This window comes from Mycolicibacterium thermoresistibile (assembly GCF_900187065.1).
GTDB classification, from domain to species: domain Bacteria; phylum Actinomycetota; class Actinomycetes; order Mycobacteriales; family Mycobacteriaceae; genus Mycobacterium; species Mycobacterium thermoresistibile.
Window position 1 is genome coordinate 1,605,162 of sequence record NZ_LT906483.1, and the last position, 114,773, is coordinate 1,719,934.

The 114,773-nt window shown below is 68.6% G+C and carries 100 protein-coding genes, 2 tRNA genes and 7 pseudogenes (2 of these 109 cut by a window edge); 78 read left to right on the forward strand and 31 right to left on the reverse strand.

Annotated elements, in window-relative coordinates; genetic code table 11:
• The 6 genes from CKW28_RS07455 to CKW28_RS07480 all read left to right on the forward strand — a co-directional run.
• On the forward strand, positions 1–405 hold the end of the coding sequence (locus CKW28_RS07455; protein WP_003924940.1) for an ABC transporter ATP-binding protein. Its footprint begins 447 nt before the window's first position; only the last 405 of its 852 coding nucleotides appear in the window; its start codon lies off the left edge, out of view; its stop codon occupies positions 403–405.
• Entirely contained in the window at positions 402–1,220 is an 819-nt protein-coding gene (locus tag CKW28_RS07460; protein WP_003924941.1) for an NUDIX hydrolase, read from the forward strand. The genes CKW28_RS07455 and CKW28_RS07460 overlap by 4 nt, the downstream gene beginning before the upstream one ends.
• On the forward strand, positions 1,217–1,906 hold the full coding sequence (locus tag CKW28_RS07465) for an enoyl-CoA hydratase (RefSeq protein WP_003924942.1): 690 nt from the start codon (positions 1,217–1,219) through the stop codon (positions 1,904–1,906). The genes CKW28_RS07460 and CKW28_RS07465 overlap by 4 nt, the downstream gene beginning before the upstream one ends.
• A 10-nt stretch (positions 1,907–1,916) precedes the next feature.
• Positions 1,917–2,921, forward strand: a complete 1,005-nt coding sequence (locus CKW28_RS07470) for a class I SAM-dependent methyltransferase (protein ID WP_003924943.1) — start codon at positions 1,917–1,919, stop codon at positions 2,919–2,921.
• Positions 2,879–4,084 (forward strand): THUMP-like domain-containing protein, encoded by a 1,206-nt coding sequence (locus CKW28_RS07475; protein ID WP_435405815.1) that lies wholly within the window; start codon positions 2,879–2,881, stop codon positions 4,082–4,084. Before CKW28_RS07470 ends, CKW28_RS07475 begins: the two co-directional genes overlap by 43 nt.
• 96 nt (positions 4,085–4,180) lie before the next feature.
• On the forward strand, positions 4,181–4,876 hold the full coding sequence (locus CKW28_RS07480) for an esterase (RefSeq protein ID WP_003924945.1): 696 nt from the start codon (positions 4,181–4,183) through the stop codon (positions 4,874–4,876).
• Between the two features lie 34 nt (positions 4,877–4,910).
• On the opposite strand, the gene CKW28_RS07485 is transcribed toward CKW28_RS07480, so the two are convergent.
• Entirely contained in the window at positions 4,911–6,179 is a 1,269-nt protein-coding gene (locus CKW28_RS07485) for a BamB-related PQQ repeat family beta-propellar protein (RefSeq protein ID WP_003924946.1), read from the reverse strand.
• Between the two features lie 140 nt (positions 6,180–6,319).
• On the opposite strand from CKW28_RS07485, the gene CKW28_RS07490 reads away from it, so the two are divergent.
• Complete coding sequence (locus CKW28_RS07490) at positions 6,320–7,057, forward strand: acyltransferase (RefSeq protein WP_003924947.1); 738 nt, start codon at positions 6,320–6,322, stop codon at positions 7,055–7,057.
• Between the two features lie 6 nt (positions 7,058–7,063).
• On the opposite strand, the gene CKW28_RS07495 is transcribed toward CKW28_RS07490, so the two are convergent.
• Genes CKW28_RS07495 through CKW28_RS07505 form a run of 3 tightly spaced genes read right to left on the reverse strand, consistent with a single transcriptional unit; the run spans position 7,064 to position 10,679 of the window.
• Positions 7,064–8,314: a glycosyltransferase family 4 protein gene (locus CKW28_RS07495; RefSeq protein ID WP_003924948.1), complete on the reverse strand. Its 1,251-nt coding sequence runs from the start codon at positions 8,312–8,314 to the stop codon at positions 7,064–7,066.
• Positions 8,311–9,870: a 1,4-alpha-glucan branching protein domain-containing protein gene (locus CKW28_RS07500; protein ID WP_003924949.1), complete on the reverse strand. Its 1,560-nt coding sequence runs from the start codon at positions 9,868–9,870 to the stop codon at positions 8,311–8,313. The genes CKW28_RS07495 and CKW28_RS07500 overlap by 4 nt, the downstream gene beginning before the upstream one ends.
• The gene (locus CKW28_RS07505) at positions 9,867–10,679 is read right to left on the reverse strand and encodes a class I SAM-dependent methyltransferase (protein WP_003924950.1); all 813 of its coding nucleotides are present in this window, start codon (positions 10,677–10,679) and stop codon (positions 9,867–9,869) included. The genes CKW28_RS07500 and CKW28_RS07505 overlap by 4 nt, the downstream gene beginning before the upstream one ends.
• A gap of 287 nt (positions 10,680–10,966) precedes the next feature.
• Between CKW28_RS07505 and CKW28_RS07510 the strand changes: the two genes are divergently transcribed.
• The 7 genes from CKW28_RS07510 to mnmA all read left to right on the forward strand — a co-directional run bounded on the left by CKW28_RS07510 (position 10,967) and on the right by mnmA (position 17,881).
• Positions 10,967–11,758, forward strand: coding sequence for an electron transfer flavoprotein subunit beta/FixA family protein (locus tag CKW28_RS07510; protein WP_003924951.1), 792 nt, complete (start codon positions 10,967–10,969; stop codon positions 11,756–11,758).
• A 90-nt stretch (positions 11,759–11,848) separates the two neighbouring features.
• The gene (locus CKW28_RS07515) at positions 11,849–12,805 is read left to right on the forward strand and encodes an electron transfer flavoprotein subunit alpha/FixB family protein (protein WP_003924952.1); all 957 of its coding nucleotides are present in this window, start codon (positions 11,849–11,851) and stop codon (positions 12,803–12,805) included.
• A gap of 188 nt (positions 12,806–12,993) precedes the next feature.
• A complete protein-coding gene (locus CKW28_RS07520) occupies positions 12,994–13,746 on the forward strand; it encodes an SDR family oxidoreductase (protein ID WP_040546552.1) in 753 nt (250 codons plus the stop codon).
• 78 nt (positions 13,747–13,824) lie between these two features.
• Positions 13,825–14,703, forward strand: a complete 879-nt coding sequence (locus tag CKW28_RS07525) for a GNAT family N-acetyltransferase (RefSeq protein ID WP_003924954.1) — start codon at positions 13,825–13,827, stop codon at positions 14,701–14,703.
• Complete coding sequence (locus CKW28_RS07530) at positions 14,700–15,569, forward strand: lysophospholipid acyltransferase family protein (RefSeq protein ID WP_003924955.1); 870 nt, start codon at positions 14,700–14,702, stop codon at positions 15,567–15,569. The genes CKW28_RS07525 and CKW28_RS07530 overlap by 4 nt, the downstream gene beginning before the upstream one ends.
• Before the next feature lie 48 nt (positions 15,570–15,617).
• Positions 15,618–16,814 carry a cysteine desulfurase family protein gene (locus CKW28_RS07535; RefSeq protein WP_003924956.1) on the forward strand — a complete coding sequence of 399 codons (1,197 nt, stop codon included), beginning with the start codon at positions 15,618–15,620 and terminating at the stop codon, positions 16,812–16,814.
• A complete protein-coding gene (mnmA, locus tag CKW28_RS07540) occupies positions 16,814–17,881 on the forward strand; it encodes a tRNA 2-thiouridine(34) synthase MnmA (RefSeq protein WP_003924957.1) in 1,068 nt (355 codons plus the stop codon). The genes CKW28_RS07535 and mnmA overlap by 1 nt, the downstream gene beginning before the upstream one ends.
• Before the next feature lie 4 nt (positions 17,882–17,885).
• On the opposite strand, the gene CKW28_RS07545 is transcribed toward mnmA, so the two are convergent.
• Positions 17,886–18,530 carry a sensor domain-containing protein gene (locus CKW28_RS07545; protein WP_040546539.1) on the reverse strand — a complete coding sequence of 215 codons (645 nt, stop codon included), beginning with the start codon at positions 18,528–18,530 and terminating at the stop codon, positions 17,886–17,888.
• 60 nt (positions 18,531–18,590) lie between these two features.
• Here CKW28_RS07545 and CKW28_RS07550 point away from each other — a divergent pair, with 60 nt between their 5' ends.
• From CKW28_RS07550 to CKW28_RS07565, 4 genes are all read left to right on the forward strand, one after another.
• Positions 18,591–19,601 (forward strand): uroporphyrinogen decarboxylase/cobalamine-independent methonine synthase family protein, encoded by a 1,011-nt coding sequence (locus CKW28_RS07550; RefSeq protein ID WP_003924959.1) that lies wholly within the window; start codon positions 18,591–18,593, stop codon positions 19,599–19,601.
• A gap of 94 nt (positions 19,602–19,695) precedes the next feature.
• Positions 19,696–20,178, forward strand: coding sequence for an SRPBCC family protein (locus CKW28_RS07555; protein ID WP_003924960.1), 483 nt, complete (start codon positions 19,696–19,698; stop codon positions 20,176–20,178).
• Positions 20,175–20,525 (forward strand): ArsR/SmtB family transcription factor, encoded by a 351-nt coding sequence (locus tag CKW28_RS07560; RefSeq protein ID WP_003924961.1) that lies wholly within the window; start codon positions 20,175–20,177, stop codon positions 20,523–20,525. Before CKW28_RS07555 ends, CKW28_RS07560 begins: the two co-directional genes overlap by 4 nt.
• Positions 20,526–20,604: 79 nt before the next feature.
• A complete protein-coding gene (locus CKW28_RS07565; RefSeq protein ID WP_131807469.1) occupies positions 20,605–21,447 on the forward strand; it encodes a hypothetical protein in 843 nt (280 codons plus the stop codon).
• Between the two features lie 14 nt (positions 21,448–21,461).
• Here CKW28_RS07565 and CKW28_RS07570 read toward each other — a convergent pair whose 3' ends face one another.
• Positions 21,462–21,875 (reverse strand): MmcQ/YjbR family DNA-binding protein, encoded by a 414-nt coding sequence (locus CKW28_RS07570; RefSeq protein ID WP_003927719.1) that lies wholly within the window; start codon positions 21,873–21,875, stop codon positions 21,462–21,464.
• Positions 21,876–21,967: 92 nt separating this feature from the next.
• Between CKW28_RS07570 and ligA the strand changes: the two genes are divergently transcribed.
• From ligA to CKW28_RS07610, 8 genes are all read left to right on the forward strand, one after another.
• On the forward strand, positions 21,968–24,067 hold the full coding sequence (gene ligA, locus CKW28_RS07575) for an NAD-dependent DNA ligase LigA (RefSeq protein ID WP_003927720.1): 2,100 nt from the start codon (positions 21,968–21,970) through the stop codon (positions 24,065–24,067).
• Between the two features lie 245 nt (positions 24,068–24,312).
• Positions 24,313–25,524, forward strand: coding sequence for a DUF4878 domain-containing protein (locus CKW28_RS07580; RefSeq protein ID WP_003927721.1), 1,212 nt, complete (start codon positions 24,313–24,315; stop codon positions 25,522–25,524).
• Complete coding sequence (locus CKW28_RS07585) at positions 25,515–26,552, forward strand: AAA family ATPase (protein ID WP_003927722.1); 1,038 nt, start codon at positions 25,515–25,517, stop codon at positions 26,550–26,552. Before CKW28_RS07580 ends, CKW28_RS07585 begins: the two co-directional genes overlap by 10 nt.
• Before the next feature lie 5 nt (positions 26,553–26,557).
• The gene (locus CKW28_RS07590; RefSeq protein WP_003927723.1) at positions 26,558–27,433 is read left to right on the forward strand and encodes a DUF58 domain-containing protein; all 876 of its coding nucleotides are present in this window, start codon (positions 26,558–26,560) and stop codon (positions 27,431–27,433) included.
• Positions 27,420–27,896: a hypothetical protein gene (locus CKW28_RS07595; RefSeq protein ID WP_003927724.1), complete on the forward strand. Its 477-nt coding sequence runs from the start codon at positions 27,420–27,422 to the stop codon at positions 27,894–27,896. Before CKW28_RS07590 ends, CKW28_RS07595 begins: the two co-directional genes overlap by 14 nt.
• Complete coding sequence (locus CKW28_RS07600) at positions 27,887–28,972, forward strand: hypothetical protein (protein ID WP_003927725.1); 1,086 nt, start codon at positions 27,887–27,889, stop codon at positions 28,970–28,972. Before CKW28_RS07595 ends, CKW28_RS07600 begins: the two co-directional genes overlap by 10 nt.
• Positions 28,969–30,033: a VWA domain-containing protein gene (locus CKW28_RS07605; protein ID WP_003927726.1), complete on the forward strand. Its 1,065-nt coding sequence runs from the start codon at positions 28,969–28,971 to the stop codon at positions 30,031–30,033. Before CKW28_RS07600 ends, CKW28_RS07605 begins: the two co-directional genes overlap by 4 nt.
• A complete protein-coding gene (locus tag CKW28_RS07610; protein WP_003927727.1) occupies positions 30,030–31,184 on the forward strand; it encodes a tetratricopeptide repeat protein in 1,155 nt (384 codons plus the stop codon). Before CKW28_RS07605 ends, CKW28_RS07610 begins: the two co-directional genes overlap by 4 nt.
• A 10-nt stretch (positions 31,185–31,194) precedes the next feature.
• Here CKW28_RS07610 and CKW28_RS07615 read toward each other — a convergent pair whose 3' ends face one another.
• From CKW28_RS07615 to CKW28_RS07640, 6 genes are all read right to left on the reverse strand, one after another.
• Complete coding sequence (locus CKW28_RS07615) at positions 31,195–32,778, reverse strand: polyamine aminopropyltransferase (RefSeq protein ID WP_003927728.1); 1,584 nt, start codon at positions 32,776–32,778, stop codon at positions 31,195–31,197.
• A 28-nt stretch (positions 32,779–32,806) separates the two neighbouring features.
• A complete protein-coding gene (locus CKW28_RS07620) occupies positions 32,807–33,265 on the reverse strand; it encodes a DUF350 domain-containing protein (protein ID WP_003927729.1) in 459 nt (152 codons plus the stop codon).
• A gap of 49 nt (positions 33,266–33,314) precedes the next feature.
• Positions 33,315–33,752: a DUF4247 domain-containing protein gene (locus CKW28_RS07625; RefSeq protein ID WP_040548468.1), complete on the reverse strand. Its 438-nt coding sequence runs from the start codon at positions 33,750–33,752 to the stop codon at positions 33,315–33,317.
• The gene (locus CKW28_RS07630; protein WP_003927731.1) at positions 33,749–34,261 is read right to left on the reverse strand and encodes a DUF2617 family protein; all 513 of its coding nucleotides are present in this window, start codon (positions 34,259–34,261) and stop codon (positions 33,749–33,751) included. Before CKW28_RS07630 ends, CKW28_RS07625 begins: the two co-directional genes overlap by 4 nt.
• An 18-nt stretch (positions 34,262–34,279) precedes the next feature.
• Positions 34,280–34,897 (reverse strand): DUF4178 domain-containing protein, encoded by a 618-nt coding sequence (locus tag CKW28_RS07635; RefSeq protein ID WP_003927732.1) that lies wholly within the window; start codon positions 34,895–34,897, stop codon positions 34,280–34,282.
• A gap of 63 nt (positions 34,898–34,960) precedes the next feature.
• Positions 34,961–35,620, reverse strand: coding sequence for an ACT domain-containing protein (locus tag CKW28_RS07640; RefSeq protein ID WP_040548471.1), 660 nt, complete (start codon positions 35,618–35,620; stop codon positions 34,961–34,963).
• An 89-nt stretch (positions 35,621–35,709) separates the two neighbouring features.
• Here CKW28_RS07640 and gatC point away from each other — a divergent pair, with 89 nt between their 5' ends.
• From gatC to CKW28_RS07655, 3 genes are all read left to right on the forward strand, one after another.
• Positions 35,710–36,009, forward strand: coding sequence for an Asp-tRNA(Asn)/Glu-tRNA(Gln) amidotransferase subunit GatC (gene gatC, locus CKW28_RS07645; protein WP_003927734.1), 300 nt, complete (start codon positions 35,710–35,712; stop codon positions 36,007–36,009).
• Complete coding sequence (gene gatA, locus CKW28_RS07650) at positions 36,006–37,505, forward strand: Asp-tRNA(Asn)/Glu-tRNA(Gln) amidotransferase subunit GatA (protein WP_040548437.1); 1,500 nt, start codon at positions 36,006–36,008, stop codon at positions 37,503–37,505. The genes gatC and gatA overlap by 4 nt, the downstream gene beginning before the upstream one ends.
• Positions 37,506–37,574: 69 nt before the next feature.
• Complete coding sequence (locus CKW28_RS07655) at positions 37,575–38,606, forward strand: ATP-dependent 6-phosphofructokinase (RefSeq protein WP_003927736.1); 1,032 nt, start codon at positions 37,575–37,577, stop codon at positions 38,604–38,606.
• Between the two features lie 24 nt (positions 38,607–38,630).
• On the opposite strand, the gene CKW28_RS07660 is transcribed toward CKW28_RS07655, so the two are convergent.
• A complete protein-coding gene (locus tag CKW28_RS07660; RefSeq protein ID WP_003927737.1) occupies positions 38,631–39,326 on the reverse strand; it encodes an NAD(P)-dependent oxidoreductase in 696 nt (231 codons plus the stop codon).
• 75 nt (positions 39,327–39,401) lie between these two features.
• Between CKW28_RS07660 and CKW28_RS07665 the strand changes: the two genes are divergently transcribed.
• Together CKW28_RS07665 and gatB are read left to right on the forward strand one after the other, a co-directional pair.
• Positions 39,402–39,875: a MarR family winged helix-turn-helix transcriptional regulator gene (locus CKW28_RS07665; RefSeq protein ID WP_003927738.1), complete on the forward strand. Its 474-nt coding sequence runs from the start codon at positions 39,402–39,404 to the stop codon at positions 39,873–39,875.
• A 24-nt stretch (positions 39,876–39,899) separates the two neighbouring features.
• Positions 39,900–41,414 (forward strand): Asp-tRNA(Asn)/Glu-tRNA(Gln) amidotransferase subunit GatB, encoded by a 1,515-nt coding sequence (gene gatB / locus CKW28_RS07670; RefSeq protein WP_003927739.1) that lies wholly within the window; start codon positions 39,900–39,902, stop codon positions 41,412–41,414.
• 49 nt (positions 41,415–41,463) lie between these two features.
• Here the strand turns inward: gatB and CKW28_RS07675 are convergent, their stop codons facing one another.
• The gene (locus tag CKW28_RS07675; protein WP_081475600.1) at positions 41,464–42,579 is read right to left on the reverse strand and encodes a PQQ-dependent sugar dehydrogenase; all 1,116 of its coding nucleotides are present in this window, start codon (positions 42,577–42,579) and stop codon (positions 41,464–41,466) included.
• A gap of 210 nt (positions 42,580–42,789) precedes the next feature.
• On the opposite strand from CKW28_RS07675, the gene CKW28_RS07680 reads away from it, so the two are divergent.
• A complete protein-coding gene (locus CKW28_RS07680) occupies positions 42,790–43,701 on the forward strand; it encodes a DoxX family membrane protein (protein WP_040548439.1) in 912 nt (303 codons plus the stop codon).
• Between the two features lie 3 nt (positions 43,702–43,704).
• Here the strand turns inward: CKW28_RS07680 and CKW28_RS07685 are convergent, their stop codons facing one another.
• Positions 43,705–44,049, reverse strand: a complete 345-nt coding sequence (locus CKW28_RS07685) for a PH domain-containing protein (protein ID WP_050812101.1) — start codon at positions 44,047–44,049, stop codon at positions 43,705–43,707.
• Positions 44,050–44,497: 448 nt separating this feature from the next.
• On the opposite strand from CKW28_RS07685, the gene CKW28_RS07690 reads away from it, so the two are divergent.
• The 3 genes from CKW28_RS07690 to ilvC all read left to right on the forward strand — a co-directional run bounded on the left by CKW28_RS07690 (position 44,498) and on the right by ilvC (position 48,023).
• Entirely contained in the window at positions 44,498–46,381 is a 1,884-nt protein-coding gene (locus CKW28_RS07690; RefSeq protein ID WP_003927743.1) for an acetolactate synthase large subunit, read from the forward strand.
• 63 nt (positions 46,382–46,444) lie between these two features.
• Complete coding sequence (ilvN, locus tag CKW28_RS07695; protein ID WP_003927744.1) at positions 46,445–46,972, forward strand: acetolactate synthase small subunit; 528 nt, start codon at positions 46,445–46,447, stop codon at positions 46,970–46,972.
• Positions 46,973–47,021: 49 nt separating this feature from the next.
• On the forward strand, positions 47,022–48,023 hold the full coding sequence (gene ilvC, locus CKW28_RS07700) for a ketol-acid reductoisomerase (RefSeq protein ID WP_197700635.1): 1,002 nt from the start codon (positions 47,022–47,024) through the stop codon (positions 48,021–48,023).
• A gap of 62 nt (positions 48,024–48,085) precedes the next feature.
• Here the strand turns inward: ilvC and CKW28_RS07705 are convergent, their stop codons facing one another.
• Positions 48,086–49,516: a phytoene desaturase family protein gene (locus CKW28_RS07705; RefSeq protein WP_003927746.1), complete on the reverse strand. Its 1,431-nt coding sequence runs from the start codon at positions 49,514–49,516 to the stop codon at positions 48,086–48,088.
• 30 nt (positions 49,517–49,546) lie between these two features.
• On the opposite strand from CKW28_RS07705, the gene serA reads away from it, so the two are divergent.
• Positions 49,547–51,133: a phosphoglycerate dehydrogenase gene (serA, locus tag CKW28_RS07710; RefSeq protein WP_003927747.1), complete on the forward strand. Its 1,587-nt coding sequence runs from the start codon at positions 49,547–49,549 to the stop codon at positions 51,131–51,133.
• Between the two features lie 2 nt (positions 51,134–51,135).
• The gene (locus tag CKW28_RS07715) at positions 51,136–52,146 is read left to right on the forward strand and encodes a 3-isopropylmalate dehydrogenase (protein ID WP_003927748.1); all 1,011 of its coding nucleotides are present in this window, start codon (positions 51,136–51,138) and stop codon (positions 52,144–52,146) included.
• A gap of 43 nt (positions 52,147–52,189) precedes the next feature.
• Here the strand turns inward: CKW28_RS07715 and CKW28_RS07720 are convergent, their stop codons facing one another.
• A complete protein-coding gene (locus tag CKW28_RS07720) occupies positions 52,190–53,416 on the reverse strand; it encodes an MFS transporter (RefSeq protein WP_003927749.1) in 1,227 nt (408 codons plus the stop codon).
• 124 nt (positions 53,417–53,540) lie between these two features.
• On the opposite strand from CKW28_RS07720, the gene CKW28_RS07725 reads away from it, so the two are divergent.
• The 4 genes from CKW28_RS07725 to CKW28_RS07740 all read left to right on the forward strand — a co-directional run bounded on the left by CKW28_RS07725 (position 53,541) and on the right by CKW28_RS07740 (position 56,166).
• The gene (locus CKW28_RS07725) at positions 53,541–54,326 is read left to right on the forward strand and encodes a fumarylacetoacetate hydrolase family protein (protein WP_003927750.1); all 786 of its coding nucleotides are present in this window, start codon (positions 53,541–53,543) and stop codon (positions 54,324–54,326) included.
• Entirely contained in the window at positions 54,323–55,822 is a 1,500-nt protein-coding gene (gltX, locus tag CKW28_RS07730; RefSeq protein WP_003927751.1) for a glutamate--tRNA ligase, read from the forward strand. Before CKW28_RS07725 ends, gltX begins: the two co-directional genes overlap by 4 nt.
• A gap of 131 nt (positions 55,823–55,953) precedes the next feature.
• Positions 55,954–56,028, forward strand: a tRNA-Gln gene (locus tag CKW28_RS07735).
• A gap of 62 nt (positions 56,029–56,090) precedes the next feature.
• Positions 56,091–56,166, forward strand: a tRNA-Glu gene (locus CKW28_RS07740).
• 355 nt (positions 56,167–56,521) lie between these two features.
• On the opposite strand, the gene CKW28_RS07745 is transcribed toward CKW28_RS07740, so the two are convergent.
• On the reverse strand, positions 56,522–57,223 hold the full coding sequence (locus CKW28_RS07745) for an IclR family transcriptional regulator (protein ID WP_040548442.1): 702 nt from the start codon (positions 57,221–57,223) through the stop codon (positions 56,522–56,524).
• Positions 57,224–57,340: 117 nt separating this feature from the next.
• Between CKW28_RS07745 and leuC the strand changes: the two genes are divergently transcribed.
• The 3 genes from leuC to CKW28_RS07760 all read left to right on the forward strand — a co-directional run bounded on the left by leuC (position 57,341) and on the right by CKW28_RS07760 (position 60,234).
• Positions 57,341–58,795, forward strand: coding sequence for a 3-isopropylmalate dehydratase large subunit (gene leuC / locus CKW28_RS07750; RefSeq protein ID WP_040548445.1), 1,455 nt, complete (start codon positions 57,341–57,343; stop codon positions 58,793–58,795).
• Between the two features lie 24 nt (positions 58,796–58,819).
• Entirely contained in the window at positions 58,820–59,413 is a 594-nt protein-coding gene (gene leuD, locus CKW28_RS07755) for a 3-isopropylmalate dehydratase small subunit (protein ID WP_003927754.1), read from the forward strand.
• Between the two features lie 200 nt (positions 59,414–59,613).
• Positions 59,614–60,234, forward strand: a complete 621-nt coding sequence (locus tag CKW28_RS07760) for an HU family DNA-binding protein (protein WP_061252286.1) — start codon at positions 59,614–59,616, stop codon at positions 60,232–60,234.
• Between the two features lie 120 nt (positions 60,235–60,354).
• On the opposite strand, the gene mutT1 is transcribed toward CKW28_RS07760, so the two are convergent.
• The 3 genes from mutT1 to cofC form a co-directional block, all read right to left on the reverse strand.
• Positions 60,355–61,287, reverse strand: a complete 933-nt coding sequence (mutT1, locus tag CKW28_RS07765; RefSeq protein WP_003927756.1) for an 8-oxo-(d)GTP phosphatase MutT1 — start codon at positions 61,285–61,287, stop codon at positions 60,355–60,357.
• A gap of 55 nt (positions 61,288–61,342) precedes the next feature.
• The gene (locus tag CKW28_RS07770) at positions 61,343–63,622 is read right to left on the reverse strand and encodes an RNA degradosome polyphosphate kinase (RefSeq protein ID WP_003927757.1); all 2,280 of its coding nucleotides are present in this window, start codon (positions 63,620–63,622) and stop codon (positions 61,343–61,345) included.
• A gap of 90 nt (positions 63,623–63,712) precedes the next feature.
• Complete coding sequence (gene cofC, locus CKW28_RS07775; protein ID WP_003927758.1) at positions 63,713–64,393, reverse strand: 2-phospho-L-lactate guanylyltransferase; 681 nt, start codon at positions 64,391–64,393, stop codon at positions 63,713–63,715.
• A gap of 98 nt (positions 64,394–64,491) precedes the next feature.
• Between cofC and CKW28_RS07780 the strand changes: the two genes are divergently transcribed.
• Genes CKW28_RS07780 through CKW28_RS07790 form a run of 3 tightly spaced genes read left to right on the forward strand, consistent with a single transcriptional unit; the run spans position 64,492 to position 67,779 of the window.
• The gene (locus CKW28_RS07780; protein WP_081475602.1) at positions 64,492–65,490 is read left to right on the forward strand and encodes an NAD(P)H-dependent glycerol-3-phosphate dehydrogenase; all 999 of its coding nucleotides are present in this window, start codon (positions 64,492–64,494) and stop codon (positions 65,488–65,490) included.
• Between the two features lie 3 nt (positions 65,491–65,493).
• On the forward strand, positions 65,494–66,597 hold the full coding sequence (locus CKW28_RS07785; RefSeq protein ID WP_003927760.1) for a cystathionine gamma-lyase: 1,104 nt from the start codon (positions 65,494–65,496) through the stop codon (positions 66,595–66,597).
• A gap of 60 nt (positions 66,598–66,657) precedes the next feature.
• Positions 66,658–67,779 (forward strand): D-alanine--D-alanine ligase family protein, encoded by a 1,122-nt coding sequence (locus CKW28_RS07790; protein ID WP_003927761.1) that lies wholly within the window; start codon positions 66,658–66,660, stop codon positions 67,777–67,779.
• Positions 67,780–67,809: 30 nt separating this feature from the next.
• On the opposite strand, the gene CKW28_RS07795 is transcribed toward CKW28_RS07790, so the two are convergent.
• Positions 67,810–68,376, reverse strand: coding sequence for a DUF3515 domain-containing protein (locus CKW28_RS07795; RefSeq protein WP_003927762.1), 567 nt, complete (start codon positions 68,374–68,376; stop codon positions 67,810–67,812).
• Between the two features lie 130 nt (positions 68,377–68,506).
• On the opposite strand from CKW28_RS07795, the gene CKW28_RS07800 reads away from it, so the two are divergent.
• Both CKW28_RS07800 and CKW28_RS07805 read left to right on the forward strand, forming a co-directional pair.
• A complete protein-coding gene (locus CKW28_RS07800) occupies positions 68,507–69,478 on the forward strand; it encodes a thiamine-phosphate kinase (RefSeq protein ID WP_003927763.1) in 972 nt (323 codons plus the stop codon).
• 28 nt (positions 69,479–69,506) lie between these two features.
• Positions 69,507–70,208, forward strand: a complete 702-nt coding sequence (locus tag CKW28_RS07805) for a uracil-DNA glycosylase (protein ID WP_040548479.1) — start codon at positions 69,507–69,509, stop codon at positions 70,206–70,208.
• 64 nt (positions 70,209–70,272) lie between these two features.
• Here the strand turns inward: CKW28_RS07805 and CKW28_RS07810 are convergent, their stop codons facing one another.
• Together CKW28_RS07810 and rpmB are read right to left on the reverse strand one after the other, a co-directional pair.
• On the reverse strand, positions 70,273–70,599 hold the full coding sequence (locus CKW28_RS07810) for a hypothetical protein (RefSeq protein ID WP_131588076.1): 327 nt from the start codon (positions 70,597–70,599) through the stop codon (positions 70,273–70,275).
• A 66-nt stretch (positions 70,600–70,665) separates the two neighbouring features.
• Positions 70,666–70,860: a 50S ribosomal protein L28 gene (rpmB, locus tag CKW28_RS07815; RefSeq protein ID WP_003927766.1), complete on the reverse strand. Its 195-nt coding sequence runs from the start codon at positions 70,858–70,860 to the stop codon at positions 70,666–70,668.
• A gap of 324 nt (positions 70,861–71,184) precedes the next feature.
• Here rpmB and CKW28_RS07820 point away from each other — a divergent pair, with 324 nt between their 5' ends.
• From CKW28_RS07820 to CKW28_RS07830, 3 genes are read left to right on the forward strand one after another with little or no spacing between them, the layout of a single operon-like run.
• Positions 71,185–72,813 (forward strand): fatty acid kinase ATP-binding subunit FakA, encoded by a 1,629-nt coding sequence (locus tag CKW28_RS07820; protein ID WP_040548449.1) that lies wholly within the window; start codon positions 71,185–71,187, stop codon positions 72,811–72,813.
• A 2-nt stretch (positions 72,814–72,815) separates the two neighbouring features.
• On the forward strand, positions 72,816–75,059 hold the full coding sequence (gene recG / locus CKW28_RS07825) for an ATP-dependent DNA helicase RecG (RefSeq protein WP_003927768.1): 2,244 nt from the start codon (positions 72,816–72,818) through the stop codon (positions 75,057–75,059).
• Positions 75,056–75,760 carry an HNH endonuclease family protein gene (locus CKW28_RS07830; RefSeq protein WP_003927769.1) on the forward strand — a complete coding sequence of 235 codons (705 nt, stop codon included), beginning with the start codon at positions 75,056–75,058 and terminating at the stop codon, positions 75,758–75,760. The genes recG and CKW28_RS07830 overlap by 4 nt, the downstream gene beginning before the upstream one ends.
• A gap of 48 nt (positions 75,761–75,808) precedes the next feature.
• Here CKW28_RS07830 and CKW28_RS07835 read toward each other — a convergent pair whose 3' ends face one another.
• Positions 75,809–76,657 (reverse strand): aldo/keto reductase, encoded by an 849-nt coding sequence (locus CKW28_RS07835; protein ID WP_003927770.1) that lies wholly within the window; start codon positions 76,655–76,657, stop codon positions 75,809–75,811.
• A gap of 222 nt (positions 76,658–76,879) precedes the next feature.
• Between CKW28_RS07835 and CKW28_RS07845 the strand changes: the two genes are divergently transcribed.
• From CKW28_RS07845 to mutM, 10 genes are all read left to right on the forward strand, one after another.
• On the forward strand, positions 76,880–78,001 hold the full coding sequence (locus CKW28_RS07845) for an alpha/beta hydrolase (RefSeq protein WP_003927771.1): 1,122 nt from the start codon (positions 76,880–76,882) through the stop codon (positions 77,999–78,001).
• Positions 78,002–78,044: 43 nt separating this feature from the next.
• Complete coding sequence (locus CKW28_RS07850; RefSeq protein WP_003927772.1) at positions 78,045–78,845, forward strand: DsbA family protein; 801 nt, start codon at positions 78,045–78,047, stop codon at positions 78,843–78,845.
• On the forward strand, positions 78,842–79,477 hold the full coding sequence (locus CKW28_RS07855) for a vitamin K epoxide reductase family protein (RefSeq protein ID WP_003927773.1): 636 nt from the start codon (positions 78,842–78,844) through the stop codon (positions 79,475–79,477). The genes CKW28_RS07850 and CKW28_RS07855 overlap by 4 nt, the downstream gene beginning before the upstream one ends.
• A 37-nt stretch (positions 79,478–79,514) precedes the next feature.
• On the forward strand, positions 79,515–82,898 hold the full coding sequence (locus CKW28_RS07860) for a pyruvate carboxylase (protein ID WP_003927774.1): 3,384 nt from the start codon (positions 79,515–79,517) through the stop codon (positions 82,896–82,898).
• A complete protein-coding gene (gene rsmD, locus CKW28_RS07865; protein WP_040548454.1) occupies positions 82,895–83,464 on the forward strand; it encodes a 16S rRNA (guanine(966)-N(2))-methyltransferase RsmD in 570 nt (189 codons plus the stop codon). Before CKW28_RS07860 ends, rsmD begins: the two co-directional genes overlap by 4 nt.
• Before the next feature lie 24 nt (positions 83,465–83,488).
• On the forward strand, positions 83,489–83,971 hold the full coding sequence (coaD, locus tag CKW28_RS07870) for a pantetheine-phosphate adenylyltransferase (RefSeq protein WP_003927776.1): 483 nt from the start codon (positions 83,489–83,491) through the stop codon (positions 83,969–83,971).
• A 182-nt stretch (positions 83,972–84,153) separates the two neighbouring features.
• Positions 84,154–84,891, forward strand: a complete 738-nt coding sequence (sepIVA, locus tag CKW28_RS07875; RefSeq protein WP_003927777.1) for a cell division protein SepIVA — start codon at positions 84,154–84,156, stop codon at positions 84,889–84,891.
• Between the two features lie 67 nt (positions 84,892–84,958).
• Positions 84,959–85,582: a YceD family protein gene (locus CKW28_RS07880; protein WP_050812100.1), complete on the forward strand. Its 624-nt coding sequence runs from the start codon at positions 84,959–84,961 to the stop codon at positions 85,580–85,582.
• Positions 85,579–86,271: a ribonuclease III gene (rnc, locus tag CKW28_RS07885; RefSeq protein ID WP_003927779.1), complete on the forward strand. Its 693-nt coding sequence runs from the start codon at positions 85,579–85,581 to the stop codon at positions 86,269–86,271. Before CKW28_RS07880 ends, rnc begins: the two co-directional genes overlap by 4 nt.
• Complete coding sequence (mutM, locus tag CKW28_RS07890) at positions 86,264–87,124, forward strand: bifunctional DNA-formamidopyrimidine glycosylase/DNA-(apurinic or apyrimidinic site) lyase (RefSeq protein WP_003927780.1); 861 nt, start codon at positions 86,264–86,266, stop codon at positions 87,122–87,124. Before rnc ends, mutM begins: the two co-directional genes overlap by 8 nt.
• A gap of 6 nt (positions 87,125–87,130) precedes the next feature.
• Here mutM and CKW28_RS23540 read toward each other — a convergent pair whose 3' ends face one another.
• The gene (locus CKW28_RS23540) at positions 87,131–87,829 is read right to left on the reverse strand and encodes an Rv0361 family membrane protein (protein ID WP_040548457.1); all 699 of its coding nucleotides are present in this window, start codon (positions 87,827–87,829) and stop codon (positions 87,131–87,133) included.
• A 128-nt stretch (positions 87,830–87,957) separates the two neighbouring features.
• On the opposite strand from CKW28_RS23540, the gene CKW28_RS07900 reads away from it, so the two are divergent.
• From CKW28_RS07900 to CKW28_RS07920, 6 genes and pseudogenes are all read left to right on the forward strand, one after another.
• Positions 87,958–88,374, forward strand: coding sequence for an OsmC family protein (locus tag CKW28_RS07900; protein WP_003927782.1), 417 nt, complete (start codon positions 87,958–87,960; stop codon positions 88,372–88,374).
• Complete coding sequence (locus CKW28_RS07905; RefSeq protein ID WP_003927783.1) at positions 88,361–88,660, forward strand: acylphosphatase; 300 nt, start codon at positions 88,361–88,363, stop codon at positions 88,658–88,660. Before CKW28_RS07900 ends, CKW28_RS07905 begins: the two co-directional genes overlap by 14 nt.
• Positions 88,661–88,686: 26 nt before the next feature.
• On the forward strand, positions 88,687–92,274 hold the full coding sequence (gene smc, locus CKW28_RS07910) for a chromosome segregation protein SMC (protein ID WP_003927784.1): 3,588 nt from the start codon (positions 88,687–88,689) through the stop codon (positions 92,272–92,274).
• Positions 92,275–92,489: 215 nt separating this feature from the next.
• Positions 92,490–93,284 carry a PE domain-containing protein gene (locus tag CKW28_RS23545; protein WP_110844496.1) on the forward strand — a complete coding sequence of 265 codons (795 nt, stop codon included), beginning with the start codon at positions 92,490–92,492 and terminating at the stop codon, positions 93,282–93,284.
• 226 nt (positions 93,285–93,510) lie between these two features.
• Positions 93,511–94,461 carry an ESX-1 system-associated protein gene (locus tag CKW28_RS07915; RefSeq protein ID WP_234785037.1) on the forward strand — a complete coding sequence of 317 codons (951 nt, stop codon included), beginning with the start codon at positions 93,511–93,513 and terminating at the stop codon, positions 94,459–94,461.
• A 207-nt stretch (positions 94,462–94,668) separates the two neighbouring features.
• A pseudogene (locus CKW28_RS07920) lies at positions 94,669–96,059 on the forward strand (ISL3 family transposase).
• On the opposite strand, the pseudogene CKW28_RS24485 reads toward CKW28_RS07920, so the two are convergent.
• Positions 96,007–96,147 (reverse strand): annotated as a pseudogene (locus tag CKW28_RS24485) (IS3 family transposase); the annotation flags it as partial. The pseudogenes CKW28_RS07920 and CKW28_RS24485 overlap by 53 nt on opposite strands.
• A gap of 273 nt (positions 96,148–96,420) precedes the next feature.
• Between CKW28_RS24485 and mads1 the strand changes: the two are divergent.
• From mads1 to CKW28_RS07960, 7 genes and pseudogenes are all read left to right on the forward strand, one after another.
• On the forward strand, positions 96,421–96,657 hold the full coding sequence (gene mads1, locus CKW28_RS07925; RefSeq protein WP_264015972.1) for a methylation-associated defense system helix-turn-helix domain-containing protein MAD1: 237 nt from the start codon (positions 96,421–96,423) through the stop codon (positions 96,655–96,657).
• A 66-nt stretch (positions 96,658–96,723) separates the two neighbouring features.
• Positions 96,724–100,092, forward strand: coding sequence for a site-specific DNA-methyltransferase (locus CKW28_RS07930; RefSeq protein ID WP_197700618.1), 3,369 nt, complete (start codon positions 96,724–96,726; stop codon positions 100,090–100,092).
• Positions 100,093–100,102: 10 nt separating this feature from the next.
• Positions 100,103–102,988 (forward strand): BPTD_3080 family restriction endonuclease, encoded by a 2,886-nt coding sequence (locus CKW28_RS07935; protein WP_003924852.1) that lies wholly within the window; start codon positions 100,103–100,105, stop codon positions 102,986–102,988.
• 311 nt (positions 102,989–103,299) lie between these two features.
• Positions 103,300–104,661, forward strand: a complete 1,362-nt coding sequence (locus CKW28_RS07940; protein WP_003887539.1) for a Mu transposase domain-containing protein — start codon at positions 103,300–103,302, stop codon at positions 104,659–104,661.
• A complete protein-coding gene (gene istB, locus CKW28_RS07945; protein ID WP_003887540.1) occupies positions 104,658–105,515 on the forward strand; it encodes an IS21-like element helper ATPase IstB in 858 nt (285 codons plus the stop codon). The genes CKW28_RS07940 and istB overlap by 4 nt, the downstream gene beginning before the upstream one ends.
• Before the next feature lie 49 nt (positions 105,516–105,564).
• Positions 105,565–106,701: pseudogene (locus CKW28_RS07950) on the forward strand (ISL3 family transposase); the annotation flags it as partial.
• A gap of 133 nt (positions 106,702–106,834) precedes the next feature.
• Positions 106,835–107,554 (forward strand): annotated as a pseudogene (locus CKW28_RS07960) (transposase); the annotation flags it as partial.
• 21 nt (positions 107,555–107,575) lie between these two features.
• On the opposite strand, the gene CKW28_RS07965 reads toward CKW28_RS07960, so the two are convergent.
• Positions 107,576–108,805, reverse strand: coding sequence for an IS110 family RNA-guided transposase (locus tag CKW28_RS07965; protein WP_003924921.1), 1,230 nt, complete (start codon positions 108,803–108,805; stop codon positions 107,576–107,578).
• 233 nt (positions 108,806–109,038) lie between these two features.
• Between CKW28_RS07965 and CKW28_RS07970 the strand changes: the two are divergent.
• A pseudogene (locus tag CKW28_RS07970) lies at positions 109,039–109,646 on the forward strand (transposase); the annotation flags it as partial.
• A 205-nt stretch (positions 109,647–109,851) separates the two neighbouring features.
• Positions 109,852–110,172, forward strand: a pseudogene (locus CKW28_RS24070) (IS1634 family transposase); the annotation flags it as partial.
• A gap of 33 nt (positions 110,173–110,205) precedes the next feature.
• Here CKW28_RS24070 and CKW28_RS07980 read toward each other — a convergent pair.
• On the reverse strand, positions 110,206–111,549 hold the full coding sequence (locus CKW28_RS07980) for an IS256 family transposase (RefSeq protein ID WP_003924898.1): 1,344 nt from the start codon (positions 111,547–111,549) through the stop codon (positions 110,206–110,208).
• A 59-nt stretch (positions 111,550–111,608) separates the two neighbouring features.
• Here CKW28_RS07980 and CKW28_RS07985 point away from each other — a divergent pair.
• Positions 111,609–112,806 (forward strand): annotated as a pseudogene (locus CKW28_RS07985) (IS1634 family transposase); the annotation flags it as partial.
• 332 nt (positions 112,807–113,138) lie between these two features.
• On the opposite strand, the gene CKW28_RS23550 reads toward CKW28_RS07985, so the two are convergent.
• On the reverse strand, positions 113,139–113,330 hold the full coding sequence (locus tag CKW28_RS23550; protein ID WP_131588067.1) for a hypothetical protein: 192 nt from the start codon (positions 113,328–113,330) through the stop codon (positions 113,139–113,141).
• A gap of 311 nt (positions 113,331–113,641) precedes the next feature.
• Positions 113,642–114,773, reverse strand: the 3' portion of a protein-coding gene (locus tag CKW28_RS07995) for an EspA/EspE family type VII secretion system effector (protein ID WP_003927235.1). Its footprint extends 245 nt past the window's final position; 1,132 of the gene's 1,377 nt are visible here — the last part of the coding sequence; its start codon lies off the right edge, out of view; the stop codon is at positions 113,642–113,644.

The window sequence follows — 114,773 nt, forward strand, 5'->3', positions numbered from 1 at the left end:
GCCGACCGCACCTACGGCACCCTCTCCGAGGGGGAGCGCAAACGGGTGCTCATCGCCCGGTCGTTGATGATCGACCCGGAACTGTTGCTGCTCGACGAACCGGCCGCCGGGCTGGACCTGGGCGGACGGGAGGAACTGGTGGCCCGCCTGGCCGATCTGGCCGCCGATCCGGACGCCCCGGCGATGGTCCTGGTCACCCACCACGTCGAGGAGATCCCGCAGGGCTTCACCCACTGTCTGCTGCTGTCGGAGGGACGGGTGGTCGACGCCGGCCTGCTGCCCGATGTGCTGACCGCCGAGAACCTCACCAAGGCGTTCGGACAGTCCATCGCGCTGGACCGCATCGACGGACGCTATTTCGCGCGCCGCGTGCGCAGCCGCCCCGCACACAGGAGGCACACATGACCCGTTCGGAACCGCCGGCGCCGCTGCCGCCCCGCCCGGCCGCCACCGTGATGCTGATCCGCGACAGGCACGACGGGGCCGCCGGACTCGAGGTGTTCCTGATGCGGCGGCACTCGGCGATGGACTTCGTCGCCGGGGTGATGGTGTTCCCGGGCGGCGGGGTCGACGACCGGGACCGCAACGCCGACATCGCCTGGATGGGGCCGGAACCGGCCTGGTGGGCCGAGCGCTTCGGGGTCGACGAGGGCCTAGCCGAGGCGCTGGTGTGCGCCGCGGCCCGGGAGACGTTCGAGGAGTGCGGTGTGCTGTTCGCCGGCGCGGCCGACGACTCCGACGTCCTGGTCGACGACGCCTCGGTGTACCACGACGCGCGGCGCGCCCTGGCCGACAAATCGCTGTCGTTCGGTGAGTTCCTGCGGGCCGAGAACCTGGTGTTGCGGGCGGATCTGCTGCGCCCGTGGGCCAACTGGGTGACCCCGGAGGAGGAACGCACCCGCCGTTACGACACCTATTTCTTCGTGGGTGCATTGCCCGGCGGTCAGCGCGCCGACGGCGACAACACCGAAACCGATCAGGCCGACTGGGTCACCCCCGAGCAGGCGCTCGCCGACTTCGCGGCCGGCAGGACGTTCCTGCTGCCGCCCACCTGGACCCAGCTCGACTCGCTGGCCGGCCGGACCGTCGCCGAGGTGATGGCCGTGGAGCGGCAGATCGTCGCGGTGGAGCCGCACCTGCGGGTGGACAACGGCAACTGGGAGATCGAGTTCTTCGACAGCGAGCGTTACAACGCCGCACGCAACCACCGGTCGCCATGAGGGAATTCGTCTCCATCCACACCGGTGACGAGCAGCCCGGTGTCGCCACGCTGACGTGGTCGCGGCCGCCGAGCAATGCGCTGACCCGGCAGTTGTACCGGGAACTGGCAGCCGCGGCCGCGGAGGTGGGACGCCACGACGGCATCGCGGCGGTGATCCTGTTCGGCGGGCCGGAGATCTTCTCGGCGGGCGACGACGCCGCCGAACTGCGCACCCTGGCGCCCCGTCGGGTGGCCGCCGCCGACCGGATGTGCCGGGCCGCGTTCGACGCCCTCGCCGCGATCCCGCGGCCCACCGTCGCCGCCATCACCGGATACGCCCTGGGATCCGGGCTGACCCTCGCGCTGACCGCGGACTGGCGGGTGGCCGGCGACAACGTCAAATTCGGCGCCACCGACATCCTGGCCGGGCGCCCGCCGACCGGTGGCGGCGGCGCCCGCCTGGCCACCGCGATCGGGGCGAGCAAGGCCAAGGATCTGGTGTTCTCCGGCCGGTTCGTCGGCGCCGAGGAGGCGCTGTCGCTGGGCCTGATCGACGAGATGGTCGCGCCCGACGACGTCTACGACGCGGCGCTGGCGTGGGCCCGGCGGCTCACCGGGCACGCGCCCCCGGTGCTGGCCGCCGCCAAGGCCGCCGTCGACGGTCACCCCCCGCGCGCGCGACGCGGCGCGGCACCCGACCGCTAGGCTCCCTGCCATGACAGAGACGACGGAACCCGGCATCGGGTCTGAGGGCGCCGGCGACCTGCCGGCGCCTAATCCGCACGCCACCGCCGAGCAGGTCGAGGCGGCGATGCGCGACAGCAAGCTCGCCCAGATCCTCTATCACGACTGGGAGGCGGAGAGCTACGACGACAAGTGGTCGATCTCGTACGACCAGCGCTGCGTGGACTACGCCCGCGGCCGGTTCGACGCGATCGTGCCCGACCACGTGCAACGCGAACTGCCCTACGACAACGCTCTGGAATTAGGTTGTGGCACCGGCTTTTTCCTGCTCAACCTGATCCAGTCCGGGGTGGCCCGGCGCGGTTCGGTGACCGACCTGTCGCCGGGAATGGTCAGGGTGGCCACCCGCAACGGCCGATCCCTGGGCCTTGACGTCGACGGCCGGGTCGCCGACGCGGAGGGGATTCCCTACGACGACAACACCTTCGACCTCGTGGTCGGCCACGCCGTGCTGCACCACATCCCCGATGTCGAACTGTCGCTGCGCGAGGTGGTGCGAGTGCTCAGACCCGGCGGGCGGTTCGTGTTCGCCGGTGAGCCCACCACCGTCGGCAACTCCTACGCGCGCGCCCTGTCGACGCTGACCTGGCACGTCGCCACCACCGTCACCAGACTGCCCGGTCTGCAGGGCTGGCGGCGGCCGCAGGCCGAGCTCGACGAGTCGTCCCGGGCGGCCGCGCTGGAGGCCGTCGTCGACCTGCACACCTTCGAACCGAGCGATCTGGAGCGGATGGCCCGCAACGCCGGCGCCGTCGAGGTGGCCACTGCCAGCGAGGAATTCACCGCGGCGATGCTGGGCTGGCCGGTGCGCACCTTCGAAGCGGCGGTGCCGCCGGGCAAGTTGGGGTGGAACTGGGCCAAGTTCGCGTTCGGCAGCTGGACCGCCCTGAGCTGGGTGGACGCCAACGTCTGGCGCCGGGTGATGCCGAAGGGCTGGTTCTACAACGTGATGGTCACCGGGGTCAAACCGTCCTGAGGTTCACCCTCGACGACGTCGCCTACCTCCGCAGCGACGCGGGTCGCGGCGCCCTGGCCGAGGTCGCGGCGATGCCGCTGACCGACGCCACCCGGGTGGCCGACGTCGCCGCGTTGCGCACCCGGTTCGGCGACCGCGCCCCGGTGTTGGTGGAGACCACGCTGCTGCGCCGGCGTGCCGCGGCCAAGTTCGACGACCCGTCGCGCTGGTTGTTCACCGACGAGGCGCTGCAGCAGGCCACCGCGGCGCCGGTGGCCAGGCACCGGGCCCGCCGGCTGACCGGCCGCAAGGTGCACGACGTCACCTGTTCGATCGGCGCCGAACTGGCGGCGCTGCGGCTCACCGCGGCCCAGCTGGTGGGCAGCGACATCGACCCGGTGCGGTTGCAGATGGCCCGGCACAACCTCGGCCCGGGTGTCGCGCTGTGCCGCGCCGACGCACTGCGCCCGATCACCCGCGACACCGTCGTGGTGGCCGACCCGGCCCGGCGCAGCGGGGGCCGGCGCCGGTTCGACCCGCGCGCCCACACGCCGCCGCTGGACGCGTTGTTCGACGTCTACCGCGGCCGCGACAGCGTCGTGAAATGCGCCCCCGGAATCGAGTTCGGGGCGCTGGGCGCAGTGGGTTTCGACGGTGAGGTCGAGGTCGTCTCGCTGGCCGGCAGCGTGCGGGAAGCCTGCCTGTGGTCCGGCAGCCTCACCGAACCCGGCGTCCGCCGCCGGGCCACCATCCTGGACCGGTCCGAGGTCATCACCGACGCCGAACCGGGGGAGTGCCCGGTGGCCGCCGCGGGCCGGTGGATCATCGACCCCGACGGGGCGGTGGTCCGCGCCGGGCTGGTGCGGCACTACGCGGCCCGGCACGGTCTGTGGCAACTCGACCCCGACATCGCCTATCTGTCCGGCGACCGGCTGCCGGCCGGTGTGCGCGGCTTCGAGGTGCTCGAAGAGCTGCCCTACCGGGAACGGCGGCTCCGGCAGGCGCTGGCGGCCCACGACGCCGGGGCGGTGGAGATCCTGGTACGCGGTGTCGATGTCGATCCCGACCGGCTGCGCACCCGGCTCCGGCTCCGCGGCCGGCATCCGCTGGCCGTGGTCATCACCCGCATCGGAAGCAAACACGCAAGCCGGGCAACGGCATTCATATGCCGTCCGTCACGGTGAACCGGCACGTACGCTGATGTTGACACGCCGGATGGCCCGCCCGGGCAACCGCGGGCCGGCGAGCGAAAGCGTTGACCGACAAAGGGGACTGGCGCCATGCGCATACTCAAGACGACGGCCGCGTTGCTGGCGGGCGGTCTCATCAGCTGTTCCATCCCGGGGACGGCGGGGGCCCAGACCGCCTGCGACGCGCTGGGCGGCACGGTCGCCGACGACCGGCGGTGCGAGGTCCACGCCGAGACCCCCACCTACCTGCTCGACATGGTGTTCCCGGTCGATTACCCCGATCAGCAGGCGCTGACCGACTATCTGATCCAGACCCGCGACGGGTTCGTCAACGTCTCCGAGATGCCGGGTTCCCGCAACCTGCCGTACGCGCTGGACGCGCGGGCCACCGAGTACCGGTCCGGTGATGCGGCGACCGGGACCCGCAGCGTGGTGTTCGAGGTCTACCAGAACGTCGGCGGCGCCCATCCCACCACCTGGTATCAGGCCTTCAACTACGACCTGAGGACCCGGGCGCCGATCACCTTCGACACCCTGTTCGACCCCGAGAGCGCACCGCTGGAGGTGATCTACCCGGTGGTGCAGCGCGAACTGCAGGAGCTGACCGGCATCGATCAGCCGATCCTCCCGGAGGACGGCCTCGACCCGGCGAACTACCAGAACTTCGCGCTGACCGATGACGAGGTGATCTTCTTCTTCAGCCAGGGCGAACTGCTCCCGCACGCCGCCGGGGTGTCACAGGTCTCGGTGCCGCGCACGGTGCTGGTCAACCTGTTGACGGTGTGATCCGGCCGTCGACGACGGGGCCGGCCCCCGCGACTCAGTCGGCCGGCGCGAACCCGTAGACCTGACCGTCGCTGGTGGCGGTGACCACCCGGCGGTCGGCGGCGATCGACACCCCGACCGGCCAGCCGGTGGCCTCGGGCAACGGGTAGCTGTTGAGGGTGCGGCCGTCGCCGGTGTCGATCACCAGCAGCGCCAGGCCGCGATCACCGTGGCGGGCCACCGTATAGGCCACCCCGGCGCCGGTCTGGCTGGTCGCCGACAACGGTTCTGCGTCCTCGCGGGTCCACAGCCGCTCGGCCCGGTCACCGTGGTCGCGCACCGCCACCAGCTGCGCGCCCGGCCCGCCGCCGGCGATGATCAGCCCGTCCGGCGACACCGAAGGCGGTGTCTGCGGCTGGAAACCCAGCGGCACCGACCATTTCGCCTGCCCGTCGGCGGCGTCGAGGGCCCACAACGCCCGGTCGCGGCCGTGCACGTAGATCGTGGTGCCGTCGGCCGAGAGCACCGGGCTCGCCAGCGGCCCGCCGCCGACGGCCGTGCTCGTCCATTCCCGCCGCAGCTGCCGGCCCGGTTCATAGCGGAACCCGATCAGCACCGGTTCATCGGCGCCGGGCTCCCACAGGCCGAGGACCACCGTGTCGGTGGCCGCGGAGAACGCCGGCGCGGCGGCCACCGGACAGCCCCGGCGCGCGCCGGCGCAGTCCGCCAGCCCGCGTTCGGAGTCGGTCGGATCCACCCCGGCCACCAGGTCCAGCGGTGTGCCGGTGACCGTGCCGCGGTGGGCATCGAACAGCAGCACCTGGCCCAGATGGGTCACCACCAGCAGTTCCCCGGGCGCCAGGATCCGCGGGGTCGTCGGCATCCCGATCACCGGCTTGCGCCAGCGGATCCACTGGGTGGGCGGAAACGACAGGATGGCGCCGGGCTGGCCGATGTAGACGTTGTCGAAACCGTCCAGCAACGGGCTGGTCCGGCCGCCGCCCTGCACCAACCGGGTGCACCAGCGCTGGCGGGCCGAATTGGCGTACTCCCACACCATCAACGAGCAGCCGGCCGGGGTCTGGGCGTTGACCGCCAGATATCCGCTGGCGCCGACCGCGACCTGGGCGGCCAGCTCACCCTTGACCGATCTGCTCCACTCCAGGGTCAGCGCCTCGGCCCCGGCGGCCGACGTGTAGCTGCTGTTGGCCGCGTCGCCGTACTGTGCCGACCATCCCTCGGCCGGCTTCGCCTCGACCCAGGACCCGGCGTCACCGCAACCCGCCAGCACCGCTGTGGTCAGCGCCGTCAGCGCCGTCGCCATCAGTCGCCGGATCACGGTGTCCTTTCTCTCCAGTCTCTCGGGACCGCACGAGAACCACGTCGGGGCCCGTCGGGGATCCGCGTTCAGCCCAGGTGAGGGTAACCCGAGCCCGCCGAGCGGTTCGCGTAGGCTTTCCGGCCATGACGACGATGTGGGGTGCACCGCTGCACGTGCGCTGGCGGGGATCACGGCTGCGCGACCCACGCCAGGCCAGGTTCCTCACCTGGGCGTCACTGAAGTGGGTGATCGCCAACCGCGCGTACACACCGTGGTATCTGGTCCGGTACTGGCGGCTGTTGAAGTTCAAGCTGGCCAACCCGCACATCATCACCCGCGGGATGGTCTTCCTCGGCAAGGACGTGGAGATCCACGCCACCCCGGAACTGGCGCAGCTGGAGATCGGCCGGTGGGTGCACATCGGTGACAAGAACAACATCCGGGCCCATGAGGGGTCGTTGCGGATCGGCGACAAGGTGGTGCTCGGCCGCGACAACGTCATCAACGCCTATCTGGACATCGAGCTGGGCGATTCGGTGCTGATGGCCGACTGGTGCTACATCGTGGACTTCGACCACAAGATGGACAGCATCGAGATGCCGATCAAGGATCAGGGCATCGTCAAGAGCCCGGTGCGGATCGGGCCGGACACCTGGGTGGGCGCCAAGGTGTCGGTGCTGCGCGGCACCTCGATCGGGCGCGGCTGCGTGCTCGGATCGCACGCGGTGGTCCGCGGTGAGATCCCGGACTACTCGATCGCGGTGGGCGCCCCGGCCAAGGTGATCAAGAACCGGCGACTGGCCTGGGAGGCGTCGGCGGCCGAACGCGCCGAGCTGGCGGCGGCGCTGGCCGACATCGAACGCAAGAAGGCCGCCCGCTGACCGGTCTCAGCGGTCCGGCAGGGCGTGCTCGACGATCAGGCGGCGGGGCAACGGTTCCCGCTCGCGCCGTTTGGCCGCCAGATACACCTGCGCGGTCTCGGCGGCCACCGAGTGCCAGTCGAAGTCCGCGGTGAGCCGTTCCCGGGCGGCGACGGCGCGTTGCTGCGCGCCCTCCGGGTCGTCGAGCACCGCGCGCACCGCCGCCGTCAGACCGGCGATGTCGCGGGGCTTGAACGACTTTCCGGTCACCCCGTCGATCACCGCCTCGCCCAGGCCGCCCGCGGTGGAGGTGACCAACGGGGCCCCGGTCGCGGCGGCCTCCAGCGCGACGATGCCGAACGGCTCGTAGTGACTGGGCAGCACTGCGGCGTCGGCGGTGTGCAACTGCCGCAGCAACGCCTCGTGGCCGAGCTGCCCGACGAACCGGGTTGCCTTGAGCACCTTGTGCTTGCGTGCCTGTTCCACCAGCCACTCGTGCTGGGTGCCGGTGCCGGCGATGGTCAGCGTGGTGCCCGGATGGGTGCGCCGGATCCGGGGCAGCGCCGCGATGGCGTCCTGAACACCCTTCTCGTACTCGAGCCGTCCGACATACAGCAGCCGCGGCGGACCGGAACGGGGCGACCGCCTCGCGAACGGCCACTGCGCGACGTCGATGCCGTTGCGGATCACCCGGATCTCGGACAGTCCGGGCCCGAACAGTTCGGTGATCTCCTCGCTCATCGACGCCGAACAGGTGATCAGTGAATCGGAGTCGCGCACCAGCCAGGACTCCACCGCGTGCACCTGCCGGCTGATCGGGCCGGAGACCCAGCCGGAGTGCCGCCCGGCCTCGGTGGCGTGGATGGTGGAAACCAATGGCACATCGAAGAATTCGGCGAGAGCGATGGCGGGGTGGGCGACCAGCCAGTCGTGGGCGTGCACCACGTCGGGCTGCCACGGCGTGCCGCCGGTGCCGCCGCGGAGCCCCAGCGCCAGGCCCGCGCGGACCATCGAGTGGCCCATCGCCAGCGTCCAGGCCATCATGTCCCGGCCGAAGTCGAACTCGTGCGGGTCCTGCGCCGCGGCCAGCACCCGCACGCCGTCCCGGACCTCGTCGGTGGACGGATGGGTGCTCGGGTCGGTGCCGGTCGGGCGCCGGCTGAGCACCACCACCTCGTGTCCGGCCGCCGCCAGCGCGGTGGACAGGTGGTAGACGTGCCGGCCGAGCCCGCCCACGACCACCGGGGGGTACTCCCACGACACCATCAGAATCTTCATGAGATCTCTTTCATCGCCGGGAGTCTCCTGGCGTCGAGGGCGCCGAACAGACCGTCGGCGCGGTTCCAGCCCTCGGCCAGCCGGAGGGCGTGTTCGCGCCGCCCGGCGGCCAGCGCATCGCTGATCTCCCGGGTGGCGTGGGCGTGCAGATGGGCGCGGTAGCGCGCATAGTCGGCCGCCGAATCCTTGCTGACCATGAACGGCCAGTCGCTGGACACCGTCAACAGCGTCTCCCGCAGGATCTGATCGGCGACCCGGTCCCGGGGCGCCGGAGCGCCGAGCGCGGCGTTGTGCGCCAGCGCCTTGTCCACCGTGGCCAGCGCGCCTTCGACGACTTCGGCGTTGAGCTCCACCAGATCGGCCACCTGCGGGCCGGACCACACCCGCCAATCCTTGCCCGACCCCCACGAGCTTGCGGGCAATTGCACTGGGGTACCGATGAATCCGTCGGCAATGGCATCGGAGAGGGTGCCGATCCGCACCCCGGCGGCGGGCAGCGCGCGCAGCACCCGTTCCAGCCACACCGGCCCCTCGTACCACCAGTGTCCGAACAGCTCGGTGTCGAAGGCCGCGACCACATGCGCGGGGCGGCCGATCCGGCCGCTCTCCTCGATGAGCCGATTGCGCACCACCTCGACGAAGTCGGCGACGTGGGCGTCGACCGCCCGGTCGGCCCGCTGCGGATCGTAGGGCGCCTTCTCCTCCGACGGCACGGTGCGACCGGTGACCCGCACCGGTTTCAGCCCGGTGACATGGTCGAAGGTGTGGAAATCGCGGTAGGCGCCGTGCCCCGGATAACCCGACTTCGGTGACCACACCCGGTAGGAGACCTGCAGATCACGCCCGAACGCGATGACGTCGGTGTCGCCCACCGGCCGGCCCAGCGCCGTATCCCCGTGCAGGGCCGGACCGTCGACCATGAAATGGCTGACATTCGCCGCGGCGTAACCGGTTTCCATTCCCGGTGCGTACGCGCACTCGGGCGCCCAGATGCCGGCGGGGGTGTGCCCGAACCGCAGCCCGGCATCGGCCAGCCCCTCGCGCAGCGCGAACTCGCGCAACCGCGGATGCAGCAGCGGCTGGAACGGGTGGGTCAACGGGCCGCCGAGCAGCTCGATGGTGCCGGCGTCGATGAGTTCGCGCAGCAGCGGGCTGGCGCCGTGCCGCCACCGCGTGTCGAACTCCTCCAACGCCCGCTCCGCCCGGGCGTACTCGTGCCGGCCGAAGGCCCGTAACGGGTCACCGAGCGTGGTGGCCTCGAGCGCCCGCAGCTGCCAGTTCGCCAGCCAGTGGTGCATTCCGGTCAGGCAGTACGGATCATCGAGCTGGGCCGCGACCACCGGGGTGACGCCCAGCGTCAGCACATGGTGGCGCCCCTCGTCGGCCAGGGTGCGCAACACCCGCAACACCGGCAGATAGGTCGCCGACCACGACTGGTACAACCACTCCTCGCCGACCGGCCACCGTCCGTGGTGGGCCAGCCAGGGCAGATGCGTGTGCAGAACCAGGGTGAACAGCCCGGGAACCGGGTCGGGGGAGTCCGCGCCGCCGGTCATGGGCGCACCGCGATCGCGACGAGGTCCAGACTGTCATCGATGTTGTGGCCGTCGCGGTCCCGGTCGTCCTCGTCGCAGCGGATCAGATCGAAATCCTCCGTACGCACCGACGCGACGTCGGCGAGCAGTTCGGCCGGCCACGGTTCATCGGCCAGCGCCCGCGAGATCTGGGCGTCGATGATCGAACCGCCGTGGCGGGCATCGAGTTCGGCCAGCCGCGGACCGTGGAAGACGCCGTACATCGCCGACAGCCCGAACCCGCCGTCGGTGAGCAGTTCGGTGAGCTCGGCGGCATTGAGTTCCCGGGTGTGGAACGGGTTGACCGGGGTGTCGCTGCCGGGGGTGAAGGTGATCCGGTTGGGGGTGGAGACGAGCAGTTGCCCACCCGGCCGCAACACCCGCAGACATTCGGCGATGAACTTCTCCTGATCCCAGAGGTGTTCGATCACTTGGAAATTCACCACCACATCGACCGATGCGTCGGCGAGCGGCAGGTCCACCAGATTGCCGTGGCGGATGTCCACCCGGGGATAGCGGGCGCGGACATGGGCCACCGTCGCGGCGTCGTAGTCCAATCCGATGACGTGCGCGGCCACCTCGGCCAACAAATCCGCGCCGTAACCCTCACCACAGCCCGCCTCGAGCACCACCCGGCCGGCACACCGGTGGGCCAACCGCTGATAGACCACCTCGTGGCGGCGGAACCAGTAGTTCTCCCGCTCCAGACCCGGAACGGTGCGCTCACCGGTCAACGGGAGGACGCTGATCGGGCCGTCCGCATCGGATCCGGCCGTGGAAAAAGCGCTCATCGGAAGGCAGGCTAACGCAGTCGGTCGGTCGGTGGCCGGTTCACCAACGGTTTGGCCGCTCCGGGATCATCGGCCGGTGTCCGGCGGGGACCCCGGGCGGGACGTCGGGCGAGTCCCCGGGCGAGACCCCGGGCGAGACGTCGAAGCACATCGGCCACCCGTTATTGTGTTCCTGCAAACCGCCGAAAGTTACCGACGGGTAACATGGTGGTTGTTGCTCAGTTGGTGCTTGAAGCGTGGTATCGCCGGCCGGCCGCCGGCCACTTGAGGGAGGACGAGCCAGACTCATGACGAACATCGTGGTCCTGATCAAACAGGTGCCCGACACCTGGTCCGAGCGCAAGCTCAGGGACGATGACTTCACCCTCGACCGGGAAGCCGCCGACGCGGTGCTGGACGAGATCAACGAGCGCGCCGTCGAGGAGGCGCTGCTCATCAAGGAGCGGGAGGGCGGGGAGGGCACCGTCACCGTGCTGACCGCCGGCCCGGAGCGCGCCACCGAGGCGATTCGCAAGGCGCTGTCGATGGGCGCCGACAAGGCCGTCCACCTCTTGGACGACGGTATGAAGGGCTCCGACATGGTGCAGACCGCCTGGGCGCTGGCCCGCGCGCTGGGCACCATCGAGGGCACCGAGCTGGTGATCGCCGGTAACGAGTCCACCGATGGTGTGGGCGCCGCGGTGCCGGCCATCGTGGCCGAGTACCTGGGCCTGCCGCAGCTCACCCACGTGCGCAAGCTGACCGTCGAGAACGGCAAGGTGATCGCCGAGCGGGAGACCGACGACGGGGTGTTCACCCTGGAGGCATCGCTGCCGGCGGTGGTCAGCGTCAACGAGAAGATCAACGAGCCGCGCTTCCCGTCCTTCAAGGGCATCATGGCCGCCAAGAAGAAGGAAGTGACCACGCTCACGCTCGCCGACATCGGAGTCGAGCCCGACGAGGTCGGTGTCGAGAACGCCGGGTCGCGGGTGCTGTCGGCCACGCCGAAGCCGCCGAAGACCGCGGGCGAGAAGATCACCGACGAGGGCGACGGCGGCAACAAGATCGCCGAGTTCCTGGTGGCGCAGAAGCTCATCTAGCAGAACGTCCAGCGACGGCGATCGCAGGCTGCATCGTTTTCTGTGCGCCGTCAGACCCTTTCCCAGACGAAGAGACACGGAAGAAGACCAATGGCTGAAGTACTCGTGCTCGTCGAGCACGCCGAAGGTGCGCTGAAGAAGGTCACCACCGAACTGATCACCGCCGCCCGCCGCCTGGGTGAGCCGTCGGCGGTGGTGGTGGGGGCCCCGGGCACCGCCGAACCGTTGATCGAGGGCCTGAAGGCGGCCGGCGCCGCCAAGATCTATGTCGCCGAGTCCGACGACGTCCCGAACTACCTGATCACCCCGCAGCTCGACGTGCTGGCCGGGCTGGTCGAGTCGGCCTCCCCGGCGGCCGTGCTGCTCGCTGCCAGCGCCGACGGCAAGGAGATCGCCGGCCGCCTCGCGGCGCGCACCGGGGCCGGCATCCTGACCGACGTCGTGGACGTGCAGCCCGGCGGCAAGGGCGTGCACTCGATCTTCGGTGGCGCGTTCACCGTCGAGGCCGAGGTCACCGGCGAGCTCGCGATCTACACCGTCCGTCCGGGCGCCATCGAGGCCGAGCCGGCCGAGGGCGCCGGTGAGGTCGTCAACGTCGAGGTGCCCGCACCGGCCGAGAACGCGACGAAGATCACCGCGCGGGAGCCCGCGGTGGCCGGCGACCGTCCGGAGCTCACCGAGGCGAGCGTCGTGGTCGCCGGTGGGCGCGGGGTCGGCAGTGCCGAGAACTTCCGGGTCGTCGAGGAACTCGCCGACGCGCTCGGCGGCGCCGTCGGCGCCTCCCGCGCCGCGGTGGACTCCGGCTACTACCCGGGTCAGTTCCAGATCGGCCAGACCGGTAAGACGGTCTCCCCGCAGCTGTACATCGCGCTGGGTATCTCCGGGGCGATCCAGCACCGGGCCGGTATGCAGACCTCCAAGACGATCGTCGCGGTGAACAAGGACGAGGAGGCGCCGATCTTCGAGATCGCCGACCTCGGCATCGTCGGCGATCTGTTCAAGGTCGCCCCGCAGCTGACCGAGGCGATCAAGGCCCGCAAGGGTTGATCCGCCGCGCGCGGTGAACCGCGCGCAGACTGCGCAGAAGTGCCCCGAAACCAGGTGTTTCGGGGCACTTCTTGCGCTGCGGGGCCATCTCCGGGTTTCGCCGGGGCGCGTTTGGCGGTTCCGCTGCGCCCGGCCACCGCCGGGTTCACACTCGATCCGTCGGGCACTTCCCGGTGGAGGGGGCGGTCATGCGGATCACGGTGTTCGGAGCCACCGGCCGGATCGGTTCTGAGGTGGTCGCGCTGCTGCGCGCCGACGGTCACGATGTGGTGCCCGCCTCGTTGTCGACCGGGGCCGACGTCGTCACCGGAGCCGGACTCGCCGACTCGCTGTCCGGCGCGGATGTCCTTGTGGACGTGGTCAATTCACCGTCGTTCGCGGACGGCCCGGTGTCGGAGTTCTTCACCGCGGCGGCGCTCAACCTGACGGCCGCGGCCCGGGCCGCCGGCGTCGGCCACCATGTCGCGCTGTCGATCGTGGGCTGTGACGAGTTGCCCGACAGCGGCTATATGCGGGCCAAGGCGGCCCAGGAACGGATCATCGCCGAGTCCGGACTGCCCTACACCATCGTGCGGGCCACCCAGTTCGACGAATTCGCCGAAGCCATCGTCGAGTCGCTCATCGTCGGCGCCGAGGTGCGCGTCCCCGACGGATCCATCCAGCCGATCGCCGCGGCAGACGTCGCGGCCGAGGTCGCCGCCCGCGCCGTGGCCGAACCGGCCGGCGGGGTGGTGAACATCGGCGGCCCGGACCGGATGAGTTTCGCCGACCTGGCCCGCACCGTGCTGGCCCACCAGCACCGCCGGACACCGGTGGTCATCGATCCGCAGGCCACCTACTTCGGCACCCGGATCGACGACACCAGCCTGGTGACCGGGGCCGGGGCCGTCATCGCCGGTACCCCCCTGGCCGCGGTGCTGGCCCCGCCCGCATCGGATTGACCAGGGTTTCCACCCCCGTTCACAGACACGTCACGCCCAGCTTGCCGGCCCGCCGCACCGTTTCGCGACGGTACCGGCATGAGCACCTCCGCCGTACTCATCGCCGCCGACCGGCCGTCCGTATCGGCGACCGGCACACCGCGGTACACCCTGCTGCTGGGCACCGACCCGACGCTCGTCGACGCCGCGCAACGGCTGCGGTACGAGGTGTTCAGCACCGAACCCGGTTTCGCGCTGCCGGATGCCCCCGACGGTCGGGACGCCGACCGCTTCGACGAGTTCTGCGACCACCTGCTGGTGCGCGACGACCGCAGCGGCGACCTGGTCGGCTGCTACCGGATGCTGCCGCCGGGCGGCGCGGTCGCCGCCGGCGGCCTGTACACCGCCACCGAGTTCGACATCAGCGCCCTGGACCCGCTGCGCGGCTCACTGGTCGAGATGGGGCGGGCGGTGGTCCGCGCCGACCACCGCAACGGCGCGGTCGTCCTGCTGATGTGGGCGGGCATCCTGGCCTACCTGGACCGCTACGGCTACGAATACGTCACCGGATGCGTCTCGGTGCCCGTGCACCCGGCCGGTCTGCCGGACGGATCCGGAGCTGCCCCGGGAACCCAGATCCGCGGGGTGCGCGACCACGTGCTGCGGCGGCACCGCGCGCCGGAGCGCTACACCGTGCGGCCCTACCGGCCGGTGACCGTCGGCGGCAAGACGCTCGACCAGATCACCCCGCCGGCCCGCACGGTCATCCCGCCGCTGTTGCGCGGCTATCTGCGGCTGGGCGCCGAGGTGTGCGGTGAACCGGCCCACGATCCCGACTTCGGGGTGGGCGACTTCCCGGCGCTGCTGGCCAAACGCAACGCCGATGTGCGGTATCTGCGCCGATTGCGGTCCGCCGCCGCGGCGCAGCGGGGACACCCGGACCGGACCGGCCCGGCGGCCGGGGGAGCGGTGCGATGACCGGCGCCCACGCCTGGCTGCCGCACGCGGACTGCGACGCCGGCTGCGTGCGGGCCGGCGCCGACGAACCGGGCCGGCCGGTCGCGCGCGCCGCGCGGACGCTGCTGCGTGTCACGCTGCTCGTCACGCTGCTACCGGTGCTGCTGCTGCCGGCCGTGCTGGTGCGGCTGGTGCCCGCACCTCCCCGTACCGAGCAGGCCCGGCCCGCCGCGCTGCTGCAGCGCATCTCCTGCCGGCTGCTGCTGCGCGTTCTCGGCGTGCGCCTGGCGGTGTCGGGCGGGCCGATCCGCAACCTGCCCGGCGTGCTGGTCGTCAGCGGCCACGTCTCCTGGCTGGACACCCTCGCCATCGGCGCGGTGCTGCCCGGCGAATTCGTCGCCAAGGCCGAACTGGTGCGGTGGCCGCTGATCGGCCGGCTGACCCGGCTCCTGCCCGTCATCCCCATCGACCGGCACAGTCTGCGCCGGCTGCCCCGGGTCGTCGACGCGGTCGCCGAGCGGTTGCGCGGCGGCCGGACCGTGGTCGCCTTCCCGGAGGGCACCACCTGGTGCGGCCTGGCCCGCGGACGGTTCCGGCCGGCGCTGTTCCAGGCCGCGGTCGACGCCGGCCGGCCGGTGCAGCCGCTACGGTTGAGCTACCACCACCGCGGCGGCCGGCGCTCGACGGTGCCCGCCTTCGTCGGCGACGACACCCTGCTCCGCTCCCTGCTGCGGGTCATCGCCGCCCGTCGGACGGTGTGCCGGGTGCAGGTCGCCGAGCTGCAGTTACCCACCGGCGACCGTCGTGAGCTGGCCCGGCGGTGTCAGGCCGCGGTGCACGGGCGCATCCCAGCGCCGCGCCCGCACCGCCCCGTGGTGGCCGCCTGAACAGGCGAGACGCCGGTATCGCCGGGTGACGACTATTCTGGACGGGTCATGAACACCCCCCAGACGGTGTATCTCGATCACGCCGCCACCACCCCGATGTATCCGGCTGCCATCACCGCGATGACCGACGTGATGAGCACGGTCGGCAATGCGTCGTCGCTGCACAGCAGCGGCCGGGTGGCGCGACGGCGGATGGAGGAGGCCCGCGAGACCCTGGCCCGGCTGCTCGGGGCGCGACCGTCGGAGGTGGTGTTCACCGCGGGCGGCACCGAGAGCGACAACCTCGCGGTCAAGGGACTCTACTGGGCCCGGCGCGCCGCGTCGCCCGGACTGCGCCGCATCATCACCACCCGGGTCGAACACCACGCGGTGCTCGACGCCGTCGACTGGCTGGTCCAGCACGAGGGCGCCGAGGTGACGTGGCTCCCCGTCGAACCCGACGGTTCGGTCACCCCGGCCACGCTGCGGGAGGCCTTGCGGGCCCACGACGACGTCGCCCTGGTCACGCTGATGTGGGCGAACAACGAGGTGGGCACGGTGTCGCCGATCGCCGAACTGGCCGCGGTGGCCGCCGAGTTCTCGGTGCCGATGCACAGCGACGCGGTGCAGGCGGTCGGGCACCTACCGGTCGACTTCTCGGCCAGCGGCCTGTCGGCGATGAGCATCAGCGCGCACAAGTTCGGCGGCCCCACCGGGGTGGGCGCATTGCTGATCCGCCGGGACGCCGAGTGCGTGCCGTTGCTGCACGGTGGTGGTCAGGAACGCGATATCCGTTCGGGCACACCGCATGTGGCCGGCGTGGTGGCGATGGCCGTCGCCGCCGAGGCGGCCATCGAGAACCTGCCTGCGGTCAGCGCACGGATAGCCGCGCTGCGGGACCGGCTGATCGACGGCGTGCTGACCGGCATCGACGACGCCTACCTCAACGGGGCGCGGGGGGCGGACCGGCTGCCCGGCAACGCACACTTCACCTTCCGCGGCTGCGAGGGCGACTCGCTGCTGATGTTGTTGGACGCCAACGGGATCGAATGCTCCACCGGTTCGGCCTGCACGGCCGGGGTGGCGCAGCCGTCGCATGTGCTGATCGCGATGGGAGCCGACTCGGCCAGCGCCCGGGGTTCCCTGCGGCTCTCGCTGGGGCACACCAGCACCGAAGCCGATGTGGACGCGGCGCTGGCAGTGCTGCCGGCGGCGGTGGAGCGGGCCCGGCAGGCGGCGTTGGCCAGCGCGGGGGTGGACAAGTGATGCGGGTGCTGGTGGCGATGAGCGGAGGAGTGGACTCCTCGGTCGCGGCGGCCCGCATGGTCGACGCCGGGCACGACGTCGTCGGTGTGCACCTGGCCCTGTCGGAAGCGCCCGGCACACTGCGCACCGGATCCCGGGGTTGCTGCTCCAAGGAGGACGCCGGGGACGCCCGCCGCGTCGCCGATGTACTCGGAATCCCTTTCTACATCTGGGATTTCGCCGAGAAGTTCAAGGCCGACGTGATCGACGACTTCGTCTCCTCGTATGAACGGGGGGAGACGCCCAATCCGTGCGTGCGGTGCAACGAGCGGATCAAGTTCTCCGCGCTGGCCGCCCGGGCGGTGGCGCTGGGCTTCGACGCCGTGGCCACCGGCCACTACGCCCGGCTCACCGACGGCCGGCTGCGCCGCGCGGTGGACCGGGACAAGGACCAGTCCTACGTGCTGGGCGTGCTGACCGCAGAGCAACTGCGGCGCGCGATCTTCCCGATCGGCGACACCCCCAAGCAGCAGATCCGCGAGGAGGCGGCCCGCCGCGGCCTCGCGGTCGCCGACAAGCCGGACAGCCACGACATCTGCTTCATCCCGTCCGGCGACACCCGGGCGTTCCTGGGCGCCCGGATCGGGGTGCGGCGCGGTGCGGTCGTCGACTCCAGCGGCACCAAGCTCGCCGAGCACGACGGTGTGCACGGTTTCACCATCGGCCAGCGCAAGGGGCTCGGGATCGCCGGGCCGGGTCCGGACGGCCGGCCCCGGTACGTCACCGCGATCGACCCGGACAGCGGCACCGTGCGGGTGGGTTCCGCCGAGGAGCTCGACGTGTGGCGGTTGCGCGGCGAACGGCCCGTGTTCACCTCCGGGCAGCCCTTCGACGGACCGGTCGAGTGTGTGGTCCAGGTCCGTGCGCACGGCGGGCTGGCCGAGGCGGTGGCCGAGGTCCGCGGCGACCACCTCGAGGTCGAGCTGCGCGAACCGCTACGGGGCGTCGCACCCGGTCAGACGATGGTGCTCTACCGCCCCGATCCGGCCGGTGACGAGGTGCTCGGAAGCGCGACGCTGACCCGCTGACCGGTCACCCCGGCAGCCTCGCCAGGATGTTCGTCATCACCATGTCGGGAACCGATTCCGGGAATCCGCAGAACGTCACCTCGACCAACACCACGGACTGCACGCGGTAGTCGCGGCCGCACGACGCCCCGGTGCGGATCCGCACCGACTCCGGTCGCACCGAGAACGAACCGACGAACATCGGCGCCAGGGGAGTCCGGCCGCAGTCGTCGACCCGGCGGGTCAGATCGGTGAACGCCAGGCGGGCCGCCTCGGGGTCCCGGTAGCCCGCGGCGCCCTGCGAGATCAACGCGGATCGGGCCGGGTACTGAAACGTCGTCTTGTGGAAATCCTCGACGTCGGGGCCGAACGTCTCGGTCTCCCGGAAGATCCACGCGCACTGCGCGGGTGTCGTGGCGGCGAACTGCTCGATGTCGACCGGGATCTTGCCGTCCATGCTGGGGATCACGGTGAGGTCCTCGCCCGCCCCGGTGATCGCCCGCATCTGCGGCTGGGTGAGCAGCAGCGCATCGATGTCGACCGGGGAGCGGGAATTTTCGCCCGGGCGTTCGGGCGCCCGCAGCGCGGTGCCGGCGACCGTCTGTGCGCACCCGGCCACCAGCAACGCGGTGAGACACCAGACCGCGGACAACCGGACTGACCTGGGCACGACGCTCCCTCCTGCAAGGAGACTAACGGTTCATCGAGGCCATCGAATAGTGTTGGCCGAGTGAGCGTTTTCGCCGTCGCCACCGGAGTCGGCTCCTGGCCGGGCACCTCGGCCCGGGAGGCGGCGCAGGTCGTGGTCGGGGAACTCGCCGGACTGCCGCATCTGGTGGAGCTGCCGGAGCGGGGGATCGGCGCCGATGTCATCGGCCGGGCGGCCGCGCTGCTCATCGACATCGGGATGGACACGGTGCCGCGCGGCTACCGGGTCGCGTCCCGGCGCACCCGCGTGGTGCGCCGCGCGGTCAGCCTGCTCGACGAGGACCTGGACGCGCTGGAAGAGGCCTGGGAGCGGGCCGGTCTGCGGGGCACGTCACGCTCGGTCAAGGTGCAGGCGCCCGGGCCGATCACGCTGGCCGCCGAGGTCGAGCTGGCCAACGGGCACCGGGCCGTCACCGACACCGGGGCGCTGCGCGATCTGGCCGTGTCCCTGGCCGAGGGGGTGGCCGGGCACTGCGCCGAGCTGGCCCGGCGGTTGGGGTGCCCGGTGGTGGTGCAGTTCGACGAGCCGTCGCTGCCGGCGGCGTCGGCCGGACGGCTCAGCGGCGTGACCGACCTGGACTCGGTGCCGCCGGTCGAGGAGGCGGTCGCGGTCGATCTGCTCGACATCTGTTCGCGCACCGTCGGGGTGCCCGTCGCGGTGCACATCTGTGCACCGGGCATTCCGTGGAAGATATTGCAGCGCAGTGCGATCGATGCGATCTCGATCGATCCCGCGACGTTGGCCGAGGCGGATCTGGACGGGCTGGGCGAGTTCCTCGACGCCGGTCGCACGGTGCAGCTGGGCGTGGTGCCGGTGGTGATGCCCGAGCGCCCGCCGGCGGTGGAGGAGATCGCACGGGCGGCCGCCGGGCTCACCGACCGGCTCGGTTTTGCACGGTCGGTGCTGCGGGACCGCATCGGGGTCACCCCCGGGTGCGGGTTGGCCGGCGCCTCCGGGCAGTGGGCGCGCACCGCCGTCGAACTCGCGCGGCGGACCGCCGAGGCGTTGTCCGACGACCCGGAGAACATCTGACCGGCCGAAAAGCTGGGCAACCAAAGGGTTGCCCATCGGGGCGGGCATCGTCTACCGTGATGCGCAACCTGATGGTTGCATGTGAGGAGCGGCGATGAGTTCCGACCGGATCGAGAAGACCGTGCTGCTGAACGCCCCGCTGGACCGGGTCTGGCGCGCGATCTCCGACTCCGACCAGTTCGGCCAGTGGTTCGGGATGCGATTCGACGGACCGTTCGTCGCCGGCGCCACGGTGACCGGGACGCTGACACCGACGACGGTGGACGAGGCGGTGGCCGCCGAACAGGAGCCGTACGCCGGCGTGTCGGACACCTGGGAGATCGTGGCGGTGGAGGCGCCGCGACGGTTGGCGTTCCGCTGGCATCCGGCGGGGCTCGAGGAGGGATCCGAGCTGACCACGCTGGTCGAGTTCACCCTCACCGAGACCCCGGACGGGGTGCTGCTGCGGGTCGTGGAATCCGGTTTCGACGCCTTACCCGCGGACCGGCGGCGGTCGGCCTTCGACGACCACTCCGAGGGCTGGGGCAAGCAGGTGCAACTGGTGAGCCGCTATCTCACGTCCGGTCGACTGCCATGACAGCGACCGATCAGCTGCACCCGGTGTTCCACGCGCTCGGCGACCCCAACCGGATGCGCCTGATCACCCGATTGTGCGACGCCGGGCCGGGTTCGACATCCCAGGTCGCACAGGCGGTCTCGGTGAGCCGCCAGGCCGCGACCAAACACCTGCTGATTCTCGAGGAAGCCGGTCTGGTGCGCAGCGACCGGCGGGGCCGCGAACGTATCTGGCGGATGCAACCGGAGGCGCTCGACGACGCCAGCGAATATCTGGACCGGTTGGCCCGCCGGTGGGACCGCGCTCTCGGCCGTTTGCGGGCTTTCGTCGAAGCTCCCGAACAACCCGACCCCGGCATGTCAGAATGAGCAGTCGAGTCGACGGGCCCGACAGGGTGGCAAACCGAACCCCCGCTTGCTGTGCCGGGGCCCAGTGATGGACGAGGACGTGGCCCGAACCGGAGTGCGCGACCTGGCGGCTGTCGTGGCGACGGCCGCCCTGGTGGCGATGGGAGCGGTCCCGGGGGTCGCGCCGGCGGCCGCCGACCGCGGCAAGTCCGACTCACACAGCTCGCATTCGTCCAAGCATTCCGGCGGTAACAAGTCGCAGCACGGCGGCAAGGGCAACAGCGGGCGGAAATCCGACCCACCGCAGCGCGGCCGCGCGGCGGACCACCGCGGTCAGCAACCGCCCGGATGGTCGCGGGGCCGGTCCGCCGGCGCCCGGCCCCCGGCCCAGCAGCAGGGCCGTTCCCAGCCGCCCGGCGCTCAACAGCGCACCGGCGGAAGTCCCGGTGCCGCCCGGACCGGCGATCCGGGAGTCGGGTGGATCGCCGACACCGGCCCGGCCGCGGCCCGGCAGGCGGCCGTACCGCCTCCGGCTCCGGCCGAACGGTCGCCCTCGCCCGGCGGCGGAGCGGGACCGGGCGGCGCAGCCGGGCCGGTCGCCGCGCCGCCGGTGCGGATCGGTAACGGCCGTCCCCCGATCACCGGCGGTGTCGGTGACGCGCCCGCCGCGACCGGAACCGGACCGCATCAGGCCCCGGCGGTCGAACCGCCGCCGCCCGCGCCGGCCGAGGCGCCCGCCCCACCGCGCAGCTGGCTGCCGCGCGGCGAGATCCCGGTGCTCAGGCCGTGGACCACCGACGAGCCGGGCCGGGTCGGCGATCCGCGGCTCGGTCTGGCCGGCCTGGTGCTGATCCCGCTGGCCGGCGCCTACCTGGGCTACCGCCAGGCCCGGGCCGCGCAGTCCGCGGAGCGGCTGCGCGGTCCGGTCGTCGTCCGCCGCTGAGGGCCGGTCTCCCGTCAGGCCGGATCCGAGGACTGCTCGTCGAGGATGCGGATCAGCCGGCGGGAGGCGCAGAGCCGATACGACGCGTCGATCAGCTCGCGCACCTCGTCCCAGTCCACCGGCGCCGCGGTCAGGTCCAGCCCCAGCCAGCCGGACGGTCCCATGTACGCGGGATGGAAGAACCGCGGATCCGCCTGCAGCGCAGGACGTTCCGACTCGTCCACCTTGACCAGCACCGAGTGCGGGTACTGTGTCATCTGGCCCGGCCGGATCTTCTGGGAGCCGCCGTACATGGCGAACATCTTGGGCGCGCAGAACACCGGCCGGCCCCAGGAGACCTTCTCGAACGCCTCCGGGTATCCCAGCGCGATGCGGCGCAACTCGGCCAGCCCGGGATCGTCGTCGCGGAACATGATCGGGTGCGGCATAAAGCGAGCGTAACGGTGTCGGAGGGGTCGGTTAGCCTGCCAGGGTGAGCTCGAAACCAACGTCGGATACCGATCCCGCGCGTGACCCCGGCGTGCCGCCCGACGATCCGGCGGCGGCGCTCGCCGAACAGTCCGAGGCCGGCCCGGACGCCGACCTGCGTCGGCGCTGGCAGGAACTGGCCGATGAGGTCCGCGAGCATCAGTTCCGCTACTACGTGCGGGACGCGCCGATCATCTCCGACGCCGAGTTCGACGAGCTGTTCCGGGAGTTGCAGGCACTCGAGGAGGCGCATCCGGAGCTGCGGACACCGGATTCGCCCACGCAACTGGTCGGCGGCGCCGGGTTCACCACCGACTTCGCCCCGGCCGAGCATTTGGAGCGGATGCTCAGCCTGGACAACGTCTTCGCGCCCGAGGAGTTGGCCGCCTGGGCTGAGAGGATCCGCGCCGAGATCGGTGACGACCCGCATTATCTGTGTGAGCTGAAGATCGACGGGGTCGCGCTGTCGTTGGTCTACCGCGACGGCCGGTTGGTGCGCGCGGCCACCCGCGGCGACGGCCGCGTCGGTGAGGACGTCACGCTCAACGCCCGCACCATCGCTGACATCCCGCATCGGCTGAGCGGCACCGCGAGGTATCCGGTGCCCAAGGTGCTGGAGGTGCGGGGGGAGGTGTTCTTCCGGATCGCCGACTTCGAGGAACTCAACGCCGGGCTGGTCGCCGAGGGGAAACCGCCGTTCGCCAACCCGCGCAACAGCGCGGCCGGCTCGCTGCGGCAGAAGAACCCGGCGGTGACCGCCCGGCGCAAGCTGCGGATGATCTGCCACGGGTTCGGCCGGGTGGAGGGTTTCGCACCGGATTCCCTGCACGAGGCGTATCTGGCCTTCAAGGAGTGGGGGCTGCCGGTGTCCGAGCACACCACCGTCGTGCAGGGCCTGCCGGCGGTCGAGGAACGCATCGCCTACTGGGGTGAGCACCGCCACGAGGTCGATCACGAAATCGACGGTGTGGTGGTCAAAGTCGACAAGGTGGCGTTGCAGCGGAGGCTCGGCGCCACCTCGCGGGCGCCGCGCTGGGCGGTCGCCTACAAGTACCCGCCGGAGGAGGCGCAGACCAGACTGCTCGACATCCGGGTCAACGTGGGCCGCACCGGACGGGTCACGCCGTTCGCCTACATGGAGCCGGTGAAGGTGGCGGGGTCGACGGTCAGTCTGGCGACCCTGCACAACGCCGCCGAGGTGAAACGCAAAGGCGTGCTGATCGGCGACACCGTGATGATCCGCAAGGCCGGCGACGTCATCCCGGAAGTGCTCGGGCCGGTGGTGGAGTTGCGGGACGGCACCGAACGCGAGTTCGTGATGCCCACCGAATGCCCGGAGTGCGGCACACCGCTGGCGCCGGAGAAGGAAGGCGACGCCGACATCCGGTGTCCGAACTCGCGCAGCTGCCCGGCGCAGTTGCGGGAGCGGGTGTTCCACGTGGCCTCCCGGGGCGCGCTGGACATCGAGGGGCTCGGCTATGAGGCAGCCACCGCGCTGCTGGAGGCCGGGGTGATCGCCGACGAGGGCGACCTGTTCGACCTGACCGAGGACGATCTGCTGCGCACCGAATTCTTCACCACCAAGAACGGTGCGTTGTCCGCCAACGGGAAACGGCTGCTGGCCAACATCGCCAAGGCCCGCAACCAACCGCTGTGGCGGGTGCTGGTGGCGCTGTCGATCCGGCACGTCGGCCCGACCGCGGCACGCGCGCTGGCCACCGAATTCGGCAGTCTGGACGCCATCATCGCGGCATCCGAGCAGGAACTGGCCGCGGTCGACGGTGTGGGCCCCACCATCGCCGCCGCGGTCAAGGAATGGTTCACCGTCGACTGGCACCGCACGATCGTCGACAAATGGCGGGCGGCCGGGGTGCGGATGGCCGATGAGCGCGACACCAGCATCGAACGCACACTGGAAGGTGTGACCGTCGTGGTCACCGGGTCGTTGACCGGATTCTCCCGCGACGAGGCCAAGGAGGCGATCATCGCCCGCGGTGGAAAGGCGTCCGGGTCGGTGTCGAAGAAGACCGACTTCGTGGTGGCCGGCGACTCGCCCGGATCCAAGTACGACAAGGCGGTCGAACTGGGGGTCCCGATCCTCGACGAGGACGGTTTCCGCCGGCTGCTGGCCGAAGGGCCGGCGGGCGTCTGACCGGGCCGGTTTTCGGATCGGTGGGCCGGTGAGAAGCGGACCGGGGCCGGCCGTGCTAATTTGCCAGACTGGGCGTAGTGCCGGATTCGCGCATGCCGGCCCGGAAATTGGTGTCGGTGCGGTCGGCGTAGCAACGTTAGAATTCCTCCGGCGCCGGCTTCGCCGTCGGTGCCGTGCCGCATCCGACGGTGGACAGATGAGACGAGGTTTGTCGTGGTCGACAAACCACGGCGGGGAGAATCGATGTGACGAATTGGACCGGTGGCGGCGATTTCGGTGGTCCCAATCCGATCGGCGGCGACCCGAGCGGGGGTCAGCCCGGCGGGGGATGGGGTGCGCCCCCTCCGCCGCCGACGCAATGGACACCCGAACAACCGCCGCAATGGGGCAATCCGCAACAGCCCGGCTTCCCGCCGCCCGGTCCGCAACAGTTCGGTCCCGCCCAGCCGGGCTGGGGCGGGCAGTGGGGCCAACCGCCACCCCCGGACGGCCCGAAACGCAACCGTAAAGCCCTGCTGGTCACGCTCGGCGCCGGCGCCGCGGTGCTGGTGGTGCTCGTGGTCGTCGGCGTCATCGCGCTCAGCGGCCTCGGTGGCAGCGGCGACGGCGGTTCCAGCCGGTCGGCGGGCGCCGCGGTGCAGGGCTATCTCGAGGCGCTGGCCCGCGGCGACGCCGAGGCGGCGTTGAGCTACGGGGCCGGGGAACCGGCCTCCAAGGAGTTGCTGACCGACGAGGTCCTCAAGTCGCAGATCGAGAAGATGCCGATCAGCAACATCCGCATCCTCAGCGACGATTCGGACAACGGCGTCGGATTCGGAAAAGTACACGCCACCGTCAATTTCGGCGATCAGGTCTCCGATGTCACCTTCCTGATGAAGAAGTCCGGCAACGTCTGGAAGCTCGACTCGGCGGCCGTCCGGTTGGACCTGTCGACCCAGGCGTCGAGCAACCGCGCGATGAGCACCCTCACCGTGTTCGGCAAGACGGTCGGCGACTCGGTGCTGTATCTGTTCCCGGGGTACATCGAATGGGGCACCAACAACAAGAACGTCACGGCGCAAGGGCAGCCGCTACTGCTCGACGCCCTGACCGGGTACGCGGGCGGCTCGGCGCCGAAGATCGTCCTGAGTGATTCCGCCCGGAAATCCATCACCTCCGCGGTGCGGTCCTACCTCGACGAGTGCGCGCGGTCGAAGTCGCTCTCGCCGGAGGGATGCCCGCAGCGAGCGTTCGAGTACGGCGCCGTCGACGGCACGGTGACCTGGCACGCGCCCGGCACCGACAACCTGCAGATCTCGTTCGACGGCTACAGCATGGAGGCCCGGGTGACGCTCAACGGGCAGTTCCCCTACACGGTGCAGGGCCGCGACGGGGCCCCGATCAACGGATCGGACCACTTCATGTTGTACGGCAGAGCCGATCTCAACCAGACGCCGCCGGTGCTGAAATGGAACTGACCGAACGCGTCGTTCGGCCGCCGGGCGTCGCCGCAGCCCGCCCCCAGCCGAATCAACAGGAGATCGAGCACGCCCACCGCTTCATCAACGCGGTCACACAGGCGTTCAGCACCAAGGTCGTCGGCCAGGAGAATCTCCGCGAATCGCTGCTGATCGGCTTGCTCACCGGCGGGCACATCCTGCTGGAAAGCGTTCCCGGCCTGGCGAAGACCACCGCGGCGCGTGCGGTCGCCGACGCCATCTCGGGTACGTTCCAGCGCATCCAGTGCACACCGGACCTGTTGCCCAGCGACATCATCGGCACCCAGATCTTCGATTCGGCGACGAGTTCCTTTGTCACCCAACTCGGTCCGGTGCATGCCAACATCGTGCTGCTCGACGAGATCAACCGGTCCAGCGCCAAGACGCAGAGCGCGATGCTCGAGGCCATGGAGGAACGGCAGACCACGATCGCCGGTGAGCTGCACCCGATCCCGGAACCGTTCGTGGTGATCGCGACGCAGAACCCGGTGGACCAGGAGGGCACCTATCCGCTGTCGGAGGCCCAGACCGACCGGTTCATGCTCAAGGACATCCTCGACTACCCCTCCCCGCAACAGGAGGCCGAGGTCATCTTCCGGATGGACGCCGGGGTGTACAACCGCAACCAGCCGACACCGCCGGTGGTGGGGCTCGAGGACATGCGCCGGCTGCAGGAACTCGTCGGCCGGATCCACCTGGACCCGGTGCTGGTGCACTACGTCACCCAGTTGGTGCACGTCACCCGCAACCCGCAGCAGTACCTGCCGCAACAGCTGGCCAGGCTGGTGCAGTACGGCGCCAGCCCGCGGGCCACCATCGCGTTCTGTCGTTCGGCACGCGCCGTCGCCCTGCTGCAGGGCCGTAATCACGTGCTGCCGGACGATATTCAGCGGGTGGCCCACCGGGTGTTGCGCCACCGGCTGATCCTGGGCTTCGAGGCGATGCGGCTCAACGTCACCCCGGAGATGGTGATCGACGCTGTGCTGCAGTCCGTTCGGGTGCCCTGACCGTCATGGGCAGGTACCTCAATCGGGCCCGGTTGCACTTCGGCACCGACACCAGGGGGATGCTCGAGGGTGGGCGGTATGCGCTGGTGTACACCCGCAGCCTCGAACTCGACGACCTGCGGCCGTACGTGCCCGGCGACGATGTCCGCGACATCGACTGGAAGGCCTCCGCCCGGGCGGGCGCCGTCCTGATCAAACGGTTCGTCTCCGAACGGCACCACAAGATCCTGCTGGTCGCTGACGCCGGGCGGAACATGTCGGCGCTGACGCCGACGGGCGAGGTCAAACGCGAGGTGGCGGTTGATGTCATGGGCGCGGTCGGGCTGATCTCGATGGGCCGCAGCGACGAGATCGGGATGGTGTACGGCGATTCCCGCGGCTCGGTGAACACGCGCAACCGGCGCGGCGAGACCCATATCGAAAGCATCCTGGAGGACTTCTATATCCACAGCCTCGGCGACGTCGGGACCAGCGACATCACCACCCAGCTGGAGTATGTGGCGCGCGCCCACCGCCGGCGGCTGCTGCTGGTCGTGGTCTCCGACGAGCCCGAGGTCACCCCGCGGTTGGACGAGGTCCTCACACAGCTCATCGGCCAGCACGAGATGGTCTGGCTGATGATCACCGACATGCCCGCCGTCGGCGCCGACGAAGGGGAGCACGACGGGTACGACGTGGCCACCGGCAGATTCGTGCTCAACGGCACCGTGCTGGGGCCGCGGGTGGTGGCCGCCTACCGCGCCGCCGAACAGCAGCGCGCGGCGCAACTGGATGCCTTCCTCACCTCACACGAGGTCTGCTTCACCCGGATAGCCGGCAGCGCCGAGATCCGCGACCGGCTCGTCGAGGTCAGCGAGGTGTACAGCAGTGCCGTCCGATGATCTGTTGCGCTTCATCGGGAGCCCGTTGCCGTTCTCGTCGTGGTGGCTGTGGGCCGGTGTCATCATCGTCGTCGCGGTGATCGCCTGGTGCGCGGCCGTGTACGTCTGGACCCTGCCGCCGGCGCGGCTGCGGACCCTGCCGCTGCTGAACAGGCTGCACACCGCGCTGGTGCGGCGGCGATTCGCCCGGGCGGTCCGGCGCACCCGCGAACACTATCTGGCCGGCGGGCTGTCGGCCGCCCAGGCCGGGGCGCAGGTCAGCCGGACGCTGCGCAGTTTCCTGTACGTGTCGACCGGGGTGCGGGCGCAGTACCTGCATGTCGGCGCGATCGCGGCGGGTCCGCTGGCGCCGGCGCGTCCGTTGTTCGACGCGCTCAACGACATCCAGTTCAATCGGACGGCGCGCTCGGACTTCGCCGCGGTCAGTGACTCCGCCGAGGAGTTCATCCGGTCATGGAACTGAAGTGGTGGCCCCTGATCGTCGCCGGGCTGGTCTGCCTGGCCGTGTGCGCCGCCGCGGCCGCGCTGGTGCCGATGGCCAAGGTGCAGCGCACCCTACGCCCGCTGGCCAACGTCGACCGCCTGACCAGGCTGCCGGAATACGCGCGGGTGTACCGCATCTACTTCATCTCGATGGTGATCACCGGAGCGCTGTTGCTGGCCACCTTCGCGGCCGCGCTGGTGGTCAGTGCCCGGCCGGTCGGGTCGTCGCTGACCACCAAGGAGTTCGAGGCGGAGCACCCCCAGGACATCATGCTCTGCGTCGGCGAGCCGCTCACCGATCCCACCACCGCCGACTTCCTGAACTACTTCGCCGGGCAGGCGAAGTCCTACGAGACCGAGCGGATCGGGTTGACCTCCCCGACATTGCGGGTGGTGCCGATGACCCGGGATCACACCTTCGCGTCCGAGCAGTTCGAGTACTTCGCTCAGATGGCCCGCATCCAGCAGGATCTCGACACCAATCGGGACGTCTCCGAGACCGAACGCTCCGAACTGCAGCTGGGCATCGACAAGTTCAACCAGTCGATCGACTACGTCGACTATTCACGCAGCCTCGAGGACATCCTGGCGCTGTGCCTGACCGGATTCCCGTCGTTCGAGGGCAAGGGTAAGCAGCGCCGCTCGCTGGTGTACCTCGGCTACAGCCAGTTTCGCTCGCCGGCCGAGGAACGCCGGTCGCTGTTCACCGAACAGTCGGTCAAGGACATGGCCACCGCGGCGGGCGTGCAGATCAACGCGATCTCCCGGTCCGACGTCGCCGCGACCTCACCGGAGGGCAACGACCGGCTTCGATCCATCGTCGACACCACCGGTGGGACATTCTCGCTGTACAACCCGGCCGGCACCGCCGGTGACAGCTCGGCCGGGACGCTGTCCCGGATCCTCGACCGGATCCGGGACAATCCACCGGAGGTGGTGCTGCCCAGCGGCAAGACGGTGACGAGCCAGTCGTGGGACTCCCCGCAGCGCGCGTTGACCGTCGCGGTCGCGATGGCGGCGCTGCTGTGTCTGTCCCTGGCGGTGCTGCGCCGATGACCTACCAACCCGTACTCGCCCCGGTGGTGCTGATCGCGATCGCGATCGGGCTGATCCTCGTCCGGATGGTCGGGTTGTACCGGGCGCTGGTCCGGACCGGCACCGGCCACTACCGCACGATGGTGTTGCGGTGGGGCGGGCTGACCCTGGCGGTGCTGGCCCTGGTCTTCGCCGCCACCCGGCCCGGATTCGACCTGGACGACGGCGAACCGCCCGATCAGCGGCCGAAAGCGGTGGCGCTGGACCCCAACCTCAACGTCTTCTTCGTGGTGGACCGGTCGGTCGACTCCCGGGTGGAGGATTACGGCGACCGGGAGTCCCGGATGGCCGGCATCCGTGCCGACATGGAGGCGCTGGTGAACGAGTTCCCCCGGGCCCGTTTCGCGCTGATCTCGTTCGCCGCCAAGGCATCGCTGGAATGGCCGCTCTCCGACGACTCCTGGAGCCTGGTGTCGAAGATCAGAGGATTGTCGCCGTACACCCTGGTCGCTCCCGACGCGATGGTACGGGTCGACCCGGCCGCCGCCCGCGAGGTGCTGGGCCGGCAGTTGCGGCAGGCGTCCGAACTGTTTCCCGAGTCGAAGAACCTGGTGTTCTATCTCGGTGAGGGCGGCCCGGGCAGCCGGGTGCGGGACACGTCCTTCGACGACATCCCCGACGGCGCCATCGCCGGCGGAGCGGTGCTCGGTTACGGCACCGACGCCGGTGGCCCGATCCCGCAGGGCTGGATCGACGGTAACAAGGTGTACTTCAGCGACCCCGCCACCAACGCACCGGCGAACTCCGCCATCGACGAGAGCCGGCTCAAGCAGATCGCGTCGGACCTCGGGGTGCCCTATCTCCACCGTGCCGCCGGGCAGTCCATCACCCCGGCGGTGCCTGCGGTGGAGTCGGCGAGTCCGGAGTCCGACGACGATCTGCACGGATCGAAGTTCGTCGAACGCCGGGAGCTGTATTGGATCTTCTCACTGCTCGCGTCGGTCCTCGTGCTGGTGGAGATCGTGTTGACGATCCGTGAGTTCCGGCGTAACCGCATGTCGCGCATGAGAGTTCAGACATGATGTTGATGAAGCGGCCGGCCGCGGCGGTGCGGGGCGTGCTGAACCGGATGCGAGCCACCTACCGGCACGGACCGTCCCGGCTGCGGCTGCGCTGGCGGCTGTACGCGGTCTCGGCGCCCCTGATCGTCGTGCTGCTCGCGGTCGCGGCGAAGATGATCAGCGTGGTGCTGGTGGGCAATTCGGCGATCGCCGATTTCGACCGGCACGACATCGAGTCCCTGCGCGGCGATGTCGCGATGCTCGAGTTCGTCAACGTGATCGACCCGGCGAAGACCTCGTTCGCCAACGCCGATCTGTTGGTCCTGGAAGGCCGGCTGGACGACGCCGAGGCGAAGTTCCGGGAGTCGCTGACCCGCACCGACCACGGCGCTTCGTGCCCGGCCCGGGTGAACTTGGAGCTGGTGCAGGAAACGTTGGGCGACATCGCGACCCGCAGTGGGCGCAAGGACGACGCCGAGCGGTGGTACCGCAGCGCGATCGGGGTGGTCAACGACGCGCCGCCGGCATGCTTCGCCGACAACGACGATCCGAACGAGGATCGCCGCGCCATCCGTCACGAGGCGTTGCCGCGGCTGGAGCAGAAACTGGCGAACCTGCGGCGGCCGCCGGAACCGCCACCGCCGCCGCCGAATCCGATCGACCCGCCACCCCCGCCGACCTCGTTGACCCAGATGACGTCGGCGCCGCCGTTGCCGCACCTCGGCCCCGCGCCGGACGGTGCGGGGGCCGGTGACGGCGCCGAGCGAGCGCCGCAGCCGGGGGAGGGCGCAGATCAGGCCCCGCAACCGCGGGAGGGTAGCGACCAAGCACCGCAACCGGGGGAGGGTGCCGATGAGGCTCCCCGGCCGGGGGACGGATCCGCGGAGGCGCCGCGACCGGGGGATGGGGAGGGACCCCAGCCCAGGGCCCAGCCGCCCCTGCCCGGGCCGAACATGCCCGCGCCGCCCACCGCGCGGGGCGGGGAGGGACCGGTGGTCGGGCCCGAAGGCGGGGACATCGACGTGCTGAACCCGGTGTCACCGGACCGGCTGCCGTCCGTCGGCGGCGGTGGCCCGCCGGGACAGGAACTCGGCATCGGTGACGGCGATCCGCTGGAGCAGCTGCGCAAACTGCTCGACAACGCCAACGCGCACGGCGACAACCGCGAGTGACCCGGATCGGTCACTGCCAGCCACGCCGGATGTCGTCCACCACCCGGGGCCGATCCAGGGTGGAGGGTTCCAGTGTGAGAGGCGGACGGTCCTTGCCGAACACGGTGGCGGCGTCCAGAACTCGCTGATCCAAGAACCGCAGCTCCGGGGCGTTGGCCGGCACGGTGGGCCGTGGCGGCTCGGTGCCACGGGTCGCCAGCACGAAACCCCAGTCGCCGAAGGTGGGGACGTGCACGTGGTACGGCGTGACCGCGTACCCGGCGGATGCGATCGTCGAAACGGTGCGCCAGAACGCCGTCGGCGTCGAGTAGGGGCTGCCGGCCTGAACCACCATGCGCCCGCCGGGCGCGAGCGCACGGGTGACGAGCGCATAGAACTCGGTCGAGTAGAGCCGGCCCAGCACCGGGGTGTCCGGATCGGGCAGATCGACGATCACCGCGTCGAATCCACCGGGCGGACGCAGATCCGGCGGCGGTTCACGCAGCCACCGCATCGCATCGTCGGTGACGACCGTGACCCGGGGATCGTCCAGCGCGCCGCCGTTGACCGGGCGTAACGTGGTGCGCGCCAACTCGATCACCGCCGGGTCGAGTTCGACCTGCACGATGCTGTCGATGCCGGGGTAGCGCAGCAGCTCCCGTGCCGCCAGACCGTCGCCACCGCCGAGGATCAGCACCGAGCGGGTCGACTCGTCGAGCGCCGGATGCACCAGACTCTCGGTGTAGCGGTGCTCGTCGCGGGTCGAGAACTGCAGGCCGCCATCCAGATACAGCCGCAGATCCGCGCCCCGCCGGGTGATCACGATCTCCTGATACGGCGACCGCTCGTAGGCGATGATCGGATCGGCGTAGAGCCGCTGCCGGCTGGTGGTCTCGATACCGTCGGCGCGCACCAGCAGCGTGGTGAGCAGGGTCAGTGCCGCGGCGAGGACCCCCAGCGCGGCGGCGAGCTGGCGGCCACTGATGATGTGCCGCAACAGGAACACCGCGACCACGGCGGCCGCGGTGAGGTTGATCACGCCGGTGACCGCGGCGCCCCGGATCATGCCGAGCTGGGGCAGCAGGAGGAACGGCCAGGACAGGCCGCCGATCAGCGCGCCCAGATAGTCGGCGGCGTTGAGGTTGGCCAGCACCCGGCCGGTGTCGGCGGCGCCGGCGACACGGCCGCGCTGCAGCAGTGTCATCAGCAGCGGCACCTCGGCGCCGACCAGGCATCCGATCAGCGCGGTGCCCACCACCAGCACCCACAGTGAACCGCCGATGAACACGAACGCGAGGTACAGCGCCGCGGCCGAGAGCCCGCCGATGATCCCGAGCAGTGTCTCCACCGCGATGAACGTGATGGCGGCGTGCCCGAGCAGTGGTTTGACCAGCAGGGCGCCGGCGCCCAACGCCGCCACGTAACCCGCCACGATCAACGAGGTGGCGACGATGCCGCCGCCGTGCACGCTCGCCGACAGGGTGAGCAGCGCGAGTTCATAGATCAGTCCGCAGGCCGCGCAGGCCGCCACCGCGGCCAGCAGCAGCGCCCGCCAGCGCCGCGTGGACCCGGCGGCGCCCGGCGTCCCGGCGGAGAGGGTCCTGCCGAGCGTCACCGCACGACCCGGGTCGGCACGGCTCGAGTCACGACAGGGCGGCTGCGTTCACCGCGCCGACTGCCACCAGCACCACCGCGGTGGCGATCGCCGCCGGATGCAGACGTTCCTCGGCGATGAGGTCCCGGAACCGGCCGGGCACCACCACCTCCAGCACGACCAGCGCCGCGCCCTGCAGCGCGACGCCGATGAGCCCGTACACCGCGGCGTCGACGAGGCCCTGCCCGAGTTCGTTCGAGCTGGCGACGATGGTGCTGACCACCACCGTGGCGAGCGCGATGTACATCCCGGTGGCGACGGCGACCGCGTTCGGCCGGCGTTCGACGAACACCAACCGGCGCAGGTTTCCGGGGGTCAACAGGTCCACCGTGACGAAACCGGCTGCCAGCACGGCGACTCCGACCAGGAAGTAGAGAATCGCAGCCACCACGTTCTGGGCGAGGTACTCACCGCTGATGGTTCCGAACTCGACGGCGGCGGTGTTCATGGCTTCTCCTTCGTGAGTGAGTCCTGTGCGTCGGGTGTGCCGTGTGGCGTCACTTCCCCCCACCCGGGCCGCCCGGGCTGCCGCCCGATCCGCCCGACGGGGCTCCGGGATAGAAACCGGGGCCGAGGAAGATGAAGGCGCCGCCGCTGTATCTGCTGCCGCGGACGTCTTCGACCTGAATGGCGCAGGGCCGGTTGCCGTCCGGTCCGACGATCACGATGTCGTCGTCGTAGCGCAGATACTCGCTGCCGCGGTCGCTGGCCTGGGCCTCGGGCCGCTGATAATCGACCAGCCGGGCGGCCACCGAGGCGGGGCTGTCGGTGCACCGGTACTTGGTGACCTCGGCGCCATGCGAGTAGGCGGCGTAGTTCTCGGCGATGTGGGTCCGGATGTCCTTGGATTTCAACGAGATTCCCAGCATCAGGCAAACCAGCCCGGCAATGGCGAGCGCTCCGGACAGCAGATACAGGCGGGTGCTGCTGCTCATGGTGTCCACCGGCTGCTGGTGTAGACCACCGTTCCGCCCTCCGCCGCCGGATACAGATGCCAGGTCCGCCAACGCCATCCGGCGCCGTCCGGCCGAGCGGTCAGCACGGTGAGTGCGGCGTCGTCACCGGGAAACGCACCGCCGAGCCATGCGGGATCGCGGGCGCAGCGGTCGCGCAGTTCCCGCGCGAGCTCGCGGAACGATGTCTCGTCGGCTCTGCTCGTCCGCGACTCGAGGCGGTAGCCCGCGGCTTCGGCGCGGCCCGGCAGGGCGCCGCCGTAGCTGTGCGCTGCACACGAAACCTGTTCGGAGAAAAGGGTTCCGGCGCCTCCGTCGGCTTCCACGGTGACGACGTGGGATGCGCCCAGCACACCCAGCCGCAGCTCACCTCCGCGTGGGTGGCGGAGCCGCCAGCCGGCCAGCGGCCGGGGCGCGGGCGCGTTGAGCGCCAGGCCGAGTGCCTCCCCGCTGACATCGGTCGGCGTGACGGCGAGTTCGAAGAACGGCAACGACAGTCCTCGCAGGTCCTAGCGGTGGGGTTCGGGGGGTGGCGCCGGATAGACGGTCAGCTCGCCCGGTGACACCTCACGGCCGAGCGACACCTCCCAGGCCATGCCCGGGGCCCAGCGCTCGAATCCGAGGAACGTCTGCTCTCGGTCGTCGGCGTAATCGACGTAGTCCATGTCGCCGCCGGCGGGCAGCCCGGTGGTGCCCTCGGTGGTGTACGACGCCCGGCCGCGTTCGGTCGGTGTGAACGTCACCCCGTCCACCACGTGGGTGCCGTTGGGCTGCAGATCCAGATCGTGGCGGCGCTGCCACATCGCCAGCTGGAGGCGGCCCTCGTCCTCCTCGACGCTGAACCAGACCGGCTCGGTGCCACCGCCCTCCAACAGGTGCTCCCACCAGACGAACGGGCCCTCGCGCAGGGTGACCGAACCGCGCACGACGTAGTCGACCCCGCCGTAGCTGACGATGGCGCCGGGACCGATCTGCCGCGGTCCGAAGGACTGCGTGGCGCCGAACGCCAGCGGATCCTGGCGCTGCGCCGGCGGACGGGACCCGCGGGCCTGGTCCCGCGCCTTGACGAAGACCACGATCGCGGCGATGAACAGGCCGATGGCCACCAAGATCAGCAGCGTTTCCACGCGCGCCCTTCCGTCGGGGGTCCCGTGAGCAGTGGTCGGTCTCGCACCCGACGGTAACAGCAGTCAGTGCAGCAGCGTCGCCACGATTCCGGCCAGGTACCCCAGCCGCGCCACCTCGGACGGCCGGAACGCCGGTCCGCCCGGACGGCCCAGCACCACGGCGGTGTGCGGATCCCCCAGCGGCGCCGCGGCCAGCGTGGTGTCCATATCGCGCCACACCTGCGGCACCCAGGAGGCGGTCTCGTCCAACACGGTGGGACGGTCCAGCGGCAGGAACGGCGCGTTGCCGGCCCGGGTCTCCGGGGCGCTGGGGCTGCCGACCACGCGATGCACCTCGCCGTCCTCCTCGCGAAGCACGGTGCACCACCCGACCCGCAGCACCCGGGGCGCCTCGTCGACGAGCACCTGCAGCTTCCCGGTCCGCCCGGGCGCGGCCGCGATGTGGTCGATCAGCTCGAGTTCCCGGTGCGCCTCCAGCAGCCCGGTGTACGGGCGGATGCTGTCGACGTGGATGCCGGTGAGGTTCTCGGCGGCGGTGATCAGCATGTCCGGCATCGCCCCGGCGGGAAGATCGACGACCAGGTCGTCGATGGCATAGCCGCCGCTGCGCTCGACGACGTCAAGCGACAGGATGTCGGCACCGACCGCCCCCAGCGCCACCGCGAGGGCGCCCAGGCTGCCCGGCCGGTCCTCCAGCTGGACCCGTAACAGATACGAAGTCACGCGCACACTGTGACACAGGAGGCGGCTTCCGGCACTCCGGCGGACCGCCGCTGACCGCTTCTCATCCGGCGCGACTAGGCTGCTCATACGTGTCACAGATCTCCCGCGACGAGGTGTCTCATCTGGCCCGGTTGGCCAGGCTCGCGTTGACCGAGGACGAGCTCGACAGCTTCGCCGGTCAGCTGGACGCGATCCTGGAGCATGTCGGACGGATTCAGGCCGTCGACGTCACCGGTGTCGAGCCGACCGACAACCCGCTCAAAGCTGTCAACGTGTTCCGCCCGGACGTGGTGCAGCCCAGCCTGTCGCAGCAGGACGCGCTGGCGGGCGCACCCGAGGTCCAGGACGGTCAGTTCGCGGTTCCGCGCATCCTGGGGGAGCCTGAATGAGCCAGGGGAAGAGCACTGATGACCTGATCCGGTTGGACGCCGCCACGCTGGGGGCGAAGATCGCGGCGAAGGAGATCTCGTCCACCGAGCTGACCCAGGCCTGCCTGGATCGCATCGCCGCGACCGACGACCGGTACAACGCGTTCCTGCACGTCGCCGCGAACAAGGCGTTGAGCGCGGCGGCGCGGGTGGACGCCGCGGTCGCCGCCGGTGAGGAGTTGCCGTCCCCGCTGGCCGGGGTGCCGTTGGCGCTCAAGGACGTCTTCACCACCATCGACATGCCCACCACCTGCGGATCGAAGATCCTCGACGGGTGGCAGGCCCCGTACGACGCCACGGTGACGGTGGCGCTGCGGGCGGCGGGCATCCCGATCCTGGGCAAGACCAACCTGGACGAGTTCGCGATGGGCTCGTCCACCGAGAACTCCGCGTTCGGTCCCACCCGCAACCCCTGGGACGTCAACCGGGTGCCGGGTGGTTCCGGGGGTGGCAGCGCGGCGGCGCTGGCGGCGTTCCAGGCCCCGCTGGCCATCGGCAGCGACACCGGCGGGTCGATCCGCCAGCCGGCGGCGCTGACCGCGACGGTCGGGGTCAAGCCCACCTACGGCACGGTGTCCCGCTACGGGCTGGTGGCCTGCGCGTCCTCCCTGGATCAGGGCGGACCGTGCGGGCGCACGGTGCTCGACACGGCGCTGCTGCATCAGGTGATCGCCGGGCACGACGCGAAGGACTCCACCTCGCTGACCGCACCGGTGCCCGACGTGGTCGCCGCGGCCCGCGCCGGCGCCTCCGGTGACCTCAAGGGGGTGCGTGTCGGTGTGGTGCGCCAGCTGCGCGGGGAGGGTATCCAGCCCGGGGTGCTGGCATCGTTCGACGCCGCGGTCGAGCAGCTCGCCGCGCTGGGCGCCGAGGTCATCGAGGTGGACTGCCCCAACATCGACCACGCGCTGGCCGCGTACTACCTGATCATGCCGTCGGAGGTTTCCAGCAACCTGGCCCGGTTCGACGCGATGCGCTACGGGCTGCGGGTCGGCGACGACGGCACCCGCAGCGCCGAGGAGGTGATGGCGCTGACCCGCGCGGCGGGATTCGGACCGGAAGTCAAGCGCCGCATCATGATCGGCACCTACGCGCTGTCGGCCGGCTATTACGACGCGTACTACAACCAGGCGCAGAAGGTCCGCACCCTGGTCGCCCGCGACTTCGACGCGGCGTACGAGAAGGTCGACGTGCTGGTGTCGCCGACCACGCCGACCACCGCCTTCCCGCTCGGGGAGAAGGTCGACCATCCGTTGGCGATGTACCTGTTCGATCTGTGCACGCTGCCGTTGAACCTGGCCGGGCACTGCGGCATGTCGGTGCCGTCCGGGTTGTCGCCGGATGACAATCTGCCGGTCGGGCTGCAGATCATGGCGCCGGCGCTGGCCGACGATCGGCTGTACCGGGTCGGCGCGGCCTACGAGGCTGCGCGCGGACCCCTTCCGGCAGCGGTCTGAGCCCCGGCGGGTGCATCAGACCTCGTCGGCGGTCGCGGTACCGACGTATGAGCGGGCAAGATTGAGCTCATGCGTATCGGAGTGCTCACCGGAGGGGGCGACTGCCCCGGACTGAACGCGGTCATCAGGGCGGTGGTTCGCACCTGCGACGTCCGATACGGCTCGTCGGTGGTGGGGTTCCGCGACGGTTGGCGGGGGCTGTTGGAGAACCGGCGGGTGCAACTGCGCAACGACGACCGCAACGACCGGCTGCTGGCCAAGGGTGGCACCATCCTGGGCACCGCCCGGGTGCATCCCGAGAAGCTGCGTGCCGGGCTGGACCAGATCAAACAGACCCTCGACGAGAACGGCATCGACGTGCTCATCCCGATCGGCGGGGAGGGCACGCTCACCGCAGCGCGCTGGTTGTCCGACGAGAACGTCCCGGTGGTCGGGGTGCCGAAGACCATCGACAACGACATCGACTGCACCGACCAGACATTCGGCCACGACACCGCGGTGACCGTGGCGAGCGAGGCGATCGACCGGTTGCACAGCACCGCCGAGTCCCATCAGCGGGTGATGCTCGTCGAGGTGATGGGCCGGCATGCGGGATGGATCGCGCTGAACGCCGGGCTGGCCTCCGGAGCCCACCTGATCCTCATCCCCGAGCAGCCGTTCGATGTCGAGGAGGTGTGCCGGCTGATCAGACAGCGGTTCGTGCGCGGGGATTCGCACTTCATCTGCGTGGTCGCCGAGGGCGCCAAACCGGCACCCGGGTCGATGCAGTTGCGGGAGGGCGGCGTCGACGAGTTCGGTCACGAGCGGTTCACCGGGGTGGCCCAGCAGCTGGCGCTGGAGGTGGAGAAGCGCATCAACAAGGAGGTGCGGGTGACCGTACTGGGGCATGTGCAGCGCGGCGGCACCCCCACGGCGTTCGACCGGGTGCTGGCCACCCGGTTCGGGGTGAACGCCGCCGACGCCGCGCACGCCGGCGAGTACGGGATGATGGTCGCGCTGCGGGGCCAGGAGATCGTGCGGGTGTCCTTGGCGGACGCGACCCGCAACCTCAAGCTGGTGCCGCAGAGCCGTTACGACGACGCCGCCGAGTTCTTCGGCTGAGCGTGGGCGGTGCGGCGCCGGGAGTCATCCGGTCTTGACGGCCTCGCGGCGCACCATCTGCCAGATGGTGGGGATGTGCTCGACGGTCGAGACGACGACCGTCTTCCCGGTGCCGTCGGAGCTGCCGGCCAGCCGGGTCATGTAGTCCGCCAGGTCGATCCGCGCGGTGAACATGCCCACCGGTTCCACTTCGCCCGCGACGTAATCCGTCGGTTCCGCGAGATCGAACAGTCCTGAGGGCCGCACGATCGTCCAGTCCAGCCCGCTGCCCCGCACGATCGACTCCATGCGCCGCTGATCGTCGTAGGTGCTCTTCCCGATGGTGCGGGTGATGACGGGTTCCACGATGCGCAGTGCGAACGGGGGATCGACCCGGTTCGGGTAGGGGAACGCGCCGGTGGAGCTGGTGACCACCAGTCGCGGCACCGCCGCCGCCCGCATCGCGGCGACGATGTTGGCCGTGCCGACCGAGTAGGTGTCAATCGCGCGCATGCTGAACGGCACGCCGAGACTCGACAGCACGGCATCGGCGCCGTGCACCACCCCGTCGAGGGTGGCCGGATCCCGGACGTCGGCCCCCGCCACCGTGAGCCGCGGATGGCGCATCGGGAAGTCGGTCGGGCGGCGCGTCACGGCGACCGCCTGGTGGCCCGCGTCGAGCACGCGGGTGGTGAGCAGTCGGCCGGTGGGGCCGTTGGCCCCGAAGATCACGATCCGCATGAGAGCTCCCAAACTTGTCACATCAGGTGATTGTCACATTACGTGATTATCATGTGGGGTGCTAGTCTTTTCGGCATGGAGGAACGCTCGAGCGGTATCGCCGCACTGCATCAGCGGATCCCGTTCCTGCTGTCTCAGCTGGGCGCCCACCTCGCCGAGGACTTCGTCCGACGGCTCGAGCCGTTCGGGATCGAGCCACGCATCTACGCGGTCCTCACGGCGCTGAGCGAGGTCGACGGGCAATCGCAGCGCGAACTGTCGGCACAGCTGGGCATCCATCGCAACGCGATGGTGGCCGTGGTCGACAAGATGGAGAGTCTGGGGCTGGTCAAACGCTTGCCGCATCCGGCTGATCGCCGGGCCTTCGCGGTGACGTTGACCGACAAGGCCCGGGAGCTGCTGCCGGCGCTGGACGCCGAGGGCCGCGCCCAGGAGGACGCGGTCACCGCGGCGATGACCCCCGCCGAGCGGCGGGAGACCCTGCGGCTGCTGCAGAAGATGTCGTCCACGGTGGGGTTGGTGCCGGGCGTGCACCCGAAATTGGGCTGATCGCCGCCCACTAGGATCGGGGCCATGACTGCCGCTGCCAGTGCTGAGCTGCTCGACTTCGACGAGGTCATCGCCAAGTACGAACCCGTGCTCGGAATGGAAGTCCACGTCGAGCTGTCCACGGCGACGAAGATGTTCTGCGGGTGTGCCAACCGGTTCGGCTCCGAACCCAACACCCAGGTGTGCCCGGTCTGCCTCGGGCTGCCCGGGGCGTTGCCGGTTCTCAACGAGGCCGCGGTGGAGTCGGCGATCCGGATCGGCCTGGCGCTGAACTGCGAGATCGTCCCGTGGTGCCGGTTCGCCCGGAAGAACTACTTCTATCCGGACATGCCGAAGAACTATCAGATCTCGCAGTACGACGAACCGATCGCGGTCAACGGGTACCTCGACGTCCCGTTGGAGGACGGCAGCACCTTCCGGGTCGGGATCGAGCGCGCCCACATGGAGGAGGACACCGGCAAGCTGACCCACCTGGGCAGTGAGACCGGCCGTATCGAGGGCGCCACCACCTCGCTGATCGACTACAACCGCGCCGGCGTGCCGCTCATCGAGATCGTCACCAAGCCGATCGAGGGTGCCGGCGCCCGCGCCCCCGAGATCGCGCGCGCGTACGTGACCGCACTGCGTGATCTGCTGCGCGCCCTTGGGGTTTCGGACGTTCGGATGGACCAGGGGTCGATGCGCTGCGACTCCAACGTGTCGCTCAAGCCGATCGGGCAGGCCGAGTTCGGCACCCGCACCGAGACCAAGAACGTCAACTCGCTCAAGAGCGTCGAGGTCGCCGTGCGATACGAAATGCGACGGCAGGCAGCGATTCTGGAGGCGGGCGGCACCGTCGTCCAGGAGACCCGGCACTTCCACGAGGACGGTTACACCTCCCCGGGGCGCAGCAAGGAGACCGCCGAGGACTACCGCTACTTCCCCGAACCCGATCTGGAGCCGGTCGCCCCCAGCCGGGAGTGGGTCGAGCAGCTGCGTGCGACGCTGCCCGAACTGCCCTGGGTGCGGCGCAAGCGGCTCCAGCAGGACTGGGGCGTCTCCGACGAGGTGATGCGGGACCTGGTCAACGCCGGTGCGGTCGACCTGGTCAGCGCGACCATCGAACACGGTGTCTCCAGCGAGGCCGCCCGCGCCTGGTGGGGGAACTTCCTGGTGCAGAAGGCCAACGAGAGTGGGGTGGAGCTCGACGCGCTGCCGATCAGCCCGGCTCAGGTCGCGGCGGTGATCAAACTCGTCGACGACGGCAAACTGTCGAACAAGCTCGCCCGCCAGGTGGTCGAGGGTGTGCTGGCCGGTGAGGGTGAGCCCGAGCAGGTGATGAAGGACCGCGGGCTGGAGGTGGTGCGCGACGATGCGGCGCTGCAGGCCGCGGTCGACGAGGCGCTGGCCGCCAACCCCGACATCGTCGAGAAGATCCGCGGTGGCAAGGTGCAGGCGGCCGGTGCGATCGTCGGCGCCGTCATGAAGGCCACCAAGGGGCAGGCCGATGCGGCGCGGGTGCGTGAACTGGTGATGGCCGCCTGCGGTCAGACCGGCTGACCGGACCCGACTACGGGCCGGACCCGACTACGGGCGGGTCAGGGCCGGATCAGGTCTTCTCTTCGTCGGTCCGCGGGAACCCACCCTGCGGGAACAACGGGAACACCACGTCGTCGAGCTGCTCGGCGTCCCCGAACGTCTTGTTCACCGTGGCGCCCCACACGTTGCCGTCCGGCGACAATTGCAGCGCCCAGACGTGGCCGCGGGTGTCCTGACGAACCACCTCCGGCTCGCCGGTCACCGCGCCGGTGTCCGGATCGGAGCGGACCGCGACGGTCTGCTTGGTGTCGACCAGGTTCACCAGCACGGTGCCGTCGAGTGCCGCACAGCCGGCCACGCCCGGGCGGTCCGGCCAGGTCCACACCGTGGACACCTCGTCTGCTTTGGTGATCCGCTGCAACCGGTCACCGCTGGGGTGGCGGTCGGTGACGAACAGCGATCCGTCGGTGGGGTCGATGCACATCGCCCCGCCGGCTCCCAGCCCGGACAGCGCGGTGGTGATCGGCGCCGGGTTGACGGTGGTGGGTTGTTCGACCCGCAGCACCTTCCCGGCCAGCGAGTTCGGATCGTCGGCCAGGGCCGGATCACCGGCGTCGCCGGTCTGCACCAGCAGCGTCGTGGGGCTGGAGAAGATCAGCGACCCGGTGTTGCCGGTCGCGCCCTTGGGAATCCCGGTCAGGATCGGTTTGGGCGGATCGTTGTCGGCGATGCGGACCACCCGGTTGTCGGTGGGGGTGCTGATGTAGGCGTACATCAGCCGGTCCTGCCGGTGGCTGGGCGACAACACGATGTCCAGTAGCCCGCCGTCGCCCGCCGGATCGACCGGGATCACGGTCTTGATCTTCGGCTCCTCGGAGATCGAGACCTCCTTGATCGCGCCGGTGGTCCGTTCGGCGACCAGCGCGGACTTGCTGTCCAGGCCCATGACCAGACCACTGGTGCTCTCCAGGCAGCCCTGCATCACCCCGGGGGCCGGGCATTCTTTCCGCGGCGGGTTGGCGGGTAGCGGCGGCGGTGGGGTGGTGGTCGTCGGCCTGGGCTGCAGCTCCGCCTCGGTGGTGAACGGCTGCGACTGTGCGTTGTCGAAGCGGGCACACCCCGAGGCGACGAGCAGCGCCGTGCACAACAGCGCCAGCATGCTCCGCACCGGTCGCCCTGGTTTCATGCAGGCCAGATTACGGAGTGCCCGACGGGCACCGCCACTCCTGGCGGATCAGGCACCGCCACTCCTGGCGGATCAGGCACCGCCACTCCTGGCGGATCAGGCACCGCCACTCCTGGCGGATCAGGCACCGCACTCGTCATTTGCAAATACCCGGGAAATGCGCCGCGCCAATCCGCGCTCGGCAGGGGAGTTGCACTTACCCTGGCAGCTGTGACCAGTCACCCTCAAGACCACCGTGGTTGGCGCCGTCCCCACGGTACGGGCCCCGACGATCTGGGCGTGCGGCCCGCATCGGCGAGCCTGGTCGATCCTGAGGACGACCTGTCCTCCACCTACGGCGGCGACATCGAGACAACGGCCATACCGAGTTACCCCTCCACCGGCACGGCGTCCGCACAGTCGCCGTTCGCCCTCACCGGTGAACCCGAACCGTTGCCGTACGTCCAGCCGGACGACGGATCGTCGTTCGCCAACTATTCAGCCGGCGCGGCGTCGAGTTTCTCGACCGGGCCGGCTTCGTCTTTTCCGGCCGGGTCTTTTCCGGCCGGACCCGCCGAAGTGGGGACGGACGAACTCACCGAGGACCGCATCAAGGCGGCCGGCCGCCGCGGCACCATGGATCTGGGACTGATGCTGATCCGGGTCGGTCTGGGTGCGCTGCTGGTGGTGCACGGTCTCCAGCAGGCGTTCGGCTGGTGGGGCGGGGACGGGCTGGGCGGTCTGCGCGACGCGCTGACCGAATCCGGATTCCGGTACGCCGAGGCGCTCACCTACGCCGTGGCCGGCGCGCAGATCGGCGCCGGTGTGCTGCTGGTGCTCGGGTTGTTCACCCCGTTGGCGGCCGCGGGTGCGCTGGCCTACCTGATCAACGTGCTGCTCGCCGGGATCTCGGCAAACAACGGTGCGCTGCCGTTCTTCCTGCCCGAGGGTTACGAGTTCGAGATCACGCTGATCGTGGTCGCCGCGGCGCTCGTGCTCACCGGCCCCGGCCGGTACGGGCTCGACGCCGGACGCGGGTGGGCCCGGCGACCCTTCATCGGTTCGTTCCTGGCCCTGCTGCTGGGCGTCGGGGCGGGCATCGCGATCTGGGTGCTGCTCAACGGCGCGAATCCGCTCGGCTAGATGTCAGTCCCGGTCGTACGGGTTGGGCACCCGGCCGCCGCTGGCCTCCGTCAGCAGCGGCAGTGTGGCGAACGTCACGGCCGGTAGCCGCACCTGCCCGCCGTCACGGCAGTGGGCGATCGCCCACGAACCCCGGCCGAACCGCAGCCCCTCGATGGTGTCCCACGGCAGCGTGCGGTTACCGACCAGGGTGCGGACCATGACACCGGCGCGGTCGGCGACCGTGCGGTACCGCACGATCGCCACCGACAGCAGGACCGGGATCAGCCACAACGGCGCCAATATCGGCACCGCGCCGACCAACGGCACCATGCCCAGCGCGACGATGGCGACGCCCAGGTGGGCCATCGGCGAGATGTGGATCGTCACCGGCGCGGTGTGCAGACTTCTGCCGCCGTCACCCGTGCGGTCCCCGTGCTCAGGGGTCCCGTGCTCCTCATCCTCGCGTCCCACGCCGCCATCTTCGCACCATCACCGCACCGGAGCCGATCCGGCCGAATGGGCCGCACCCGGCGGGGTGTCCGTCACCGGGCTGCCGGGGCGGATCCGGATGCGTTCGAATTTGACCTATGAGCAGTGCGGAGGCTACCGTCGAATGTCATGCAGACCCCGGAGTTGCTCGTAGTAATTGGTCGGCGCGTTGATGCCGCGCTGACCCGTTGCCGGGTGTAGCCAACAGCATCGACGCGCGACCCTCGTACAGCAGCCATCGCTGACGGGGGTTTTTTCTTGCTCAGGCGGCCTACGCCGACCGCCGACAACTCAAATTGGTGAAATAGGGACCGAAGAGGACAACGTGAGCGCACCCACCACGCGGACCGCAGAGCGGGCGGCACCCCACGCCAACGGGGCCGCCGGCACCGCTGCGCCGGAGCCGACCAACCCGCCGGCCAAACCCGCTTCCGCAGGCCAGAAGCGAATCGCCCCGCACCAGCTGACCGGTGCGCAGGCGGTGATCCGCGCGCTGGAGGAGCTCGACGTAGACGTCATCTTCGGGATCCCCGGCGGCGCTGTGCTGCCGGTCTACGACCCGCTGTTCGACTCGAAGAAGCTGCGGCACGTGCTGGTGCGCCATGAGCAGGGCGCCGGGCACGCCGCCAGCGGCTACGCCCACGCCACCGGCCGGGTGGGGGTCTGCATGGCCACCTCCGGTCCGGGTGCGACCAACCTGGTCACCCCGCTGGCCGACGCGCACATGGACTCCATCCCGGTCGTCGCCATCACCGGGCAGGTGGGCCGCGGCCTGATCGGCACCGACGCCTTCCAGGAAGCCGACATCTCCGGCATCACCATGCCGATCACCAAGCACAACTTCCTGGTCCGCGATGGTGACGACATCCCGCGCATCCTCGCCGAGGCGTTCCACATCGCCTCGTCCGGGCGCCCCGGTCCGGTGCTCGTCGACATCCCCAAGGACATCCTGCAGGGACAGTGCACGTTCAGCTGGCCGCCGCGGTTCGAGCTGCCCGGCTACAAGCCGAACACCAAACCGCACAGTCGCCAGATCCGGGAGGCCGCGAAGCTCATCGCCGCGGCCCGCAAGCCGGTGCTCTACGTCGGCGGCGGCGTGATCCGCGGTGCGGCCGGCGAGGAGCTGCGGGAGCTGGCCGAACTGACCGGCATCCCGGTGGTCACCACGCTGATGGCGCGCGGCGCGTTCCCCGACAGCCACCCGCAGAACCTGGGGATGCCCGGCATGCACGGCACCGTCGCCGCCGTCGCGGCGATGCAGAAGAGCGATCTGCTGATCGCGCTCGGCACCCGCTTCGACGACCGGGTCACCGGTCAGCTGGACAGCTTCGCGCCCGAGGCCAAGGTGATCCACGCCGACATCGACCCGGCCGAGATCGGCAAGAACCGGCATGCCGACGTCCCGATCGTGGGCGATGTCAAGGCCGTGATCGCCGACCTGCTCGCCGTGTTGCGCCGGGACGGCGTCGCCGACTCGATCAAGATCGACGGTTGGTGGGAGTACCTGCGCGGGGTTCAGCAGACCTATCCGTTGAGCTACGGCCCGCAGAGCGACGGCAGCCTGAGCCCGGAGTATGTGATCGAGACGCTCGGCAAGATGGCCGGGCCCGACGCGATCTACGTCGCCGGGGTGGGGCAGCATCAGATGTGGGCGGCGCAGTTCATCTCCTACGAGAAACCCCAGACCTGGATCAACTCCGGGGGCCTGGGCACCATGGGCTTCGCGGTGCCCGCCGCGATGGGCGCCAAGATGGGCCGCCCGGACGCCGAGGTGTGGGCCATCGACGGTGACGGCTGCTTCCAGATGACCAATCAGGAGCTGGCCACCTGCGCCGTCGAGGGGGTGCCGATCAAGGTGGCCCTGATCAACAACGGCAACCTGGGCATGGTGCGCCAGTGGCAGACGCTGTTCTACGAGGAGCGGTACAGCCAGACCGATCTGGCCACCCACACCCAGCGCATCCCCGACTTCGTCAAGCTGGCCGAGGCGCTGGGATGCGTGGGCCTGCGCTGCGAGCGGGAAGAGGATGTGGCCGACGTCATCGCCCAGGCGCGGGCCATCAACGATCGTCCCGTGGTGATCGACTTCATCGTCGGTGCCGATGCCCAGGTGTGGCCGATGGTCGCCGCCGGCACCAGCAACGACGAGATCATGGCCGCCCGCGACATCCGGCCGTTGTTCGACGAGAGCGACGAGGGTCACGCCTGATGAGCGCTTGCGCGAAGAAGAGACGAAGCCGATGAGCGCTTGCGCGAAGAAGAGAGGAAACCGATGAGCGCCTCGAACTCCGTGCGCACCCACACCCTGTCGGTGCTCGTCGAGGACAAACCCGGTGTGCTCGCCCGGGTCGCCTCGCTGTTCTCCCGCCGGGGCTTCAACATCCAGTCGCTGGCGGTGGGCGCGACCGAACAGAAGAACCTGTCCCGGATGACGATCGTGGTCAGCGTCGAAGAGGCGCCGCTGGAGCAGATCACCAAACAGCTCAACAAGCTGGTCAACGTGATCAAGATCGTCGAGCAGGACCCGGAGAACTCGGTGGCCCGCGAGCTCGCGCTGATCAAGGTGCGGGCCGACGCGACCACCCGCGGGCAGATCATCGAGACGGTGAACCTGTTCCGCGCCAAGGTGGTCGACGTGTCCACGGAGTCCCTGACCATCGAGGCCACCGGCACCCAGGACAAACTGGATGCGTTGTTGCGGGTGTTGGAGCCCTACGGGATCCGTGAACTCGTGCAGTCCGGGATCGTGTCGTTGTCGCGTGGACCGCGTGGCATAGGCACCGTGAAACAGGCACCGTGAAATTGCCGAAAATCGAAGACAGGAAAGAAGAATCACTGTGGCAGTAGAGATGTTCTATGACGACGACGCCGATCTGTCGATCATCCAGGGACGCAAGGTCGGCGTCATCGGCTACGGCAGCCAGGGCCATGCCCACGCGCTGAGCCTGCGCGACTCCGGTGTGCAGGTGAAGGTGGGCCTGCGCGAGGGCTCCAAGTCGCGGGAGAAGGTCGCCGAGCAGGGGCTGGAGGTCGACACCCCGGCCGAGGTCGCCAAGTGGGCCGACGTGATCATGCTGCTGGCTCCCGACACCGCGCAGGCGGACATCTTCAAGAACGACATCGAGCCGCACCTCAACGATGGCGATGCGCTGTTCTTCGGGCACGGCCTGAACATCCACTTCGGTCTGATCCAGCCGCCGGCCAACGTCGTCGTCGGCATGGTGGCCCCGAAGGGCCCGGGCCATCTGGTGCGCCGGCAGTTCGTCGACGGCAAGGGTGTGCCGTGTCTGGTTGCGGTGCAGCAGGATCCGAAGGGCAACGGGCTGGCGTTGGCGCTGTCCTACGCCAAGGGCATCGGCGGCACCCGCGCCGGTGTCATCAAGACGACCTTCAAGGACGAGACCGAGACCGACCTGTTCGGTGAGCAGGCCGTGCTGTGCGGTGGCACCGAGGAACTGATCAAGACCGGTTTCGACGTGATGGTCGAGGCGGGTTATGCCCCGGAGCTGGCCTACTTCGAGGTGCTGCACGAGCTCAAGCTGATCGTCGACCTGATCTACGAGGGCGGGATCGCCCGGATGAACTATTCGGTGTCCGACACCGCGGAGTTCGGCGGGTATCTGTCCGGGCCGCGGGTGATCGACGCCGGCACCAAGGAGCGGATGAAGCAGATCCTGGCCGAGATCCAGGACGGCACCTTCGTCAAGAAGCTGGTCGCCAACGTCGAGGGCGGCAACAAGGAGCTCGAGCGGCTGCGCAAGGAGAACGCCGAGCATCCGATCGAGGTCACCGGCAAGAAGCTGCGTCAGCTGATGAGCTGGGTCGACCGGCCGATCACCGAAACGGCTTGATTTTCTGCGATTTCGGCGTGCTTGCGGTCGCTCAGCGACCGCAAGCACGCCGAAATCGCTTTTCAGGGGGCCAGCGACGGCATGTCGCGGACACCGAACTCCCGCCGCAGCACGGTGCGCGCGGCGTAATACCCGGCCAGCCCGTGCACGCCGGGGCCGGGCGGGGTGGCCGACGAACACTGGTAGGCCCGCGGTATCGGCGTGGACCACGGATTCAGCCGCGGTGTAGGCCCGGCCAGCGCACGCCAGGTGTCGTTCCCGCCCACCGCGATGTCCCCACCGACGTAGTTCGCGTTGTCATCGGCCAACCGGGCGGCGGGCACACAGCGCGCCGCCACCACGATGTCGCGGAAACCCGGCGCGAACCGTTCGAAGATCTTGATCACCGACTCGGTCTGGTCGACCGGTGAGTGGGCCGGGACGTGCACGTAGCTCCACAGCGGCCGCCGGCCCTGACCGTCGACCCGGCCGGGGTCGACCAGATGCGGCAGCGAGGCCAGTGTCATCGGCCACTCGGCGTGCCGGTCGGCGAAGATCTCCCGTTCGGCGTGCGCCATCTGCTCCCGGCTGCCGCCAAGGTGCAGCGTCGGGGCGTTCGCCAACCGCGGGTCCTGCCACGGAATCTCGTCGGACAGCACGAAGTCGACCTTGGCGACGCCCGGCCCGAACCGGTAGCGGCGCAGCGCACGGGCATACCGTGCGGGCAGCGCGTCGCCGTAGATGTCCAGCAGTGCGGTGGGTGCGGTGTCGTAGATCACCACACCCTCCGGCGGCCGGGTGACGGGTTCACCGACCCGCAGTTCACCGCCGTGTGCGGTCAGATCCGCGATCAGGGCATCGGTGATGCGCTGGCTGCCACCGATCGGGATCGGCCAGCCCACCGTGTGCGCCAACGTCGCCAACAGCAATCCGGCTCCGGCCGAGATCAACGACGGCATCCGCGAAATCGCGTGTCCGGCAACGCCGCTGAACAACGCCCGGGCGTCGGATCCGGACAGGCTGCCCCAGGCGGCCGAACCCTGCGCCAGCATCCGCATGCCCAGCTGCAGGGCGGCGATCGGATCGGACGGAATCGAGCGTTTGTCGCCCATCACCAGATCGAGCACACCGTCGTCGCGGGCGGTCAGCGGTCCGAACAACCGCCGCCACGAGTGGCCGTTGACCAATTCCGCGCAGGTGCGGTCCAGGTCGCGGTAGGCCACCGCGGCCGGCCGGTCCAGCAGCGGATTGGCATAGGAGATCGCCGGCACCTGCAACCGCACCCCGCGCGCGGGCAGATCGAACTCGGCCATGAACGGCGACGCCAGCGCCATCGGGTGCACCGCCGAACACACGTCGTGGACGATGCCCTCGAACTCCGGATCGGCGGTGGTGCGCGCACCGCCGCCCGCGGTCGGCTGCGCCTCCAGGACCTGCACGGACAGTCCGGCGCGGGCGCAGGTCACCGCCGCGGCCAAGCCGTTCGGTCCACTTCCGACGACGGTGACGTCCATCTGACAATTAGAGCGCATTACCCTGGTCGGGTGAGTCTTCCCGTTGTACTGATTGCCGACAAGCTCGCCGAGTCGACCGTCGCGGCCCTGGGCGACCAGGTGGAGGTCCGCTGGGTTGACGGTCCGGACCGGGAGAAACTGCTGGCCGCGGTGGCGGATGCCGATGCACTGCTGGTGCGTTCGGCCACCACTGTCGACGCCGAGGTGCTGGCCGCGGCGCCGAAACTGAAGATCGTGGCCCGCGCCGGTGTCGGGCTGGACAACGTCGACGTGGAGGCGGCCACCGCCCGCGGTGTGCTCGTCGTCAACGCGCCGACGTCGAACATCCACAGCGCCGCCGAGCACGCGATCGCGCTGCTGCTGGCCGCCGCGCGGCAGATCCCGGCCGCCGACGCGACGTTGCGGCAGCGCACCTGGAAGCGGTCCGAGTTCTCCGGGGTGGAGATCTACGACAAGACCGTCGGCGTGGTCGGCCTGGGCCGCATCGGGCAGCTGGTGGCGCAACGCCTGGCCGCGTTCGGCACCCACCTCATCGCCTACGACCCCTATGTGTCGCCGGCCCGCGCCGCGCAGCTCGGAATCGAACTGGTCGACCTCGACGAGCTGCTCGGCCGCGCCGACATCATCTCGGTGCACCTGCCGAAGACCCCGGAGACCGCCGGCCTGATCGGCGCGGACGCGCTGGCGAAGGTCAAACCGGGGGTGATCATCGTCAACGCCGCCCGCGGCGGCCTGATCGACGAACAGGCGCTGGCCGACGCCATCATCAGTGGACGGGTGCGGGCCGCGGGGATCGACGTCTTCGCGAAGGAACCCTGCACCGACAGCCCGCTGTTCGACCTGCCGCAGGTGGTGGTCACACCGCACCTGGGTGCGTCCACGGTGGAGGCGCAGGACCGGGCCGGCACCGACGTCGCCGCCAGCGTGAAACTGGCGCTGGCCGGCGAGTTCGTGCCCGACGCGGTCAACGTCGGTGCGGGCGAGGTCAGCGAAGAGGTGGCCCCCTGGGTGGATCTGGCCCGCAAGCTCGGCCTGCTGGTCGGGACGCTGTCGGGCGAGCCGACGGCGACCCTGCAGGTCCGGGTCGCCGGCGAGCTCGCCTCCGAGGATGTTGAGGTGCTTCGGCTTTCGGCGCTGCGCGGCTTGTTCTCGACGCTCACCGATCAGCAGGTGACGTATGTCAACGCGCCCACACTGGCGGCCGAGCGCGGGATGCAGGCCGAACTGGAGAAGGTGTCGGAGAGCCCGAACTACCGCAGCGTCGTCGACGTGCGCGCGGTCAGCACCGACGGCACCGTCACCAATGTGGCCGGCACGCTGTCGGGTCCGCAACAGGTGGAGAAGATCGTCCAGATCAACGGGCGCAACTTCGATCTGCGCGCCGAGGGTGTGAACCTTGTCATGCACTACGTCGACCGGCCCGGCGCACTCGGCAAGATCGGCACCCTGCTGGGCGCCGCGGATGTCAACATCCTGGCGGCCCAGCTCAGTCAGGACATCAGCGGTGACGGCGCCACCCTGATGTTGCGGGTGAATCGGGATGTGCCCGCCGACGTGCGGGATGCCATCGGCGCCGCGGTCGGCGCCTCGACCCTGGAAGTGGTTGATCTGTCGTGACGATGAAACTGGCGATCATTCCCGGTGACGGAATCGGTCCGGAGGTCATCGGTGAGGCCGTCAAGGTGCTCGACGCGGTGCTGCCCGACGTCGACAAGACCCATTTCGACCTCGGTGCGCGGCGGTTCCACGCCACCGGGGAGGTGCTGCCCGACTCGGTGATCGACGAACTGCGGGCGCATGACGCGATCCTGCTGGGCGCCATCGGCGATCCGTCGGTCCCGAGCGGGGTGCTGGAACGCGGTCTGCTGCTGCGGATCCGGTTCGAGCTGGACCACCACATCAACCTGCGTCCGGCCCGGTTGTACGAGGGTGTGTCGAGCCCGCTCGCCGGGAACCCCGACATCGATTTCGTGGTGGTGCGGGAGGGCACCGAGGGCCCCTACACCGGTACCGGCGGCGCGATCCGGGTCGGCACGCCGAACGAGGTGGCGACGGAGGTCAGCCTCAACACCGCCTTCGGGGTGCGGCGGGTGGTGGAGAACGCCTTCCAGCGGGCCGCCCAGCGGCGTAAGCATCTGACGTTGGTGCACAAGACTAATGTGCTGACCTACGCCGGGGCGCTGTGGTCGCGGACCGTCCAGGAGGTGGGCGAACAGTATCCCGACGTCGAGGTCGCCTATCAGCACGTCGACGCCGCCACCATCCACCTGGTCACCGATCCGGGCCGGTTCGATGTGATCGTCACCGACAACCTGTTCGGCGACATCGTCACCGATCTGGCCGCCGCGGTCTGCGGTGGCATCGGGCTGGCCGCCAGCGGCAACATCGACGCCACCGGCACCAATCCGTCGATGTTCGAACCGGTGCACGGTTCGGCCCCCGACATCGCCGGCACCGGCGCCGCCGACCCGACCGCCGCGATCATGTCGGTGGCGTTGTTGCTGGCTCATGTCGGTGAGTCAGACGCCGCGGCGCGGGTGGACCGGGCGGTGGCCGAGCACCTCGCCACCCGCGGTGACGCCAGGATGTCCACCACCGAGATCGGCGATCGGATCGCGGCGAAGCTGTGAGCCGTCGGCCGTCGTCAGCCGTCGTCGGCCGACGTCATAGCCGTCAGCGCACCCGCCGTGGCGACTCGGGGCTGGACGGCCGGATCTGCGGGGTCGCGGGGTCGGCCGGCACCAGCGGGACGGCGGCCAGCGGCAGCACCGCGCACAACGCGAACGCCACCGGGTAACCGGCGACTCCGATCAGCCCGCCGAACAGCGGCGGGGTGATCGCCGTGGTCAGCAACTGGCTGGTGTTCTGGGTGCCCAGCGCCCGGCCCGTCCAATAGGGTCCGGCGATCTCGGCGATCGCGGTGAACGCCAGGCTGTTGTCGGAGACGGTGACCACCGCGGCGATGACCATGAACGCGACGCTCACCGGCGAGTCGAGCGCATCGGTCAGGGCCAGCAGCGCCATGGCCGCGGCCGCGGCGAGCGCGATCGTGCGGATCGGCCGCAACCGCGAGCCGACCAGATCCGACCAGCGGCCGGCCGCGACGCGCCCACCGGCGCCGAGCACCTGGGCGATCATCACCATCGTGCCCGCCGACCCCGCCGACCAACTCCGTTCGGTCATCAGCCAGACCAGGGTGAAGGTCCAGATCACCCCCTGCGGCACCACCAGCAGCACCGACACCGCGTGAATCCGCCACAGCAGCCCGGAACCGCGGTACGGGTTCTGCGGGTGCCGGCCGTCGGCGCTGGCGCGCGGCGGGCGCGGCGGATCGAGCACGCCGATCAGACAGATCACCGCCGCCACCGCGCACACCGCCGCCGGGAACAGCAGCGCCGCAGAGATTCCGTGGCTCTGCGCCAGCCGCGGGATCACCAGTGCGCCCAGCGCGACCCCGAGCGGCTGGGCGGTCTGGCGGATGCCCATCACCAGCCCGCGCTGGTGCGGCGGGAACCAGCCCACCACCACCCGCGCGCTGGCGGTGTTGCTGCTGGCCGCGGCCATCCCGCCGAGCAGCAGAAACACCCCGACGAGCAGCAGCGAGTCCACGGCGGCGGCGGCGAACGCCGAGGCCGCCGTCAGCGCCGACCCGACGGTGAGCACGATCCGCTCGCCGATCCGGTCGACCAGATAACCCCAGGCGATCAGGGTGGCGACCATGCCGAAACTGGGCAGTGCGGACAGCAGGCCGGCCTGGGCCAGGCTCAGTCCGTGCTCCCGGTGCAGGGTGGGGATCACGAACGCCACCCCGTTGATGAACACGACCGAGAACAGCGTGGCGGCCAGCGCGATCACGAGCATCGACCAGCGCCGCGCGGGGCTGATCGACGAAACCGGCATGGGTGGATCGTGTCACACGGTTCCCATCATCCTGAACTGTGATCTTGCTATCTGAGATCGGCACGGGTCGCGGCGCGGGACCCGGTCGGGGCGGCCGTCATCCCCGGGCCTTTAGGCTGTATCAATGCGCCTCGGACGAATCGCCAGCCCAGACGGTGTCGCCTTCGTCAGCATCGAGGGCCCGCCCGACGAACCCACCGCGGTGGCCCGGGAGATCGCCGAACACCCGTTCGGCACCCCGGAGTTCACCGGCCGGCAGTGGTCGTTGGCCGATGTGCGGCTGTTGGCCCCGATCCTGGCCAGCAAGGTGGTCTGCATGGGCAAGAACTACGCCGCCCACGTCGACGAGATGGGCGGGGAGACCGTTCCGCATCCGGTGATCTTCATCAAACCCAACACGTCGATCATCGGCCCGAATGTGCCCATCCAGTTGCCGGTCGACGCCGATCCGGTGCATCACGAAGGGGAGTTGGCGGTGGTGATCGGCCGCCCCTGCAAGGATGTCCCGGCCGCGCGCGCCGCCGATGTCATCCTCGGCTACACCGTCGCCAATGACGTCACGGCGCGGAATCAACAGCGCGCCGACGGCCAGTGGACCCGCGCCAAGGGCCACGACACGTTCTGTCCGGTCGGCCCGTGGATCGTCACCGACGTCGACCCGACCGATCTGGAACTGCGCACCGAGGTCAACGGCGAGGTGCGCCAACGCAGTCGGACGTCGCTGATGATTCACGACATCGGCGCCATCATCGAATGGGTGTCGCGGGTGATGACCCTGCTGCCCGGCGATCTGATCCTGACCGGAACGCCGGAGGGCGTCGGACCGATCGAACACGGTGACACCGTCGCCGTTACCATCGAGAACATCGGCACTTTGACCAATCCTGTTGTGCGCAAAGGAAAGAAATGACAGAACCGACTGATGGCAGCACCAAGGTACGGGTTCGGTTCTGCCCCTCGCCGACCGGCACCCCGCACGTCGGCCTGATCCGCACCGCCCTGTTCAACTGGGCCTACGCCCGACACACCGGCGGTACGTTCGTCTTCCGCATCGAGGACACCGACTCGGCCCGCGACAGCGAGGAGAGCTATCTGGCGTTGCTCGACGCGTTGCGCTGGCTGGGGCTGGACTGGGACGAAGGGCCGGAGGTGGGCGGCCCGTACGGGCCGTACCGGCAGTCGGAGCGGCTGCACATCTACCGTGACGTGATCGAGCGGCTGCTGGAATCCGGTGCCGCCTACGAGTCGTTCTCCACGCCCGAGGAGGTCGAGGCGCGGCACCGCGCGGCCGGCCGCAACCCGAAACTGGGCTACGACAATTTCGACCGCGACCTGACCGAGGAGCAGCGCCGCGCCTACCGTGCCGAGGGCCGGCGCCCGGTCATCCGGTTGAAGATGCCCGACCGCGACATCGGCTGGCGCGACCTGGTTCGTGGCGAAACCACCTTCCCCGCCGGCACCCTGGCCGATTTCGCACTGACCCGAAGCAACGGTGAACCGTTGTACACCTTGGTCAACCCGGTCGACGACGCGTTGATGAAGATCACCCACGTGCTGCGCGGGGAGGACCTGTTGCCGTCCACGCCACGCCAGATCGCGCTGTACGAGGCGCTGATGGCGATCGGGGTGGCCGACACGGTGCCCGAGTTCGGGCACCTGCCCAGTGTGCTGGGCGAGGGCAACAAGAAGCTGTCCAAACGCGATCCGCAGTCGAACCTGTTCGCCCACCGCGAACGGGGGTTCATCCCGGAGGGGCTGCTGAACTATCTGGCCCTGCTGGGCTGGGGACTGGCCGACGACCGCGACGTGTTCACCCTCGACGAGATGGTCGCCGCGTTCGATGTGACCGACGTCAACTCCAATCCGGCCCGCTTCGACCAGAAGAAGGCCGAGGCGCTCAACGCCGAGCACATCCGCATGCTCGACGAGGCGGATTTCGCCGAACGGCTCAAGGCCTACTTCGCTGCCCACGGCCACGACACCGGCCTCGACGATGAGCAGTTCGCGATGGCGGCGCGCCTGGCGCAGACGCGCATCGTGGTGCTCGCCGACGCCTGGGATCTGCTGAAGTTCCTCGACGACGACTCGTTCGAACTCGACGAGAAGGCCGCCCGCAAGGAACTGAAGGCCGAGGCGGTGGCGGTGCTCGACGCGGCGCTCACCGCGCTGGAGGCGCTCGACGAGTGGCGAACCGAGACCATCGAAATAGCTCTGAAGGCGGCGTTGTTGGAGGGGTTGGGACTCAAGCCGCGGAAGGCGTTCGGCCCGGTGCGGGTGGCCGCCACCGGGGCGACCGTCAGCCCGCCGCTGTTCGAGTCGCTGGAGCTGCTCGGCCGGGAGCGCACGCTGCAGCGGCTGCGGGCCGGGCGGGACCACGCCGCGGCCGCTGAGTCGACGGGTGGATGACCGATGAGCGGTGGTGCTTGAAAGTCACCGCCGAACATTTGGTAATCTGCTCATCGACTCCTCGAGAGCACCGCGGCAACGCGGCGAAGGAGTCGCAAAAGCAGCCCTGACCTGCGGTTAAGGGCTGCAAGTGGGGTATGGTGTAATTGGCAACACAGCTGATTCTGGTTCAGCCGTTCTAGGTTCGAGTCCTGGTACCCCAGCCAGTCGGCATGACCGGGCGGATTGGGATAACCCGACCGCATGGGCTATGCTGACGATCCGGTAAGGCCCCGTCGTCTAGCGGCCTAGGACGCCGCCCTCTCACGGCGGTAGCGTGGGTTCGAATCCCATCGGGGCTACCACACCGGACGCCGATGAGACGTCCACTCCGGCGCACCGCGCGACAGCAGCGGTGCGCCGGATTTTTTCATTTTTTCAACTCCCCTCCCGGCACCTCCCGGCACCTCCCGGCACCTCCCGGCACCTCCCGGTGTCTGCGGGTGGAGTGGCCCGACTCACCCGCTGCGGCCGCATCAGTCGGGTGCTTCAACCAAGCGAGCGAACGTCATCAGTGCCCAGGACGCCGTGCAGGGGTTTGGAACAGTTGCATCGCAGCGAGATCTGGGATCCAGATGAGACAGTCGCTCTCATGGCAACTGCTCTGAACTCTGCGTAACCGTGGCCGGCGGGCAGTCGGGCCGGTGCCGGTGATGATTCTCATAGTCGGCGGGTGAGCGCCTCGGCGGCGGCCAGCAGATCGGCGGCCCACCGAGCACCCGGCCGGCGCCCGATCCGGTCGATCGGTCCGGACACCGACACCGCCGCGACGACGGTGCCGCGCCCGTCCCGTACCGGGGCGGACACACTGGCCACTCCCGGTTCCCGTTCGGCGACGCTCTGCGCCCAACCGCGCTTGTGGACTTCGGCCAGCGCCCGTTCGGAGAATTTCGCGTTCGACAGCACAGCCTGCTGGGTGGTCGAATCGGCGTAGGCGAGCAGCACCTTGGCGCCGGATCCGGCGGTCATCGGCAGCCGGGTGCCGACCGGCACCGTATCGCGCAGCCCCGCCGGGGGTTCCAGCGCCGCCACGCAGATCCGGGACGTGCCCTCGCGCCGGTACAGTTGCACGCTCTCTCCGGTGATCTCCCGCAACCGCGGCAACACCACTGCGGCGGCAGCCAACAGGGGGTCGTCGACCCGCGCGGCGAGTTCGGTCACCGCCGGACCCAGGCACCACCGCCCGTCACCGTCCCGGGCCAGCAACCGATGCACTTCCAGACCGGCCGCCAGCCGGTGCGCGGTCGCCCGGGGCAGCCCGGTCCGTTCGCACAACTCGGCGAGCCCGCAGGGCGATTCGGCCACCGAATGCAGCACGCTCACGGCTTTGTCCAGCACGCCGATGCCGCTATCCTTTCTCATAAAGAGATACTAGCGTCCCGAATAGTGAGATTGACAAGCTGACGTCGCAGGTCGCCTGCCCGAGTGAATCGAGAGATGATGAATCAGCCCACAGTGTCGTCGGGGATGTCGTCGGGGATGTCGTCGGGGGAGTCGACGGGAGTGTCGACGAACCGTCCGCGCACGCTGGCCGAGAAGGTCTGGGATGACCACGTCGTGGTCCGCGGTTCCGGTACCGGAGCGGCCCGTGAACCCGACCTCATCTACATCGACCTCCACCTGGTGCACGAGGTCACCAGCCCGCAGGCATTCGACGGGTTGCGGTTGGCGGGCCGCAAAGTGCGCCGACCGGACCTGACGATCGCCACCGAGGACCACAACGTGCCGACGGTCGACATCGACAAGCCGATCGCCGACCCGATCTCGCGCACCCAGGTGGAGACGCTGCGCCGCAATGCCGCCGAGTTCGGTATCCGGCTGCACCCGATGGGCGATGCGGAGCAGGGCATCGTGCACATCATCGGTCCGCAGCTGGGCCTGACCCAGCCCGGCATGACCGTGGTCTGCGGCGACAGCCACACTTCCACCCACGGTGCGTTCGGCGCACTGGCCATGGGAATCGGCACATCCGAGGTCGAGCACGTGCTCGCCACCCAGACCCTGCCGTTGCGGCCCTTCAAGACCATGGCGGTCAACGTCGATGGGGAGCTTCCCGCCGGGGTGAGCGCCAAGGACATCATCCTGGCGGTGATCGCGAAGATCGGCACCGGCGGTGGTCAGGGCCACGTCATCGAATACCGGGGCAGCACCATCGAATCGCTGTCGATGGAGGGCCGGATGACGATCTGCAACATGAGCATCGAAGCCGGCGCCCGGGCCGGGATGATCGCCCCGGACGAGACCACCTTCGAATACCTGCGCGGCCGCCCGCATGCCCCCAAGGGCGCGGACTGGGATGCCGCGGTGGCGGCGTGGCGGCAGCTGCGCACCGATGAGGGCGCCGAATTCGACGTCGAGGTCTACATCGACGCCACCGAACTGAGCCCGTTCGTCACCTGGGGCACCAACCCCGGCCAGGGGGTCCCGCTGTCGGGCTCGGTTCCCGATCCGGAACTGATGACCGACGAGGCGGACCGCCTCGCCGCGGAAAAGGCCTTGGCCTACATGGACCTCCGGCCGGGTACCCCGATGCGCGACATCGCCGTGGACGCGGTGTTCGTCGGTTCGTGCACCAACGGCCGCATCGAGGACCTGCGCGTGGTGGCCGAGGTGCTGCGGGGCCGCAAGGTCGCCGACGGTGTCCGGATGCTGATCGTGCCGGGCTCGATGCGGGTGCGTGCCCAGGCCGAATCCGAGGGTCTGCACGAGATCTTCCTCGCCGCGGGCGCCGAGTGGCGGCAGGCCGGATGCTCGATGTGTCTGGGCATGAACCCCGATCAGCTCGCCCCGGGAGAGCGCTGCGCCTCCACCTCCAACCGCAACTTCGAGGGCCGACAGGGTAAGGGCGGCCGCACCCATCTGGTGTCGCCGGCGGTGGCCGCGGCCACCGCCGTGGCCGGGAAGCTGGCGTCGCCGGCCGATCTGTCCGCCTGATCCGACCCGACAAGAGGAGAAGTCATGCAACCGTTCCGCACCCATACCGGCATCGGTGTCCCGCTGCGCCGTTCCAACGTGGATACCGACCAGATCATCCCGGCGGTCTACCTCAAGCGGGTCACCCGAACGGGATTCGAAGACGGGCTGTTCGCGGCCTGGCGCACCGATCCGTCGTTCGTGCTCAACGTCCCGCCCTATGACAAGGGGTCGGTTCTGGTGGCCGGCCCGGATTTCGGTACCGGGTCCTCACGGGAACACGCCGTCTGGGCCCTGATGGATTACGGCTTCCGGGTCGTGATCTCATCCCGTTTCGCCGACATCTTTCGGGGGAATGCGGGTAAGGCGGGGTTGCTGGCGGCCGAAGTGAGCCAGGACGACGTCGAATTGCTCTGGAAGGCGCTGGAGCAGAATCCGGGGTTGGAAATCACTGTGAATCTTCAAGATCGGACGGTGACCGCGGGAACCGTCGTGGTGCCGTTCAAGATTGATGACTACACCGCCTGGCGGCTGCTCGAAGGACTCGACGATATAGCCCTTACGCTGCGGAAACAGGATCAGATCGAGGCCTACGAGGCGCGTCGGCCGAGCTGGAAACCGCGCACTCTGCCGGCCTGACCAACCCCGCGGCGGGGGTGAATTCGCCATCCTCCAACCGGTTCTGCACCCACCGAACAGGACACTGTGCGGGGCAATCGGATTGCCAATTTCGGCATATATTGCCCCGAAAATGCGCGTGGCTCTTGGAAGTCAATGGTCAAAGGGTTTACCGTGTCCACTAGTCGGCTCAAGAAGGGCCGCTGGTTTCGGAGGTTTGCATGAACAAGGCAGAGCTCATCGACGTACTCCAAGAGAAGATGGGCACCGATCGGCGGACGGCTACTGCCGCCGTGGAACACATGGTGGACGCGATCGTTCGAGCGGTCCACCGGGGTGACAGCGTCACCATCACCGGTTTCGGCGTTTTCGAGCAGCGCCGGCGGGCGGCCCGGGTCGCGCGTAACCCACGCACCGGGGAGACGGTGAAGGTCAAGCCGACAGTGGTGCCGGCCTTCCGGCCGGGTGCCCAGTTCAAGGCGGTTGTCTCTGGGGCGCAGCGGCTCCCGGCCGAAGGCCCTGCCGTCAAGCGGGGCGTGTCCGCGGGCCCGGCCAAGAAGGCGGCCAAGAAGACCACCCGCAAGGCCGCCACCAAGAAGGCCGCGGCCAAGGCTCCGGCGAAGAAGACGGCGGCCAAGAAGACCGCGGCGAAGAAGACCGCGGCCAAGAAGACGACGGCGAAGAAGACCGCGGCGAAGAAGACCGCGGCCAAGAAGACGACGGCGAAGAAGACCGCCGCCAAGAAGACCGCGGCCAAGAAGACGACCAAGAAGGCCGCGACCAAGGCTCCGGCGAAGAAGTCGGCAGCCAAGAAGGCGCCGGCCAAGAAAGGTCGCCGTTAGTCGTTCGGCAGGGCACGTCGTGGGTGTCTGACACCCTCGGCGTGCCTTGGTGTCTTCATGCAGGGCTGCCGAAAGACGCGGCCCGGGAAGGGGCGTTCCGAACGGTCGGTCCAATGAGAGTCATCGCACCGGTAACGGACTGGCGATGTGGTCGGCGGCGATCAGCCGGCCCTCGACCAGGGACATGACCCAGACACTGCCCTTGCGGTTCTCCGTGTCGGCCGGCCGCACACCGTCGCGCTCGCACCACCAGGCGATGAGGTCGGGGATCACCTTGCCCTGGGTGCAGACGACCGGGGTGCCGCCCGCCGCAGCGATTTCGAGGAGGCGCTGCCTTCCGGCGGTCCGATTCCGGGTGTAGGACTCCTCGTTCAAGGTGGGCTCGGGGTGAATCGGCTGCGCGATCTCGTCGGCCAGCGGTTCGAGTGTCTGTTCGCAGCGCACCCGGTCCGCCGCGTGTAACCGGTCCGCGCCGAACGCGAGGAGCACTCCGACCAACGCCTCGGCCTGGGCGCGGCCGTGTTTGTCGAGCGGACGCAACCGGTCGTCGCCCTGCCACCGTGACCTGCTGCCCGCCGTGGCGTGCCGCACGATCAGCACCGTCCGGGTGCGGGCCGGATGTTCGGCGAATCGCTGCAGCACATCGCGATCCTGGGGATAGTCCAGTCGTTGCAGCGCGTCCGACACCGGAAGCCACTTCAGTTCGTCGACTTCGTCATTGGGGGCGAAGGAGCCGTCGAGCGCCCGAGCCGCCCAGTACCGCACCCGCTTGACGCCGTTCGCCAACGGGTAGGTGATCTCGGTGAGTTCGCGTCCCAGCACCGACCGGTATCCGGTCTCCTCCTCGATCTCCCGCACCGCCGTCACCGGTTCGATCTCACCGGGATCGACCTTGCCCTTGGGCAGTGACCAGTCGTCGTAACGGGGCCGGTGGATCACCGCGATCTCGGGAGCCGACGAATCCACCCCGGGCCGCCACAGCACCGCGCCGGCGGCCCGGACGGCGGATGCGGGATCCGAGGGGATGGTCTTCGGGCGAACCTCTTTGGGCACCTCACCTCCTGCAGGTCATCCGGCACCGGGTGACGATCGGCGATGTCTCGGCGAGTCAGTGGTAGCGGCGGCGTTTCATCATCGACACCTGATGATCGCGCACCGTCTCGCCCTCGCGCGGTGAGGGTGTCCATCGACCGTCCGGTCCCAGTTCCCAGCATCGGGTGGCCGGGTCGAGTGCGGAGTCGAGGATGTCGTTGAGTTGTGCGGTCAGCCGGGGGTCTTTGACCTGGGCCATCACCTCGACACGCCGGTCGAGGTTGCGGTGCATCATGTCCGCGCTGCCGATCCAGAACTCGTTCTGCGCCCGGAAGTGCAGGATCCGCGAGTGCTCCAGGAACCGACCCAGAATGGAACGCACCCTGATGTTCTCGGAGAGGCCGGGCACCCCGGGGCGCAGCGCGCAGATGCCGCGCACCACCACCTCGACGCCGACACCCGCGAGCGAGGCGCGGTACAGCGCGTCGATGATCTGTTCGTCGACCAGGGCATTGGCCTTCAACCGGATGTGGGCGTCGGCGCCCTCGCGTTTGGCGGCGATCTCACCCTCGATGCGGTCGATCAGTCCCTTGCGGACGCCGTACGGCGCCACCAGCAGGTTGCGGTAGGACTCCTTGCGGGAGTACCCGGTGAGCGAGTTGAACAGATCGGTCAGATCGGCGCCGATGTCCGGGGCGGCGGTGAGCAGTCCGATGTCTTCGTAGAGGCGTGCGGTTTTCGGGTTGTAGTTGCCGGTGCCGATGTGGCAGTAGCGCCGGATCACCGATCCTTCCCGCCGAACCACCAGGGCGCACTTGCAGTGCGTCTTCAAGCCGATGATCCCGTACACCACATGGACGCCGGCCTGCTCGAGGGTGCGGGCCCACTTGATGTTGGCCTGCTCGTCGAAGCGGGCCTTGATCTCCACCAGCGCCACCACCTGCTTGCCGGCCTCGGCGGCGTCGATCAGGGCGTTGACGATCGGCGAGTCGCCCGAGGTGCGGTACAGGGTCTGCTTGATCGCCAACACGTTCGGGTCGGCGGCGGCCTGCTCGATGAATCGCTGGACGGTGGTGGAGAACGAGTCGTAGGGGTGGTGCACCAGCACGTCACCGTCGCGCAGCGTGGCGAAGATGCTCTTCGGTGTCTCGCGTTCCCCGAAAGCCGGTGGGGTGGCGGGCACGAACGGCGGATCCTTCAGCGCCGGCCGGTCCACGTCGTAGATCTGCCACAGCGACGACAGGTCGAGCAGCCCCGGTACCTCGACCACATCGTCGGGATGGACGTCGAGTTCCCGCAGGAGCAGTTCGAGCATGTTCTCGGTCATGTCGTCGGAGACCTCGAGGCGCACCGGAGAACCGAAGCGGCGCCGGGCCAGTTCGCGTTCCAGTGCCTGCAACAGGTCCTCGTCGCGGTCCTCCTCGACCTCGAAGTCCGCGTTGCGGGTGATCCGGAAGGCGTGGTGTTCGACGATCTCCAGGCCGGGGAACAGCACCGGCAGGAACGCCGCGATCAGTTCCTCCATCGGCAGGAAACGGATCAGACCGTCGGCGCCGGGCCGGCTGTCGAGTTCGACGAACCGATCGACGTTGTCGGGCACCTTGACCCGCGCGAAGTGCTGGCCGCCGTCCTCGGGGCGTTTAACCATGATCGCGAGGTTGAGGCTCAGGCCGCTGACGAACGGGAACGGGTGGGCCGGATCGACCGCCAGCGGGGTCAGGACCGGGAAGACCTGCTCGTGGAAGTAGGTGGACAACTTGTTGCGTTCGGCCTCACCGAGTTCGGCCCACGTGACGATCACGATGCCCTCTTCGGCCAGCGCCGGCCGCACCGAGTTGAGGAACACGTCGGCGTGGCGGGTCGCGAGCTGCTGGGTGCGCTCACTGATGCGACGCAACTGCTCGAGGGGCGACAGACCGTCGGCCGACCGGACCGACAGGCCGGTCTCGTGGCGGCGTTTCAGCCCGGCCACCCGCACCATGTAGAACTCGTCGAGGTTGGAGGCGAAGATCGCCAGGAACTTCGCCCGCTCCAGCAGGGGCAGCGAGGTGTCGGCCGCCAGCGCCAGCACCCGGGCGTTGAAATCCAGCCAGCTGAGTTCCCGGTTGAGGTAGCGGTCCTCGGGCAGCGCATCGTCGATCGCCGGTGCCGTGGCGGCCGGCGGCGCCTCCGGGGCGGTGTGCGACCCGTCCCACCGCTCGTCGCCGGTCCGGTCGGTCTGATCGGCCCCCGTCTGGTCGGCCCCCCTCTGGTCGGCCCCCCTCTGGTCGGCCCCCCTCTGATCGGCCCCGGTCGGCGCGGTGACGCCGTCCCCGGCCACACGGTCGGCTCGGGACTGGGCCTGTGCTTCGCTCACCCCTCGATCTTCCCCCAGATGGCGACGGTGCGGCCACCGCTCGGCCACGGATTCAAGTCGTGTTCACCCGGGGGTGTTCGCCCGGTGATGTCAGGACGTCCGGGCGAGGGTGCGGCGGGTCGCCTCGCCGACGCCCAGCCGCTGCGCGACGTCGAGGTCGTCGGGCGTGTCGATGTCACAGCGCAACCCGGGCCACGGCCCGGTCAGCTCCACCGCACCCGAACTGCGGTGACGCGAGGCCGAATCCGGACCGAAGCGGGGCTCGAGCGGGACGCCGAACGCCAACAGCGCGGTGGTGCCGGTGCCGTGCCGGTCGGCGACGAAGCTCCGCCGGTGAGCCCGGGCCGCGGCGATGGCCGACATGAGCTCCTCAGGTTGCAGCGCAGGGAGATCACCTTGTAACACAACAAGATTCGTCTGCTCTGTGCGGAGTTCCGACTCCGCCGCGACGATCGCGTTGTTCAACGGGTCCGGGTGACCGTCCGGGGTGGGATCGGACAGGATCCGCGCCCCCGACCGGCGCGCGGCGTCCGCGGCGACCGGATCCGGGGTCACCACGGTCACCGACCCGGCGGCCGACGCCGCACCGATGGTGTCCAGCAGCATGGCGAGCACCACATCCTCGCGGGTGGCCCCGGGGAGGTCGGCGCCCGTGAAGAGCGGGGCCAGCCGGGTCTTGGCGGCGGTCAACCGCTTGACCGCGATGACCACTGCCACGTCGGTGACAGATCTCGCCGGCCGGGCGGCGCCGGCGAGCTGGGTGCCGCTCATGGCCGTCATCCTGCCAGCAGTGCGCACCACCGGCTGCGCTGACCGGCGCCCGCCAACGGTCGCGACCGCACCCCGAGCCACCGCGATAGGCTGAAACCGTGGTGGAAGCGGCAGTGATGGGCGCCGGGGCATGGGGTACGGCGTTGGCGAAGGTGCTCGCGGACGCGGGCAATGACGTGACGCTGTGGGCCCGCCGCCCCGAGGTGGCCGAGGAGATCAACGAGACCCGGCGCAACACCCGGTATCTGGGTGACGCGGAGCTGCCCAAGACCATCCGCGCGACCAGCGACGCCGCGGCCGCGCTGGCCGGCGCCTGCACGGTGCTGCTCGCGGTGCCGTCGCAGACCATGCGGGACAATCTGACGCAGTGGACCGGTCTGATCGGGCCGGATGTCACGCTGGTCAGCGTCGCCAAGGGCATCGAACTGAACACGCTGATGCGGATGAGTCAGGTGGTGACGCAGGTCACCGGCGCCGATCCGTCCCGCGTCGCGGTGGTGACCGGACCCAACCTCGCCGGTGAGATCGCCGACGAACAGCCCGCGGCCGCGGTGGTGGCCTGCAGCGACTCCGGCCGTGCGGTCGCGTTGCAGCGTGCGCTGTCCACCGGCTACTTCCGCCCGTACACCAATTCCGACGTCATCGGCGCCGAGATCGGCGGGGCCTGTAAGAACGTCATCGCGTTGGCCTGCGGGATGGCCGCCGGGGTGGGGCTGGGGGAGAACACCGCGGCGGCGATCATCACCCGCGGGCTGGCCGAGATCATGCGGCTGGGTATCGCGCTGGGCGCCCAGCCGCAGACCCTGGCCGGGCTGGCCGGAGTCGGCGACCTCATCGCGACCTGCACCTCCCGGCATTCCCGCAACCGCACCTTCGGCGAACGGCTCGGCCGGGGAGGTTCGCTGGAGTCGGCGCTGGCCGCCGCGGGCGGGCATGTGGCCGAGGGCGTCACGTCCTGTCAATCGGTGTTGGCGCTGGCGTCCAGCTACGGCGTGGAGATGCCGCTCACCGCGGCGGTCCACGAGGTGTGCCACCGGGGCCTGTCCGTGGAGGAGGCCATCATCCGGCTGCTCGGCCGCACCACCAAGCCGGAGTGAGGCGTGGACGGGCAGTACGGGGATTCCACCCGGACCGTGAGGGCGGTCAGCTTCCCGGCCGAGCCGGGTAGTCCGGTCGCACCGTCGCCGGTCACCGCCTCGACCTATCATCTGTCTCCCGACGAGTCCGAGCCGCTGGACGTCTACGGCCGGTACTCGAACCCCACCTGGCGTCAACTGGAGTCGGCGCTCGCGGCGCTGGAGGGAGCCGCCGCGGCATTGACGTTCGGGTCGGGCATGGCGGCGATCACCTCGACACTGCGGGTGCTGGCCAAACCGGGCTCCACCCTGGTGGTGCCCGCCGACGGCTACTACCAGGTCCGCCGATATGCGGCGGAATATCTTGCGCCGCAAGGCATCAAGATCATCCAGGCCCGTGCGTCCGAGATGTGCGAGGCGGCCGGGGCCGCCGACGTGGTGCTGGCGGAGACGCCGGCGAACCCCGGTCTGGACGTCGTCGATCTGCACCGCCTGGGACTGGTGTGCCGCAGCCGGGGTGCGACGTTGGTGGTCGACAACACCGCCGCGACGCCGCTCGGTCAGCAGCCGCTGTCGCTGGGCGCCGACCTGGTGGTGGCCAGCGCCACCAAGGCGTTGTCCGGGCACAGCGACCTGATCGCGGGTTATGTGGCGGGCAGCAACCCGGACTTGATGGCGGCGGTGGAGCGGGACCGGCTGTTGGCCGGACCGATCCTGGGCGCGTTCGAGGCCTGGCTGGTGTTGCGCAGCCTCGGCAGCGCCGGCCTGCGGTTCGAGCGGCAGTGTCAGAACGCCCGTGCGCTGGCGGTCATGCTGCGCGGTCATCCCGCGGTGCGCTGGGTGCGCTACCCGGGGCTGCCCGACGATCCGTCCTATCCGGTGGCCGCCGATCAGATGAAGCGGTTCGGCGGTCTGCTGGCGGTGGAGTTCGAGAGCGCCGCGGCGGTGAACGCCCTGGTGGAGCGCAGCGAACTGGTCATCGCCGCGACGAGCTTCGGCGGTATCCACACCTCGATCGACCGGCGGGCCCGGTGGGGCGACGAGGTCAGCGACGGGTTCGCCCGGTTCTCGCTGGGCATCGAGGACACCGACGACCTGATCGCCGACATCGAGCGCGCACTGCGCTGAACTGCAGGTCGGCGGACGCGGATCGTGCCCGGGCGGATGGGGCGGTAGCCTCTCTAGGTTGTGACTGCCCGCGACCGGTCCGAAGGACGAATCCGGGTCGCCGTGGTATACGGCGGCCGCAGCAACGAGCACGCGATTTCGTGCGTGTCGGCCGGCAGCATCCTGCGTAATCTGGACCCACAGCGGTTCGAGGCCATCCCGATCGGCATCACACCCGGGGGGACGTGGCTGCTCACCGGGGCCCACCCCGATTCGCTGACGATCGTCGACGGGCGGCTGCCGGAGGTGGACGAGTCAGCGGGCAGCGAACTGATCCTGGCGGCCGATCCGCGCCGCAAGGGGCAGCTGCTGTCGATGGGGCCCGGTGTGCGCGAGGTGCTCGCCACCATCGACGTGGTGTTTCCGGTGCTGCACGGCCCGTACGGCGAGGACGGCACCATTCAGGGGCTGTTGGAGCTGGCCGGGGTGCCGTATGTCGGTGCGGGCGTGTTCGCCAGTGCGGCCGGCATGGACAAGGAGTTCACCAAGAAGCTGCTGACCGTCGCGGGGTTGCCGATCGGCGATCACGTGGTGCTGCGGGCCGGTCGTGCTGACCTGGACCGCGGGGAACGTGACCGCCTGGGGCTTCCGGTGTTCGTCAAACCGGCCCGGGGTGGCTCCTCGATCGGCGTCACCCGGGTCACCGACTGGTCCGCGCTGCCGGGGGCCGTCGCCGAGGCCCGCCGCCATGACCCGAAGGTGATCGTGGAAGCCGCGATCGAGGGCCGGGAGCTGGAGTGCGCGGTGCTCGAGTTCCCCGACGGCCGGGTGCGGAGCAGCACGGTCGGCGAGATCCGGGTGGCCGGGGTGCGGGGCCGTGAGGACGGGTTCTACGACTTCACCACCAAATATCTGGCCGACGACGCCGAACTCGACGTGCCCGCCAAGATCGACGACGCCGTCGCCGATGAGGTACGCGAACTGGCCATCAAGGCTTTCCACGCGATCGACTGCCAGGGGCTGGCCCGGGTGGACTTCTTCCTCACCGACGACGGCCCGGTGGTCAACGAGATCAACACCATGCCCGGGTTCACCATGATCTCGATGTATCCGCGGATGTGGGCCGCCAGCGGGGTCGACTATCCCACCCTGTTGGCGGCGATGGTCGACACCGCGTTGGCGCGGGGCACCGGGCTGCGCTGACCCGGCCCCGCCGGGGTCCGGCCGGTGCCGCTACCGCGCGGGTGCGGGGTCGATCTCCTTGGCGGGCAACACTTTTGCGATGGTCTGCGACAACCCCTGGATGGGGCTGGGCCCGGAATCGGCCGGCAGCGTCAACGCCACATACAGCGGGCGGTCCACCGCGTACCAGGTGGTGCGGTCGGCCTCGGCGACCCGGAACCACTGCACGTCGTCGACCATCTGCAGCGGAGCTCCCACCACGAAATCGGCGGGCCGGTCCAGCCCGCAGCGCAGGATGACGGTGTCGTCGCCGCGCCGCCAGGCGGCGGTCCCCGCGGGGGCGGGATCGACCGTCGGTGCCCGTTCGAAATCCCCGAGCTGCTCGGGCAATGCGTCCAACAGCTCCTGGCATCCCGGGTCGTCGGCGTGCGGAGCGGGCACCGCGGCGATGGCCACCGGCTGCCGGGCGGGGTCGCCCTGGCGGGAGGCCGCGACGGCCAGGATCGCCACCACCGCGACCACCGCCACCGCGATCGCGGCGATCAGCAGCGCGCGGGGCGGGGCGTCGGGTTCTTCTGGGGCGATCTCATGCGATTCACCGTGGGATTTGTCGGCCACTCGACGCGTCCTCCGTTCTGCGCCCTAGACTCCTCGCCGCAGAGACCAAACGTACCGCAGCGCATGCGGGACGGTGACACCCCGCTCCGGACAGCCAGGAGGCGAGATGGCCGGTGACCAACCCCGGGACATGGCCGGTGACGAGGCCGGCGGGCGGGCCGAAACCCTCGCCGCGGTGGGGGAGTTCGCCGTCATCGACCGCCTGGTGGCCGGCCGGCGGCAGCCCGGCGCCGTGGCGCTGGGGCCCGGTGACGATGCTGCGGTGGTGCACGCCGCCGACGGCCGGACCGTGGTGTGCACCGACATGCTGGTGCAGGACCGGCACTTCCGGCTGGACTGGTCGACGCCACATCAGGTCGGCCGCAAGGCGATTGCGCAGAACGCCGCCGACATCGCGGCGATGGGCGCACGGTCGACGGCGTTCGTGGTGGCGTTCGGCGCGCCGGCGGACACCCCGGCCGCCGCGGCGCTGGCGCTGGCCGACGGGCTGTGGGCCGAAGCGCAGTCGCTGGGCGCCGGGATCGTCGGCGGCGACCTGGTGCGCGCCCCGAACTGGGTGGTGTCGGTGACCGCGCTCGGTGATCTGGAAGGACGCCCGCCGGTGCCGCGCGGCGGGGCGCGCGCGGGGGACGTGGTCGCGGCCGTCGGTCAGCTCGGACGATCGGCAGCCGGATATGCGTTGTGGCGCAATGGAATCAAGGACTTTCCGGCATTGCGGGAGCGGCATCTGGTGCCGGCGCCGCCGTACCGGCAGGGGCCGGTCGCGGCGTCGTCCGGGGCGACGTCGATGATCGACGTGTCCGACGGGCTGGTGGCCGATCTCGGTCATGTCGCCGAATCCTCTGCGGTGGGGATCGACGTCTTCACCGACGCTCTGGCCGGCGACCACGCTGCGGTCGCGCCGGCCGCCGAGGTGACCGGCGCGGACGCCTGGTCCTGGGTGCTGGGCGGCGGTGAGGACCACGCCCTGGTCGCGACGTTTCCGGGCGAGCCGCCACCCGGCTGGCGGGTCATCGGCCGGGTCGTCGACGGTCCGGCCCGCGTTCTCGTCGACGGCGTGGCGTGGTCGGGATCGGCCGGGTGGGAATCCTTCGGTGATTAAGGTGTCGGGCGTGAACGAACGGACCGGCGTGAACGAACGGACCGGGGCGGCGCCGCGCCCGCTCAGTGAACTGGTCGACGACGGCTGGGCCCGCGCACTGGAGCCGGTGGCGGGGCAGATCAGGGAGATGGGGGATTTCCTGCGAGCCGAACTGGCTGCCGGCCGCCGCTATCTGCCGGCGGGCAGGAACGTCCTGCGTGCCTTCACCTACCCGTTCGATCAGGTTCGGGTGCTCATCGTCGGGCAGGATCCCTATCCCACCCCGGGTCACGCGGTGGGGTTGAGCTTCTCGGTGGCCCCGGAGGTGCGGCCGCTGCCGCGCAGCCTGGCCAACATCTTCACCGAGTACTGCGCCGATCTCGGCTATCCCGAACCGAGCTGCGGCGATCTGACGCCGTGGGCCGAACGTGGGGTGCTGTTGCTCAACAGGGTGCTCACCGTGCAACCCGGGAGCCCGGCGTCGCACCGGGGAAAGGGGTGGGAGGCCGTCACCGAATGCGCCATCCGCGCGCTGGTGGCCCGCCGCCGGCCCCTGGTGGCGGTGCTGTGGGGCCGTGACGCCGCCACTCTCCGCCCGATGCTCGAGGGGGAGAACTGCGTGGCGATCGAATCGCCGCACCCGTCACCGCTGTCGGCCTCGCGCGGGTTCTTCGGTTCCCGCCCGTTCAGCCGGGCCAACGAGCTGCTGACCCGGCTGGGCGGAGAACCGGTCGACTGGCGGCTGCCCTGAAGGCCCCTGAAGGCCCCTGAAGATAGGCCCTGAAGATAGGCCCCGAAGATCTCAGCGGATCTGATCAGGGGGCGGGGCTGGGCGCCGGCTCCTCCGGAGCACCGGGCTCACCGAAGTCCGGCGTCGGGATCTCCACGGTGGTGTCGCCTTCCCCGGGTGTCGGGATCTCGATGGTGGCCGAGCCGTCATCGGGGCTGGTCGGCTCGCCGGGCTCCCCGGGGGCACCCGGCGCCGGCTCCATCGTGGTCTCGGTGGTCTCGGTGGTGGTCCGGGTGGTCGTGGTGTCCTCGTCGGTGGTGGCGTCGTTGCTCTGACACGCCGTCATCACGACGGCCACGGCGGCACCGGCGGTCAAGGCGAACAGGGCACGGGATGATCGTTTCAATGTCATGCCCCCATGCCTTGCCCGACTCGCGCCGGGCTAAACACACGAATCTCCGGCGGGTGCGCGGCCGGATCAGCCGCGCAGCACCTTGCCGGCCTTGAGGCAGGACGCGCACACGTTCATGCGCTGCTTGTTCCCGCCCGGACGGGCGACGGCGCGCACCGTCTGGATGTTCGGATTCCACCGACGGCTGTGCCGACGATGCGAATGCGACACCGACTTGCCGAAGCCGGGGGCCTTCCCGCAGATGTCGCACACGGCAGCCATATAAGAACTCCTCGAGTCGGTACTTTGGGGGCCAACAAACCGCATGCGGGTGACCCGACAACCTGCTCAGGATACCGGGCGGCACAGGTATCACCAAAATGCGCGCCGAATGCGGACCGGACGTCTGAGCCGCGCGGCGGACCGGGCACAACGGTGCGATGGACGGTGCGATGTTCCGCGCGGCGGTGTCGCCGGCAGTGATTAGTCTGACGCCACGGGGTTCGGCGGGTTCCCGGGGGTCACCTCGGGGCGGTGGCCGCTCGGGGGGACATCCGGGTTCGCCCCGCGGACAGAATGGCGGGTCTCGACGGCGCGGGAGGTGAAATGACTGCTCGGCGGCTGGATGCGTCCGCCCTTCGTGACTGGGCCCACATCGCCGTGAGTGAGCTGATCCGACACGCTGACGAGATCAACCGCCTCAATGTGTTCCCGGTGGCTGATTCGGACACCGGCACCAACATGCTGTTCACGATGCGTTCGGCGTGGGCCGAGGCCGACGGCTGTGCCGACGGCGCGGATGTCGCCGAACTCGCCGCCGCGCTGGCCGAAGGGGCGCTGCACGGCGCCCGGGGTAACTCCGGGGTGATCCTCTCGCAGATCCTGCGCGGCTACGCCGAGGTCACCGCCGCCGCCGCGACCGACCGCAACGGCGAGCTCACCAGGATCGACGGAGCGCTGTTCGCCGAGGCGCTGCGGCACGGCGCGGTGCTCGCGGTCGCCGCGATGGGCGGGGCGGTGCCGGGCACCGTGGTCACGGTGCTGCAGGCCGCGGCGGGCGCCGCCGAACACGCCGCCGCGGACGGCGCGGACATCGGCACCGTGGTCAGTACCGCGGCCGAGGCCGCGGTCGTCGCGCTCGAGAAGACCCCGGAACAACTCGACGTGCTGGCCCGGGCCGGCGTGGTGGACGCCGGGGGCCGCGGGTTCGTGGCCCTGCTCGACGCGCTCACCCTGACCCTGACCGGGCAGCTGCCCTACCGTCCGGAGTACCGGCCGGCACCGCCGGAGCCCGCCGTCACCACACCTGCGGCCCCCGCACCGCCGCAGTTCGAGGTGATGTACCTGCTGAGCGGCTGTGACGCCCGCGGGGTCGAGCGGTTGCGCAGGCGGTTGTCGGAGATCGGCGAGTCGGTCGCCGTGGCGGCCTCCGGCAGCGGCGGCTATTCGGTGCACGTGCACTGTGACGACGCCGGCGGCGCGGTCGAGGCGGGGCTGGCCTGCGGTGTGCCCAGCCGTATCCAGATCACCGCGCTCAGCGGGGGGGCGGCGCACCCGGCTGCCGGCTGGAGCCGCGAACGTGCCGCGCTGGCCGTCGTCGACGGGGACGGGGCGGCGGAGTTGTTCGCCACCGAGGGAGCCCACGTGCTGCGGCGCGATCCGGACACGCCGGTGACCGCCCAGCAGTTGCTGCGCGCCCTCGTCGACACCGGCGCCGGCCAGGTCATGGTGCTGCCCAACGGCTATGTCGCCGCCGAGGAACTGGTGGCGGGCTGCACCGCGGCGATCAGCTGGGGGATCGATGTGGTGCCGGTGCCGGCCGCGTCGATGGTGCAGGGGCTGGCCGCACTGGCCGTTCACGATCCCGGCCGGCACGCGGTCGACGACGGTTACACGATGGCCGGTGCCGCCGCGGACACCCGGCACGGTTCGGTACGGGTCGCAACCGAGCAGGCGCTCACCTGGGCCGGGCCCTGCGGTCCGGGGGACGGTCTGGGGATCGCCGGTGGCGAAGTGCTGATCGTGGGCCGTGACATCGCTTCCGCCGCAATGGGTCTGATCGATCTGCTGCTCGGTGGCGGTGGTGACCTGGCGACCGTCCTGGTGGGCGAGGGGGTGGATCCCGCGGTGGCCGAACGGCTTCGCGACCACGTGCACCGCAACCACCCGGGCACCGAATTGTCGGTGTATCACACCGGTCACCGCGGCGACGCACTGCTGATCGGGGTGGAATAGCGATGGCGGTGCTCTCCGACCGGCTGGATTTCATCATCGGCGCCAAGGCCGCCGAAGCGCTCGACGAACACTTCGGAATCCGCACCGTCAACGATCTTCTGCGGCACTATCCGCGCAAGTACAACCACGGCTCGACCGTCCTCGACGAGGAGTCAGACCTTCCCGAGCCCGGTGACCACGTCACTTTCGTGGACACCATCTCCAAGGTTCAGACCCGGTGGACCAAACGAAATCCCAAGCGGGAACTGCTGATCGTCACCCTGGGTAACCGGCGACCACCGGTTACCGCGACCTACTTCAACCCCAGATACCTGAAGAAGAGCCTGGTTCCCGGCACCAGGGTGATGCTGTCCGGTGAAGTCGGCTACTTCCGCGACACCATGCAGCTGACCCATCCCGCCTTCCTGGTGCTCGACCAGGACGGCCGCACCTTCGGCAGCCGATCGCTGGCCAAGATCGCCGAGGCCTCCCGGCAGAGCACCGGGGACATCGAGCTGTCGGAGTTCGCCCGGGATTTCTTCCCGATCTATCCGGCCAGCGCCAAGGTGCAGAGTTGGGACATCTACGCCTGTGTTCGCCAGGTGCTGGAAGTGCTCGACCCGGTGCCCGAGACGTTGCCGGAATCTTTTCTGGCCCAACATGATCTGATGTCCCAGGATGCGGCGTTGCGGGCCATCCATGTCGCGGAGAGCGCCACCGAGCGGCAACGGGCGCGCGAACGGCTGACCTACGACGAAGCGGTCGGATTGCAGTGGGGTCTGGTGACCCGCCGCCATGGCGAACTCAGCCAGACCGGCCCACCCGCACCCCCCGACGACGGCGGCCTGGCGGCCAGGCTGTCACACCGGCTGCCGTTCGACCTCACCCGCGGGCAGCGTGAGGTGCTCGACGAGATCTCCGCCGAACTCGCATCCGAGCGGCCGATGAACCGCATGCTGCAGGGTGAGGTCGGCTCCGGCAAGACCATCGTCTCGGTGCTGGCGATGTTGCAGATGATCGACGCCGGCTATCAGTGTGCGCTGCTGGCACCGACGGAAGTGCTTGCCGTACAACACGCCCAATCCATCCGCACGGTGCTCGGACCGCTGGGCATGGGCGGTGAGCTCGGCGGCGAGGACGGCGCGACCCGCATCGCGCTGCTCACCGGATCGATGTCGCCGCAACGCAAGAGACAGGTGCGCGACGAGGTGGCCAGTGGCCAGGCCGGTATCGTCGTCGGCACCCACGCCCTGCTGCAGGACCAGGTCGAATTCCACAACCTCGGTCTGGTGGTGATCGACGAACAGCACCGGTTCGGTGTGGAGCAGCGAGATCGGTTGCGCGCCAAGGCTCGTGGTGGAATAACCCCACATCTGCTGGTGATGACCGCGACCCCGATCCCGCGCACCGTCGCGTTGACCGTCTACGGCGATCTGGAGACCTCCACGTTGCGTGAGCTGCCGGGCGGGCGGCGCCCGATCACCACCCGCGCCGTCTTCGCCAGTGAGAAGCCGGCATGGTTGCAGCGCGCCTGGGCCCGCATCGTCGAGGAAGTGCAGCAGGGGCGGCAGGCGTACGTGGTGGCGTCGCGGATCGACGAGAAGGACAAGACCGACGGCCCGGCCGGCGGGGATCGGACCGCCGACGACCGGGCCGGCGCGCCGCCGCCGATCACCGTCCTGCAGCTGTATGAGTTCCTGCGCACCGGGCCGCTGCGCGGCCTGCGGCTCGGACTGATGCACGGCCGGCTCGGCGCGGACGAGAAGGACTCGGTGATGGCGGCGTTCCGCGCCGGTGAGCTCGACGTGCTGGTGTGCACCACGGTGATCGAGGTCGGCGTGGACGTGCCCAACGCCACCGTGATGGTGGTGATGGACGCCGACCGGTTCGGGATCAGCCAGCTGCATCAGCTGCGCGGGCGCATCGGCCGCGGGGAGCATCCCGGCCTGTGCCTGTTGGTGACCCGGATGCCGGAGGGTTCCAGGGCCGGACAACGCCTGAAGGCGGTCGCCGACACCCAGGACGGGTTCGTCCTCGCCGACCTCGACCTCAAAGAGCGTCGTGAAGGGGATGTGTTGGGCCTCAACCAATCCGGCCGGGCGATCACACTGCGCTACCTGTCGCTCGCCGACCACGCCGACGTGATCCTCAACGCGCGCGAGCTGTGCGAGTCGGTGTACCGGCGAGATCCCGACGATCCCGGCATGGCGTTGCTCGCGGCGCCGTTCACCCAGACCGACCGAGTCGTCTACCTGGACAAGTCATGAGCGCCCGCCGACCGCTGTGGCTGCCGGCGGCGGTCGTGGTCGCGGTGGTGGTGGCGGTTCAGACACTCACCGCCGGCGGGGGAGGCGGCGCTCCGGTCGGCACCGGGATGCCCGTCGTGGCGGCGGGAACCGATGTGCTGGCCGAGATTGCGCAGACACCCCGGCGGATCCGCGGTCCCGACTACCGGCGCGCCGCGTTCGGCGAGGCCTGGACCGACGACACCAGCGCGCCCGGTGGCCGCAACGGCTGTGACACCCGAAACGACATCCTCGACCGCGATCTGACCGACAAGACTTATGTGACCGTCCCCCGGTGTCCCAGGGCGGTGGCCACCGGCGTCCTGCGGGACCCGTACACCGACGACACCGTCGTGTTCACCCGCGGCGCGAAGGTCGGCGCCGCGGTGCAGATCGACCACATCGTGCCGCTGTCGTACGCATGGGATCAGGGCGCCCGGCACTGGACCGCCGAACAGCGCATCCGGTTCGCCAACGATCCGGCCAATCTGATCGCCGTCGCCGGGGCCGCCAACCAGGACAAGGGGGACAGCGCACCGGCCGACTGGATGCCGCCGAACCGGGCGTTCCACTGCCAGTACGCGCTCCAGTTCGCCGCGGTGCTGCGCGGATACCGGCTACCGGTGGATCAACCGTCCGCGGACGTTCTGCGGCAGGCCGCCGCCGGCTGTCCGGCGGCGTGACCCGGCGTGGTCGGCGCCGGGTCCGGGTGTCGACGGGTGTCGATGGGCTCAGCCGGTGTAGCTGCGCGGGTCGGGCCGGTAGCGGGTGCCGTTGTCCATCCCGTTGATGGTGTTCATCTCGTCGTCGGTCAACTCGAAGTCGAACACCGCGAGGTTCTCCCGCATCCGGTCCGGATTGCTCGACCGGACCACCACCGCGTTGCCCAACTGGAGATTCCACCGCAGCAGCACCTGCGCCGGGCTCTTGCCGTGCGCCTGCGCGACCGCCCCGATGGTGGGATCAGCGAGCAGATTGCCCACGCCCAGCGGACTGTAGGCCTGGGTGAGCACATTGCGTTCGGCATGCACCTTGCGCAGATCGGCCTGGTTGAGCAGTGGGTGCAGTTCGATCTGGTTGACCGCCGGGGTGACGAACGACAGATCGATGATGTCCGACAGGTACTCCTCGTCGAAATTGGACACCCCGATCGACCGGGTCAGGCCGTCCTCCCGGATCTTCAGGAAACCGCCCCAGCTGTCGACGTACTTGCCCTGCTCACCGGCGGGCCAGTGGATGAGGTACAGGTCGACGTATTCCAGGCCCAACCGCTCCAGGCTGGCCCGGACGGCGTCCTGGGACGACTGGAAGCCCTGATCGGTGGTGGCCAGTTTGGTGGTGACGAAGATCTCCTCGCGGGGGAGGCCCGAGGCGGCGATCGCCCGTCCGACGCCGGCCTCGTTGCCGTACGAGGCGGCGGTGTCGATCAGCCGGTAACCGGCCTCCAGGGCGGCCGCGACGGCGCGTTCCGCCTCGTCGTCTGACAACTCGCCCACCCCGAGACCGAGTACCGGCATCGAACGGTCGTCATTGAGCGTGACGGTCGGGGTCGCGGCTGCCTCCCCGGGGGATGAGGTCATGTCACCTGTCCTGTGTCTGAAGGTTCCGGTTCGCCGACCCGGCGGGGTGTCACTCGGGGTGGAGGACTCGCATCCGCTCCGGATCGCCGACTTCGGGATGAGGATATTACCGACGCCGAGACGCCACCTAATCAGCACCTGGCGGCCCGATCAGGGCCGCGGGGCAGGCCGGGTCCGCACCGCCGACTTCGCCACCGGATGGCGGGTGATCGATTACCGTCGTTGAACGTGACCGATCACGCCAGCACGACCGACCCCCGGTCCGCCCCGAACCGGATCGCGGGCCAGGTCAAAGACGCTGTTCTGCCCGTCGCCACCAAGGTGTCGCTGCGGTCCCTGCCGCACATTCCGGACCCGGTGAAGCGGCTGCTGCTCGGTGGTCGTTCGATCATCGTCGACGGCAACACGCTGGACACCACCCTGCACCTGATGCTGGCCGCGCAGCGGGCCGCCGGCATGCCGGGTCTGGTCGCCGGCGACGACGTGAACGAGGCCCGCGCGCAGCTGAGCGCGACCGCGGCGATGTTCCGCCAGTACCTGCCCGCCGAGGTGGCCGAACACACCCTGCCGGGGCCGGCCGGCCCCATCCGGGCGCGGTTGTACCGGCCGCTGGAGGGTGTCGCACCGGCGCCGCTGCTCATCTACTACCACGGCGGCGGCTTCTGCATCGGCGGGCTGGACACGCACGACGACCTGTGCCGGCACATCTGCCGGAACGCCGGCATCAACGTGTTGTCGGTGGACTACCGGCTGGCGCCCGAGCACAAGGCGCCGGCGGCCGTCGAGGATGCCTACGCGGCCTACCGGTGGGTCCTGGACCATCCGGGCGACGTCGGCGCCGACCCGGCCCGGATCGCGGTCGGTGGGGACAGCGCGGGCGGGAACCTGGCCGCGGTGGTCGCCCAGCGGTGCCGGGACGAGGGGGCGCCGGCGCCGGCCCTGCAGCTGCTGCTCTATCCGGTGACCGATCTGCGTGGCCGGTACCGGTCCCGCACCCTGTTCGCCGACGGCTTCTTCCTCACCGCCGAGGACATGGACTGGTTCACCGCCCACTATCTGGACGGCAGCGGTGTGGACGAGAAGGATCCGCGGGTGTCGCCGCTGCTCGCCGACGATTTGTCCGGCTTGGCCCCGGCGCTGGTCGTCACCGCGGGATTCGATCCGCTGCGCGATGAGGGCAACGAGTACGCCGAGGCCATGCGCGCCGCGGGGGTGCCGGTCGACCTGCGCGAATACGGTTCGTTGATCCACGCGTTCGCGAACTTCTTCCCGCTCGGCGGCGGTAGCGCCACCGCCACGGCCGAGGTGATCTCGGCACTGCGCGCCCATCTGAGCCGCGTCTAGGCTCAGCCGCGTACGGAGAATCCCGGGTCGGTACTCTGGGCGGGTGGCCACCAAGAAGAAGAACGCGCGCAAGCCCAACAAGAACGCGCGCTACGACCTGAAGGCCGCCGATCGCAGGCGCAACCTGTTCATCCAGATCGGTCTGACGGCGGTCGTCGTGGTGTTCGCGGTCGCGTTGGTGCTCTACATCGTGATGACCAGCGACCGACCCGGTTCCGGCGACGGCCAGGCGGTGCGGGTGACGTCGGAGAACGTGATCACCGACGAGGAATCCGGCGAACCGAAGGTTGTGCTGTCGCTGTACGAGGACCCGTTGTGCCCCGGCTGCGCCGGATTCGAGCGCGTGTTCGGGCCCACCATCAGCCGCATCATCGACAGCGGCGCGGCGGTCGTCGACTACCACATGGTCGCCATCCTCGACAGCACCCAGAGCGACAACTACTCGTCACGCGCCGGTGCGGCGGCCTACTGCGTGGCCGACGAGTCCGTCGACGCGTTCCGCCGGTTCCACTCGGCGTTGTTCGTCATGCAGCCGCGCGAGGTGGGTGGCGTGTACCCCGACAACCGGCAGCTGATCGAGACCGCCCGACAGGCCGGTGCGGTCGGCGAGGTACCCAACTGCATCAACAACGGCCGCTACGTCGACATGGTCAAGGGCATGGCCGCCGCCGGCGGGATCCACTCCACGCCGACGGTCCGGATCAACGGTGAGGACTTCGATTTCACCAAGTCCACACCCGACGATCTGGTGGCGGCCGTCAAGGAGATCGTCGGCGACGTTCCCGGCCTGGAGGCCGCCCCGCCGGCGCAGCCGCAACTCGACGGGCCGGTCCCGGCGCCGTGACCGTCGACACCCCCAGCGCGGCGCCGGCGGCGGACTCGCCGGTCGGTGCGCCGTCCGGCCTCCCGGTCGGCCGGCCCACCGCGCTGTGGGTGTTGATCGCGGGGGTGCTCGGGTTGGCCGCGGCGATCGCGCTGACGATCGAGAAGGTCGCCCTGCTGATCGACCCGGACTACGTGCCGACCTGCAGCCTCAATCCGGTGCTGTCGTGCGGTTCGGTGATGGTCACCCCGCAGGCGTCGGTGTTCGGCTTTCCCAACTCGCTGATCGGGGTCGTCTCCTTCACGGTCGTGACGGTGACCGGTGTGCTGGCGCTGGCCGGTATCCGGTTGCCGCGCTGGTACTGGGGCGGGCTGGCGACCGGCACCCTGTTCGGCACGGTGTTCGTGCACTGGCTGATCTTCCAGAGCCTGTACCGCATCGAGGCGCTGTGCCCGTACTGCATGGTGGTGTGGGCGGTGACGATCCCGCTGCTGGTCGTCACGGCGTCGGTCGCGCTCCAGCCCGCCGGTCACACCAGTCCGGTCGCCCGCGCGCTGTACCAGTGGCGGTGGTCCCTGACCGCGCTGTGGTTCACCGCACTCTTTCTCCTGATCCTGGTGCAGTTCTGGAGCTACTGGTCCACCCTGGTGTAACACTTTCGACGACGACCTGTGGCGGTTGAGGTAACTCGTGATTTCCAAGGTGCTGGTCGCCAATCGTGGCGAGATTGCGATCCGGGCTTTCCGCGCGGCCTACGAGTTGGGTATCGCCACGGTCGCGGTGTACCCGTATGAGGATCGGAACTCGCTGCACCGGCTGAAGGCCGACGAGTCCTATCAGATCGGTGAGATCGGCCATCCGGTCCGGGCGTATCTGTCGGTGGACGAGATCATCCGGGTGGCCCGGCATGCCGGGGCGGACGCGGTGTATCCGGGATACGGGTTTCTGTCGGAGAATCCGCGCCTGGCGGCGGCGTGCGAGCAGGCCGGTATCACGTTCATCGGCCCGAGCGCGGAGATCCTGGCACTGACCGGTAACAAGTCGCGGGCGGTGGCGGCGGCCCGGGCGGCCGGCATCCCGGTGCTGGCGTCGTCGGCGCCGTCGTCGTCGCCCGAGGAGTTGATGGCCGCCGCCGACGAGATCGGCTTCCCGTTGTTCGTCAAGGCGGTGTCCGGCGGCGGGGGCCGCGGTATGCGCCGGGTGGCGGACCGGGCCGGGCTGGCCGAGGCGATCGAGGCGGCCGGCCGGGAGGCCGAGTCGGCTTTCGGCGATCCGTCGTTGTATCTGGAGCAGGCGGTGGTCAATCCCCGCCACATCGAGGTGCAGATCCTGGCCGACACCGCCGGCAACGTCATGCATCTGTACGAGCGGGACTGCAGTGTGCAGCGGCGCCATCAGAAGGTGATCGAGCTGGCGCCCGCCCCGAACCTGCCCGACGAGTTGCGGGAACGGATCTGCGCGGACGCGGTGGCCTTCGCCCGCGAGGTCGGCTATGCGTATGCGGGCACGGTGGAGTTCCTCGTCGATGAACAGGGCCGCCATGTGTTCATCGAGATGAACCCGCGGATTCAGGTGGAACACACGGTGACCGAGGAGATCACCGATGTGGATCTGGTGGGTGCGCAGCTGCGGATCGCCGACGGGCAGACCCTGGCCGATCTGGGGTTGAGCCAGGAAACGCTGCGGACGCGGGGGACGGCGTTGCAGTGCCGCATCACCACCGAGGACCCGGCGAACGGGTTCCGCCCGGATGTCGGCCGGGTGACCGGGTACCGGTCCCCAGGGGGTGCGGGCATCCGCCTGGACGGCGGCACCCATGTGGGCGCCGAGATCAGCCCGCACTTCGATTCGATGCTGGTGAAGTTGACCTGCCGGGGCCGGGATTTCGCCACCGCGGTGGCCCGGGCACGGCGCGCGCTGGCCGAGTTCCGGGTGCGCGGGGTGTCGACGAACATCCCGTTTTTGCAGGCGGTCATCGCCGATCCGGATTTCCGGGCCGGCCGGATCAACACCTCGTTCATCGACGAGCGGCCGCATCTGCTGACCGCGCGGATCCCCGCCGACCGCGGCACCAAGATCCTGAACTATCTGGCCGACGTGACGGTCAACAAACCGCACGGGGAGCGGCCGTCGGCGGTGTACGCGCAGGACAAGTTGCCGTCGGTCGACCTGCAGGCGCCCCCGCCGGCCGGCAGCAAACAGCGCCTCGAGGAACTGGGTCCGGACGGGTTCGCCGCGTGGCTGCGCGACGAGCCCGCCGTCGGCGTCACCGACACCACGTTCCGCGATGCCCACCAGTCCTTGCTGGCCACCCGGGTGCGCACCAACGGGCTGGTGATGGTCGCACCCTATGTGGCCCGGATGATGCCGCAGCTGCTGTCGATCGAATGCTGGGGTGGGGCGACTTACGATGTGGCGCTTCGGTTCCTGAAAGAAGACCCGTGGGACCGGCTGGCCGCGATCCGCGAGGCGGTGCCGAACATCTGCCTGCAGATGTTGCTGCGGGGCCGTAACACCGTGGGCTACACCCCGTATCCGGACACGGTGACCAAGGCGTTCGTCGCCGAGGCCACCGCGGTCGGTATCGACATCTACCGGATCTTCGACGCCCTGAACAACGTCGACTCGATGCGTCCGGCCATCGATGCGGTGCGCGAAACCGGCACCGCGGTGGCCGAAGTGGCGATGTGTTACACCGGCGACCTGTCCGACCCCGGTGAGCGGCTCTACACCTTGGACTACTACCTGCGGCTGGCCGAACAGATCGTCGCGGCCGGCGCGCATGTGCTGGCGATCAAGGATATGGCCGGCCTGTTGCGGCCGCCGGCGGCCGCCACCCTGGTGGGCGCGCTGCGCAGCCGATTCGATCTGCCGGTGCACGTGCACACCCATGACACCCCCGGTGGGCAGTTGGCCACCTATCTGGCGGCCTGGCAGGCCGGGGCGTCGGCGGTCGACGGTGCCGCCGCCCCGTTGGCCGGCACCACCAGCCAGCCGGCATTGAGCGCGATCGTGGCCGCCACCGCGCACACCGAGCACGACACCGGTCTGGACCTGTCCGCGGTGTGCGATCTGGAGCCCTACTGGGAGGCGCTGCGAAAGATGTACGCGCCGTTCGAATCCGGGCTTCCCGCGCCCACCGGCCGGGTGTACACCCACGAGATTCCGGGCGGGCAGTTGAGCAATCTGCGCCAGCAGGCCATCGCGCTCGGGCTGGGCGACCGGTTCGAGGACATCGAGGCCGCCTACGCCGGTGCCGACCGGGTACTCGGCCGGCTGGTCAAGGTCACCCCGTCGAGCAAGGTGGTCGGCGATCTGGCGCTGGCGCTGGTCGGCGCCGGTGTGAGTGCCGAGGAGTTCGCCGCAGATCCGTCACGGGTGGACATTCCCGACTCGGTGATCGGCTTTCTGCGCGGCGAGCTGGGGGATCCGCCCGGTGGCTGGCCGGAACCGTTGCGCAGCACCGCCCTTGCCGGGCGCCGACCCGCCAGACCCACCGTGGAGCTGTCCGCGGAGGATCAGGCGGTGCTGGCCCAGCCCGGCCCGAAACGGCAAGCCGCGCTGAACCGGCTGCTGTTCCCGGGCCCCACCGCGGAATTCGAGGCGCACCGCGAGACCTACGGCGACACCACCTCGCTGAGCGCCAACCAGTTCTTCTACGGGCTGCGGCACGGCGAGGAGCACCGGGTCAGGCTGGAGCGGGGTGTCGAGCTGATCATCGGGCTGGAAGCCATCTCCGATCCCGACGAGCGCGGCATGCGCACGGTGATGTGCATCATCAACGGTCAACTGCGGCCGGTTCAGGTGCGCGACAAGAGCATCGCCAGTCAGATACCGGCCGCCGAGAAGGCCGACCGCGCCAACCCGGACCACATCGCCGCACCGTTCGCCGGTGTGGTCACCCTCAACATCAGCACCGGCGACCGCGTCGAAGCCGGCCAGACCATCGCGACCATCGAGGCCATGAAGATGGAGGCGGCGATCACCGCACCCAAGGCCGGCACCATCAGCCGCATCGCGGTCTCCGAAACCGCCCAGGTCGAGGGCGGTGACCTGCTGGCGGTGCTCAACTGACCCGCATCATCGCCGGGGCGTTCCGTGGCCGCCGGATCACGGCGCCGCGCAGCGGTTCCCGGCCCACCACCGACCGGGTGCGGGAGGCGTTGTTCAACCTGCTGACCGCCCGGATGGAATTGGCCGGGGCCACCGTGCTCGACCTGTACGCGGGATCGGGGGCGCTCGGGCTGGAGGCGATGTCCCGCGGGGCGGCGTCGGTGGTGTTCGTGGAATCCGACCACCGGGCCGCCGCCATCATCGCCAAGAACATCGCGACACTGGGTGTGCGGGACGCCGAGGTGCGGCGCACCTCGGTCGCGTCGGTCCTCACCGCCGGCGCCGACGGGCCGGTCGATCTGGTGTTGGCCGATCCGCCGTACCGGGTGACCAACGACGAGATGCACGCGCTGCTGGCCACCCTGGTGGACCGGGGCTGGACCGCCCCGGGCACGGTGGTGGCGGTCGAACGCGGAACCGGCCACGACCCGCTGCGCTGGCCCGCGGGCTGGACGGTCTGGCCGCCCCGGCGTTACGGCGACACCCGGCTGGAGCTGGCCCGGGCCGAGCCGGACCGGCCGCGCTGACGGCTGCTGATAGCGTCGTGAGCCATGAGTGGCGCGGTGTGTCCGGGCTCCTTCGACCCGGTGACCCTTGGTCATGTCGACGTCTTCGAGCGGGCGGCCGCACAGTTCGACGAGGTGATCGTCGCGGTGCTGGTCAACCCGAACAAGCAGGGCATGTTCAGCCTCGAGGAACGCATCGAGATGATCGAGGAGTCCACCACCCATCTGCCGAACCTGCGGGTGGAGTCCGGCTCCGGGCTGGTGGTCGACTTCGTCAAATCGCGTGGGATGACCGCGATCGTCAAAGGGCTGCGCACCGGCACCGACTTCGAATACGAACTGCAGATGGCGCAGATGAACAAACACATCGCGGGGGTCGACACCTTCTTCGTCGCCACCACACCGCGGTACTCGTTCGTGTCGTCCTCGCTGGCCAAGGAAGTCGCCATGCTCGGCGGGGATGTGTCCGAGCTGTTGCCCGGACCGGTCAACGCCCGGCTGCGGAAGAAGCTCGCCGAACGCGGGTAGGGCCGCGACCGACGAGAGCGAGGAGCACACCCGACCGGGGATAATGCAACCGAAGAGGTCGAAAGACAGTTGCCCGGCGGAGGCGGACAAAGCGGTCGGCGACACACCGACGCCGAAACCGAGTCACACGCGTAACACCAGGCACACTGGTACCTAACGACTAGGCCTTGGAGGATGCTGCGGTGTACCGAGTATTTGAGGCGCTCGACGAGCTGGGCGCGATCGTTGAAGAAGCTCGCGGCGTACCGATGACCGCCGGTTGCGTGGTACCCCGCGGGGATGTGCTCGAACTGATCGACGACATCAAGGACGCCATTCCCGGTGAGCTCGATGACGCCCAGGATGTGCTGGACGCCCGGGACACTTTGCTGCGGGAGGCCAAGGAGCACTCCGAGTCGATGGTGTCGACCGCCACCGCCGAGGCCGAGTCACTGGTCAGCCACGCCCGCGCCGAGGCGGACCGGTTGTTGGCCGAAGCCAAGGCCCAGGCCGACCGGATGGTCGCCGAGGCACGTCAGCACAGCGAGCGGATGGTCACCGAGGCCCGGGAGGAGGCGAGCCGCATCGTCGCCACCGCCAAGCGTGAGTATGAGGCCACCACCGGCCGGGCCAAGTCCGAGGCCGACCGGCTCATCGAGAGCGGCAACCTGGCCTACGAGAAGGCGGTGCAGGAGGGCATCAAGGAACAGCAGCGGCTGGTGTCGCAGACCGAGATCGTGCAGACCGCGAACGCGGAGGCCAGCCGCCTGATCGACTCGGCCCACGCCGAGGCCGATCGGCTGCGCGGCGAGTGCGACATCTACGTCGACAGCAAACTCGCCGAGTTCGAGGAGTTCCTCAACGGGACGCTGCGTTCGGTGAACCGGGGACGCCATCAGTTGCGCACCGCCGCGGGTACGCACGACTACGTGACCCGCTGAGCCGGCGCGTCCCGGCCCGTGCCCGCTCGAACGTCGACGGGTCCGGCAACCGCCTAGGATTGAGGGCATGGCGACGCATGCGAGCGCAGCGGCGCACCGAGCAGACCGGTCGCCGCTGGTGATCAACATTTCCCGGCTGGGGCGGCAACCCGGTTCGATGCTGACCTTCGACGAGACCGTGGCCAGCCCCTCGCGGCTGGGTGTGGCGCTGGTCGGCGTCGAGCAGGGCGCGCCGCTGGAGTTTCACCTCCGCATCGAGGCGGTGTCGGAGGGGGTGCTGGTCAGCGGCACGATGTCGGCCCCGACGACGGGGGAGTGCGCCCGCTGCCTGGACCCGGTGCACGGCCGGGTGGACATCGAGTTGACCGAACTGTTCGCCTACCCGGACAGCATCACCGCCGAGACCACCGACGCCGACGATCTGGGCCGGGTCGACACCACCGGCGACGTCGACACCGTCGACCTCGAGCAACCGATCATCGACGCGGTGGGACTGGTGTTGCCGTTCTCCCCGCTGTGCGGACCGGACTGCCTCGGCCTGTGCCCGCAGTGCGGGATCCGGCTGGCCACCGCCGAGCCCGGGCACCGCCACGAGGTGATCGACCCGCGCTGGGCCAAACTGGCTGCGATGTTCCCCGACCGGGAGGCGGTCTCCGACCGCGATGGCGACGGCCCCGGAGAGTCGGGGTGAGCGCCGACCGCTCCGCACTGCTCGAGGCGCTGGGAGTCGACCTGCCCGACGAACTGCTGACCATCGCGCTGACGCATCGCAGTTACTCCTATGAACACGGCGGGCTGCCGACCAACGAGCGGCTGGAATTCCTCGGCGACGCGGTCCTCGGGCTGACCATCACCGAGGAGCTCTACCACCGCCATCCCGACCGCTCCGAAGGAGACCTGGCCAAGCTGCGCGCCAGCATCGTCAACACCCAGGCGCTTGCCGACGTCGGCCGCCGGCTCAGCGAATCCGGTCTGGGTGCCTACATTCTGCTCGGCAAGGGGGAGGAGAGTTCCGGCGGCGCGGACAAGTCCAGCATCCTCGCCGACGGGGTGGAGTCGTTGCTCGGCGCCATCTACATCCACCACGGACTGGAGACCTCCCGGGCGGTGATCCTGCGGTTGTTCGGCGAATTGCTCGATACCGCACCGACTCTGGGCGCCGGCCTGGATTGGAAGTCGAGCCTGCAGGAGCTGACCGCGGCGCGCGGGATGGGCGCGCCGTCGTACGTGGTCACCTCGACCGGACCGGATCACGACAAGGAGTTCACCGCGACCGTCGTCATCGCCGAGCAGGAATACGGCACCGGCACCGGACGCACCAAGAAGGAAGCCGAACTCAAGGCCGCGGCGGCGGCGTGGCACGCCCTCGACGGTGCCTGAACTCCCCGAGGTCGAGGTCGTCCGGCGCGGACTGCACGAGCACGTCACCGGGCGGGCCGTCGCGGCGGTGCGGGTGCACCATCCGCGGGCGGTCCGCCGGCATGAGGCCGGGCCGGCCGATCTGACCGCGCGGCTGGTCGACGCCCGGATCACCGGTACCGGACGGCGCGGCAAGTACCTGTGGCTGACCCTCGACGACGGCGCCGAGGCGCTCGTCGTGCACCTGGGGATGAGCGGGCAGATGCTGCTCGGGCCGGTGCCCAATGAGAACCACCTCCGCATCGCCGCGCTCCTCGACGACGGCACCACACTCAGCTTCGTCGACCAGCGCACCTTCGGCGGCTGGATGATCGCCGACATGGTCACCGTCGAGGGCAGCGAGGTGCCGGCGCCGGTCGTCCATCTGGCCCGTGACCCGCTCGATCCGCTCTTTGACCGGGACGCGGTGGTGACCGTGCTGCGCGGTAAGCACTCGGAGATCAAACGCCAACTGCTCGATCAGACCGTGGTATCCGGGATCGGCAACATCTACGCCGACGAGGCGCTGTGGCGGGCCCGGATCAACGGTGCCCGAACGGCATCCGCGCTGACCCGTCGCCGGCTCGGCGAACTGCTCGACGCCGCGGCCGACGTGATGCGGGAGGCGTTGCGCCAGGGCGGAACATCGTTCGACTCGCTGTATGTCAACGTCAACGGCGAGTCGGGGTACTTCGAACGTTCGCTGGACGCCTACGGCCGCGCGGGCGAGCCCTGCCGGCGGTGCGGCGCGGTCCTGCGGCGGGAGAAATTCATGAACCGGTCGTCGTTCTACTGCCCGAAGTGCCAGCCCCGGCCCCGGATTCGTCGTTGCTGAGCCGAATCACCTTCCGAACCGCGGCATCTCGGAGAACTCCGGCGCGTCGGTGAGGCAGAACTTCCACTTGCCGCCTTCTTTGCGGAAGTGCATGGTGCTCGCCACTCCCTTGACGCTGGCGCGGGCCGTGGCCTTGTCGCCGTTCACCCGGATGTCGGAGATCTCCGGGACGTCGGTCGCCGGGCCGGCGGTGGACGGCAGGTCGAGCCCGCCGAGGTCGAAGGAGTCGAACAGTTCGCGGTCGCCCGCGCAGAAGTACTCCCGCAGCAGGCCGGACGTGTCGGTGGACTCGGATGCGGCGAGGCTGTCGATCATCGCCCGGATCGCCGCCTCTTCGCTGTTGCCGAGGGCGCCGGCCGCGCGGTTCGCGGGGCCGCTGCCCGATTTCGACGTCACCGCGATCACCAACACCAGGACGATCACCACGGCGGCAGCGGCCGCACCGCCGATGAGCAGCCATTTCCCCGGCCCGCGCGACGGGGGCGGGGGATATCCGAAGCCCGGCGGCGGGCCGCCCCATTGACCCGGCGGCGGGCCGTAGGGACCGGGCGGGGGAGCACCGTGCGGGCCGCCCCATTGACCCGGCGGCGGGCCGCCCCATTGACCCGGCGGCGGGCCGCCCCATTGACCCGGCGGAGCGCCGTACGGCTGGGGCGGCGGGGTTCCCGGCGGTTGCTGCGGCGGCATCGGGGGATGGTTGGTCATGGTGCTTCAGCTCCTCACGCCGGCTGTGTCGCACCGTAACATCCGGCGTGCGGCATCTGGTGACCGAGAACACCCTCGGCCATCGGTCGTGGTGCGCTCGCAGCGGGCACACGCTGTAAAAATGAGCCATGACCGAACTGTGGGTTGAGCGGACGGGAGCGCGGCGTTACACCGGCCGCAGCAGCCGGGGAGCCGAGGTGCTCATCGGCTCCGAGGATGTCGAGGGCGTGTTCACGCCCGGTGAGCTGCTCAAGATCGCGCTGGCGGCGTGCAGCGGCATGGCCAGCGATCAGCCGTTGCGGCGCAGGCTGGGGGACGACTATCCGGCCACCATCCGGGTCTCCGGCGCCGCGGACCGCGAACAGGAGCGCTACCCACTGCTGGAGGAGAAGCTGGAGCTGGATCTGTCCGGGCTGTCCGAACAGGAGCGGGACCGTGTGCTCACGGTGGTGCAGCGGGCCATCGATCAGGTCTGCACCGTGGGCCGCACGCTGCAGTCCGGCACCAAGGTGGACTTCGAGGTGGTCGACGTTGGACGCGACTGACCGGCGTGACGAGCCCGAGGTGCGGCTGACCGCGTGGGTGCACGGGCACGTCCAGGGTGTCGGTTTCCGCTGGTGGACCCGGTCGCGGGCGCTCGAGCTCGGCCTGACCGGTTATGCCGCCAACAAACCCGACGGCCGGGTGCAGGTCGTCGCGCAGGGGCCGCGGTCCGCCTGCGAACAACTGCTGGCGTTGTTGCGCGGCGGGCAGACACCCGGACGGGTGGACACCGTGGTCGCCGACTGGACCGAACCCGGCGACCCGATCGACGGGTTCACCGAGCGATGACCGCCGCGGCGGTAGGGTAAAACGTCGTGTACCTCAAGAGTCTGACGCTGAAGGGGTTCAAATCCTTCGCCTCGCCGACGACTCTGCGTTTCGAGCCCGGGATCACCTGCGTCGTCGGTCCCAACGGATCGGGCAAATCCAACGTCGTCGACGCGCTCACCTGGGTGATGGGTGAGCAGGGCGCCAAGACTCTGCGCGGCGGCAAGATGGAGGACGTCATCTTCGCCGGGACCTCGTCGCGTGCGCCGCTGGGCCGCGCCGAGGTGACGCTCACCATCGACAACTCCGACAACTCACTGCCCATCGAATACTCCGAGGTGTCGATCACCCGGCGCATGTTCCGAGACGGCGGCAGCGAATACGAGATCAACGGCAGCAGTTGCCGGCTGATGGACATCCAGGAACTGCTCAGCGACTCCGGTATCGGCCGGGAGATGCACGTCATCGTCGGGCAGGGCAAACTCGCCGAGATCCTCGAGTCCCGCCCGGAGGACCGCCGCGCGTTCATCGAGGAGGCCGCCGGTGTGCTCAAACACCGCAAACGCAAGGAGAAGGCGGTCCGCAAACTCGAGGCGATGTCGGCCAACCTGGCCCGTCTCACCGATCTGACCACCGAACTGCGCCGCCAGCTCAAACCGTTGGGCCGGCAGGCCGAGGTGGCACGGCGGGCCCAGACCATCCAGGCCGATCTGCGGGACGCCCGGCTGCGGCTGGCCGCCGACGATCTGGTGACCCGTAAGGCCGAGTTCGACAACACCAACGCCGCCGAGGCGACGCTGCGGCGTGAACACGACGAGGTCAGCGAACGGCTGGCGGTCGCGACCGCGGAACTGCAGGCGCAGGAGGCGGCGGTGGCGCGGCTGACCGAACGCGCGGAACTGGCCCAGCAGACCTGGTTCCGGCTGTCCGCCCTGGCCGAACGGGTGGGCGCGACCGTGCGGATCGCCACCGAGCGCGCCCAGCATCTGGACACCGAACCGGAGATCTCCACCGGCCCCGACCCCGATGAGTTGGAGGCCGAGGCCGACGAGATGGCGGCTCGCGAGGCGCAGCTGCAGGCCGAGCTGGCCGAGTCGCGGGAACAACTGGAAGCGGCCCGCGCCGAGCTGGCCGAACGCGAGCACGCGGCCGCGGAGGCCGAACGGGCCCATCTGGCCGCCGCGCGCGCGGAAGCCGACCGCCGCGAGGGGGTGGCCCGGCTGGCCGGGCAGGTCGACACCATGCGCACCCGGGTGGAGTCCATCGACGAGACGGTGGCCCGGTTGTCGGTGAGCATCGAGGAGGCCGCCGCCCGCGTGGAGCAGGCCCAGGCCGAATTCGAGACGGTGCAGGCCCGGGTCGGTGAGCTCGACGCCGGCGAGGTGGGGCTGGACGAACACCACGAACGCACCGTGGCCGCACTGCGGTTGGCCGATGAGCGGGTCACCGAGCTACAGGCCGCCGAACGCAGTGCCGAACGCCAGGTGGCGTCGCTGCGGGCGCGCATCGAAGCGCTGTCGGTCGGGCTGGAACGCAAGGACGGTGCCGCGTGGCTGTTGGAGAACCTCGGTGACGCAGGACTTTTCGGGTCAGTCGCCAACCTGATCCGGGTCCGTGAGGGCTATCAGGCCGCCATCGCCGCGGTGCTGGGCGCGGCCGCGGACGCGGTGGCGGCGGAGGACTTCGGCGCCGCCCGTGCGGCCGTTGCCGCACTGAAGGAATCCGACAGCGGGCGGGCGGCGATCGTGTTGGGCCACTGGTCCGGTGCGGTGCCGCCGATCGAGGCTGCTCTGCCCCGCGGCGCGGTGTGGGCGGTCGACCTCGTCGAGGTGCCGGACCGGATCCTTGGCGCGATCACCGCCATGCTGCACGGCGTCGTGGTCGTCGATGATCTGACGACCGGCCTGGATCTGGTGACGGCGCAACCGCAATTGCGGGCCGTCACCGTCGACGGGGATCTGGTCGGAGCGGGATGGATCGCCGGAGGTTCCGACCGCAAACCCTCCACGCTGGAGATCGCCGCCGAGATCGACAAGGCCCGGGCCGAACTCGAAGCAGCCGAGAAGCAGGTCGGCGAATTGAGCGCGGCGCTGTCCGGGGCGCTGGCCGAGCAGCAGGCCCGCCAGGACGCCGCCGAACAGGCGTTGGCCGCGCTCAACGAGTCCGACGCGGCTATCTCGGCGATCTACGAGACGCTGGGCCGGCTGGGCCAGGACGTCCGCGCCGCACAGAACGAGTATCAGCGGTTGACCAGACAGCGGGATGAGTTGGAGGCCAACCGCACCCGCACCGTCGAGGAGCTCGCCGAACTCGAAGAGCGGCTGCGTAACGCCGAGCAGGAACCGATCTTCGACGTCGAGCCGGTCGACCGGCAGGCGTCCCAGGCGGCCGCGGAGGCGGCGCGAGCGGTCGAGGTGGAGGCCCGGCTGGCCGTTCGCACCGCCGAGGAACGGGCCAACGCCGTTCGCGGACGGGCGGATTCGTTGCGGCGGGCGGCCGCGGCGGAACGCGAGGCCCGGGAGCGGGCGCGGCGGGCCCGGGAGGCGCGGGCACATGCCGCGGCGGTGGCCGCGGCGGTCGCAGAATCCGGCCGGCTGGTCGCCCAGCGGCTCGGCGCGGTGGTCGCGGTCGCCGCACGCACCCGTGACGAGCTGGCCGCCGAACGGCAGCAGCGGGCGGAGGCGCTGGCCCGGGTCCGCGAAGAGGTCAACGAACTGGGGGCGCGGATCACTGCGCTGACCGATGCGCTGCACCGCGACGAGGTCGCCAAGGCGCAGGCCGCGATGCGCATCGAACAGCTCGAAACCCAGGTGCTCGAACAGTTCGGGATGTCGGCCGACGATCTGATCGCCGAGTACGGCCCGCACGTGCCGCTGCCGCCCACCGAACTGGAGATGGCCGAGTACGAACAGGCCCTCGAGCGCGGTGAACAGGTCACCAAACCGGCGCCGATGCCCTACGACAGGGCCACCCAGGAGCGGCGGGCCAAACGCGCCGAACGGGAACTGGCCGAACTGGGCCGGGTGAACCCGCTGGCGCTCGAGGAGTTCGCCGCGCTGGAGGAGCGCTACAACTTCCTGTCCACCCAACTCGAGGACGTCAAGGCGGCGCGCAAGGACCTGCTCGACGTCATCGCCGACGTCGACCAGCGGATCCTGCAGTTGTTCGCCGAGGCCTACACCGATGTGGAGCGGGAGTTCCGCGAGGTGTTCGCCACCCTGTTCCCGGGTGGCGAGGGTCGGTTGTTGCTCACTGACCCGAACGACATGCTGACCACCGGGGTCGAGGTGGAGGCGCGTCCGCCCGGCAAGAAGATCAAACGGCTGTCGCTGCTGTCGGGTGGGGAGAAGTCGCTGACCGCGGTGGCGATGCTGGTCGCGATCTTCCGCGCCCGACCGTCACCGTTCTACGTGATGGACGAGGTGGAGGCTGCGCTCGACGACGTCAACCTGCGCCGGCTGATCTCGTTGTTCGAACAGCTGCGGGAACGCTCACAGCTGATCGTCATCACCCACCAGAAACCGACCATGGAAGTCGCCGACGCGCTGTACGGGGTGACCATGCGCGACGATGGCATCACCACGGTGATTTCCCAGCGGTTGCGGGGGCAGGAGTTGGTGGCCCAGCCGGGGTAGGGGGTGTCGGCGTCATGTCGGGTTCTCGGCAAAGCGAATTTGGCGCCGTGGGATGGGTTGCTGCTCGGGTAGCATTCTGCGCGTGAGCTACGGGGTGGTGTCCAGCGGGGCGGACTGGCATTTTGCGTCGCGGCCGAGCGCAGGTAAGGACGGTGTCCGCTGGTTGATGCCATCAGCGCGGTTTGACTGCGGTACTCGGCGGGATGGGGTGAGTGATGGCTGAGGAGCTGCGCGTCGATACCGAGTTGGTGAGCGCCGCGGGCGGACGAATCAAAGGACTAGCTGAAGCGATTCCGGCGCCACCTGACGTTTCTGCGCCGGGAGGCGAAGATGCGTTGTCGGCTGCCATCGCAAAGAGGATGTCTGAGGTGGTCGACCCAGTGATCGATGCGCTTCCGACGACGAAAGAAGAGCTCAAACAGTTTGCTCAGAACGTTGTGAATGCCGCCGATAAGTACGATGCGACGGATCGGCAGATCGCTGAAGAGATCCTGAAACGGATTGGTGCGTTCGATGAGCCGCCGGCTCACGGCGGAGGTATGCCCACCGGAGGTTCGCCGACGGCGGCCAGCACTTCCACGGCGGCGGGAGTGGGGGCATCTGCGGGCGGGATGGCCGGCGCTTCGCTCGGTGGCTCGGCCGGTCCGGTCGGCGGATTCGAACAGATGATGAATATGCCGATGCAAATGGCTCAGCAGGCCGCCCAGATGCCGATGCAGATGGCGGGCACAGTTGGTCAGGTACCGCAGCAACTAGCGCAGGGTGCGCAGGGCGCGATGGAGCAAGTGACTCAGTTCTCAGGACCGGCGGCAGGCGACCGGCATGGTCACGAAGACGATCGGTCCGTCGATGGCGCGGAATCGGGCAACCCTCCACCTGAGCCGGAACCGCAGGGGCCATCGGCCGTTACTGAACAGCCAGAAGGGGATGACGACAGCGGACAACGCGCGCCGGTGGAGTCACCTTCTGGTTTCGGTAGGGCTCAATCGAATTCGGAGTTAGTTCTGTGACGGTCCTCAGCGTGGAGAACATTGAAAGGTTGGGATCTGGTCGATGACGTTGCCGCCGTCGAATAATCCGCCGCCCCCGCACGGCGGGGTTCCGTATCCGCCGCACCAGCCGGGCGGGCACGACGGTCCGCAGTACGGGGGGTGGCAGCAGCATCAACCGTTGCAGTGGTCCGGTGGGATACCGCCGAAGAAGCGCGGTAACGGCTGGAAGTGGGCGCTGGGCGGGGTGGCGTTGCTGGCCGTTATCGCGGTGACGGCGGTGGTGTCGGTGTCGATCGCCAGCGGCGGGGACGACTCGCCGGCGGCCCTGCCAGGCGGTGGTGATTCTGAATACGCGAGCGCCAACGACACCGGGCCGGTGAACATCATCACCGAGGACCCGACGTGCGCAGCGTGGATACCGATAAATAACAAGCTCGCGAGGATCCAACAGAATGGTTGGCATGATCGCGACCGGTCGATTCCCGCCGAGACTTGGACTTCCAGGCAACGTGCTCAATATGAAGAAGTCGCAGAAGCGATGCGCGATGCCGCCGATCAAGTTTCTAAACTTATGAAAGTTACGCCGAACCGAGCTATGCGTTTACTTTACGAGCAGTTTATTGCTTATGCGCGCGCTTACAGTAACGCTGTGCCGGACTATGAGCCAGCAGACAATTTTCTTGTCGGGGTAGTAGGGGCAGTCTCTTCTGCTCTTGTGCGAGTGTGTTTATCGATTGAATATGGTGCTGCGCCAGCACGCGCACCTTTCGTTGCAGCCCTTTCGCCATCCTTGTTAACTGACAAAGTCGCAGCGGCAGCACCTCCGCAACCTTTTCTCGGCAATGGCGATCCGACCTGTTCGGACTGGTACGCGCTCCTGGCTCAATTCCGCGAGGATACTGTTGCGTGGCAGAACCTTGATGCAGAAATTCCAGCCAATGAATGGAGTCAGGAGCAGCGCAAAACTATCGATGACATTGGGCCTGTGATGAAAGAGTTCGCTAATGATATCGAAGAACTTGGTCGTCGTAGCTCGAATGCAACGCTCCAAGATCTCGCACTGCTCGCAGCGCAATATCGCCGAGCATACGTTGAATCGCTTCCGACATATACATCGGTAGATTCCTATCTTTCGGGCGCTTCGGCGGGTATCACTTCCGCGATTATTGATGGTTGTAGGGCCGCTGAAGCGTGACCCATGGCGATATCGAGACCGAATGATCCGTATGGAATGACAGATGCTCCTGCATGGGTCGACACTGATGAAGATGTCTTGCGTACATATGCGGCGGCCTTCTCCACGGTCCTAGAGAAAGTGGAGGCTCAGGAAGAAAAAGCTAAAGGGGCTCTTCCGAGTTGGTAGGGGTCTGGTGTGACCGATTCGGATCGTGTCGGTGACTGATTGAGGGCTCGCGCCCTTGTCAACTGGGTGTTCTTGACGCATCCAGAAGCAAAGGCGCGAGCTTGCCCCAGACTAGTGGTTCCCTGCTGCTTGGACTCGACGGTGTCGTCGTGGAGTCTGTGCATGTCGACCTCGACCGAACCCGCACCATCTATGTCCGCACCGCCGAGCAGTGGGGCGGCGTGTGTCCTGGATGCATGGTCCGGTCAGCTCGCTCGAAGGGCTGGGTGAGCACTCGGCCCCGCGATATCAAGATCGGGCCGGACATTCCCCGGATCGTATGGCGGAAACGAAAGTGGGTGTGCGCCAACATGTGTTGTGACCGCAAGTCATTCACAGAGTCGGTGCCGTCGATCCCGCCGCGAGCACGGGTGACGGTGCGGGCCAAGCGCGAGATGGCCTCGGCGGTGCTTGACGATGACCGCTCGGTCAAGGCGGTCGCCGCCGCGTACGGCTGCACCTGGAACACCTGTCACGACGCGGTCATCGCCACGGCGGACCCGGTGCTGGCCGGCGAACCCGAAGCCGTGAGCGTGCTGGGAATCGACGAGACCCGTCGCGGCAAGGCCAAATGGGAGACCTGCTCGCAGACCGGTACCCGATCCTGGGTGGACCGCTTCGACACCGGGCTGGTCGATATCACCGGCACGGGCGGGTTGTTGGTGCAGGTCAACGGCCGTGCGGCCAAACCGGTGACCGACTGGCTGGATCAGCGTGATCCCGGCTGGAAGGCCACCATCGAGTTCGTCGCGATCGACATGTCGGTCACCTACGCCAACGCTGCGCGCCAAGCGTTGCCGCACGCGAAGCTGATCGTCGATCGGTTTCATCTGGTCAAGCGGGCCAACGAAATGGTCGATGAGGTCCGGCGCCGCACTACCCAAGCCCACCGTTTGCGCCGCGGACGCAAAAGCGACCCCGAATGGATCAACCGGCGCCGGCTGCTGCGCGCCGCTGAGCGATTGACCGATGAGCAACGCCACAAGCTGTTCGTGAAACTGACCTCAGCGGACCCCAATGGCGACATCGCCGCCGCCTGGATCGCCAAAGAGCTCCTACGAGATGTGTTGGTCTGCACCGCCCGTGGCGGATTGACCTACGAGATCCGCGATGCGCTGTACCGGTTCTACACGTTCTGCGCCGCCTGCTCGGTGCCCGAGATCAGCAAGCTTGCCCGCACCATCTCAGCATGGCAGGAGCCGATGATCCTGGCCATCCAGACCGGACTGTCCAACGCCCGCAGCGAAGGCTACAACCGCATCATCAAACACGTCGGCCGCATCGCCTTCGGATTCCGCAACCCAGAAAACCAACGCCGCCGAGTACGGTGGGCCTGCACCCGCCAATCCCGGCGGACGCCACCCAGCACCAAGCAGGTACGCCCCTGCTAACTCGGAAGAGCCCCGATACCGCCATGCCGGCCTCCGCCTGCTTGATGAACCCGATGATCTGTTCCGTGGTGAATCGACTCTTGCGCATGTCCGTCCTCTCTGGGTGACGGACTCTACCTAGCTTCGAGTGGTACGGCTTGAGGGGGGCAGGTCACGAGGGCTCAGCTCAATCAAGGCGGCAACGTCTAACAGCACTTCGTCAATCGCATCGGCCTGCAGGAAAGGATTTACGAGCTGATTCATCGGATCGCTCCTTATTACGAGGGCGCTAGCTAGGGAGAACACACCATGACATTGCCAAATGTTGACTACGTTAGCCACCTGCCCCATTCTTTGCTAAATCATGCCATACTTTGCCAATTTGGAGACGACCATGGCCGGCGGGCCAGAAGAGATCTTCACCCTTGAGGAGGTAGCCGCCTACCTGAAGGTCGGGAAGCGAACGGTCTACCGCTTGGTGGCAGCCCACGAACTACCTGCGTTCAAGGTAGGCGGCTCCTGGCGCTTTCGCCGACAAGAGATCGACCAGTGGATCAATGAGCAAACGATCACCGAACAGTCAGGCGGTGCTTCAAGCAAACGCCCCCATGATGTCTAGGGCGATACTTGGAACAGAACAGGATGTCAGCTGCGTAGTGGCTGCCCAAATATCTGGAGGAATAACTTGTCTGCACCTTATGAACAAAACCAGAATCCTGCTGACAAGCTTCGCAAGATCAGGGAGCTGATGCTGGCCCTGGTGCCGGCAGACGGCTCTCCAATCGGAAACAAAGCGCTAAGGCGGGAGATTGAGACCCAACTCGCGAAGGAAGGGGTTTCGATAAGTGACGACGACTACTGGCAGGCCCATAGCGCTCTGGTTGCACAAGGCCTTCTGGTCAAGGGCCAGGGGCGCGGAGGGTCCGTACGACTCCCTTCAAATCTTGTGAAAGATTCCAGCGCTGGCGCAGAACGCACTCCGTTCGAGCTAACGACGGAGGAGCGTTCAACCCGCAGTGCAAGTGAAGACTCCGGGAAACTGACTCGGGCACACAAGGCACATGCGGTCACAAAGCGCCAGACGGCAGGGGATGATGCCAACCAGATCCTCTCCTACCGCCACACCGACAAGCGGGTGAACAACCCCGAGGTCGGCATGGTGAACCCCAGGACCGACCCGGATGCCGGCAAGACCCGCTGGGCCTACGACCCGCACCTGGACCCGGCCCTGCAGTTCGACCCGCAGCGCAGCCGCATCGAGAAGCTGATCGACGACGCGCTCGCCTCGGGTGACACAGTGCAGATGAAGGCCGCGCTGGAGGAGCTGAAGCGGCTGCAGAGCCCCTACCTCAACTGGGCCGGCAAGGCCGAGCGCACGAGCTTCGAGGTGGACACCGTCAGCCTGCACGTGCACGAGCGCATCGACCCGGCCAGCATCCTGTCGGCCGTGCGCAAGGCCATGAAGGGCGAAGGCAAGAGCAAGGGCATGGAGAAGGCCCTCCAGCCCGGCCTGTTCGATGCGCCGTTCGAGAACCTGCCGCTGCGTGACGCGATCGACTTCTACCGCCATGAGAAAGGCTGGGCCAACCGCCTGATCGCCGGCGACTCCCTGCTGGTCATGAACAGCCTGCTGCAGAAGGAGAGCATGGCCGGCAAGGTGCAGATGATCTACATCGACCCGCCCTACGGCATCAAGTACGGCTCCAACTTCCAGCCCTTCGTCAACAAGCGCGACGTGAAGGACCGCAAGGACGAAGACCTGACGCAGGAACCCGAGATGATCAAGGCGTTCCGGGATACCTGGGAGCTGGGCATTCATTCATACCTGACATATCTACGAGATCGGCTATTGCTGGCGCGAGAGCTACTACACGAATCCGGAAGCGCGTTCGTACAAATTAGCGACGAAAACGTTCATCACGTGCGAGAGTTGATGGACGAAATCTTTGGTGACAAGAACTTTTGCTCACTTATATATTTCTCAACAACCACCGGACAGGCATCAAGACTTCTTCCATCGGCAGGAGATTACATCGTCTGGTATGCCAAAGATAGAAATAAAGTAAAGTACCGACAGCTCTATTTGTCGAAAGGCGATGGAAATTTCGCAAGTTACTCGAACGCGAAGCGCCAAGACGGCAGCATCATCAAGCTATCCAAGAGCCAATTAGAAAGTCTTTCTTCACTTCCTGGCAACTGGAAAATCTTCTCCGCACAGAATCTCCGCTCTCAGGGTGGTGGCGATGACGGCGCTCGCACCTTTACAACCATGGGTAGACCATTTGACTGCGGCCCCAATCACCACTGGAAAACCCCACCGAACCCTGGATTAGAGCGGCTTGCACGAGCACATCGGATAATCATCAATGGAGACACACCAAATTACGTTCGTTATATAGATGATCACCCGGTATTTCCTATCAATGAAAGATGGCTTGATACGGCTATTGCCGGATTCTCTGGGGACTCAAAGCAATATGTAGTTGTCACACCGGCCAAAGTCATCGAACGCTGTGTCTTGATGTCAACTGACCCAGGCGACCTAGTGCTTGATCCCACCTGCGGCTCAGGCACCACTGCTTATGTCGCCGAAAAATGGGGCCGCCGCTGGATCACCTGCGACACCTCGCGCGTGGCCATCACGCTGGCCAAGCAGCGCCTGATGACGGCGAGCTATGACTACTACGAGCTGAAGTACCCGCACGAGGGCCTGAAGGGCGGCTTCATCTACAAGACCGTGCCGCATGTGACGCTCAAGTGGATCGCCAACAACCCGGAGATCGACGACATCTACGAGCGCATGCATCCGGCAATCGAGAAGGCGTTGGCCGAGCTCAACGCCGCCCTGCGCGCGTCGCCGCCGAAGCCGTTTGCCGTGACCGAGGGCGGCCGCAAAGGGAAGAAGGTCGATTTCTCGCTCCCTGCGTCGCAGAAGGAAAAGCTGCCGTCTGGCGAGGAAGTGATGGCCGGCGCCCTGCTGGAATGGGAAGTGCCCTTCGACTTCCCGGAGGACTGGCCGGACGCTGCCCGCAAGCCGTTCGAGGCCTTCCACGCGGCCCGGCAGGCCATGCAGAAGCGGATGGACGAGTCCATCGCCGCCCATGCTGACCAGGAAATCCTCTACGACCAGCCGCAGGTGGCCAAGAACAGGCTGCGCATCACCGGCCCGTTCACGGTGGAGGCGGCGCCCTTCCCCACCGTGAAATCGCTGGATGAGGCAGCGGGACCGGACGAGGCCGATGCCAGCATTGCCCGCACCGGCGAATCCGGCCGCCAGCACCAGTGGCGCGACGAGCTGCTCAAGACCGGCATCCGCGGGCGCGGCGGCCAGGTGCTCAAGTTTGCTGATCTGGAGCCGCTGCCCTCCGATCCCAGCATCCGCCACCTGCACGCCATCGGCCATCTCGACAGCGGCGAACGCGTGGTCGTGAGCTTCGGGCCGGAACATGCCGCACTGGAGCAGCGGCAGGTCGCCCAGGCGCTGACCGAGGCCGAGAAGCTGCGCCCGCAGCCGGCCTTTATCGTGTTCTGCGCCTTCACCTTCGACCCGGAGGCGGCCAAGGACATCGACGAGACGCGCTGGCCGGGCGTGACCCTGCTCAAGGCGCAGATGAACACGGACCTGTTGACCGAGGACCTGAAGAAGGCCCGCGCCAGCAACCAGAGCTTCTGGCTGATGGGCCAGCCGGACGTCGAGGTGCGCCAGCGCAAGGATGGCCTGTACGAGGTGGAGGTGCACGGCTTCGATTACTTCGACACCGTGAAGGGCGAACTGGTCTCCGGCGGCAAGAGCAAGATCGCCATGTGGTCGCTGGATACGGACTACGACGAGCGTTCCCTGTTCCCGCGCCAGATGTTCTTCCCCATGGCAGGCAAGGGCGAAGGCTGGGAGAAGCTGAAGAAGAACATCCGCGCCGAGCTGGACGAATCTCGCCTGCAATCGTTCCACGGCACCGTCAGCCTGCCGTTCGAAGCGGGCGAGCACCGCAAGGTCGCGGTGAAGATCGTGGATGACCGCGGCATCGAATCGCTCAAAGTGATCAACCTGGATTGAGGGCACGGACATGACTCAACCCAAGTCCTTGATCATCAATTCGCCGTTCGAGCGGCCCACGCACCACTGGCGGCGCGTCAGTGACCAGCGTCTGGAACTGGTGGAGGGCCGCCGCCCGGCTGGCTACGAGATTTTCGACACACGCAACAACACGGTGCGCAGCGTTGAGCTTGAGCTGGTGAACCGCATCCGCGAACGGGTGGACGAATGGCGCGATGCCGGCTACCCCGGCGTCACGGCGGTTACCCGCGCGCTACTGGAGCACTGGCGCGACCCAGAGGCCAACCGCCCCTACCCGTTCTACTTCTGCCAGTTGGAGGCCATTGAGACGCTCATCTGGCATGTGGAGGCACCGGCCGAGTTCAAGCAGGGCATCTTCGTTCCGGGCGACGGCGGGCCGTTCGAGCGGCTGTGCAACAAGATGGCCACTGGCAGCGGCAAGACCACGGTGATGGCGATGATCATCACCTGGCAGGTGCTGAACGCCCTGACCTATCCCAAGCGCAACAAGGATTTCTCTCGCGCCATCTTCATCGTGGCTCCGGGCCTGACGGTGAAGGAGCGCCTGCAGGTGCTGCACACCGGACATCCCGAGAACTACTACGACGCCTTCCTGCTGTGCCCCAACGAGGCCATGCGGCAGAAGCTCAACCAGATGGAGCTGCTGATCGGGAACTGGCACAGCCTGATGCCGCTCAAGGACCAGGACCGCTCCGTGGTGAAGAAAGGGGCCGAGAGCGACGAGGCCTACGTGCGCCGGGTGCTGGGCAAGCTCGCCGGCCACAAGGACATCGTGGTCATCAACGACGAGGCGCACCATGCTTACCGCAAGCCCGCCGAGGTCAAGGTCAGCAAAAAGGACGCCGAGGAGCTGGGCATTGACCTGGACGAGGCCACCCGCTGGATCGAAGGCCTGGACCGCATCCACAAGATGCGGCGCATCAGTCACTGTTTTGACCTGACGGCCACGCCCTTTGCCCCCACGGGCAAGACCAGCACCGAAACGGCACTGTTCCCGTGGGTGATTTCGGACTTCGGGCTGAATGATGCGATCGAATCCGGTCTGGTGAAGACGCCACGCGTCGTGGTCCGCGACAACGCGCTTCCCAATGCCCAGACATACAAGTCGAAGCTGTACCACCTCTACCGGGAACCGGAGGTCGGTCAGGATCTGAACCGCCGTGGCGCAGAACCCCACGAACCGCTACCCCAGCTGGTACAGGAGGCGTATACCCTGTTAGGTGCCGACTGGCGTGAGACACTGAAGGCGTGGCAAGAAGCAGGTCACACTTCCCCACCCGTCATGCTGACCGTGTGCAATCGCACGGAGACGGCAGCACGTATCGAGTACTACTTCCGCAACGGCGACGCCTATTGGCCGGAACTCAAGGCACCGGAGCGGACCCTGCGCGTGGATTCCAAGGTCCTGGAGAAGGCCGAGATTGGGGAAAGCGCGACCTCGGACAAGGCCTACGAGGAGGTCCTGAAGAACATCGTTGAAGCAGCGGGTATCCCCGAGTCGCGCAAGCAGCCACTGCGCGCGATGAAGAAGGAGGAACTGCTGCGCGCCATCGTGGACAACGTGGGCAAGCGGGGGACGCCAGGTCAGGACCTGCAGAACGTGATCTCCGTCGCCATGCTCTCCGAGGGTTGGGACGCCAAGAACGTGACCCACATCATGGGCCTGCGTGCCTTTACCAGCCAGCTGCTTTGCGAACAGGTGATCGGACGTGGCCTGCGCCGCGTGTCCTACGACACAGAAGCTGTGGTCTGCCCCGACGGGCAGACCCGCCAACTGTTTAAATCGGAATACGTCAACGTTTTCGGTGTGCCGCTGTCCATCTTCCAAGACGTTGGAGAAGGAGGTGATCCCCCACCACCGCCCAAGCCGAGCACCCAGATCGAATCGCTGGCGGAACGATCCAGCCTGGAAATCACGTGGCCGAACGTGCTGCGAGTGGATGTGATCGTGCGGCCCGAGCTGACAGTGGATTGGTCAAAAATGCCGCCGCTCAAGATCGACCCGGCACAGGTCGTGGTCACGGCAGATCTGGCCCCGGCGCTGGGAGGCGCAGCGGACATGTCCAAGGCGGTGTCCATCGACCTGGAAGCGATACCCGAGGAGTTCCGCCTGCAGCGGCTGCTGTTCCGGGCTGCCCACAAGGCGATGGAGGCCCTGCAGCACAGCTTCACCGGGAGCCGCGAGTTGCTGATCCAGCAGCTGGTGCGGCTGGTCGAGCAGTTCTTCAACTCCGACCGGCTGGAAATCCCGTCGCTGTTCCATCAGGATCCGTTGCGCAAGCGGATCCTGATCGCGCTGTCGATCGACACAATCGTGAGCCATGTCGTCAATCAGATCCAGCAGCAGAACAGCAACCGGCTGGAACCGGTGTTCGACCAGGAATTTCCCATCGGATCGACGCGGTTCATGCGCACCTGGTACACCACCAAACCATGTCTGGAGACGGTTAAGTCCCAGATCAGCCATGCCGTTGCCGACAGCGCATGGGAGCACTACACCGCCACACACCTGGAAAATCTTAATGAGGTGGCTGCCTACGCCAAGAATGACCATCTTGGCTTCCAGATCTACTACCTGTGGCGCGGCAGCAAGCGCAAGTTCCTGCCCGATTATCTGATCCGGCTTGCCAACGGCAAGCAGCTGGTGCTGGAAATCAAGGGCGAGGATTCGGACCAGAACCGCGCGAAGCGAATGGCTCTGGATGCCTGGGTACGCGCAGTTAACGCACGTGGCGGTTTCGGAACATGGTGTTGGGATGTGGTCAAGGCGGAGCCCTCAAAACTCCACGACGTGATCCTCCACCACGCAAAGACAGCGACCTTCAGCGAGCCCATTGGCGAAAACTTGATCACCTCTGTTCTAGCTTCGCCGTAAGTGCAGTGGATAGGGGGCTCTTCCGAGTTGGTAGGGGTCTGGTGTGACCGATTCGGATCGTGTCGGTGACTGATTGAGGGCTCGCGCCCTTGTCAACTGGGTGTTCTTGACGCATCCAGAAGCAAAGGCGCGAGCTTGCCCCAGACTAGTGGTTCCCTGCTGCTTGGACTCGATGACCGCGCTCACTGAAATTCCCCACTGACGCTCATCGAAATTCCCCACCCGTGTGGCTCCGCCGAGAAGGGCGGGCCTCCTTCGATGCTGCTGGTGTCTGACGCCTGCAGCACTGCCCGAAGGAGGCCCGCTTTCTCATGCTCACATGGGAGGACGATGTGGAAGTACATGCCCTGGCCAAGCGTGGTTGGACGATCTCAGCGATCGCCCGCCACACCGGTTTCGACCGCAAGACGGTCCGCAAGTATCTGGCCGGCGACGGCACACCCGGGGTGCGTGCCCGACCCGGCCCGGACCCCTTCGACCCGTTCGTCGACTACGTCACCGCGAGGCTGACCGAGGACCCGCACCTATGGGCCCGCACCCTGTTCGACGAACTCGAGGACCTGGGGTTCGGGCTGTCGTATCAGAGCCTGACCCGCAACATCCGCACCCGGAACCTGCGCCCGGTCTGTGAAGCCTGCCGGACCGCCACCGGGCGGCCGAACGCGGTCATCCCACACCCACCGGGCGAGGAAACCCAATGGGACTGGCTGGAACTGCCCGACCCACCGGCATCGTGGGGCTGGGGCAAGACCGCGCACCTGCTGGTCGGCTCGCTATCGCATTCCGGGAAGTGGCGCGGCAACTTGGCGCCGAGTGAGGATCAGCCCCATCTGGTCGCCGGCTTGGACCGCGTGACTCGCGGCCTCGGCGGTCTGACCCGGGTGTGGCGCTTCGACCGGATGGCCACGGTCTGCGATCCGGGCAGCGGTCGGGTGACCGCGTCGTTCGCCGGGGTGGCCAAACACTACGGGGTGTCGGTGGCGATCTGCCCGCCGCGGCGCGGCAACCGCAAGGGCGTGGTGGAGAAGGTCAACCACACCGCCGCGCAACGCTGGTGGCGCACCCTGGCCGACGATCTGACCGTCGAGGCGGCCCAGGCCAGCCTGGATCGCTTCGCCCGGGTCCGCGGTGACACCCGGTTGCGGGCCACCGCCGACGGCCGCTCCTCGGTCGCTGTGGTGGCCAAAACGGAGCCCCTGGCGCCGGTGCCGGCGCAGGCGTATCCGGTGATCGTGGCCGAGACCCGCACCGCCTCGCGCCAAGCGATGGTGTCCTACCGCGGCAACCGCTACTCGGTGCCCCCGGAACTGGCCGCCGCCCAGGTGGTGGTGTCGCATCCGGTCGGCGGTGAGCACCTCGATATCGCCACCACCGCCGGGATCGTGGTCGCCCGGCACCGGATGGCCGCTGACGGGCTCGGGGTGATGGTGCGCGACAGCGGTCATGTCATCGCCCTGGACACCGCGGCGATGGCCACCGCGGCCACCGGGCGCCCGCATCGGCGCAAGGAACGCATCCCACCCGGCCCGGCGGCCAAAGCCGCTGCCGCGCAACTACTCCGAATCAAACAAGCCGACAGCTCCGTGCATCAATCCTCAACTCCGTCAACCGATTCCACCGTCATCGACCTGTCCGCCTACGAGCGGGCCGCCCAGAACAGGACCCTCCAATGACCCCCACCCCCCGCACCCCCAAAACCGCCACCACGACCACCGTCGAGGAGTCGCCGTCGGCGGCGGCGAGTCGCTATCAGCAGCTGCGTTCGCACCTGGCCGAACTCAAACTCGCCGCGGCCGCCGAAGCGCTGCCCGCGGTGCTCGACGAGGCTACCGCCGAGGGACTGTCGCTGACCGTGGCGTTGGAGCGGCTGCTGGCCGTGGAAGTCGAGGCCTCCACCGCCCGCCGGCTGGCCGGCCGGTTGCGGTTCGCCTGCCTGCCCACCCCGGCCACCCTGGCCGACTTCGACGTCGACGCCGCCGCCGGGATCGACCGCAAGCTCATCGACGAGCTGGGCACCTGCCGCTACCTGGAATCGGCGACCAACATCCTGCTCATCGGGCCACCAGGCACCGGCAAAACCCACCTATCCGTCGGATTGGCACGCGCAGCCGCCCATGCCGGCTACCGCACCTACTTCACCACCGCCGCCGATCTGGCCGCACGGTGCCACCGCGCCGCCATCGAGGGACGCTGGGCCACCACCATGCGGTTCTACGCCGGCCCAACCCTGCTGGTGATCGACGAACTCGGGTACCTGCCGTTGCCCGCCGAGGCCGCCTCGGCGCTGTTTCAGGTTGTGTCCCAACGGTATTTGAAGACCAGCATCGTCATCACCACCAACCGCGGGGTGGGAGCCTGGGGAGAGATCCTCGGCGACACCACCGTCGCGGCCGCCATGCTCGACCGCCTGCTGCACCGCTCCGTCGTCATCAACCTCGACGGCGAGTCCTACCGCCTGCGCGATCACCAGGCCGCCGCCGAAACCCTACGCCGCACCACCACCGGCACCCGCCAACCACTACACTGACCGCTGCTCACAGGTGAGGAATTTCGGCGAGCACACCTGGGGACTTTCGATGAGCGCAATCATCGACGGTGTCGTCGTGGAGTCTGTGCATGTCGACCTCGACCGAACCCGCACCATCTATGTCCGCACCGCCGAGCAGTGGGGCGGCGTGTGTCCTGGATGCATGGTCCGGTCAGCTCGCTCGAAGGGCTGGGTGAGCACTCGGCCCCGCGATATCAAGATCGGGCCGGACATTCCCCGGATCGTATGGCGGAAACGAAAGTGGGTGTGCGCCAACATGTGTTGTGACCGCAAGTCATTCACAGAGTCGGTGCCGTCGATCCCGCCGCGAGCACGGGTGACGGTGCGGGCCAAGCGCGAGATGGCCTCGGCGGTGCTTGACGATGACCGCTCGGTCAAGGCGGTCGCCGCCGCGTACGGCTGCACCTGGAACACCTGTCACGACGCGGTCATCGCCACGGCGGACCCGGTGCTGGCCGGCGAACCCGAAGCCGTGAGCGTGCTGGGAATCGACGAGACCCGTCGCGGCAAGGCCAAATGGGAGACCTGCTCGCAGACCGGTACCCGATCCTGGGTGGACCGCTTCGACACCGGGCTGGTCGATATCACCGGCACGGGCGGGTTGTTGGTGCAGGTCAACGGCCGTGCGGCCAAACCGGTGACCGACTGGCTGGATCAGCGTGATCCCGGCTGGAAGGCCACCATCGAGTTCGTCGCGATCGACATGTCGGTCACCTACGCCAACGCTGCGCGCCAAGCGTTGCCGCACGCGAAGCTGATCGTCGATCGGTTTCATCTGGTCAAGCGGGCCAACGAAATGGTCGATGAGGTCCGGCGCCGCACTACCCAAGCCCACCGTTTGCGCCGCGGACGCAAAAGCGACCCCGAATGGATCAACCGGCGCCGGCTGCTGCGCGCCGCTGAGCGATTGACCGATGAGCAACGCCACAAGCTGTTCGTGAAACTGACCTCAGCGGACCCCAATGGCGACATCGCCGCCGCCTGGATCGCCAAAGAGCTCCTACGAGATGTGTTGGCCTGCACCGCCCGTGGCGGATTGACCTACGAGATCCGCGATGCGCTGTACCGGTTCTACACGTTCTGCGCCGCCTGCTCGGTGCCCGAGATCAGCAAGCTTGCCCGCACCATCTCAGCATGGCAGGAGCCGATGATCCTGGCCATCCGAGCAATGATCAGAACCTGTGGATGAGCCTCGGGGTGGGGGCGTGAAAGTGGGCGCACCTTCCCGAGGATGATCTGAATGTCAGTAGGTCCGATCATGAGCCGGCGTTGGCGCGCTGGTTCGGGAAGGTACGCCCATGCTCACCGTAGTTCACGACGCCGAGGACGCCAACGACAGCGACACTCCCGGTCGCTCGTTGTTGGATGAGATCGTCCGCGACGGGGCGCGACAGATGCTGGCCGCCGCGTTGCAGGCCGAGGTCGCCGCGTATGTGGCCCAGTACGCCGACCAGCTCGATGAGAACGGCCACCGCCTGGTGGTGCGCAACGGCTACCACCAGCCCCGCGAGGTGCTGACCGCAGCCGGTGCGGTGCAGGTCAAAGCGCCGCGAGTCAACGACAAACGTGTCGACCCCGACACCGGCGAACGCAAACGGTTCTCCTCGGCGATCCTGCCGGCCTGGGCGCGCAAGTCTCCGCAGATGAGCGAAGTGCTGCCGCTTTTGTATCTGCACGGGCTGTCCACCAGCGACTTCACCCCGGCATTGGAGCAGTTCCTGGGTTCGGGTGCGGGGTTGTCGGCCACCACGATCACCCGGCTCACGGCGCAGTGGCAGGACGAGGCCCGCGCGTTTGCGGCCCGGGACCTGTCCGGCACCGACTACGTCTACCTGTGGGTCGACGGTATCCACCTCAAGGTCCGCCTGGACCAGGAAAAACTCTGTTTGCTGGTGATGCTGGGCGTGCGCGCTGACGGCCGCAAAGAGCTGGTGGCGATCACCGACGGCTACCGGGAATCGACCGAGTCGTGGGCTGATCTGCTGCGCGACTGTAAACGACGCGGCATGACACTTCCTGAGTCAACCCCTACGCAGTTTTCATGCTGCGGTGTGCAGTTTTTGTACGGCACCGTGCCGGGCGGGGTCGTAGGGGCTTTGGTCGTGCCAGCAGCGGTAGATGACGCGAATCCAGGCGCGGGCGAGGATTCGCACGGCGTGGGGGTGGTCGTGTCCGCGCGCGCGGGCTCGGTTGTAGATGTCGGCTGCCCAAGTGCTTTGGTGTCGGCTGTTGTCAGCGAAGGTGGTCAGTGCTCGGCGGAAGCGTTTGTTGCATGCCCAGCGGAAGTGCACGGCGTGTTGTTTGCCGGAAGATTTGGTGACGGGAGTGACCCCGGCCAGGGCGGCCACGGCGTCGGGACCGTCGTAGGCTGCACGGGAGTCGCCCCACTCGGCGAGCACCTGGGCGGCGTTGATCTGACCCGACCTTGGCAGCGACGTGAAGACCTCGGCGTCCGGGTGCTCCCCGAGGCGGGCGATGACGGATCGGTCGAGGGCCTTGCCTGCGCTGTTGAGCGCCTCGATGACGCTGACGAGGGCCAGCACGACGTCGCGGACGGCGATAGTCAGGACGGGATCGGTGGTGCCTGCGGGTGCGCTGCGCAGCCGGGTCAACAGTTCTTTGACTGGTCGTCGACCGGAATAGGAATGCTTGACAAGGAACGCAGCCAAGCGTTTCTCTCCGAGTCGAGCGGCGCTGGCCGCGGTGGGATAGCGACGCAGGAACGCCAGGCTGATTGGAGATTCGACGTCGGCGAAGATCGCTTTGGCGCCAGGCCAGTGATCATCGAGCAGGGCGCTGAGTTGGTTGGTGGCCGCCACCCGCATGGCGACAACGTCGTCGCGGGTGCGGACCACCGTGCGCAGCGCCTTGGTCGACGAACTGTACGGGGCTGCGGGGCGCAGTCGATGGTGGCGCAAGCGCAGGTATTCGGCGATCACCAGGGCGTCACCGGCATCAGACTTGGCGCCGGAGATGACTTCGCCGTCCCGCCACGTTTTGATGGCGTTCGGGGATACCGGGATGACCGGGTGGCCGGCTTCGAGCAGCAGGTCGACCAGCCGCCCATTGGGTCGTTCGATCCCGATGTGCACATCGGCGGGATCGCCGAACTTGGACAGTTTGCGAATCAGTGTGGCGATGCCATCGGCAGTATGGTCAATCATGAACTGCGCCAGTATCTTTCCCACTGCGGACAGCACGCACACGGCATGAGTGGCGGCAGCCCAGTCCAACCCGACGTAGATGATATCTGCGGTTTCCTCGGACAACGAATCTCCTCAAGGTGGCAGCGACGACGCGGCGAGGGGGTCGACCACCGGACGGTCACTAACTGGCGCTCTGCGGCGCGTCTTCCTGATGCCGGTCTGCGACTCCGGGAGGGCCGAGGGCGGCGGTGTCATGCTGGCCCTCTACGAGCGACCGCACCTGGCCGTCACCTCGGCCCCCGCCGAGTCCCTTCAACGAACACCCATCAGGCATCCGCAATAAGGATGGTGCCCTAGTGACCGCCCCAGTGCTCGCGGTCGGCGATGGCGCCTTGGGGTTTTGAACGCGGTGCGCGAAGTGTTCCCGGCCACCCGTGAGCAGCGGTGCTGGTTTCACAAGCAAGCCAATGTGCTTGCCGCGCTGCCGAAATCAGCACACCCGTCGGCGTTGGCAGCGCTCAAAGAGATCTACAACGCCGAGGATATCGACAAAGCCCAGGTCGCGGTCAAAGCCTTCGAGGTCGACTTCGGCGCCAAATATCCCAAGGCGGTCGCCAAGATCACCGACGATCTGGACACCCTGCTGGAATTCTACCGCTATCCCGCCGAGCACTGGATCCACCTACGCACCACGAATCCGATCGAAAGCACCTTCGCCACAGTGCGTTTGCGCACCAAAGTCACCAAAGGTCCGGGGTCACGAGCAGCTGGTCTGGCCATGGCCTACAAGCTCATCGACGCCGCCGCGGCCCGCTGGCGCGCCGTCAACGCACCACACCTGGTCGCCCTGGTCCGCGCCGGCGCGGTCTTCCACAAGGGCAAACTGCTCGAACGCCCCACCGAGATCACCCCACCGACACCGCCCTCAGACGGCGATCAGCAAGCCGGAACGGAGGTCGCCTGAAACACGCCGATCCACAGGTATTGACAATTCCTCTGGCCATCCAGACCGGACTGTCCAACGCCCGCAGCGAAGGCTACAACCGCATCATCAAACCTGACTTGGGCCACTTTTTGGGAGCAGCGGTGACCGCGGGTCGTTGAGCTGCGGTTATCGGTGTTGGCGGGTCGAGATGTGTGCACTAAATGGTGGCTCGTAGGGTGCGGTGGTGGCGTATGTGCGCACTGTGAAGACCGCCTCGGGAGCCACGGCGGTGCAGATCGTGTGGTCTTCGCGAAAGGGCTCGCGCCAAATCGAGCATCTCGGCTCAGCGCATGATGAGGCGCAATTGGAGGCGCTGAAAGCCGCAGCAACACAGCGGCTGGCCGCCGGTCAGCAGTCGTTGGATCTCGATCTTGGGCAGAACCGCACCAGTGATGGGCCGTTGAAGATCACCGCGTCGTGTTCGCAGCACCTGTGGGATGCGCTGTGCCACGCCTACCGGGTGCTGGGATTCGACCGTGCCCTCGACGGCGATGAGGTGTTCCGTGGAGCCTGTCAAGATTTCTGTGTATGCGGGTGGTCAGAGGTAGGGGTTGATGCGGTCGGGGTAGGCGGCCGCGAGCTGGGCGAGGGCTTGTTTCCAGTTGGTGGTGACTTGTCCTTCGACGAGGCGGCCTGAGGCCCTCCGTTGCCCGGCGGGCTTGCCCTTCTCGGCGGCGCGTTCGCGGGCCCTTCGGTCTTCGATGTTGCAGATCGCCAGCCACAGCAGCTTGACGGCCGATTCGGTGCTCGGGAAGTGGCCGCGGTTCTTGGTGACCTTGCGCAGCTGGAAATTCAGCGACTCGATCGAGTTCGTCGTGTAGATGACCCGCCTCAGCATGGGCGGGAACTGCAGGAACGGCGTGAATCGCTCCCACGCCGCGGTCCAGGTCGCCACGGTCTGCGGGTACTTGGCGCCCCAGGCCGAGGCCTCGAACTCGGCCAGCGCCGCCAGGGCGGTCTCCTCGTTCGGGGCGGTGTAGATCTTCTTCAGCTCGGCGGCGACCTTCTTGCGATCGCCGTAGGACACGAACCGCATCGAGGCCCGGATCAGGTGCACTACGCAGGTCTGGACCATCGAGTCGGGCCAGGTCGCCTCGATCGCCTCCGGAAGGCCGGCCAGGCCGTCGCAGCACACGATGAGTACGTCCCGGACGCCGCGATTGGCCAGGTCTGCGCACACGTGGGCCCAGAAGGAGGCGCCCTCGGTGTCTTGGACCCAGATCCCCAGCACGTGCTTGATGCCCTCGAGGTCGACGCCGACGGCGATGTAGGCCGAGCGGCCCACGACCCGGTGGTCTTGGCGGACTTTGATGCGGATGGCATCGAGGTAGATGACCGGGTAGAACTCCTCCAGCGGCCGGTTCTGCCACTGCAGCACGGCGTCGGCCACGGCGTCGGTGATCGCCGAGATCGTGCCCGCCGACAGCTCCACGCCGATCGTCGTGGCCAGATGGTGCTCGATCTCGCGGACGGTCATGCCGCCGGCGTAGAGGCTGATGATCATGTCGTCCAGCCCGTCCAGACGGCGCTGGCCCTTGCGGATCAACCTCGGGGTGAACGTGCCGGCCCGATCCCGGGGGACGTCGATGGTGAACGAGCCGACCTCGGACTCGATGGTCTTCGAGGTGGTGCCGTTGCGGGCATTCGGGCGCTTAGCCGGCGCCGGCTCGCCCTTCTCATAGCCCAGATGGCCGGTCAGTTCCGCCTGCAGGCCCCGCTCCAGGGTCGTCTTCAACAGCGCCGGCAACAGCCCGTCCGAGCCGGTGATCTCGACCTCGCCGGAGTCGATCTTGGCGAACAACTCGTCCAGCGCACCGCTGGCCTGGAGCTGCGCGACGAGCTCGTTACCCGTCGTCGAGGAAGTGCCCTTTTCATCGGTCATCGTCATCTCTTGCTGCGTGTCCTTTCAGCACGGCTTACACAGAAAACTAAACACGCCCGTTCCGTGACTTGGTGCTAGCGCGCATCATCGAGCCGACCAGCAAGGCCGATTCACTGCGGGTGCTCGCTGAGACCGGGGTGGATCCGCCGGCGTACCGCACCGTCAAGCGCCGTTTACCCGCTTTCGCTAAAGACGCTGTGACAAGCACTATCCAAAGCATGCGCGACACATGCTCAACTGGGTCCGGCCTCGTTGGTGCTCTACGACGTGTCAACGTTGCACTTCGAGACCGATGTCGCTGATGGGTTTCGCGAGCCGGGTTTTTCGAAGGAACGCCGCCTGGATCCGCAGATTACCCTCGGGGTGCTCACCGACGCCTCCGGGTTTCCGCTCAACGTAGCGGCCTTCGAGGGCAATAAAGCCGAGACCGCGACCATGGTTCCAGTCATCAACGCGTTCAAGGCCGCCCACCGGTTGACCGATGTAACCGTGGTCGCTGATGCCGGCATGATTTCGGAGAGCAACCAGGTCGCTCTGCAGGCGGCCGGGTTGTCGTTCATCCTGGGCACCCGCATCCCGTATCTGCCCGATGTGGTGCGCCAATGGCGTGACGACCACCCCGACGACCAGGTTCCCGACGGGTTGGTGCTGACCCAGCCGTGGCCGTCGACCAGTGCGGAGAAGGCCCGCGGGATCCCGGATCGGGTGATCTACTACCAGTACCGCCACGACCGGGCACGGCGCACACTGCGCGGCATCGATGAGCAGATCGCCAAAGCCCAGCGCGCGGTCGACGGGCACGCCCCGGTCAAACGCAACCGCTTCATCCAGCTCACCGGGGCCACCAGATCGGTGAACCGAACCCTAGAGGCCAAGGTTCGCGCGCTGGCGGGATGGAAGGGCTACACCACCAACCTGACCAGCCAGCCCGCAGAGTTCATCATCGGCGCTTATCACCAGCTGTGGCGTATCGAGAAGTCCTTCCGGATGTCCAAACACGACCTGGCCGCCCGGCCGATCTATCACCGCACCCGCGACTCCATCGAGGCCCACCTGACGATCGTCTTCGCGGCCATGGCGGTCTCGCACTGGATCGAGCACCGAACAGGTTGGAGCATCAAGAAGTTCGTGCGCACCGCACGCCGCTACCGCACCGTGCAGATCCGCGCCGGCCAACAAATCCTGACCGCCGCCGACCCATTACCCGACGACCTCAGCGACGCGCTCACCAACATCCACAGCCGCGATGCGCACTAAATTGGCCCAACTCGGGTCAAACACGTCGGCCGCATCGCCTTCGGATTCCGCAACCCAGAAAACCAACGCCGCCGAGTACGGTGGGCCTGCACCCGCCAATCCCGGCGGACGCCACCCAGCACCAAGCAGGTACGCCCCTGCTAACTCGGAAGAGCCGCTTTACAAAGAGGACAGGCCATGGACTGAGGGCATCATCGGAAACCGTCGACGTAAAGACCCGAAAGATGTGAAGGGACCGCAAGAACCGGGGTCTTCGTGAGGCGTGGATGACTTGTGCGCTGTTGCCGGTTCTTGTCGCGTAACTTCAACCCAGCGTGTGTATCGCGTTCGCCCTACTGACCCATCGCGGTGATCACGACGACGGGAGAGCCCACAGCCAAGTACGCACGGGCGTTGAGCCGTGCTGAGGAGAACGCCCCGTCGAGCGCATCGCTGGTGAGATAACTACTTCCAGGTAGGGCGTTCGTCAATGTCTTCCACACGTCGGGTTGCTCTGTGGTGGGCGCCGGCTGGTATTTGTCCACCAGGGTGGCAGCTGTATCCGGAGTTAACTCGATAACCGAGTCGAGCCAGTATGTCGACGGCCCAGGCACCCTTGAATCTCCCATCTCGCCGCTGACCCACAACGCTGCAACCGGCGTCCCAAGCGCGGGGAAGCGTTTCGTCAATGGCTCGAGGTCGTTTCTGACCGGGTTGGGTTCGCTCTTAGCTGCGGTAGTACCCACAACGACCTCGCTACTCTGCGGATGTTCAGCGTGGGTTCCGCAAGCCACAACACTAAATACTGCCAGTAACGGGGCTGCGGCCGTTAACCCTCGAAACCACCGAAGCGTAATCATGGCAGTGATACCGAGCCAGTGTCGCGGTCGTTGGCCGGTCTCTGTAAACCGCCGGAGCTACCGCGGCCATCGGAGCGGTCTTCCCTGCCGGGTGAGAATTCCGGTGTACTGCTGGGTTGCGTCGAGGAGTCGTCACCTAACTCCCAAGTCACTGTCCGCGTAATTTCCCCATACGAATCGAACGGCCTCGCCCAGCCCAGTTCGGTGAAGCGACCGTTCTCGTTGTCGCCGGCGCCAGTTGCGATATCCGCCTGACCGCGATTGAAGTTGTAGCGATCCTCTGCGTGAACGGTGATCGTCATCGTCACCGTGTTTCCATCCACCTGCACATCCGCACTACTCCATTGCTGATAAGCCCCGATCGACTTCTGCCAATTTTCAGTTACGGGATAGGCCTGCGTCGGAGATGCGTCGCCGGTCATTGAGAACGATGTGTTGCCCGCTCGAAGCAATCCCTCGGCCCCTCGCTGTGCTCGGCTAATCTGGTCTTCTACGTTCGCGCGGACCGCGGGATCTTCTCGATAGGCTTCTTCATAATCGAACTTCAGCGGCTCTCCACTATTACCCCAATAGTGGGCGTACATCTGTGTCGCGTCATCGAGGTCTGGGCGGATCAACCTAGCGGCAGCCAATTTGGCCTCCCACTCAGCTCGCGAAACGTAGTCACGCACCGATGGTTGCTCCGAACCGTATTCGAAGTCTTCGTCCCACTCGATGTCGGGTTTAGTGGGCGGCCCGATCGCAAACTCGGGGCCGCCTGGTTCCCCCGGTTCAGAACCTGAGGCGGCTGCATTCGCACCTTCTGATGCATCTGGTTCTGGGTCGGAGTCCTTTTCGAGTTGACGCTCAGCGCCGTTATTCTTTGGTCCACCACCGAACTTCTGGTTGCCCAGTGCCGCGTATTCGTTGCCGATGCGATCGATCTCCGCACCGACGATGTTGAGGTCGCTGATGGAGCGCCGCACAAGCTCGGTGAGCTGGCTGGTCCCGTCCCTGACCAGGGTATAACGCATCGCGTCCCCGGCGGTGCCTTCGGGCAGGCGGGCGGCGATGGCGGCCACCCGGTAGCGCAGATTCTCCAGGTCGTCGCGGCCGGCGGTAACGACCTGGGCGGACTTGGTCACTTGC

Coding starts and splice junctions, on each gene's coding strand:
- CKW28_RS07525 (WP_003924954.1), top strand. CDS start 13,825: ATGAGCACCTCCGCCGTACTCATCGCCGCCGACCGGCCGTCCGTATCG.
- CKW28_RS23545 (WP_110844496.1), top strand. CDS start 92,490: ATGGCTGAGGAGCTGCGCGTCGATACCGAGTTGGTGAGCGCCGCGGGC.
- CKW28_RS07800 (WP_003927763.1), top strand. CDS start 68,507: ATGGCCGGTGACGAGGCCGGCGGGCGGGCCGAAACCCTCGCCGCGGTG.
- CKW28_RS07880 (WP_050812100.1), top strand. CDS start 84,959: ATGGCGACGCATGCGAGCGCAGCGGCGCACCGAGCAGACCGGTCGCCG.
- CKW28_RS07835 (WP_003927770.1), bottom strand. CDS start 76,657: ATGACCTCATCCCCCGGGGAGGCAGCCGCGACCCCGACCGTCACGCTC.
- CKW28_RS07520 (WP_040546552.1), top strand. CDS start 12,994: ATGCGGATCACGGTGTTCGGAGCCACCGGCCGGATCGGTTCTGAGGTG.
- CKW28_RS07535 (WP_003924956.1), top strand. CDS start 15,618: ATGAACACCCCCCAGACGGTGTATCTCGATCACGCCGCCACCACCCCG.
- CKW28_RS07495 (WP_003924948.1), bottom strand. CDS start 8,314: ATGAAGATTCTGATGGTGTCGTGGGAGTACCCCCCGGTGGTCGTGGGC.
- CKW28_RS07745 (WP_040548442.1), bottom strand. CDS start 57,223: ATGAGAAAGGATAGCGGCATCGGCGTGCTGGACAAAGCCGTGAGCGTG.
- gatA (WP_040548437.1), top strand. CDS start 36,006: ATGAGCCAGGGGAAGAGCACTGATGACCTGATCCGGTTGGACGCCGCC.
- ilvC (WP_197700635.1), top strand. CDS start 47,022: ATGTTCTATGACGACGACGCCGATCTGTCGATCATCCAGGGACGCAAG.
- CKW28_RS07470 (WP_003924943.1), top strand. CDS start 1,917: ATGACAGAGACGACGGAACCCGGCATCGGGTCTGAGGGCGCCGGCGAC.
- CKW28_RS07715 (WP_003927748.1), top strand. CDS start 51,136: ATGAAACTGGCGATCATTCCCGGTGACGGAATCGGTCCGGAGGTCATC.
- leuC (WP_040548445.1), top strand. CDS start 57,341: ATGTCGTCGGGGGAGTCGACGGGAGTGTCGACGAACCGTCCGCGCACG.
- CKW28_RS07530 (WP_003924955.1), top strand. CDS start 14,700: ATGACCGGCGCCCACGCCTGGCTGCCGCACGCGGACTGCGACGCCGGC.
- istB (WP_003887540.1), top strand. CDS start 104,658: ATGACCCCCACCCCCCGCACCCCCAAAACCGCCACCACGACCACCGTC.
- CKW28_RS23540 (WP_040548457.1), bottom strand. CDS start 87,829: ATGACCAACCATCCCCCGATGCCGCCGCAGCAACCGCCGGGAACCCCG.
- coaD (WP_003927776.1), top strand. CDS start 83,489: ATGAGTGGCGCGGTGTGTCCGGGCTCCTTCGACCCGGTGACCCTTGGT.
- CKW28_RS07605 (WP_003927726.1), top strand. CDS start 28,969: ATGACCTACCAACCCGTACTCGCCCCGGTGGTGCTGATCGCGATCGCG.
- CKW28_RS07830 (WP_003927769.1), top strand. CDS start 75,056: ATGAGCGCCCGCCGACCGCTGTGGCTGCCGGCGGCGGTCGTGGTCGCG.
- CKW28_RS07480 (WP_003924945.1), top strand. CDS start 4,181: ATGCGCATACTCAAGACGACGGCCGCGTTGCTGGCGGGCGGTCTCATC.
- CKW28_RS07585 (WP_003927722.1), top strand. CDS start 25,515: ATGGAACTGACCGAACGCGTCGTTCGGCCGCCGGGCGTCGCCGCAGCC.
- CKW28_RS07655 (WP_003927736.1), top strand. CDS start 37,575: ATGCGTATCGGAGTGCTCACCGGAGGGGGCGACTGCCCCGGACTGAAC.
- CKW28_RS07935 (WP_003924852.1), top strand. CDS start 100,103: ATGACTCAACCCAAGTCCTTGATCATCAATTCGCCGTTCGAGCGGCCC.
- CKW28_RS07510 (WP_003924951.1), top strand. CDS start 10,967: ATGACGAACATCGTGGTCCTGATCAAACAGGTGCCCGACACCTGGTCC.
- CKW28_RS07660 (WP_003927737.1), bottom strand. CDS start 39,326: ATGCGGATCGTGATCTTCGGGGCCAACGGCCCCACCGGCCGACTGCTC.
- recG (WP_003927768.1), top strand. CDS start 72,816: ATGGCGGTGCTCTCCGACCGGCTGGATTTCATCATCGGCGCCAAGGCC.
- CKW28_RS07725 (WP_003927750.1), top strand. CDS start 53,541: ATGCGCCTCGGACGAATCGCCAGCCCAGACGGTGTCGCCTTCGTCAGC.
- CKW28_RS07600 (WP_003927725.1), top strand. CDS start 27,887: ATGGAACTGAAGTGGTGGCCCCTGATCGTCGCCGGGCTGGTCTGCCTG.
- CKW28_RS07900 (WP_003927782.1), top strand. CDS start 87,958: ATGACCGAACTGTGGGTTGAGCGGACGGGAGCGCGGCGTTACACCGGC.
- gatB (WP_003927739.1), top strand. CDS start 39,900: ATGACTGCCGCTGCCAGTGCTGAGCTGCTCGACTTCGACGAGGTCATC.
- CKW28_RS07620 (WP_003927729.1), bottom strand. CDS start 33,265: ATGAACACCGCCGCCGTCGAGTTCGGAACCATCAGCGGTGAGTACCTC.
- CKW28_RS07505 (WP_003924950.1), bottom strand. CDS start 10,679: ATGAGCGCTTTTTCCACGGCCGGATCCGATGCGGACGGCCCGATCAGC.
- CKW28_RS07625 (WP_040548468.1), bottom strand. CDS start 33,752: ATGAGCAGCAGCACCCGCCTGTATCTGCTGTCCGGAGCGCTCGCCATT.
- CKW28_RS07465 (WP_003924942.1), top strand. CDS start 1,217: ATGAGGGAATTCGTCTCCATCCACACCGGTGACGAGCAGCCCGGTGTC.
- cofC (WP_003927758.1), bottom strand. CDS start 64,393: ATGAGCGGCACCCAGCTCGCCGGCGCCGCCCGGCCGGCGAGATCTGTC.
- CKW28_RS07485 (WP_003924946.1), bottom strand. CDS start 6,179: ATGGCGACGGCGCTGACGGCGCTGACCACAGCGGTGCTGGCGGGTTGC.
- mnmA (WP_003924957.1), top strand. CDS start 16,814: ATGCGGGTGCTGGTGGCGATGAGCGGAGGAGTGGACTCCTCGGTCGCG.
- CKW28_RS07500 (WP_003924949.1), bottom strand. CDS start 9,870: ATGACCGGCGGCGCGGACTCCCCCGACCCGGTTCCCGGGCTGTTCACC.
- CKW28_RS07460 (WP_003924941.1), top strand. CDS start 402: ATGACCCGTTCGGAACCGCCGGCGCCGCTGCCGCCCCGCCCGGCCGCC.
- CKW28_RS07980 (WP_003924898.1), bottom strand. CDS start 111,549: ATGACCGATGAAAAGGGCACTTCCTCGACGACGGGTAACGAGCTCGTC.
- CKW28_RS07820 (WP_040548449.1), top strand. CDS start 71,185: ATGACTGCTCGGCGGCTGGATGCGTCCGCCCTTCGTGACTGGGCCCAC.
- CKW28_RS07720 (WP_003927749.1), bottom strand. CDS start 53,416: ATGCCGGTTTCGTCGATCAGCCCCGCGCGGCGCTGGTCGATGCTCGTG.
- CKW28_RS07515 (WP_003924952.1), top strand. CDS start 11,849: ATGGCTGAAGTACTCGTGCTCGTCGAGCACGCCGAAGGTGCGCTGAAG.
- gltX (WP_003927751.1), top strand. CDS start 54,323: ATGACAGAACCGACTGATGGCAGCACCAAGGTACGGGTTCGGTTCTGC.
- CKW28_RS07940 (WP_003887539.1), top strand. CDS start 103,300: ATGCTCACATGGGAGGACGATGTGGAAGTACATGCCCTGGCCAAGCGT.
- CKW28_RS07675 (WP_081475600.1), bottom strand. CDS start 42,579: ATGAAACCAGGGCGACCGGTGCGGAGCATGCTGGCGCTGTTGTGCACG.
- leuD (WP_003927754.1), top strand. CDS start 58,820: ATGCAACCGTTCCGCACCCATACCGGCATCGGTGTCCCGCTGCGCCGT.
- CKW28_RS07490 (WP_003924947.1), top strand. CDS start 6,320: ATGACGACGATGTGGGGTGCACCGCTGCACGTGCGCTGGCGGGGATCA.
- CKW28_RS07705 (WP_003927746.1), bottom strand. CDS start 49,516: ATGGACGTCACCGTCGTCGGAAGTGGACCGAACGGCTTGGCCGCGGCG.
- rpmB (WP_003927766.1), bottom strand. CDS start 70,860: ATGGCTGCCGTGTGCGACATCTGCGGGAAGGCCCCCGGCTTCGGCAAG.
- CKW28_RS07570 (WP_003927719.1), bottom strand. CDS start 21,875: ATGCCGCACCCGATCATGTTCCGCGACGACGATCCCGGGCTGGCCGAG.
- CKW28_RS07590 (WP_003927723.1), top strand. CDS start 26,558: ATGGGCAGGTACCTCAATCGGGCCCGGTTGCACTTCGGCACCGACACC.
- ilvN (WP_003927744.1), top strand. CDS start 46,445: ATGAGCGCCTCGAACTCCGTGCGCACCCACACCCTGTCGGTGCTCGTC.
- CKW28_RS07555 (WP_003924960.1), top strand. CDS start 19,696: ATGAGTTCCGACCGGATCGAGAAGACCGTGCTGCTGAACGCCCCGCTG.
- CKW28_RS07665 (WP_003927738.1), top strand. CDS start 39,402: ATGGAGGAACGCTCGAGCGGTATCGCCGCACTGCATCAGCGGATCCCG.
- CKW28_RS07560 (WP_003924961.1), top strand. CDS start 20,175: ATGACAGCGACCGATCAGCTGCACCCGGTGTTCCACGCGCTCGGCGAC.
- CKW28_RS07760 (WP_061252286.1), top strand. CDS start 59,614: ATGAACAAGGCAGAGCTCATCGACGTACTCCAAGAGAAGATGGGCACC.
- CKW28_RS07610 (WP_003927727.1), top strand. CDS start 30,030: ATGATGTTGATGAAGCGGCCGGCCGCGGCGGTGCGGGGCGTGCTGAAC.
- CKW28_RS07810 (WP_131588076.1), bottom strand. CDS start 70,599: ATGACATTGAAACGATCATCCCGTGCCCTGTTCGCCTTGACCGCCGGT.
- CKW28_RS07685 (WP_050812101.1), bottom strand. CDS start 44,049: ATGGCCCACCTGGGCGTCGCCATCGTCGCGCTGGGCATGGTGCCGTTG.